At 33.4% G+C, this 109533-nt stretch carries 88 protein-coding genes, 5 tRNA genes, 1 other RNA gene and 1 pseudogene (1 of these 95 running past the window's edge); 65 read left to right on the top strand and 30 right to left on the bottom strand.

Annotated elements, in window-relative coordinates; translation table 11 throughout:
- From trpB to BMY96_RS09355, 6 genes and pseudogenes are all read right to left on the bottom strand, one after another.
- Nucleotides 1-909, bottom strand: the 5' portion of a protein-coding gene (gene trpB, locus BMY96_RS16205) for a tryptophan synthase subunit beta (protein WP_349267206.1). It extends 273 nt beyond the left edge of the window; the window shows 909 of its 1182 coding nt (coding positions 1-909); its start codon is at nucleotides 907-909; the stop codon falls past the left edge of the window.
- Between the two features lie 51 nt (nucleotides 910-960).
- Nucleotides 961-1644, bottom strand: a pseudogene (locus tag BMY96_RS16210) (phosphoribosylanthranilate isomerase); the annotation flags it as partial.
- Between the two features lie 30 nt (nucleotides 1645-1674).
- Nucleotides 1675-2457: an indole-3-glycerol phosphate synthase TrpC gene (gene trpC, locus BMY96_RS09340; protein ID WP_092851545.1), complete on the bottom strand. Its 783-nt coding sequence runs from the start codon at nucleotides 2455-2457 to the stop codon at nucleotides 1675-1677.
- Between the two features lie 83 nt (nucleotides 2458-2540).
- Complete coding sequence (trpD, locus tag BMY96_RS09345) at nucleotides 2541-3533, bottom strand: anthranilate phosphoribosyltransferase (RefSeq protein ID WP_092851547.1); 993 nt, start codon at nucleotides 3531-3533, stop codon at nucleotides 2541-2543.
- A gap of 130 nt (nucleotides 3534-3663) precedes the next feature.
- Nucleotides 3664-4230, bottom strand: coding sequence for an anthranilate synthase component II (locus BMY96_RS09350; RefSeq protein ID WP_092851548.1), 567 nt, complete (start codon nucleotides 4228-4230; stop codon nucleotides 3664-3666).
- A 448-nt stretch (nucleotides 4231-4678) separates the two neighbouring features.
- The gene (locus BMY96_RS09355; protein ID WP_092851549.1) at nucleotides 4679-6085 is read right to left on the bottom strand and encodes an anthranilate synthase component I family protein; all 1407 of its coding nucleotides are present in this window, start codon (nucleotides 6083-6085) and stop codon (nucleotides 4679-4681) included.
- A 304-nt stretch (nucleotides 6086-6389) separates the two neighbouring features.
- Between BMY96_RS09355 and BMY96_RS09360 the strand changes: the two genes are divergently transcribed.
- The 6 genes from BMY96_RS09360 to BMY96_RS09385 all read left to right on the top strand — a co-directional run bounded on the left by BMY96_RS09360 (nucleotide 6390) and on the right by BMY96_RS09385 (nucleotide 10473).
- The gene (locus BMY96_RS09360; protein WP_092851681.1) at nucleotides 6390-6935 is read left to right on the top strand and encodes a TlpA disulfide reductase family protein; all 546 of its coding nucleotides are present in this window, start codon (nucleotides 6390-6392) and stop codon (nucleotides 6933-6935) included.
- A gap of 8 nt (nucleotides 6936-6943) precedes the next feature.
- Complete coding sequence (locus BMY96_RS09365) at nucleotides 6944-7561, top strand: thioredoxin family protein (RefSeq protein ID WP_092851551.1); 618 nt, start codon at nucleotides 6944-6946, stop codon at nucleotides 7559-7561.
- Between the two features lie 108 nt (nucleotides 7562-7669).
- Nucleotides 7670-7984 carry a rhodanese-like domain-containing protein gene (locus BMY96_RS09370; protein WP_092851552.1) on the top strand — a complete coding sequence of 105 codons (315 nt, stop codon included), beginning with the start codon at nucleotides 7670-7672 and terminating at the stop codon, nucleotides 7982-7984.
- Nucleotides 7985-8448: 464 nt separating this feature from the next.
- Nucleotides 8449-8718 carry a hypothetical protein gene (locus tag BMY96_RS09375; RefSeq protein WP_092851553.1) on the top strand — a complete coding sequence of 90 codons (270 nt, stop codon included), beginning with the start codon at nucleotides 8449-8451 and terminating at the stop codon, nucleotides 8716-8718.
- Nucleotides 8719-8842: 124 nt separating this feature from the next.
- Nucleotides 8843-9871 (top strand): XdhC family protein, encoded by a 1029-nt coding sequence (locus tag BMY96_RS09380; RefSeq protein ID WP_092851554.1) that lies wholly within the window; start codon nucleotides 8843-8845, stop codon nucleotides 9869-9871.
- Entirely contained in the window at nucleotides 9871-10473 is a 603-nt protein-coding gene (locus BMY96_RS09385) for a nucleotidyltransferase family protein (RefSeq protein WP_092851556.1), read from the top strand. The genes BMY96_RS09380 and BMY96_RS09385 overlap by 1 nt, the downstream gene beginning before the upstream one ends.
- Before the next feature lie 10 nt (nucleotides 10474-10483).
- Here BMY96_RS09385 and BMY96_RS09390 read toward each other — a convergent pair whose 3' ends face one another.
- The 5 genes from BMY96_RS09390 to BMY96_RS09410 all read right to left on the bottom strand — a co-directional run bounded on the left by BMY96_RS09390 (nucleotide 10484) and on the right by BMY96_RS09410 (nucleotide 14871).
- Nucleotides 10484-11998, bottom strand: coding sequence for an ATP-binding response regulator (locus BMY96_RS09390; protein WP_092851558.1), 1515 nt, complete (start codon nucleotides 11996-11998; stop codon nucleotides 10484-10486).
- Between the two features lie 5 nt (nucleotides 11999-12003).
- A complete protein-coding gene (locus tag BMY96_RS09395) occupies nucleotides 12004-12492 on the bottom strand; it encodes a Rab family GTPase (protein ID WP_092851560.1) in 489 nt (162 codons plus the stop codon).
- Nucleotides 12479-13297, bottom strand: a complete 819-nt coding sequence (locus tag BMY96_RS09400) for a cell envelope biogenesis protein OmpA (protein WP_092851562.1) — start codon at nucleotides 13295-13297, stop codon at nucleotides 12479-12481. Before BMY96_RS09400 ends, BMY96_RS09395 begins: the two co-directional genes overlap by 14 nt.
- Nucleotides 13298-13311: 14 nt before the next feature.
- Nucleotides 13312-13674 (bottom strand): fructose 1,6-bisphosphatase, encoded by a 363-nt coding sequence (locus BMY96_RS09405; protein ID WP_092851564.1) that lies wholly within the window; start codon nucleotides 13672-13674, stop codon nucleotides 13312-13314.
- A 309-nt stretch (nucleotides 13675-13983) separates the two neighbouring features.
- Nucleotides 13984-14871, bottom strand: a complete 888-nt coding sequence (locus tag BMY96_RS09410) for an AraC family transcriptional regulator (RefSeq protein ID WP_092851566.1) — start codon at nucleotides 14869-14871, stop codon at nucleotides 13984-13986.
- Between the two features lie 324 nt (nucleotides 14872-15195).
- Here BMY96_RS09410 and BMY96_RS09415 point away from each other — a divergent pair, with 324 nt between their 5' ends.
- The 17 genes from BMY96_RS09415 (at nucleotide 15196) to BMY96_RS09495 (ending at nucleotide 47236) form a co-directional block, all read left to right on the top strand.
- Nucleotides 15196-16611, top strand: coding sequence for a hypothetical protein (locus BMY96_RS09415; protein ID WP_139205236.1), 1416 nt, complete (start codon nucleotides 15196-15198; stop codon nucleotides 16609-16611).
- 45 nt (nucleotides 16612-16656) lie between these two features.
- The gene (locus BMY96_RS09420) at nucleotides 16657-19680 is read left to right on the top strand and encodes a SusC/RagA family TonB-linked outer membrane protein (protein WP_092851568.1); all 3024 of its coding nucleotides are present in this window, start codon (nucleotides 16657-16659) and stop codon (nucleotides 19678-19680) included.
- A 5-nt stretch (nucleotides 19681-19685) separates the two neighbouring features.
- Nucleotides 19686-21266, top strand: coding sequence for a RagB/SusD family nutrient uptake outer membrane protein (locus BMY96_RS09425; RefSeq protein WP_092851569.1), 1581 nt, complete (start codon nucleotides 19686-19688; stop codon nucleotides 21264-21266).
- 76 nt (nucleotides 21267-21342) lie between these two features.
- The gene (locus tag BMY96_RS09430; protein WP_175473548.1) at nucleotides 21343-22917 is read left to right on the top strand and encodes a glycoside hydrolase; all 1575 of its coding nucleotides are present in this window, start codon (nucleotides 21343-21345) and stop codon (nucleotides 22915-22917) included.
- A 116-nt stretch (nucleotides 22918-23033) separates the two neighbouring features.
- Nucleotides 23034-24467 carry a hypothetical protein gene (locus BMY96_RS09435; RefSeq protein WP_092851572.1) on the top strand — a complete coding sequence of 478 codons (1434 nt, stop codon included), beginning with the start codon at nucleotides 23034-23036 and terminating at the stop codon, nucleotides 24465-24467.
- A 106-nt stretch (nucleotides 24468-24573) separates the two neighbouring features.
- A complete protein-coding gene (locus tag BMY96_RS09440; RefSeq protein ID WP_092851573.1) occupies nucleotides 24574-26142 on the top strand; it encodes a glycoside hydrolase in 1569 nt (522 codons plus the stop codon).
- Between the two features lie 17 nt (nucleotides 26143-26159).
- Nucleotides 26160-27779, top strand: a complete 1620-nt coding sequence (locus BMY96_RS09445; protein ID WP_092851575.1) for a sulfatase — start codon at nucleotides 26160-26162, stop codon at nucleotides 27777-27779.
- Nucleotides 27780-27820: 41 nt separating this feature from the next.
- Nucleotides 27821-29221, top strand: coding sequence for a sugar porter family MFS transporter (locus BMY96_RS09450; RefSeq protein WP_092851576.1), 1401 nt, complete (start codon nucleotides 27821-27823; stop codon nucleotides 29219-29221).
- A gap of 12 nt (nucleotides 29222-29233) precedes the next feature.
- On the top strand, nucleotides 29234-29977 hold the full coding sequence (locus BMY96_RS09455; protein ID WP_217639592.1) for an SGNH/GDSL hydrolase family protein: 744 nt from the start codon (nucleotides 29234-29236) through the stop codon (nucleotides 29975-29977).
- A gap of 23 nt (nucleotides 29978-30000) precedes the next feature.
- Complete coding sequence (locus BMY96_RS09460) at nucleotides 30001-32841, top strand: DUF8487 domain-containing protein (protein WP_092851578.1); 2841 nt, start codon at nucleotides 30001-30003, stop codon at nucleotides 32839-32841.
- 37 nt (nucleotides 32842-32878) lie between these two features.
- Entirely contained in the window at nucleotides 32879-36175 is a 3297-nt protein-coding gene (locus BMY96_RS09465; protein WP_092851579.1) for a DUF5107 domain-containing protein, read from the top strand.
- Between the two features lie 11 nt (nucleotides 36176-36186).
- A complete protein-coding gene (locus BMY96_RS09470) occupies nucleotides 36187-37704 on the top strand; it encodes a sulfatase family protein (protein ID WP_092851581.1) in 1518 nt (505 codons plus the stop codon).
- 40 nt (nucleotides 37705-37744) lie between these two features.
- Entirely contained in the window at nucleotides 37745-40540 is a 2796-nt protein-coding gene (locus BMY96_RS09475) for a DUF8487 domain-containing protein (protein WP_092851582.1), read from the top strand.
- A gap of 76 nt (nucleotides 40541-40616) precedes the next feature.
- Entirely contained in the window at nucleotides 40617-41498 is an 882-nt protein-coding gene (locus tag BMY96_RS09480; RefSeq protein ID WP_092851583.1) for a glycoside hydrolase family 16 protein, read from the top strand.
- 105 nt (nucleotides 41499-41603) lie between these two features.
- Nucleotides 41604-42443 (top strand): T9SS type A sorting domain-containing protein, encoded by an 840-nt coding sequence (locus BMY96_RS09485; RefSeq protein WP_092851585.1) that lies wholly within the window; start codon nucleotides 41604-41606, stop codon nucleotides 42441-42443.
- 148 nt (nucleotides 42444-42591) lie between these two features.
- Nucleotides 42592-45798, top strand: a complete 3207-nt coding sequence (gene lacZ / locus BMY96_RS09490; RefSeq protein ID WP_092851587.1) for a beta-galactosidase, LacZ type — start codon at nucleotides 42592-42594, stop codon at nucleotides 45796-45798.
- Between the two features lie 25 nt (nucleotides 45799-45823).
- A complete protein-coding gene (locus tag BMY96_RS09495) occupies nucleotides 45824-47236 on the top strand; it encodes a sulfatase-like hydrolase/transferase (RefSeq protein ID WP_092851589.1) in 1413 nt (470 codons plus the stop codon).
- A gap of 97 nt (nucleotides 47237-47333) precedes the next feature.
- On the opposite strand, the gene BMY96_RS09500 is transcribed toward BMY96_RS09495, so the two are convergent.
- The 3 genes from BMY96_RS09500 to BMY96_RS09510 all read right to left on the bottom strand — a co-directional run bounded on the left by BMY96_RS09500 (nucleotide 47334) and on the right by BMY96_RS09510 (nucleotide 52221).
- Nucleotides 47334-48053, bottom strand: a complete 720-nt coding sequence (locus tag BMY96_RS09500; protein ID WP_092851591.1) for a fibronectin type III domain-containing protein — start codon at nucleotides 48051-48053, stop codon at nucleotides 47334-47336.
- Between the two features lie 2 nt (nucleotides 48054-48055).
- Nucleotides 48056-51145, bottom strand: a complete 3090-nt coding sequence (locus BMY96_RS09505; protein WP_092851593.1) for a T9SS type A sorting domain-containing protein — start codon at nucleotides 51143-51145, stop codon at nucleotides 48056-48058.
- A gap of 233 nt (nucleotides 51146-51378) precedes the next feature.
- Complete coding sequence (locus BMY96_RS09510) at nucleotides 51379-52221, bottom strand: AraC family transcriptional regulator (RefSeq protein WP_092851595.1); 843 nt, start codon at nucleotides 52219-52221, stop codon at nucleotides 51379-51381.
- Nucleotides 52222-52376: 155 nt separating this feature from the next.
- Between BMY96_RS09510 and BMY96_RS09515 the strand changes: the two genes are divergently transcribed.
- The 4 genes from BMY96_RS09515 (at nucleotide 52377) to BMY96_RS09530 (ending at nucleotide 57311) form a co-directional block, all read left to right on the top strand.
- Entirely contained in the window at nucleotides 52377-53306 is a 930-nt protein-coding gene (locus tag BMY96_RS09515; RefSeq protein ID WP_092851597.1) for a dihydrodipicolinate synthase family protein, read from the top strand.
- A gap of 188 nt (nucleotides 53307-53494) precedes the next feature.
- Entirely contained in the window at nucleotides 53495-55021 is a 1527-nt protein-coding gene (locus BMY96_RS09520) for an aldehyde dehydrogenase (NADP(+)) (protein WP_092851600.1), read from the top strand.
- 26 nt (nucleotides 55022-55047) lie between these two features.
- Nucleotides 55048-56055, top strand: a complete 1008-nt coding sequence (locus BMY96_RS09525; protein WP_092851601.1) for a 4-hydroxyproline epimerase — start codon at nucleotides 55048-55050, stop codon at nucleotides 56053-56055.
- Between the two features lie 8 nt (nucleotides 56056-56063).
- Nucleotides 56064-57311: an NAD(P)/FAD-dependent oxidoreductase gene (locus BMY96_RS09530; protein WP_092851682.1), complete on the top strand. Its 1248-nt coding sequence runs from the start codon at nucleotides 56064-56066 to the stop codon at nucleotides 57309-57311.
- Between the two features lie 271 nt (nucleotides 57312-57582).
- On the opposite strand, the gene ssrA is transcribed toward BMY96_RS09530, so the two are convergent.
- Nucleotides 57583-57977, bottom strand: a transfer-messenger RNA (tmRNA) gene (gene ssrA / locus BMY96_RS09535).
- Between the two features lie 277 nt (nucleotides 57978-58254).
- Here ssrA and BMY96_RS09540 point away from each other — a divergent pair.
- On the top strand, nucleotides 58255-59457 hold the full coding sequence (locus BMY96_RS09540; RefSeq protein ID WP_092851684.1) for an NAD(P)-dependent oxidoreductase: 1203 nt from the start codon (nucleotides 58255-58257) through the stop codon (nucleotides 59455-59457).
- A gap of 41 nt (nucleotides 59458-59498) precedes the next feature.
- Nucleotides 59499-60278: an SDR family NAD(P)-dependent oxidoreductase gene (locus BMY96_RS09545; protein WP_217639593.1), complete on the top strand. Its 780-nt coding sequence runs from the start codon at nucleotides 59499-59501 to the stop codon at nucleotides 60276-60278.
- 1 nt (nucleotide 60279) lies between these two features.
- On the opposite strand, the gene BMY96_RS09550 is transcribed toward BMY96_RS09545, so the two are convergent.
- The 6 genes from BMY96_RS09550 to BMY96_RS09575 form a co-directional block, all read right to left on the bottom strand.
- Complete coding sequence (locus BMY96_RS09550) at nucleotides 60280-60945, bottom strand: DUF1361 domain-containing protein (RefSeq protein ID WP_092851603.1); 666 nt, start codon at nucleotides 60943-60945, stop codon at nucleotides 60280-60282.
- Nucleotides 60933-61310, bottom strand: coding sequence for a ribosomal maturation YjgA family protein (locus BMY96_RS09555; RefSeq protein ID WP_092851604.1), 378 nt, complete (start codon nucleotides 61308-61310; stop codon nucleotides 60933-60935). Before BMY96_RS09555 ends, BMY96_RS09550 begins: the two co-directional genes overlap by 13 nt.
- A complete protein-coding gene (locus BMY96_RS09560) occupies nucleotides 61307-61594 on the bottom strand; it encodes a hypothetical protein (protein WP_092851606.1) in 288 nt (95 codons plus the stop codon). The genes BMY96_RS09555 and BMY96_RS09560 overlap by 4 nt, the downstream gene beginning before the upstream one ends.
- A 183-nt stretch (nucleotides 61595-61777) precedes the next feature.
- Nucleotides 61778-63148 (bottom strand): cell envelope integrity protein CreD, encoded by a 1371-nt coding sequence (creD, locus tag BMY96_RS09565; RefSeq protein WP_092851607.1) that lies wholly within the window; start codon nucleotides 63146-63148, stop codon nucleotides 61778-61780.
- A 54-nt stretch (nucleotides 63149-63202) separates the two neighbouring features.
- On the bottom strand, nucleotides 63203-63496 hold the full coding sequence (locus tag BMY96_RS09570; protein ID WP_092851608.1) for a winged helix-turn-helix domain-containing protein: 294 nt from the start codon (nucleotides 63494-63496) through the stop codon (nucleotides 63203-63205).
- A 73-nt stretch (nucleotides 63497-63569) separates the two neighbouring features.
- On the bottom strand, nucleotides 63570-64181 hold the full coding sequence (locus BMY96_RS09575; protein ID WP_092851609.1) for a hypothetical protein: 612 nt from the start codon (nucleotides 64179-64181) through the stop codon (nucleotides 63570-63572).
- Between the two features lie 90 nt (nucleotides 64182-64271).
- Here BMY96_RS09575 and BMY96_RS09580 point away from each other — a divergent pair, with 90 nt between their 5' ends.
- Nucleotides 64272-64640, top strand: coding sequence for a DUF1801 domain-containing protein (locus BMY96_RS09580; protein WP_092851611.1), 369 nt, complete (start codon nucleotides 64272-64274; stop codon nucleotides 64638-64640).
- Between the two features lie 313 nt (nucleotides 64641-64953).
- Here BMY96_RS09580 and BMY96_RS09585 read toward each other — a convergent pair whose 3' ends face one another.
- The 4 genes from BMY96_RS09585 to BMY96_RS09600 all read right to left on the bottom strand — a co-directional run bounded on the left by BMY96_RS09585 (nucleotide 64954) and on the right by BMY96_RS09600 (nucleotide 67583).
- Nucleotides 64954-65190 (bottom strand): CDGSH iron-sulfur domain-containing protein, encoded by a 237-nt coding sequence (locus BMY96_RS09585; protein ID WP_092851612.1) that lies wholly within the window; start codon nucleotides 65188-65190, stop codon nucleotides 64954-64956.
- Nucleotides 65191-65324: 134 nt separating this feature from the next.
- A complete protein-coding gene (locus BMY96_RS09590) occupies nucleotides 65325-66185 on the bottom strand; it encodes a hypothetical protein (protein WP_092851613.1) in 861 nt (286 codons plus the stop codon).
- Nucleotides 66186-66198: 13 nt separating this feature from the next.
- On the bottom strand, nucleotides 66199-67017 hold the full coding sequence (gene kdsA / locus BMY96_RS09595) for a 3-deoxy-8-phosphooctulonate synthase (protein WP_092851615.1): 819 nt from the start codon (nucleotides 67015-67017) through the stop codon (nucleotides 66199-66201).
- Nucleotides 67018-67223: 206 nt separating this feature from the next.
- Nucleotides 67224-67583, bottom strand: coding sequence for a hypothetical protein (locus BMY96_RS09600; RefSeq protein WP_092851616.1), 360 nt, complete (start codon nucleotides 67581-67583; stop codon nucleotides 67224-67226).
- Nucleotides 67584-67759: 176 nt separating this feature from the next.
- Between BMY96_RS09600 and typA the strand changes: the two genes are divergently transcribed.
- The 5 genes from typA (at nucleotide 67760) to BMY96_RS09625 (ending at nucleotide 75146) form a co-directional block, all read left to right on the top strand.
- Nucleotides 67760-69559, top strand: a complete 1800-nt coding sequence (gene typA, locus BMY96_RS09605; RefSeq protein WP_092851617.1) for a translational GTPase TypA — start codon at nucleotides 67760-67762, stop codon at nucleotides 69557-69559.
- Between the two features lie 362 nt (nucleotides 69560-69921).
- Nucleotides 69922-71223: an O-antigen translocase gene (locus tag BMY96_RS09610; RefSeq protein WP_092851618.1), complete on the top strand. Its 1302-nt coding sequence runs from the start codon at nucleotides 69922-69924 to the stop codon at nucleotides 71221-71223.
- An 8-nt stretch (nucleotides 71224-71231) separates the two neighbouring features.
- Entirely contained in the window at nucleotides 71232-72521 is a 1290-nt protein-coding gene (locus BMY96_RS09615; protein ID WP_092851620.1) for an O-antigen translocase, read from the top strand.
- Nucleotides 72522-72732: 211 nt separating this feature from the next.
- Nucleotides 72733-74064, top strand: coding sequence for a phosphoethanolamine transferase (locus BMY96_RS09620; protein ID WP_175473549.1), 1332 nt, complete (start codon nucleotides 72733-72735; stop codon nucleotides 74062-74064).
- A complete protein-coding gene (locus tag BMY96_RS09625) occupies nucleotides 74064-75146 on the top strand; it encodes a glycosyltransferase (protein WP_092851624.1) in 1083 nt (360 codons plus the stop codon). Before BMY96_RS09620 ends, BMY96_RS09625 begins: the two co-directional genes overlap by 1 nt.
- On the opposite strand, the gene BMY96_RS09630 is transcribed toward BMY96_RS09625, so the two are convergent.
- From BMY96_RS09630 to BMY96_RS09640, 3 genes are read right to left on the bottom strand one after another with little or no spacing between them, the layout of a single operon-like run.
- A complete protein-coding gene (locus BMY96_RS09630; protein WP_092851625.1) occupies nucleotides 75122-76033 on the bottom strand; it encodes a glycosyltransferase family 2 protein in 912 nt (303 codons plus the stop codon). The genes BMY96_RS09625 and BMY96_RS09630 overlap by 25 nt on opposite strands.
- A gap of 4 nt (nucleotides 76034-76037) precedes the next feature.
- Nucleotides 76038-76928 (bottom strand): glycosyltransferase, encoded by an 891-nt coding sequence (locus BMY96_RS09635; protein ID WP_092851626.1) that lies wholly within the window; start codon nucleotides 76926-76928, stop codon nucleotides 76038-76040.
- A gap of 2 nt (nucleotides 76929-76930) precedes the next feature.
- The gene (locus BMY96_RS09640; protein WP_092851628.1) at nucleotides 76931-77614 is read right to left on the bottom strand and encodes a cell division ATP-binding protein FtsE; all 684 of its coding nucleotides are present in this window, start codon (nucleotides 77612-77614) and stop codon (nucleotides 76931-76933) included.
- A 286-nt stretch (nucleotides 77615-77900) separates the two neighbouring features.
- Here BMY96_RS09640 and BMY96_RS09645 point away from each other — a divergent pair, with 286 nt between their 5' ends.
- The 3 genes from BMY96_RS09645 (at nucleotide 77901) to BMY96_RS09655 (ending at nucleotide 83480) form a co-directional block, all read left to right on the top strand.
- A complete protein-coding gene (locus BMY96_RS09645; RefSeq protein WP_092851630.1) occupies nucleotides 77901-80921 on the top strand; it encodes a tetratricopeptide repeat protein in 3021 nt (1006 codons plus the stop codon).
- A gap of 42 nt (nucleotides 80922-80963) precedes the next feature.
- A complete protein-coding gene (locus BMY96_RS09650; RefSeq protein ID WP_245750591.1) occupies nucleotides 80964-82727 on the top strand; it encodes a porin family protein in 1764 nt (587 codons plus the stop codon).
- 369 nt (nucleotides 82728-83096) lie between these two features.
- On the top strand, nucleotides 83097-83480 hold the full coding sequence (locus BMY96_RS09655; protein WP_092851632.1) for a hypothetical protein: 384 nt from the start codon (nucleotides 83097-83099) through the stop codon (nucleotides 83478-83480).
- Here the strand turns inward: BMY96_RS09655 and BMY96_RS09660 are convergent.
- Nucleotides 83477-84175, bottom strand: a complete 699-nt coding sequence (locus tag BMY96_RS09660) for a class I SAM-dependent methyltransferase (protein ID WP_092851634.1) — start codon at nucleotides 84173-84175, stop codon at nucleotides 83477-83479. The two genes, BMY96_RS09655 and BMY96_RS09660, sit on opposite strands and share 4 nt — an antisense overlap.
- Nucleotides 84176-84297: 122 nt before the next feature.
- On the opposite strand from BMY96_RS09660, the gene BMY96_RS09665 reads away from it, so the two are divergent.
- The 3 genes from BMY96_RS09665 to BMY96_RS09675 all read left to right on the top strand — a co-directional run bounded on the left by BMY96_RS09665 (nucleotide 84298) and on the right by BMY96_RS09675 (nucleotide 86630).
- Nucleotides 84298-84792 carry a YkgJ family cysteine cluster protein gene (locus BMY96_RS09665; RefSeq protein WP_092851636.1) on the top strand — a complete coding sequence of 165 codons (495 nt, stop codon included), beginning with the start codon at nucleotides 84298-84300 and terminating at the stop codon, nucleotides 84790-84792.
- A 157-nt stretch (nucleotides 84793-84949) separates the two neighbouring features.
- Entirely contained in the window at nucleotides 84950-85783 is an 834-nt protein-coding gene (locus tag BMY96_RS09670; RefSeq protein ID WP_175473550.1) for a thioredoxin family protein, read from the top strand.
- Nucleotides 85784-85799: 16 nt separating this feature from the next.
- A complete protein-coding gene (locus BMY96_RS09675) occupies nucleotides 85800-86630 on the top strand; it encodes a sterol desaturase family protein (protein WP_092851688.1) in 831 nt (276 codons plus the stop codon).
- Nucleotides 86631-86640: 10 nt separating this feature from the next.
- On the opposite strand, the gene BMY96_RS09680 is transcribed toward BMY96_RS09675, so the two are convergent.
- Nucleotides 86641-87036 (bottom strand): DUF2721 domain-containing protein, encoded by a 396-nt coding sequence (locus tag BMY96_RS09680; protein ID WP_092851640.1) that lies wholly within the window; start codon nucleotides 87034-87036, stop codon nucleotides 86641-86643.
- A gap of 82 nt (nucleotides 87037-87118) precedes the next feature.
- On the opposite strand from BMY96_RS09680, the gene BMY96_RS09685 reads away from it, so the two are divergent.
- From BMY96_RS09685 to BMY96_RS09800, 24 genes are all read left to right on the top strand, one after another.
- Complete coding sequence (locus BMY96_RS09685; protein WP_092851642.1) at nucleotides 87119-88390, top strand: DUF2851 family protein; 1272 nt, start codon at nucleotides 87119-87121, stop codon at nucleotides 88388-88390.
- Nucleotides 88391-88552: 162 nt separating this feature from the next.
- On the top strand, nucleotides 88553-88780 hold the full coding sequence (locus BMY96_RS09690; protein WP_092851643.1) for a PspC domain-containing protein: 228 nt from the start codon (nucleotides 88553-88555) through the stop codon (nucleotides 88778-88780).
- Nucleotides 88777-89796 carry a potassium channel family protein gene (locus tag BMY96_RS09695; RefSeq protein ID WP_092851644.1) on the top strand — a complete coding sequence of 340 codons (1020 nt, stop codon included), beginning with the start codon at nucleotides 88777-88779 and terminating at the stop codon, nucleotides 89794-89796. The genes BMY96_RS09690 and BMY96_RS09695 overlap by 4 nt, the downstream gene beginning before the upstream one ends.
- A 106-nt stretch (nucleotides 89797-89902) precedes the next feature.
- On the top strand, nucleotides 89903-91603 hold the full coding sequence (locus BMY96_RS09700; protein ID WP_092851646.1) for an alanine/glycine:cation symporter family protein: 1701 nt from the start codon (nucleotides 89903-89905) through the stop codon (nucleotides 91601-91603).
- A gap of 22 nt (nucleotides 91604-91625) precedes the next feature.
- Complete coding sequence (locus tag BMY96_RS09705) at nucleotides 91626-92510, top strand: ComEA family DNA-binding protein (RefSeq protein WP_092851647.1); 885 nt, start codon at nucleotides 91626-91628, stop codon at nucleotides 92508-92510.
- Nucleotides 92511-93677, top strand: a complete 1167-nt coding sequence (locus BMY96_RS09710) for an acyl-CoA dehydrogenase family protein (RefSeq protein ID WP_092851648.1) — start codon at nucleotides 92511-92513, stop codon at nucleotides 93675-93677.
- A 364-nt stretch (nucleotides 93678-94041) separates the two neighbouring features.
- Nucleotides 94042-94236: a 30S ribosomal protein S21 gene (gene rpsU / locus BMY96_RS09715; protein ID WP_092851649.1), complete on the top strand. Its 195-nt coding sequence runs from the start codon at nucleotides 94042-94044 to the stop codon at nucleotides 94234-94236.
- 269 nt (nucleotides 94237-94505) lie between these two features.
- Nucleotides 94506-95396, top strand: a complete 891-nt coding sequence (locus BMY96_RS09720) for a tyrosine-type recombinase/integrase (protein WP_092851651.1) — start codon at nucleotides 94506-94508, stop codon at nucleotides 95394-95396.
- Nucleotides 95397-95432: 36 nt separating this feature from the next.
- Nucleotides 95433-95735 carry a ribosome hibernation-promoting factor, HPF/YfiA family gene (gene hpf / locus BMY96_RS09725; protein WP_092851653.1) on the top strand — a complete coding sequence of 101 codons (303 nt, stop codon included), beginning with the start codon at nucleotides 95433-95435 and terminating at the stop codon, nucleotides 95733-95735.
- A 111-nt stretch (nucleotides 95736-95846) separates the two neighbouring features.
- Nucleotides 95847-95920, top strand: a tRNA-Thr gene (locus BMY96_RS09730).
- Nucleotides 95921-95952: 32 nt separating this feature from the next.
- A tRNA-Tyr gene (locus tag BMY96_RS09735) sits at nucleotides 95953-96034 on the top strand.
- 64 nt (nucleotides 96035-96098) lie between these two features.
- Nucleotides 96099-96171: transfer RNA gene (locus BMY96_RS09740), tRNA-Gly, on the top strand.
- A gap of 88 nt (nucleotides 96172-96259) precedes the next feature.
- A tRNA-Thr gene (locus tag BMY96_RS09745) sits at nucleotides 96260-96331 on the top strand.
- Nucleotides 96332-96400: 69 nt separating this feature from the next.
- Nucleotides 96401-97588 (top strand): elongation factor Tu, encoded by a 1188-nt coding sequence (gene tuf, locus BMY96_RS09750; protein ID WP_092851655.1) that lies wholly within the window; start codon nucleotides 96401-96403, stop codon nucleotides 97586-97588.
- Nucleotides 97589-97654: 66 nt separating this feature from the next.
- A tRNA-Trp gene (locus tag BMY96_RS09755) sits at nucleotides 97655-97727 on the top strand.
- 48 nt (nucleotides 97728-97775) lie between these two features.
- Nucleotides 97776-97970, top strand: coding sequence for a preprotein translocase subunit SecE (gene secE / locus BMY96_RS09760; RefSeq protein WP_092851656.1), 195 nt, complete (start codon nucleotides 97776-97778; stop codon nucleotides 97968-97970).
- An 11-nt stretch (nucleotides 97971-97981) separates the two neighbouring features.
- Nucleotides 97982-98536, top strand: coding sequence for a transcription termination/antitermination protein NusG (gene nusG, locus BMY96_RS09765; RefSeq protein ID WP_092851658.1), 555 nt, complete (start codon nucleotides 97982-97984; stop codon nucleotides 98534-98536).
- A 73-nt stretch (nucleotides 98537-98609) separates the two neighbouring features.
- On the top strand, nucleotides 98610-99047 hold the full coding sequence (gene rplK / locus BMY96_RS09770) for a 50S ribosomal protein L11 (RefSeq protein WP_092851660.1): 438 nt from the start codon (nucleotides 98610-98612) through the stop codon (nucleotides 99045-99047).
- Between the two features lie 19 nt (nucleotides 99048-99066).
- Nucleotides 99067-99756: a 50S ribosomal protein L1 gene (rplA, locus tag BMY96_RS09775; RefSeq protein ID WP_092851662.1), complete on the top strand. Its 690-nt coding sequence runs from the start codon at nucleotides 99067-99069 to the stop codon at nucleotides 99754-99756.
- 21 nt (nucleotides 99757-99777) lie between these two features.
- The gene (rplJ, locus tag BMY96_RS09780; RefSeq protein ID WP_092851664.1) at nucleotides 99778-100299 is read left to right on the top strand and encodes a 50S ribosomal protein L10; all 522 of its coding nucleotides are present in this window, start codon (nucleotides 99778-99780) and stop codon (nucleotides 100297-100299) included.
- Nucleotides 100300-100364: 65 nt separating this feature from the next.
- Nucleotides 100365-100742 (top strand): 50S ribosomal protein L7/L12, encoded by a 378-nt coding sequence (gene rplL / locus BMY96_RS09785; RefSeq protein WP_092851666.1) that lies wholly within the window; start codon nucleotides 100365-100367, stop codon nucleotides 100740-100742.
- A 192-nt stretch (nucleotides 100743-100934) separates the two neighbouring features.
- Complete coding sequence (gene rpoB / locus BMY96_RS09790; protein ID WP_092851667.1) at nucleotides 100935-104747, top strand: DNA-directed RNA polymerase subunit beta; 3813 nt, start codon at nucleotides 100935-100937, stop codon at nucleotides 104745-104747.
- A gap of 32 nt (nucleotides 104748-104779) precedes the next feature.
- The gene (gene rpoC / locus BMY96_RS09795) at nucleotides 104780-109081 is read left to right on the top strand and encodes a DNA-directed RNA polymerase subunit beta' (RefSeq protein ID WP_092851669.1); all 4302 of its coding nucleotides are present in this window, start codon (nucleotides 104780-104782) and stop codon (nucleotides 109079-109081) included.
- A 91-nt stretch (nucleotides 109082-109172) separates the two neighbouring features.
- Nucleotides 109173-109490, top strand: a complete 318-nt coding sequence (locus BMY96_RS09800) for a DUF3467 domain-containing protein (protein ID WP_092851670.1) — start codon at nucleotides 109173-109175, stop codon at nucleotides 109488-109490.
- Nucleotides 109491-109533 lie beyond the last annotated feature (43 nt).

Below are 109533 nucleotides of genomic sequence, written 5' to 3' on the forward strand. Positions count from 1 at the left end.
AATAGAATACGGTTCTGTAATTTGTCCGTCTTGCGTTTGCATTAACAAGGTTTTACAACCATGAATAATACCTTCTTTCCCTAAAACCGATGTTGCAGCACTTTCACCCGAATCTACACCTAAACCTGCAGCTTCAACGGCTATAATTCCAACTTCTGGTTCGTGTAAATAATGGTAATAGGTTCCTGCAGCATTGCTACCTCCACCAATACAAGCCACTAAATAATCTGGGTTTTCATTACCTGTTTGTTCTTTTAATTGCCATTTAATTTCTTCTGATATTACCGCTTGAAATCTAGTAACCATATCAGGATACGGGTGCGGACCAATAGCCGAACCAATAATATAATGCGTATCCACAGGATTATTTATCCAATCGCGAATAGCTTCGTTGGTAGCATCTTTTAACGTGCGGCTTCCCGATAATGCTGGTACTACTTTGGCACCTAACATTTTCATTCTAGCCACATTGGGTGCTTGTCTAGCAATATCTATTTCGCCCATGTAAACAATACACTCTAAGCCCATTAAAGCACAAACAGTAGCTGTTGCAACACCATGTTGTCCAGCGCCAGTTTCGGCAATAATACGGTGTTTGCCTAAGCGTTTGGCCATTAAAATTTGACCAATAGTATTATTAATTTTATGAGCACCAGTATGGTTTAGGTCTTCGCGTTTTAAATATATTTTGGTGTTATATTTTTCCGAAAGACGTTTAGCAAAATAAAGCGGACTTGGGCGTCCTACATAATCTTTTAAAAGTTTATCGAACTCTGCCTTAAAATCGGGTTCTGCCATAACTTTTAAATAGTTTTGGCGCAACTCTTCTACATTTGGGTATAGCATTTCTGGTATAAATGCACCTCCAAATTCGCCATAATAGCCTTTTTCGTTTACGTTATAATTCATAACATGTTCTTTTTTATAATCTAATACCTCGCTGAGGTTCTTTTTAAAAGCTTTTAATGCTTCAATGTTTTTTAATCCGGGTTCAATTTCAAACTTACTGTTTACATCCAAAGCATAACAGTATTTTGATGCTTTGCTGTTTGTAAATTGTTTAATATCTTCTATTTCTTCTAAGCCAATACCACCACTTAAAAAGAAGGGTTTTGTTGATGGGTAATGGTTTAATAAATTCCAATCAAAGGTATAACCGTTTCCTCCAGGGTGTTTTCCTTTTGTATCAAACAAAAAGAAATCGCATACAGCTTCATAAGGTTTTAGTCTGTTAAAATTGAATTCGTCTTTTACCGAAAACACTTTTATTATTTCTAAAGGATGTGATACTGAAACAAATTTAGCATGACGATTTTTTAAATCGTCACAATATTCAGGAGATTCGTTGCCGTGTAATTGAACAGCTTGTAAGTTGTGCTTGTTTATTTTATCTATTACAAATTCCAATGAGGCATCAACAAAAACTCCTGTTTTTTTGATGGCTTCGTGTATGTCAGGAATGCTTTCAGAATCAAAGTTTCGCGCAGATTTTTCATAAAATATAAATCCAAGATAATCCGGTTGCAATGCTGCAACGTTTTTGATGTTATCTTGATATTTCATGCCACAAACTTTCAGCCTCACCCTAGCCCTCTCCAAAGGAGAGGGAATTGATTGCGTGATATGTTGTTTCTTTTTAGTCATAAGAGTAAAAGTTCTCCTCCTTTGGAGGAGTTAGAGGAGGCCCTTTATAAATTCGGTTGCACTTGTTCCAGGATTATCTGTTTTCATAAAGTTTTCTCCAATTAAAAAACCTTGGTACCCATATGGTTGTAATTCCTTTATAGCTTCAATATTACTTATACCACTTTCCGATACTTTTACAAAATCGTTTGGTATAAGGCCGCTTAAACTTTTACTGGTGTCTAAACTAACATCGAAGGTTTTTAAGTTTCTGTTATTAACACCAAGCATGTCTAAACTTGGCATAATAGATTTATGTAACTCTTCTTCGTTATGCACTTCCAAAAGTACATCAAGATGTAAACTTTTAGCAAACTCAGAGAATTGTTTTATTTCATCTCTAGATAAAATTGCAGCGATAAGTAGAATAACATCTGCGCCGTAAGCTTTAGCTTCAAGCATTTGATACTCGTCTATTATAAATTCCTTCCTTAGTAAAGGTAAGTTACAACTTGCTCTTGCTGTTAGTAAATCGTCTAACGAACCGCCAAAATACTTGCCATCCGTTAAAACAGACATACCGCAAACACCTGCATCTTGATACCCTTTTGCTACGTCTTGCACATTTAAACTGTTGTTAATTACAGATTTTGATGGCGAACGACGTTTATGTTCTGCTATAATTCCAGATGTACTGTGGCGTAGGTTGTTTGCTAAGGATACGGTTTGTCTTTCAAATAAAACAGATTGTTCTAATTGAGAGGTTGGAATTAGGCTTTTTCGAAGCTCAACTTCTTTGCGTTTATCAAGTGTTATTTTATCTAGTATATTCATGTTCTAGTCTTCAGTATTCAGTATTCAGTCCTCAGTCCTCAGTGAGCAAACTGCTAACTGGTTACTGCCAACTGCGAACTTTTTTATTTACTTAACTCAATCAATTTATCTAAACTGGTTTTAGCTTTACCAGAAAACAGGGAGTCTTTTGCAATTTCAAAACCTGCTTGATGCGAAATTTGTTTTGATGTTGCAATAGCTAATCCTGCATTGGCGCAAACGACGTTGTTTTGTGCTTCGGTTCCTTTACCGCTAATGATATCAACAAATATGTTTGCGGCATCTGTTATGGTATCGCCACCAAAAATGGCTTCTTGTTTTATTTTTGCAACCCCTAAATCTTCTGGAGAGAAAAGTTTTTCGGTGTGGTTTGAAATAATTTTTGCTTTTCCTGTTAACGAAATTTCATCGTAACCATCTAATGCATAAACAATATTATAGTTGCTACCTGTGTTTTGATATAAAAAACTATATAGCCTTAAAACCTCTAAGTTAAAAACACCTAATACGTGGTTTTTAGGAAACGATGGATTAACCAAAGGACCTAAAATATTGAAAAACGTTTTTACACCTAATTCTCTTCGTATTGGTGCTACGTTTTTCATTGCTGGATGAAACAGTGGTGCATGTAATATGCAAATTCCTGCTTGGTCTAAACATCGCTTTAGGAAATCTTCGTTATTAGAAAATTTTACACCTAAATGTTCCATTACATTGGATGATCCGGATGTTGATGACACACCATAATTGCCGTGTTTAGATACATGAACTCCTGCGCCTGCCGTAATAAAAGATGATAGGGTAGAGATGTTAAAGGTGTTTTTGCCATCGCCACCGGTTCCTACTATATCTATGGCATTAAAATCGGACAGATTTATTGGTAAACATAGCTCTAGTAGGGCGTCTCTAAAACCTTTTAACTCTTGTATAGTAATACTTCGCATCATGAAAACCGATAGAAAACACGTTATTTGGCTAGGGTTATACATATCGTTGGATATGTTAACGATAACTTGTTTAGCTTCTTCGCTTGAGATAGTTTCGTAATTTATTAATCTTTTGAGTATATCTTTCATTTTCTTTCATTCCTGCGAAGGCAGGAATCTTTTATTTAATTATACTTTTTTCAATCGAGTAAGCACTGTTTACTGCCACTGTTTACTGCCACTGTTTACTGCCACTGTTTACTGCCACTGCATACTGCGACTAATTTTCAACCCAGTTTTTTAAAATTTTCTTTCCATCGGGTGTTAATACAGATTCTGGGTGGTATTGCACGCCTCTTACATCATAGACTTTATGTCTTAAAGACATGACTTGTCCGTTTGCATCGAATGAGGTGGCTTCTAAACTTTCTGGTAATTCTGGACTTACCACCCATGAATGGTAACGACCTACTTCGATATTTTTATCTAAGCCTTTAAAAATATATTCGTCGTCTACACTAATGGTAACATTGGTGGCTACACCATGATACACATCGTCTAGATTTATAAGTGAACCTCCAAAAACTTCGCCAATGGCTTGCTGACCTAAACACACACCTAATATACTTTTTGTTGCGGCGTATTTTTCGATAATTGGTTTTAGTAAACCGGCTTCGTCTGGAATTCCAGGACCTGGCGACAATACAATTTTATTGAAAGCCTCCACATCTTCTAAAGCTAATTTGTCGTTTCTTACTACGGTTACATTACAGTTTAAATCTTCTAGGTAATGTACCAGATTGTATGTGAAACTGTCGTAATTGTCTATAACTAATACTTTTTTCATCTGTTTATCATTCCTGCGTAGGCAGGAATCTATTTTTAGTTAATCTTTTTATATTTCTGTTCATCCCGATAATTATCGGGACGAACCAAAAAATCAAGATCAAGCCGAGGAATTTTTCAGTAAAAACTGAAAACCGATTTGAAAACTCCGCGTCGAACTCCGTTCTCCTGTTTTCGGAGCTTTTCTTCATCTATTCTGCGTCTTGATGTTCAATTCTACGAATTGATACAGGTGTTGACTTTCTGCTATTTTTATTTTTTACTTTCAATTTATTTTTAATCTTTCTAACTTCTAACTTCTAACTTCTAACTTCTAACTTCTAACTTGCGTTAGGGATTGCAGCGGCATCCTTTTTTTGCTGCCATAAATGGCAAAAAAAGACCTGCCTGCCTGCCTGCCTGCCGGCAGGTATAGCGTAAAGCCCGACCCTTGTGGTAACGCCCATACTTTAAATGTTTTCGGCTAATTTAATAGCTTTTTTTAGTGCTCCTAGTTTATTATATACTTCTTGCAGCTCGTTTTCTTGATTGGATTTTGATACCAATCCTGCGCCGGCTTGCCAGTTTAATTTATAGTCTTTACTTAAAAAAGTACGAATCATTATGGCGTGGTTAAAATTGCCATCGAAATCCATAAAACCAATGGCGCCACCGTAGTAGCCTCGGCTGGTTTTTTCGTAATCTTCTATGAGTTGCATGGCGCGGTGTTTTGGCGCGCCGCTTAGGGTTCCTGCTGGAAAGGTATCGGCCACGACTTGCATGGTTGATGTTTCCTTGTGTTTTTGTCCTGTTACTTTACTTACCAAATGGATAACGTGAGAGAAAAACTGAACTTCGCGATAGGTAACTACTTTTACTCCGCTACCGTGGCGACTTAAATCGTTTCGTGCTAAATCGACTAGCATAACGTGTTCTGCGTTTTCTTTGTCGTCGTTTTTTAGTTTTTCGGCTAAAATTTCGTCTTTGTGCTCATCGCCAGTACGTTTAAAGGTTCCTGCAATGGGGTGTATTTCTGCTAAACCATCGTCGACAATAAGTTGTGCTTCTGGCGAGCTGCCGAAAATTTTAAAATCGCCATAATCGAAATAGAATAGGTAAGGCGATGGGTTTATGCTTCTTAGAGCGCGGTATACATTAAAATCGTCGCCCGTAAATTCTTGAGAAAAACGTCTGGATAATACCAATTGAAACACATCTCCGCGTTGGCAATGTTTTCTTGCTATTTCAACTTGGTTTCTAAATTCGTTGTCGGTAAGGTTAGACTTAATATCGTCTTTAGAACTAAAATTATATGACGCGAAATTTTGAACGTTTATAAGTTTATCTATGGCATCGATATTGTTTTCGGTGTCTTCATAACAATGCGCAAATATGTAAGCTTCGTTTTTAAAGTGGTTTATGGCTATGATGTTTTTGTAAACGGCATAGTACATGTCTGGAATAATCACCGAGTCGTCTTTTTTACTAATTTGAACATCTTCGAAATACCGAACAGCATCGTAAGCGGTGTAACCAAAAATACCGTTGTTTATAAACTTGAAATCCTCGTCGGTTTTGGTATCGAATTTTTTAGTGAATTTGTGTATTTCGTCGGCCACATTAACATCTTTAGTAATGTTTAAAGTTGTGGTGCTGCCGTCTGGAAATGTTTCTGAAATCACTTCGTTTTCTACCTTAATTGTAGCAATAGGATTAAAACAAATGTATGAGAAGTTTTTATGGCTTCTGTGATAATCGCCACTTTCTAATAAAATACTATTTGGGTATTTATCGCGTATTTTATAATAAACCGTTACAGGTGTAATGGTATCTGTTAAAATGCGTTTGTGGTGTGTATAAAGACTAAATTTTTTCATTTTATGTTTTTATAAATTTCCGCTTAGGCGAAAACAAAAATATTTATAAATAAAAAAAGGCTTGTCGTGAATGACAAGCCTTTTGAATATTTTTAAGTTTTAAATATACTAGGGTTTTACTTCACGAAGATTAGTTTCGAAAGCTCCACCACCAAGTATTATTTAAAATTGAATTCATTTTTTTGTTTTAATTGGTCCAAATATAAAGATGAAAATAGTTTTACACAAAACTTTGAATCGTTTTTTACATAAAAGTTTGTTAAACTATAAGAAATGCAAAGAAGTATTATTTAATTTTATAGTTATGAAACTAAAAGCATTATTTGTTGCTATTCTTTTAATGGCAAGTTGTAAAGAAAATAGTAAGATAACCGAAGTGGTTAAGGAAACTACCAAAGAAGTTGCCGTAAATACCAGTGAAACTAATGATGTTAAACTTGAGATTTATGATTTTGCAGGTTTTGAGCAATTTTTAAATAAAAAAGATGATAAAACCTACGTTGTTAATTTCTGGGCTACCTGGTGTGCACCTTGTGTAAAAGAGTTACCTTATTTTGAAAAATTAAATAGCGAATACCAAAGTAAGAATGTTGAGGTGATTTTGGTGAGTTTAGATTTTCCGCATATGTATGATAAAAAACTGAAGCCTTTTATTAAGGAAAACGCTTTAAAATCGAAAGTTATTGTATTGGAAGATCCAGACATGAATAGTTGGATTCCTAAAGTAGATAAAGGTTGGTCGGGTTCCATTCCTGCCACAGTTATTTACAAAAATGACACGAGTAGGTTTTATGAGCAATCTTTTAATTACGAAGAGTTACAACAAGAAGTTAATCAATTTTTAAAATAAGATATAGTATGAAAAAATTAATAAAATTAGTTCCGGCAGCAATTCTTGTGCTTTTTATTAGTGCATTTACTTTAAATAAAACCGTAAGTAACGGTTATGGTATTGGCGATATAGCCGAAGATTTTTCGTTAAAAAATATTGATGGTAACATGGTGTCCTTATCAGATTATAAAGAGGCCAAGGGGTTTATTGTAACTTTTACTTGCAACACCTGTCCGTTTGCAGTGATGTACGAAGATAGAATACAAGCCTTAAATGAAAAATATGCACCAAAAGGTTATCCTGTTATAGCCATTATGCCAAATAATACAGATGTAAAACCAGGCGATGCTTTACCAGAAATGAAAAAGAGAGCAGAGGAGAAAGGTTTTACTTTTCCTTATTTAATAGATGAAGGACAACATGTATATCCAAAATTTGGCGCTACCAAAACACCACATATTTATGTGCTTGAGAAAACTAATAAGGGTAATGTTGTAAAATATATTGGTGCTATTGATGATAACCATACGGATGCATCGGCAGTAAAAGTAAAATTTGTTGAAAATGCGGTTGATGCCTTATTAGTAGGAAAAGAAGTGGAGCAAAAAGAAACCAAAGCAATTGGATGCACCATAAAAGTTTAAAACATACAGTATTGGCTGTTTACAATCCGAAGTGTAATACTTCGGATTTTTTTTCGTCTATACATTTAGTTATGTTAATTTTGTATAACATCAATATTTAAATAAAACATGGAAGATTTAACACAGGAAGAATGGGCAGAACAGTTAGCCAACGATACTAATGCAGTTGTGCTAGATGTAAGAACCGATGCCGAAGTGGCCGATGGAATTATTGAAAATGCCATTCATATAGATATTTATAAGGGTCAAGAATTTATTAATGAAATTGAAGGCCTTGATAAGAGTAAAAATTACTACGTGTATTGTCGTTCTGGAAACAGAAGCGGTCAAGCTTGCCAAATCATGGAGCAGTTAGGTTTTGAAAATGCATATAACCTTGAAGGCGGCATGTTAGAATGGACTGGCGATGTTGTGGATTTGTAGTGAGTTATAAATGTTGTGAACGGTCTGGTTTTATTTTGTTTTTAGCGTGGTGGTGTTTAATCTAACTAAGAATGAAAATAACATCTTAATATTTAAAACCTTTTTAGCATAAAAATGTTAGAAGGTGTTACTTTTTTTAATAGTTTATGGCTTGCACCAAAAAAGTTTTAAAAATATTAAAAATTTATAGTCTACTTAAGATTGATTTTTTGCTGTTGCAATTAGCTGAATAAAAAATGGTGGTTTTAAATTTTTTTGGTTTTAAATTTAATACTTAGGATCTAGCAAACGTTTTAATAGATTGAAAATGATCTTAGGTTTAATCGTTAATTTATGTTTTGGTTAGCTTGTTTAACTACTTTTTAAGTACTTTATCTTTTTAATTTTTACGTTATTACGTAATTGCGTATTTTTATTTAAAGTTTACCTTTTAAGTATTAATAGCAATTAATTATATTCACGTCATGGAAAACGGTTATATCATTTTAGGCCTGATAGCGCTACTGTTTTTAAGTATTTATGGTTTTTCTTATCTATCTGTAGCGAGAGAGAAAATGAACCAGAAAAAACAACAACAGAAAGAGTTAGAAAAAGCGCAACTTAGGCGACAAGCTCGAATAAAAAATCAAGAGTTAATTGATGAGCGCGTAAGGAAATTTAACAAAAGAAAAGAAGAGATTCAACATGAATTAATGTTGTTAAAAAAGATGAAAGAAAAGCAAAAAGTAAGTTAAGTAATTCTATCATCTAGAAAAGCTCCAATGTTAAAAAACATTGGAGCTTTTTTTTAACATGGTTTTAGCGTTGTTGTCTAGAAATAGCTAGATAATTTTAAATTTCTTTTTCTATCTTAGTTGAATGACCCACGAATTAAAACTTATAGCCCAAGAAGCCAGAAAAAATGAGCTACTAGGCATTAAAAATGTTCTTGCTACTGTGGTGGCTTTAGATGGTTCGTCCTACAGGCGTCCGGGTGTTAGAATGTTATTGTCTAGCAATGGTGCCATGGTTGGCGCAGTTAGTGGTGGTTGTGTAGAAAAGGAAGTGCAACGCAGTGCACAATCTGTGTTTAAAACAGGAGTTTCTAAAATGATGACCTACGATGGGCGTTACCGCTTAGGTTGCGAAGGTGTTCTATATATTCTTTTAGAGACTTTTAAAGTTTCAGATGAATTTTATACAACGTTTACTAGTAAAGTAGAAGCGCGAGAATCTATGACACTATCTTCCTTTTACGAGAAAAAAGATGCTGTTGAGGGCGACTTTTATTCGGTACTTGCTTTTAGTAAAGGGGCAACATTTACGTTTTCGGCGGTTAAACGTGCTTCAATGGTTGTTCCTGCATTAAGCGTTTTTAAGCAAACACTACTACCATGTTTTAAGTTGGTTATTATAGGAGGCGAACATGATGCTGTTAAGCTTTGTAAAGCAGCTTCGTTATTAGGGTGGCAGATACATGTGGTTTCATCAATTAAAGACCCTAAAACTCTCAATGATTTTCCGGGAGCAACGGCGGTAAGCTCTAACACTCCAGAAAATTTTGATATAAGCACATTAGACTCTAATAGTGCGGTTGTTTTAATGACTCATAATTTTGCACAAGATTTAAGTTATTTGGTAAGACTACAAGATTGTAAATTACCATATATTGGTGTTTTAGGATCGGCCAAAAGACGTAATCAGCTAGAAAATGATTTGTTCGATTATATTCCAGAATTAAAAGAAACATTTATAAATAGCATACATAGTCCGGCAGGATTAAATATTGGTGCTATTACTCCAGAGGAAATTTCAATTTCTATTTTATCTGAAATTTTAGCAACCATAAGAAATAAAAACCCCGTTAGTTTAAAAACCATAACAGGTAAAATTCACACGCAGTTGTAATGTGTATTGCAGCGGTTATATTGGCAGCAGGAAAAGCGACTAGAATGGGTAGTGTAAAACAATTACTTCCTTATAAAGGAACTACACTTTTACAACATGTTATTAAACAGGTAGAAGTCTCTGATGTTAATTATATAAGTTGTGTTCTTGGAGCCAATTTTCAAGTTTTAAAACATACTCTAACAAACCACAGTGTAACGGTTATTGATAACCAGAAATGGGAACTTGGTTTAAGTTCTAGTATTTCTGTGGCGGTTACTCATTTAAAAACATTACAGCCATTACCAGAAGGTGTTTTGTTTTTACTTGCCGACCAACCGCACGTAGATTCAGACTATATTAATAAAATTATTAACTGTTTTAAAAATAACAATGGAAAAATAGTAGCATCTAACTATGCAAATGGCCATGGCGTACCAGCTCTTTTTCCTGCCGTTTATTATGATGCGCTATTAAACTTAAAAGGGGATAAAGGTGCTAAGCTATTTTTAGTTAATCATAAAGAACGTGTTATTAGCATAAAAACGAGTTCTGAAGATGTATTGTTTGATGTGGATACGCCTAAAGATTATAACAAGTTAGTAAAAGGGAAAAGCGAGTAGTTTTAATACACTACTTCATGTGCTTATAAATTTTTTCTAATAAAATGGTCTCGTCAAAAGGTTTTGTAACAACGTCATTTATTTTAGCCTGTTTAAAACGTTTTATATCTTCCTTAAAGGCTTGTGTAGACAAAACAATAATTGGTGTTTTTTTATATTCTCTAGATAGGTTACGTACCGAAGCTGCTAGGTCCATTGCAGAAAAATCTTGAATGGTATTAGCTAATAAAATTAAATCGACATCTTTGTTTATAATGTTGGATACCAGTTCTTCTCCTTTTGAAATAATATTAATATAAAAATGACCAGTTGCAGCTAGTATTTTTAAAATAGTAAGTTGTATTAATTCAGAATCTTCTACAAGTAAAATATGGTACTTTTTATTTAATTTAGGAACCTGGTATTTTAGGAGTTCTTCTTTTATGCTTTCGCGGTGGTTTGAAAGCTTAAAACTAAGGTTAAAGGTAAATTTAGAGCCTTTATTTATTTCGCTCTCTACTTTAATATTACCTTGCATTTCAGAAATTAAATACTTTACTATAGATAGGCCTAAACCAATACGCTTATCGTTACGAGCTGCAGCATCTAATTTGGTGAATCTTTCAAAAATAGTATCGATTTTTGAGGCTTCAATACCAATGCCAGTATCCATAATTTCAAAGTGAATATTCGCTTTTTTAGCTCGTACATAATTTAGCGACACATTTAATGTAATGCTTCCTGTATGCGTGTTGTTTATAGCATTTGTAAGTAAATTAGCGATAATTTGTTTTAATCTATACTGGTCTGCTTTAACGTATTCTGGAAGTCCTTCCTGTAGATTGAAATTGAATTCTAATCCTTTATTATTAGCCAAAATTTTATAGCCTGTAATAATATCATTTAGTAGTTTGCCAAAATCAAAAACTTTATCGTTTAAACTTAATTTACCAGATTCAATTTTGGAAATATCTAAAATATCTTCAATCCTAGTTTTTAAGTCTTTATTTGCAGATTGAATAATGTCTAGATAATTTTTTTGATCGGCATTCAAATTACTGTTAATTAGTAAATCGCTAAAAATAATAGACGCCGTTATAGGATTTCTTAGTTGATGGCTAAAGTTTGCTATAAAGTTGTTTTTAAAGGTTTCCTTTTCTAATAAATACTCGTTTTTTAATTCTAAAACTTGAGAGTTTATAATGGATTCGTTTCTAGTTTGTGCAGTAAGTTGGTAGTTGTTGTAGTGCTTTGTTAAATCTTCTAAAATAATAAGGTTCTCGTTTTTATTTTGAGATATTATAATAATATCGGCAATAAGAATTTTATTATTAAATTCGAGATTAATACATGAAAACTCAAAAGTTTCATCATTAACTTGTAGTAAATCAGTTAATATTTCGAAAAATGGATGACAGTCTTGTAAAAGCGATTTGGGCTGTACTGTAAAAAGATTATTATCCGTTTCTAGGACAGCGCCAAAATTGTCTACTAGAATGTATTGAAAATTGTTTTGGTGATATTTCTTTTTATACGCTTCTAACATAGCTTCTAAATTAACTCTTTAGCTAATTTAGAAAAAAGAGATTCAACTCTGCTACCATTTTTAGCACTAACAAATAAATCGACCAAATCATCAAATTCATCGTTATACTGTGTTAAATATTCTTTATTTACTAAATCGACTTTATTTCCAACTACTTTAAGTGGAATTTTAGAGTAGTTTTCATGTAAGTAATTAATTTCGCTTTTTAAATTTTCAAAGGTCGAAGGTCGTGATAGGTCAAAAACATAAATAAAAGCATGTGTACCAAGTAGGTACGATACTCTGGTTTTTTTTATGTCATCTTGCCCTTCTAAATCCCAAATAATAAAGGAAACAGATTGGTCTTCAGATAATTCTAAAGTTTTTTTAGAAATATGAACTCCTATTGTAACTTTATAATCTTCGGAAAATGTGTTTTCAACAAAACGTCTAATTAAAGATGTTTTTCCAACCCCAAAATGACCAATTAAAACTATTTTTTTAGATGCTATCATCGTTAAAGAAATCTTCGAGTTTTTGGTTTATTAATGTTTTATTATTTAAAATGTCAGACACTTTTTGTTTGCTTGTAAAATCTAGTATTTTATCCTCTAATTTGTCTTGGTATATAATGTTGTATGCTCCGGATATAACTACTGCAATATAAAACGAAGAAAAATTTTGAAGATGAATGTGGTAAAGGTCGTAATCTATATGCTGTAAGTTCTGGCTTTCTTTTTTAAAGGCATCTTCAACAAAACTTTTAATAGCGGTTAGCATACCTGCAACCATGTCTTCGTCTGTGGTTATGTTTTTAGAAAATTCGGCTAAAACAATACCAGAACCTTTTTCAATTATAATTACTTGTTCTATTTTAGTATTGCTTAGTTCTTGCAGTATTAAATCGGATTCATTAACACCAGATGCCTTAGACTTGGCTTTTCTAAAAATACCTTTAAAAGAAAATGTGTTATTAACCTGCGTGTTAATTTTATCGGATAGTAACTTCATTTCATGCTGTATATAACGCTTTATCATTTTTCCTATAATAGGGAAAAGGGCTTCTACAACAGCATCTTGCGAGTTTTTAATTTCTTCCTTTAAAGTTTTGGTAATGGTTGGTCCTAAGGTTTTAGGAATTTCCTTTATAAAGTTGTTTAGCTTATCATCAATGATAGGGTCTACCTTACCAGATAGCTTTTCCTTTTCATTAATGGTTTTTTCAAGACTTTTAATTTTTTTTTCGATAGATGAGGTAAACTCCCGCTCGTCTGTAAGCAGAATATCTTTAATGATACTTAGTTTTTCATCTTGATTCATTAGTGCAGTAGTATTTAGTCACTAATTTTCTCACCTAATTTTATAAAAAGTTCACCTAGTAATTTTCGGTTCACTTTTTTCTCATCGAGGTTGTCTAATTTATCTTCAACAGATTTTTCTAAATCGGAAATTCTTATATTAATATCTGTGCTTAAGGTATCTATATTTTGTAAAATTTCAGATTCTACAGTACCTATTAAGTTTTGAAGTTCTTCTTTTTTAGCTATAATATCAGCTTTTAAAGCTTCAAATTCCGAATTGTAAGCCTGAATATTTTCACCAAAAATAAGTTCTTTAATGGCGTCAATTTTTGAATTAGCAGAATTAAGCTTGCCATTCAAATTTTCCGGAGTCTCTTCTTTTACTTGTTCTTTCATTTTCGCAGTGGTATTAACCTATTCACACAAAAGTAGTTTAAAAAACACAATATGTGATATGTTTTTTCATTTTTTAGGTTTACGTTGGTAGAACTGTCTAGTAGTAAAGGTTTGTTGCTTTAGGGTTTAATGCGTGATTAAGTTTAAAAAAAAGTGGTTGTAGAGGTATGTAGTTAATAATTCTGTTTTGTGTAAAGACTTAATTAAATGTTGTAATTTTAGGTTTTTGTTATCTGTGTTTTTTTAATAAATTTTTGTTAGGAAGTAGTGGGATTGTTTTAGACTTGTATTTTCTATTTTGTAATAAATTTATTTTCTTTGACTTTGCTTGTAATTTCTGGGGGATTTTCCCATAAAACTCTTGAATATTCTTGAGAAATATAGAGGGTCGTTAAACCCTATTTGGTAGCTAATTTCTTTAATGCTTAGATCTGTGTAACTTAAATATTCGCATGCTTTTTGTACTTTTTTTAGTTTAAAAAAAACGAGTACGGGGTAACCTGTGTTTAATTTAAATTTGGAATGTAGGTACGACTTGGAATAATTGAATTTAGAAGCAAGTTCATCTAGGGTAAAGTTTTTGTCTAAATTATTAAGTAAATAATCTTTAACAGAATCTACTAAGTTTTTATTTTGCTGAGTATTACTAATAGACTGAAAATCGTAATAAACAAATGAACTTATAAAATTAAGACTCAATAGGTTTGCGTATTCTATATGGTTTAATAGGTAATTATTGTTAAATAGGTCAAAGATTTTATTGAATTGGTCTATAATGCTTTTTGAAAAGGAAATGTTTTTATAATTATTGCTATCTGTTTTTGAATAGCGATTGTAAATTTCTTTACCAAAAGGCCCGTTAAAATGAAACCAGTAAATACTCCATGGGTTAGTATCATCTGCTTTATATTCATGTTTTGTTTTTTTGGGTATTATAAAAAAACTGTTTGGAGTAATTAATGTTTTTTTGTTGTTTATAATAATTTCTCCTTTACCTTTTGTGCAATAAATAAAAATAAATTCTTTAGATCCTTTTTTTCTTGATCGAAAATGGTGATTTGCTACAGGGTAATAGCCTAGGTCACTAATATAAAAATTTTTTGAAATAGGATTGTTTTTAATTTGTTCTAAAATGGGTTTTGGGAATGCAACCATTTTTTGCCCTAGAAAACCTTCTTTTAAATTATTTATATCCATTTTTTTCTGATTGTTTGGTTTTTATATAAATAGCATTGCTTTTAAGGTGTTAAAAGCTTAAATGCTTTTGTTATATGTGCTGTTTTTAAAGGTGTAAAGTAATTTTGTCCATGTATATGCTTTTTTTGTCTATAGGTGGAGGGGCTTAATGCTGTAAATTTGTAAAATAACACTAAATTATTGTGTTATATTGTAAATAACGGCAAAATTTTATGATATTGTTAATTATTGTAAGTTTAAGTAGGTCTTTTTTTTAGGAGTAAATTGTAAAAATGTCTATGTTTTGTTGTTGCCATGAATTGAATAAAACTAAACAACTAAAAAATGAAAAAAATGAAAACAAGTTTACTGTTTGTAGTCTGCATTGTTATGACTATAATGAGTTGTAATGATGAAGATGATTCTCAAGGAATAAATTCTACCCCAGAGTTTATATCGTTTGTGGATGCTATTTCTTCTTTACCAGGTGAAACTCTTACTTTTGAAGCAGGAATTTCCGATCCGGCAGGAATTAAATCGATTAATATTAAGTATGAGTCTTGGTTTTTAGATAAAACTATTTTTAAGGACTCTTTACCTGATGTTTATGAGTTGGCTTATGATTTTATAGTTCCCGATGATGCAGAGATGAATAGTGTGCATACTATTGTTATAACTGCATATAATGTAGGAGGGAATCAAATAACTAAAAATGTTGTGGTAACTTTAGATAAGGATGTAACTAACCCAACGATACAAATTGTTAGCCCTACTAATCAATCAACAGTTTTAATAGGAGACGGTAATGAGATTGTATTGGATATTACTGTTTCTGATGCAGAACTTGCTGAATTTAAAATTGAAAGTAGTGTTTTAAATGAAACTAAGGCGATTTCAGGTGAGACTTATAATTACATAAGAGCTTTAGATATAAGTACTTTAGGTAACTATGAATTTGCAATAACTGTAACTGATGCCTCTGGGAATATAAGGACAGAAACAATATCAGTAAATGTGCTAGACGAATTGCTTTTTGAGGTTATGTATATTACAGATGTAACTAGTAATGCTGCTTTAAATGATGACTTGTTTGGTGTTCCTTATAGTACGATTGCTAGTACAGCTAGTACAGAAGATGGTTATGTTTTTACAGGTAAATATTATTCTTCGACTCCTAATTCAGAAGTGAGATTTATTCCTCAACAAACCGCGTTCGAGCCCTATAGTTTTGGAGCGGATCCTAATGCTATGGGTGAATTGATTTTAGGTAATGATGCCTCAGTAAGTCCAATTGTTGTGCCTGGTGTTGGTTATTATGAAATAACTATGGATTTAAGAGATCAAAGTTATGTTGTAGAACCTTATGTGCCGATCGATACAGCTTTTGATCAAGTTTATGTTTTGGGTCGTGGTGTTTATCTAGACGCAACAAGCTCTACCTGCGTTGATAATTCAGATGGAAGTACAAGATGTTGGCACTTTTTGTCTGGAAAGCCTTTTATTCCAGATAGCAATAACCCGTATTTGTGGACTATAGATGTTACTGCTCAAGATCAACCTGATGATAATGGTGCTAATGGTTTTATATTAAATGCAAATCCAGAAGGTTGGGGTCCGTTTTGGAGAGTAGATGCCAATGACCCGTCAGTAACAATACCTAATGCTGGAGCTAACTATGTTTTTGATGACAGTTCATTAAACAAGGATTATACTTTTGTGTTCGATACTCATTTAAACAGACTCGTAGTGAAAAATAGATAAAGAACTCTTGTAAATAAAAAAAATAACAAACAAACAACTAATTAAATGAAACAAATAATTTTAATTATATTAGGAGTCCTTAGCTTTAGTTTTACGGCAGAAGCACAAAATATTATTGAAGGGACAATTACAGATAGCCAAGGGCAACCAATACCAGGGGTTAATGTTATAGAAAAAAACACGGTAAATGGTGTTGCCTCAGATTTTGATGGCAACTATACCATATCTACTAGAAACAACGCGATATTAGTATTTAGTTATATAGGTTATAAAACACAAGAAATTAGTGTAAATAGCAGAAGTAAAATACCAGTAATAATGGTAACTGACAATGCTAAGTTAGATGAAGTTGTGGTTATTGGTTATGGCTCAGTAGAAAAAGATAAAATTGCAACATCAATAGCTTCTATAGATGGTGAAGAAATATCTAAACAAGTAGCTAGTAATGCTGCTGAAGCGCTACAAGGAAAAGCAGCTGGTGTGCAGGTTTTGTCTTCTGGTGGGTCTCCAGGAGCATCGCCTAGAATTTTAGTGCGTGGTGTAACTACTATTTTAGGTAACTCGAGTCCTTTAATAGTTGTAGATGGTGTATTGCAGCCAAGTGGCACTTCCTTAAATGCTGTGAACCCGCAAGATATAAGTAGTATGGATATTTTAAAGGATGCGGCAGCTTCTGCTATATATGGTTCTAGAGCTTCAAACGGTGTAATTCTAATTACTACAAAAAGAGGTAAGTCTGGTAAACCTGTAGTTAATTTTGATTTTAATTACGGTGTTCAGGGTTGGGATAGGATAGCAGTAGCCGATGCACAAGAGTATATAAGTGTTATTAATACTCGAAGAATAAATGATGGCACTGCACCACTTTATAATCCTGAAGACTATGGGGCAGGCACGGATTGGTGGAATGAGGTTGTTGAGGATTTTGCTCCAGTTGTTAATGCTAATTTAAGAGCGTCAGGAGGTAGTGAAAAGATTAAATATGGCGCAAGTGTTAGTTTTTTCGATCAACAATCCAATTATAATAAAGGGTATTATCAAAGAGTTACAGGGCGTTTTAATATAGATTTTGAACTATCGGATAGGGTTACTTTAAAACAGGATATTAGCCCTAGGTTTGAGAGCTATGAAAACACCCCTAATTTATTATTTAATACACTTAGGATAGACCCTTTAACACCTGTTTATGTTTCTCAAAGCGAACGAGTAGGGCGCAACGAATATAGTATTTTTGGTTTGTCAGAAAATTTGGTACCCAATCCAGTTGCGCAATTAGCAAGGCAGTTTACAGAAAACAAATTCTTTGGTTTGTTTTCTAATACCCAGTTAAATTTTAAAATAACACCAGACATAACTTTTACTTCTCAACTAGGTCTTAATGTAACGTCTTTAACATGGGAGGTTTTTAATCCTGAATATTTTATTGGGCCTAATCGTCAGAACGAAATTAATAACTATACTAAAAATGTAACTCAAAATTTTGATTACGTTGTTAATAATACAATAGCTTTTGATAAAACTATAAATAAAAAGCATTACTTAAATTTATTAGGTGGAATTCTGTTTGACTCAGAAAACACAAATTATTTACGTGGTTATGCCGATGGGCTTCCTAGTAATACCGACCAAAATTTATGGCAGTTAGACGCGGCAGAAGGCGAGACTATAAGAGCGTCAGGAAATCAGGGTACTCAAAATATACTTTCGGGTGTTTTTAGAACAATTTATAGCTATGATAGAAAGTATACAATTAACGCGTCAGTAAGAGTTGATCAGTCTTCTCGTTTTCCGAAAGAGAACAGGATAGGAATATTTTCTAGTGCCTCATTTGCTTGGGATGTCGATTCGGAAGATTTTTTCAAAAGTGAAACCGTAAATAATTTGCGACTTAAAATAGGAATAGGTGAAGTAGGTAATCAAAACATAAATAGAGACGGCGCAGATTTTACTATTGGTTCGGATGATTATGTTTTAGGGGGGCAGCGTGTGGTATCTAACTTCTTAGGGCAATTCGGAAACCCTAATTTAAAATGGGAAACCGTAAAAGATAAAAATTTTGGGTTTGATTTAGGGGTGTTTAATAATGAATTGACACTTTCTGCGGAGTACTATATTAAAACTTCTGAAGATTTATTAAATCAAGTTGAATTACCCAATTATACAGGTGTTCCAGGAACGGTGGCTCAAAATGTAGGTAGTGTTGAATCAAAAGGTATTGATATAGCTTTAGGTTATAACAAAAAATGGAATGATTTTACTTTAGGACTTAATTTAACTGTATCATCAAATGAAAGTAAAGCTGTGGAGTTAGCACCAGGTAATGAGTTGATTTTAGGACAAAGAAGACCTACTTTAGGGAATAGATTTGTAAAAATAACTGAGTTAGGAGAGGTTGTGGGATTGTTTCAAGGGTACAAAACAGACGGTATCTTTCAAAACCAAACGGAGCTAAACTCACATACCTCTGAAAATGGAAAGGTTGTTCAGCCAAATGCACAAGTTGGGGATTTACGTTTTGTGGACCAAAACGGTGATGGTCAATTAAACGACGAAGACTTAGTGACTTTAGGAAACCCATTTCCAGATTTTTTTGGAGGTTTAAATCTAAATATGCAATATAAAAAGATAGATTTATCTATGCAATGGTATGGCACCTTCGGGAATGACGTGTATAATGGTAATCTAGAATATATTCGAGCAGGTACACAAAATCTTAATGTGCTTGCTGGTACTACAGATGTTGTATGGACGCCAACAAATACAGATGCAAAATTTCCAAGACTAACAGAATTAGATAGAAATGGAAATTATAAGAATCCATCAGACCTTTTTATAGAGGATGGTTCTTATTTGAGATTGCGTAATATTCAGTTAGGGTATAACTTTGATGTTAAAGGTTTTCAAAAGTGTAGATTTTATGTTTCAGGGCAAAACCTTATTACAATTACAGACTATAGTGGTTTTGATCCTGAGGTTCAATCAGGTGGTATTATTGATGGTCTAGGAGTGGATTTTGGAAGAAACCCTGTATCCAAAACATATTTATTAGGACTAAATTTAACTTTATAAAAATTATGAAAAAGATTGTATTATTTTTAACGATTATTACAGCACTAGTCTTTGTGGGGTGTGATAAAGAAGATTTTTTAGATCAGCCGGTTCAAGGCAAGCAAACGTTGGATGATTTCTTTTCAAATGCCCAAAACGCAGAAAATTTTATCAATGGTATCTACAGAAAGATAAATGGAGAAAGTTGGTGGCAAGTTAATTTTCAGCGACAAATTAACGAAATGGCAACCGATGATAATTGGGCTGGTAATACGGAGCAACCTAGGCCAGATATTTTTGGAATAGCACAATACAACGTGTTTCCGGGTTCAACTTATTTTAATTCTTTTTGGGAAAGTCATTACATAGGAATTACACGTGCTAATATCGCTTTAGATCGTATTCCGGGTGTCGAAATTGACTTGGAGAAAAAAGAACAATATCTTGGCGAAGCCAAATTTATTAGGGCATTTTTCTATTTCGACTTAGTAAGGAATTTTGGAGGTGTACCAATAGTGTCTTCTTACAATGAAATTTTGGACCCTTCAATTAATGACAAAACAAGAGCTTCAGTTGAAGATGTGTATGCGTTTGTAGAAGCAGATTTAAAAGAAGCTATAGGTAGTTTGCCAAGAAAAAGCGAGTATGCACCAACCGATTTAGGAAGGGCTACTAAGGGGGCGGCTCAATCCTTATTGGCTAAAGTTTACTTGTATCAAGAAAAATGGGATAAAGCGCAAACCATGGCTAAAACGGTAATGGATTCCGGTGAATATGCTTTGGAACCAGATTTTGCAAACCTTTATAAGGTAGGTTTTGCTCATGGTGTCGAATCAATTTTTGCAGTTGAGTTTATTAATAATCCAACATTTTCTGAGGTTGGAGGTCAATTCCCTATTACTAATGGTAGCCGTGGCGACCGTGGCTGGGGTTGGGGTTCACCTACAAGTGACTTAGAAAATGCTTTCTTGAGTGAAGGTGATAATATAAGGTTAAGGTCTACTATTATTAAGCATGGTGAGCCAGTATTTGGAGATCCAGAGGTGTCCGAATTTGATGGGATACCATCTGAGAATAAATCAGGACGTACCAATAGAAAGTATTACACACCATTAGCAGATAGACCAGAGCCTTACGCAAGAGGTCAAATACCAGGACAGTACATTCATTTAAGGTTAGCCGATGTTATTCTTATTCATGCAGAGGCGGCGTATTTTAATGATGATGAAACCTCTGCACGAAACTCTATGAAATTGGTGAGAGATAGAGTTGGGTTAGATACTAATATGTCCTTATCCGGTACAGCTTTAAGGGATGCTATTTGGAAGGAAAGACGCTTGGAGCTTGCTTTAGAACAACAAAGACTTTATGATATTAGAAGACAAAAAATAAATGGTGTACCTAGAATAGCGTTAATACTAGGTCCAAACGGGTCTTTTGTTAAGTATAATACAGAAGAAAGTACAGACCCGTTTGAAACTACAAATCTTAAAGAGTCACAAGATAGTGGAGCCTTGTTTGATCCAAATATCCATATGTTATGGCCTATTCCTCCGGAAGAAATTCAATTATCTAGAGGTAATATAAAGCAAAACCCAGGGTATTAATCTTTAAATGAAATTTAGAATTGAAACGATGTTAAAATTGAATAGGTATATTCTGTGTTTTCTAACTGTAGGAGTCTTGGCTGGATGTAGTGCTAACAGCACTACAGGTCCCAATGACCCCAAGTTTGATGTGCTGGAAGAAAGAGTAACCCTTAATTTACACAATTTATTTCAAGAAATAGATCATTTTGGAGCTTCAGGTGGTTTTCAGGACCAGTGGATTGGGAAATGGCCTGAAACTTCTAAAAATCAAGTTGCTAAATTGCTTTTTAGTAGTGAAATGGATAGCCAGGGTAATCCCGAAGGTATTGGTCTCTCTTTATGGAGGACCATAATCGGTGATGGGGCTGCAGATCAATCTAATAGCGGTTTTTTTGCTTCCAATTGGTTTAGAGAAACAGAATGTTATCTAAACGCTAATGGAAATTACGACTGGAGCAAGCAAAAAGGAGAGCAATGGTTTCTATCTAAAGCGAGAGAATATGGTGTGACAAAATTTACGGCCTGGGCGGGGACACCTCCTTATTTCATGACAAAAAATGGATACGTGTTTAGTACAGAAGAAGTCCCTAGTTTTAATTGCAAGGTAGATAAATATGATGATTATGCAAATTTTCTTGCCGACGTATTAAAAAACTATGAAAACCAGGGGTATAACTTTGAAACAGTGTGTCCGTTTAATGAAACACAATACGAATGGAATTCCGATGTTGGAAGTGCTCAACAGTCAGGAACTAAGGCATCGAACTCAGAAGTTGCAGCTGTTACGAGAATCATTGATAGTGTTTTTAGTAAAAAAAATATTAACACTAAAATAATGATTCCAGAGGCAGCTCAACTAAAGTATTTGTTTGAAGGTACGAATAATACTTCAAACCAGGTAAGTGAGTTTTTTAATAGTTCAAGTGCTAATTATATTGGAGATTTAGACAATATCTCAAAACATGTAGCTGCACATAGTTATTGGAGTAATGAAACTACGAGTGAGTCTTTAAGACAACGAAAATCTTTAAAAACGACATTATCAAGTTATGGATTAGATTATTGGCAAACAGAATATAGTTTGCTTGGTACAGCCTACCAACAAGGAAAAGATCCTTCTGTTTTAAAAGAAATTGATTATGCTTTGTGGTTAAGCCGTATCATTCATACTGATTTAGTATTTGGCAACGCAACAGGGTGGAGTTTTTGGACAGCATTAAATCAATCTACTTATGGTGATCATCCCTTTCGGTTTAACCTTGTTTTGTATCAACCTAACTCTAATGGTTCATTTCATACAGATGGCACTTACAAGGAAAATAAACTTCTTTGGGCACTTGGTAATTTTAGCCGATTTGTAAGACCTGGTATGGTTCGTTTTGAAGTTTTAAATCCAGAATATAGCGATAATACTTCAGTAGAAAATTTTATGATTTCAGGCTATAGAAGTACAGTTAGCAACGATTTAGTTTTAGTATGTATTAATAATACAGATAATAATAAAGCTATTTCCTTTAAAAATTACACTAAAGACTTTGAATTGGTGGGAGATACATTTAATACCTATACCACGTCAACAATAAATAATTTAAAAAAAGCTTCCGTGGCATATGATGCTATATCAATTCCTGCTAAATCTATTGTAACGTTAAAGGGAGAGCTCAATTAGTTATTATTATTTATAAAATGCCATAAACATAAGTTATGTGTGTTTTGTTTAGAAGGTCAATTTCCAAGACAACTAATCTTTGGTTAAAAATACAAAATAATATAAAAAATTTAAAAATGAAAAAGAATAAAATAGTGGTCAAATCTTTACTAATTCTTGTATTTAGTTTTTTTTTAGGAGCCTGTAGTTCTGATGCTCCTACAGATCCTAACGATCCTAAGTTTGATGATATTGGAGATGATGATATGGAAGTGAGTATCAATACCGATATAACTCTTATGGTCAATGCCACTGATGGTATAGATATAAATCCAGAAATTTTTGGTGTTAATAATGATTGGAGGCAAATACCAGATAATACGTTCTCTAATTTTGCTTCCACAGTAAATAGCATTGGTACTACAGTGTTTAGGTATCCAGGGGGATGGGAGTCTGAGTTTTATGCCTGGAGCAGTAATACAACTCCAGGATGGGATAATACACCCTCAACCCCCGGAGCTTCAGTTTCTTCGTTAAAAAGCAACATAACTAACTACAGTATTGTTTTGCCTACGGTTGATGCTATGAATACAGTTATGGGGTCTTCTCAATGGAATGCGGCTTTAGCTAAATTAAAAGCTACTGCTCAAACGGCAATTACAGTTTCAGGCATTGAAAACGGTATTGTTGAAATTGGGAATGAATGGTGGTTGCAGCATGCGGGAGGTGTTTCCAGAGCGCAAAAATTAGACAAGTATGTTAATGTGGCTATGGATTTAGCGGAATATATTAATGATGAGTTTCCTAGCCGTGAATTTAAATTATTAATAAACGGGGATTATACTCAACCACAAGAATTTACTACCATGAAAAATAAATTCACAAAGGCATATAATGTTATTGATGGTGTTGCTTTGCATACTTATACAGGGTATTCAACAAGCACTCATAATATTGCAGATTTAGAGCAGAGAATAATAGACTGCGCTAATAATTTTAATCCAAACAAAAACTTTACTTATTTGTCTGAATGGATGCCTTCTAGAGATTATAACGATAGAGCGCTTTATATGGAGGCGGCTAACATTATTCCAGATATAATCCATATTTATGCAAGGGCAGGGGCAAACGCAGGTGCGTTTTGGCCACCTATAAATACATCAATTCCAGGGTTAGGTTTAACAAACTGGAATTACACTAAGGTGTTTCCGACTGGGCAAATCTTTAAAGAACTCTCAGAGTCTTATAAAGGAAAGGCATTAAAAACAACATCAAATACATTTCATTTAGCTGCGGCTTTAAATGATAGCCAAACCATGGTGTTATTTGTTACCGGAGGAAAAGAACTTTATAAAAAAGCAGGTATTATGGTGGAGGGGTTTAATGTTAATTCTATTGAAAATGTAGAGCGTTATGTACCAGTAGATTATAGTGATACTGCTAAGGCAGAACCTTATATAATTGAAACAGCATCAGCTCAACTTAGTTCAGACAATAAAGTTGTTATAGATGTAAATAAAGAAGGGAAATACCAAATTTATAAAATTGTCTTGAAAGGAGATAAAGAGTAATAGTAGTATTGTCTATGTTTATTGTTTTAATGTCTATTTATTTGTTAGCTTATAAGTGTAGTTTTGTTAATATATCTTAGTAAATAGTAGATTTTAAAGATTTAAAATGAAAAAAGCAAAAATTAATATAATACATGTTTTAGGAGTTTTTGTGTTGTTTTATATCACCTCTCAAAGCGTTAGTGCGCAATTGCAAAAAGTATATATTGATAAAAATTATACCTTTCAAACTATAGATGGATTTGGAGCCTCTGATGCTTGGAGATGTCAATTTGTTGGTAAAAATTGGCCCAATGTAAAAAGAGAAAAGATTGCAGAATGGTTGTTTAGTAAAGAGATTGATAAAGATGGAAGCCCTAAAGGAATTGGCTTATCAATTTGGCGATTTAATATTGGAGCAGGAACCGCAGATCAAGGTGAAGGTTCTGGTATAAGAAATGATTGGAGGCGTGCCGAATCTTTTGTAAGTATTAAAGGTAATTATAATTGGGACAAACAAGAAGGACAGCAATGGTTTCTTAAAGAAGCAAAATCTTACGGCGTTGAAAAATTCGTAGCATTTTCAATTTCTGCACCTGTGCAATGGACTAAAAATGGAAAGGGGTATAATGGCGGTAATAAAGATGGAGAAATAAATCTAAAACCAGAATATTTTGACGATTATGCGCAATTCATGGTAGAGTTTTTAAAACATTTTAAATCTGAAGGGATTAATTTTGATTATTTAAGTCCTATAAATGAACCGCAATGGGATTGGGAAAAAAAATCTCAAGAGGGTACGCCAGCAACTAACGACAATATTTTAGAATTAACAGAATTACTAAATGAAGGTATTGAAAAAAATAATCTATCAAGTAAAATAGTTTTAGCCGAAGCAGCTGATTTAAGGTGGTTGTATTCAAATTATGGTAAGCCAGAACGTGGTAGTCAAATCGATTATTTTTTTAATAAAAATAAAAATTTGAAAAACTTAAAAAGCACTATTTCAGGACATAGTTATTTTACAACTTGGCCAGTGGACAGCTTAATTGCTGTTAGGCAAAAATTAAATAATAAGTTAAAAGAACATCAAAATCTTGAATATTGGCAGAGTGAATTTTGCATTCTTGAAAATTCAGATGACATTGGAGGGGGACATAAACGAGACTTAGGTATGGATACAGCGTTATATGTTGCTCGGGTTATTCATGCAGATCTAACCTTGGCAAATGCCAGTTCTTGGCAATGGTGGACGGCTTTAAGTAATGCAAATTATAAAGACGGTTTAATTTATTTAGACACCGGAAATAATGGAGATATGTATAATATGAATAATATGAAATTCGACGGGAATTTTCATGATTCTAAACTATTATGGGCGGTTGGTAACTATTCTAGATTCATTAGGCCTAAAATGAAACGGATTAAAATTGAGTTAAGTGATAATAAAACCTTGAACGAAAGATATAAAGACCTAATGGTTTCCGCTTACCTAGATACAGAAACCTTAAAACTAGTGGTTGTAGCTATTAATTATGGAGAAAAAAAGCGAACTGTTGATTTTTCAGGTTATAAGATAAATTCTAAATACGAAACATCAACAGAGAAAAAATTAGAGTTCGAGAAAATAACAAGTAGAAATATAATTTTTAGTGGTCGTACTGTTAACACACTAATTGGCAGTCTATCCTTTTGATTTTAAAAAAATATAGAATGAAATTAAGTAATAGATATAGTAATTTGTTTCAGTTAGTTTTGAGCCTTTGTTTTGCAAGCGTTTTATTAAAAGGCTGTAAAAATAAAGATAAAAATATAGTAGATACTAGATATAAAAAGCCTAATATCGTCTTTATACTTGCCGACGACTTAGGAGCGCACGATTTGGGTTATTCAGGTAGTAATTACTATGAAACCCCTAATATTGATGCCATTGCTTATGAGGGAGTTCAATTTACGCAAGGCTATGCGGCATGTCAAGTATGCAGTCCGTCTAGAGCAAGCCTGCTTACAGGACAATACACTGCTCAGCATGGTGTTACCGATTGGATAGGTGCAGCAACTGGTGAAGTGTGGGGAGATTATTACAACACTAAAGTAATGCCTCCAGAATATGAGCATGCTATACCAGATGAGAGTATTACTATTGCCGAAGCGCTAAAACAAAATGGGTATAAAACATTTTTTGCTGGTAAATGGCATTTAGGAGATGAACCTTACACTCCAGAAAACAATGGATTTGATATCAATATTGGAGGGTGGGAAGTTGGTGGCCCTAAAGGGGGGTATTATGCACCTTGGAGAAACCCTAAATTAGATTATAAATATGAAGGTGAAAACTTAACTAAGAGATTAGCTTTAGAGACAGCCAATTTTATCTCAGAAAATAAAGATCAACCTTTTTTTGCTTACCTATCATTTTATGCCGTTCATGGTCCTATAGAAACTACAGAGAAAAAATGGGATAAGTATAGAAAAAAAGCTGAAGCCCAAGGCATTCCAGAATCAGGTTTTGAAATGGAGGCAAGGTTACCAATACGTACCGTTCAAGATAACCCTGTTTATGCAGGATTGGTAGAATCTATGGATGAGGCAGTTGGTATTGTTACAGAAAGATTAAAGAAGCTTGGTATAGAAGATAATACTATAATCGTCTTCACGTCAGATAACGGAGGTGTTGCCAGCGGGGATGCATTTTCAACAACCAATTTCCCATTAAGAGGGGGTAAAGGATATCAATGGGAAGGTGGTATACGAGAACCTTACCTTATAAAAGCACCAATGCTAAAAAACGCACCAAAATCTGTTAATTACCCAGTTTCAGGAATTGATTTTTATCCAACATTATTGGATTTGGTTGGTGCTGAAAAAGATCCAAAACAAGTTATTGACGGTGTGAGTCTATTGCCCCTTTTAAAAGGAGAGTCACTAAATGTAAGACCATTGTTTTGGCACTACCCACATTATGGGAATCAAGGAGGCGAACCCGTAAGTATGATTAGAAAAGAACAGTATAAACTTATTCATTATTGGGAAGATGGTCATGATGAATTATATGATTTGTCTTCTGATCCTGGAGAGAAAAATGATATTTCAAAAACTAACAAGCAAACTGTTAGCAATTTAAGAGTAGAGCTAGATAATTATTTAGCAAGTGTAAATGCTAGAATACCTGAAGTTTATAGTAAGTACGATGCTAAAAAAGCGGAAGTTTTGCAAGAAGAAAGAAGAACAAAGTTATTGGAGCGTTTAGAGAAACAACGTAAAGATTTTCTCGATAAAGATTTTAAACCAAACAAAGATTGGTACAATAGTAGTCTAAACACTAAAGATTAACCACCTTATAATAATTATCAATAAAACAACTAAACTTTATTATGGAAAACACAAAATTCAATTTTGCATATTTACTTTTTTTAGCCTTAGTTTCTGCTATGGGAGGTTTCTTGTTTGGGTATGATTGGGTTGTTATTGGGGGAGCAAAACCTTTTTATGAATTATTTTTTGATATTAGTTTAGAACCAACATTACAAGGTTGGGCAATGAGTAGCGCATTAATTGGTTGTATATTTGGAGCCGTTATTTCAGGCTTTGTTGCTGATAGATTTGGTAGAAAATTACCACTCATTTTTGCAGCTGCTTTATTTACAATTTCAGCATTTGGGACTGGGTATGCGAGCCAATTTACACCCTTTATTATTTACAGGCTTATTGGCGGTTTGGGCATTGGTTTAGCGTCAACCTTATCACCCATGTATATTGCAGAAATTGCACCTGCAAAATATAGAGGGCAGTTTGTAGCTATTAATCAACTTACTTTGGTAGTAGGAATTTTAGCGGCACAAATTGCTAACTTTTTTATAGCTGAAGCAATTCCAGAAAACTTTTCACCAGAAATGATTTTAGGGTCTTGGAACGGGCAAAAAGGATGGCGTTGGATGTTTTGGGCAGAATTAGTGCCGGCAATACTATTTTTTGTATTGATGTTTATTATACCTAAAAGCCCGAGGTTTTTAGTGAAAATTAATAATGCCGATGCTGCTAAAAATGTTTTAGCAAAAATTGGTGGAGACGCTTATGCTGCACAAGAATTAGCGAGTATTCAGCAAACACTTCAAGAAAGTGGTACTTCAAAAATTAGATTTTCTGATTTTAAAAGTCCTAAAATTAAGCCTATTCTAATCACCGGTATTGTATTAGCCATATTTCAACAATGGTGCGGTATAAATATTATTTTTAATTATGCTGAAGAAATATTTACTGCTGCAGGATACAGTGTAGGCGATATGCTATTTAATATTGTTATTACTGGTAGTGTGAATTTAATATTTACGCTTGTTGCAATGCGAACTGTAGATAGTTGGGGGCGTAGAAAGTTAATGCTTCTTGGATCGATAGGTTTAGGTGTGGTATACCTCATTTTAGGTGGGGCGTATTATATGGATTTCGCAGGTTGGCCAGTACTTGTTTTGGTTATCACAGCAATTGCCATTTATTCTATGTCTCTTGCTCCAATTACCTGGGTGGTTCTGTCAGAAATTTTCCCAAATAAAATACGAGGTTTGGCTATGTCTATAGCAACATTTGCTTTATGGGTAGCATCATTTATACTCACATTCACATTCCCAATTTTAAATGATGCTTTAGGAGCTTCAGGAACATTTTGGGTGTATAGTTTCATCTGTTTTTTAGGGTTCATATTTATAAAAAGCAAATTACCTGAAACCAATGGGAAGAGTTTAGAAGAAATTGAAATGGAATTAACCAAGGATAAATAAGCCAAACATCACATGAAATTTATATTGAAACAACATATCATATTAGGGCTAGTAATGCTGTTTATTTTGAATTTTGCATGCGCACAACATAAAAGCGTAGTAGAATTAGATACAGAGATAGTCTCAACTTACCTTGATTCACTCAAAACCAAATTGAAACTAAAATGGCCTAAAAATCATACTGTAAATTTAGTATTCCATGGCCATTCTGTGCCTACTGGCTATACTACAGGAGGTGTGTTAGATAGACTAAATGCATATCCATACAGAACACTAAAAAAAGTGAACGATTTTTATCCTTATTCCGTAGTAAATACCATTACAACATCAATTGGTGGAGAACAAGCAGAACAAGGAGCAAAGCGTTTTAAAGACGAAGTTTTAAATCATAAACCAGATGTACTCTTTATTGATTATGGTTTGAATGATAGAAGCATAGGTTTAGAACGCGCAAAAGTAGCATGGGAACAAATGATACAAGAAGCATTAGCCTATGGTACAAAAGTAATTCTCTTAACTCCAACACCAGATTTAATAGAAGATTTGGCTTCTGATGAAACACCATTAGCGCAACATAGCGAGCAAATTAGAGCATTGGCAAAAAAATATAATGTTGGTCTAGTGGATAATTATACCTTGTTTAAAGCATTGGCTGCCGTTCAACCATTAAGAGGCTATATGTCACAAAATAACCATATCAACCAAAAGGGACATCAGTTTGTTGCCGATGCCATTTTTGAATATTTCAAACTATAATAGAAAAACAGAATTTAAATACAATGAAGTTTTATAGAACCATAAATATCTTAACTATTTGCTTGTCAATACTTGCACTTGTTGCCTGTACAGAAAATCGGCAAAAAGAAATAGATTTAGCTGGTGAATGGAGCTTTAAAATAGATTCATTAGATGTTGGGGTTCAAAACAATTGGTTTAACGTTACTTTGGGTGATGTTGTAAAATTACCAGGTTCTATGACAGAAAATGGTAAAGGAAATGATATTACAGTTAAAACGAATTGGACAGGTAATATGTGGAACGATAGTCTTTGGTATAAAGATCCAAAGATGAAAAAATATCGTCAAAAGGGAAACGTAAAAATCCCTTTTTGGTTACAACCTGTAAAGGATTACAAAGGTGCTGCTTGGTATCAAAAAACAGTAGTAATTCCTGAGGATTGGAATAATCAAAATATAAACCTGCATTTAGAACGTGTGCATTGGGAATCTACAGTTTGGGTAGATGATAAAAAAGTAGGTATGCAAAATACCCTAGCTACTTCGCATGATTACAGTTTAACAGGTGTTTTAAACCCTGGCGAACATACTATTTCTATTCGAGTTGATAATAGAATAAAAGATATTGATGTTGGTAAAGATGCGCATAGTATATCAGATAATACACAGAGTAATTGGAATGGTATTGTAGGCGATATCAAACTTTCAGTTTCACCAAAATTAGCTTTAGGAACCATAAAATTATATCCTAACGTTTCAAACAAAACGGTAAAAGTTGTCGCACAGTTAAACAATTCTTCGAATGCAAAAAGTGCTCAATTAATTTTTCAAGCAAAAGAAAAATCTGTTGACGGTACTGTTGTAGAGGCACAGAAAAAAGATATTCAAATTACAGAAAATAAAGAGGTTGTTTTAGAATACAATATGGGCGATAACCCAAAACTTTGGGATGAATTCAACCCAAATCTTTATGAAATGCAAATTTCTTTACAATCTGATGCAGGAGTTGATACTAAAAGCATTGATTTTGGAATGCGTGATTTTAAAGCCGAAGGCACCGTTTTCACAATCAATGAGCGTCCTTTATATTTAAGAGGAACCTTAGAGTGTGCTATTTTTCCAAAAACAGGGTATCCGCCAACGGATGTAGATTCTTGGAAACGAATTTTCAAAATTATTAAAGCACACGGTTTAAATCACATGCGTTTTCATTCTTGGTGTCCTCCAGAAGCGGCATTTCAAGCTGCCGATGAAATGGGTGTGTATATCCAAGCTGAAGCATCTGCGTGGTTAGCTAATTTAGGCGACGGTAATCCAGTAGATAAATGGCTGTATAAAGAAGGTGAGGCTATTATTGATGCCTATGGTAACCATCCGTCTTTCGTTTTAATGACTTATGGTAATGAACCTAGTGGTAAACATCACAAAGAATACTTAATAAAGTACGTAAATCACTTTAAGGAATTAGATAACAGGCGTTTGTATACAAGTGGCGCAGGTTATCCGTATTTGGGTAATATGGATTATTACAACCATAGAGGACCTAGAATACAAGGTTGGAATGAAAACTTAAAAAGTATCATCAATGCGAAAGCACCTCAAACTGAATTCGATTGGCATATTTTTATCGATAAAACACCAATGCCTTATGTAAGCCATGAAATGGGACAATGGTGTGTATATCCCAACTTCAAAGAAATGTCCAAATACACAGGTGTTTTAAAACCGAAAAACTTCGAAATTTTTAAAGAAACTCTAGAGTATAATGGCATGGGTAAATTGGCTAACGAATTTCTTTTGGCCTCTGGTAAATTACAAACGCTGTGTTATAAAGCAGATATTGAAGCAGCTTTAAGAACGAAAGGAATGGCAGGTTATCAGTTGTTAGATTTACATGATTTTTCCGGTCAAGGAACAGCTTTAGTAGGTGTTTTAGATGCGTTTTGGGATGAAAAGGGATATGTTTCTCCAGAAGAATTTAGAGCATTTAGTGGTAAAACCGTGCCCCTAGCACGTTTAAAAAAGCGCACATTTAAAAATACAGATACTTTATTATCAACTATTGAAATTGCGCATTTCGGTGAAAATAGATTACAAAATGTTACGCCTAGATGGAGCTTAACAAAACCTGATGGAAGTGTGTTTGATGAAGGTAGCTTAGATAAAACAACGATTACTATTGGTAATGGAATTGCCCTTGGTAGTATTAAGAAACCACTAAAATCAATAGATAAAGCTCAAAAACTTACTTTAAACGTTATGGTTAACGATTTTAAAAACAGTTGGGATATTTGGGTGTATCCTGAAGCAAAAGCATCTATTAAAAGTGAGATAAACTATAGAGTCGCCAGTAAATTAGATGCTAAAACCATGGCTTACCTAAATAACGGTGGAACTGTGCTATTAAATATTACCAAAGGAGATATTGCACCTGAATTTGGAGGCGATATAGGAATAGGTTTTTCAAGTATCTTCTGGAATACATCATGGACCAAAGAGCAAAAACCACATACGCTTGGTATTTTGTGTAATCCAGAACATCCAGCGTTAGCAAATTTCCCAACAGAGTACCATTCCAATTGGCAATGGTGGGATGCAATGAGCCATTCAAATGCTATCATTTTTGATGAAATACCAAAACTCAACCCAATAGTAAGAGTTATTGACGACTGGTTTAAAAATAGAAAAATAGCCCTAATTTTTGAAGCAAAAGTTGGTAAAGGGAAAATATTATTTTCTGGTATAGACCTGCATACTGATATAGCAGACAGATTAGAAGCGCAACAGCTATTATACAGCCTTAAAAGGTATGTAGCAAGTGATGCCTTTAATCCTAAAATAACCATAGACAAAAATCAATTAAAGAAATTATTAAAATATTAATACACTATTTTTTTGGTGTAGTATAAATTATTAGAATATGAGAACTGTAAAAGCCTGGGAAGAAAAAGTAATTATTCCTACTTATGAAGTTGGAACTCCTGAAAAATATCCTGTTTTTTTGGAAAAGCGCGTATATCAAGCTAGTAGTGGTGCTGTTTATCCGCATCCTGTAATAGAAAAAATTAGTGACACTAAAGTCGATAAAGAATGGAATGCCATTTTTATTGAAAACGACTATATAAAGTTAATGATTTTACCCGCCTTAGGAGGAAGAATCCAAAGAGCGTATGATAAAATTAGAAAGCGTGATTTTGTATATTATAATCATGTAATTAAACCTGCGCTTGTAGGTTTGACAGGACCGTGGATTTCTGGAGGCATAGAATTTAACTGGCCACAACATCACAGACCAAGTACTTACGATCCAACAGATTTTTTTATTGAACATAATGAAGATGGTAGTAAAACAGTTTGGGTAAGCGAATTAGAGCGTATGTTTCGTACTAAAGGTATGGCAGGTTTTACATTACATCCAGATAAAGCCTATATTGAAATTAAAGCACATTTATATAACAGGACGCCACATCCTCAAACATTTTTATGGTGGGCGAATCCTGCGGTAGCGGTAAACGACCATTATCAGTCCGTTTTTCCACCAGATGTAAATGCAGTATTTGACCACGGTAAACGAGATGTATCTGAATTTCCAATAGCAAAAGGCGAATATTACAAAGTAGATTATTCTCCTGGGACAGATATATCTAGATATAAAAATATTCCGGTACCAACAAGTTATATGGCTATCACATCTAAATATGATTTTGTTGGTGGTTATGAAAATGATTCAAAAGGCGGCTTGTTACATGTTGCAGACCACAATGTATCTCCAGGGAAAAAACAATGGACTTGGGGTAATGGCGAGTTTGGGAAAGCATGGGATAGAAATTTAACAGATAAAGATGGACCATATATTGAATTGATGTGTGGTGTTTACACAGATAATCAACCTGATTTCTCTTGGATGCATCCGTATGAAGAAAAAAGCTTTAAGCAATATTTTATGCCTTATTATAACGTAGGTGTTGTAAAAAATGCAACTAAAGAAGCTTTAGTAAATCTTGAAATGGTGGATGGTAAAGCGTTAATAAAAGTTTATGTAACGTCTACCTATGATAATTGTATAGTAACATTAAAAGCAGAAAATAAAGTGTTACACGACGAGGTTTTAAATCTTTCGCCAGAAATAGGATTTGAAAAAGCTATAGATATTAAGCATTTTAAGTTTAACGATTTACAAATTTCGGTTAATGATAGTGCAGGAAAAGTATTAGTAGCATGGGAGCCAGACAAAGATTTATCTGAAGAAATTCCTGAGCCTGCAAAAGCTGCTAAAGACCCAAAGGATATTGATACCGTTGAAGGGTTGTATTTAAGAGGATTACATTTAGAGCAGTATAGGCATGCCACTTTTAATGCAACAGATTATTATGAAGAAGCGTTAAAAAGAGTGCCAACTGATGTGCGTTGTAATAACGCCATGGGACTTTGGTGCATGCGTAAAGGGCAATTAGAAAAGGCTATCGGGTATTTTGATACTGCTATTGAAACGTTAACAAGCCATAACCCAAACCCGTATGATGGAGAACCGTATTTTAACAAGGGATTAGCTCTTAATTATTTGGGGAAAAAGGATGAAGCTTATGCAAGTTTCTTTAAATCGTGCTGGAATGCACAATGGCAAGATGCAGGTTATTTTAATCTAGCTCAGATAGACTGTTCTAAAGGTGATTTAGAGAAAGCTTTAGATTTGGTAGATAGAGCTTTAATTAAAAACTGGCATAACCATAAAGCGAGACATTTAAAAGTTATTATTTTAAGAAAACAGGGTAGTGTTGAAGCTGCTAGCAAATTGATAGAAGAGTCCTTAGTTATTGATAAATTTAATTTTGGCGTTTTATTCGAGCGTTACATTTTGTCAAGAAAACAAGCAGATTTAGAGGCTTTCAAAAGTATTTTAAGAGATTATACACATAATTACATAGAGTTTTCTTTGGATTATGCTATGGCTGGTCAGTATGATGAAGCTATTGCCTTATTAAAAGTGCATACTAATGCTAATGATAGCGTGTATCCAATGGTACACTACTTTATGGGGTGGTATTTTACTCAAAATGGAAATGATGCTAATGCATTAGCTGCTTACAAAAAAGCATCGAAAATGCCAGATACCTATTGTTTTCCTAATAAAATAGAAGAAGTTTTAGCGTTACAATCGGCTTGTAAAGCAAACCCTGTTGATGCCAAAGCATTTTACTACTTAGGAAACTTTTGGTACGCTAACAGACAATATAAAAAAGCTCAAGACTGTTGGGAAACTTCTGTTAAATTAGATGATGGTTTCGCTATTACACACCGTAATTTGGCATTATTATATTACAATAAAACAAACCAAAAAGAATTAGCAGTAATGCATTTAGAAAAAGCTTTTCAGCTTGATAATACAGATGCTAGATTATTAATGGAGTTAGACCAACTGTATAAGAAAATCAATATTTCAGTTGATAAACGTTTAGCGCTATTAGAACAATATATAGAATTAACAAATTCTAGAGATGACTTATACTTAGAGCGTATTTCACTGTATAATTTGAAAGGGGAATTCGAAAAAGCAAAGGAATTGATAGAAAATCGTCAGTTTCATCCTTGGGAAGGTGGTGAAGGTAAAGTGCCTTTTCAATATTTAACAGCTTATACCGAACTTGCAAAGAAAAATATTAACTTAAAAAACTTTGATTACGCAATTAAGCTGTTAGAAGCAACAAAAACCTATCCTCATAATTTAGGAGAAGGGAAGTTACACGGTACTGTTGAAAATGATATTGACTACTGGTTAGGTTGCGCTTATGAAGGCTTAGGGAATTCTAACAAAGCAAAGGCTTATTTTGAATTAGCGTCAGAAGGTTTAAGTGATCCAAGTCCTGCGATTTTTTATAATGACCAACAGCCAGATAAAATTTTCTATCAAGGTTTGGCCTTACAAAAATTAGGGAAATTAAAGGAAGCAAATATAAGGTTTAATAATTTGTTAAATTACGGAAAAGCTCATATTAATGATAATGTTAAGTTGGATTATTTTGCAATTTCATTGCCAGATTTATTGATATGGGAAGAAGACTTAAATGTAATTAACAAAATACATTGTAACTTTTTAATAGGACTAGGGCAATTAGGTTTTGGTAAAAGTGCTGAGGCCACTAAAGCATTTACGAAAGTAATACAAACTAATTTATGTCATATCCCAGCAAATATTCATGCAGAATTGGTAAATGCTTAAGTTTTATAGAAATGAATTATAAATTCCATTTTAAAAGTGCATTGTTTATATTGCTATTAACAGCCAATTATTTTGCACACTCACAAAAAGAAAAACCTAATATCGTCATCATTTACGTTGACGACTTAGGATTTGGCGATATTGGAGTAAACGGTGCTGTTGGAGTTAAAACACCAAATATTGATACCCTTGCGGAAAATGGATTGAATTTTACCGATGCCCATTGTAGTGCATCAACATGTACACCATCTCGTTATTCATTGTTAACTGGTAGTTACGCGTTTAGAAATAATGCTGCCATTTTAGAAGGCGATGCGCCTTTAATTATAGACACCACAAAGGAAACCTTACCAAAAATGTTACAAAAAGCAGGTTACACTACGGGCGTAGTTGGTAAGTGGCATTTAGGTTTAGGAAAAGGAAAAATAAACTGGAATAAACGCATTCCCTTAGGTCCAAAGGAAGTTGGATTTGATTATAGTTTTTTAATTCCCGCTACTGGAGATAGAGTACCGTGTGTATTTTTAGAAAATCAGAAAGTAGTGGGGTTAGATTTAAATGATCCTATTACGGTAAGTTATGGTGCAAGAATTGAAGGGTATCCTTGGGGTTTTAAGCATCCAGAATTACTAAAACAACATACAGACCCTTATCATCAAGGTGCTGTTATAAATGGTATCAGTCGTATTGGGTATATGAAAGGTGGAAAAGATGCCCTTTGGATTGATGAAGACATTCCGTTTGTACTTTCAGAAACAGCAAATGGTTTTATAGAAGACCATAAAGACAATGCATTTTTTTTATATTTCTCATTACACGATATTCATCAACCAAGAATAGCTAATATTAAATTTGTGGAAAGTAGTACCATGGGACCACGAGGCGATGTTATTGCTCAAATGGATTGGTGTGTTGGTCAGGTAACCCAGAGCTTAAAGAAAGCAAATGTTCTAGAAAACACTTTAATTATTTTTACAAGTGATAACGGACCTATTTTGGATGATGGCTATTTAGATTATGCAAGAGAACTCGTGGGAGAACATAAACCAGCTGGAATTTATAGAGGTTCAAAATATTCGGTTTATGAGGCAGGAACAAGAATGCCAACCATTGTGCATTGGCCAAAAAAAGTAAAGCCAGGTGTAAGTGATGCGTTGTTATCTCAAGTAGATTTATATAAATCTTTAGCTTGCTTAGTAGGTCAAGATGTTGAAAAAGGAGCTGCGCCAGATAGTCAAGATTTTTTAAAATCGTGGTTAGGGAAATCCCAAAAAGGGCGAGAGATTTTACTAGAAGAAGCTTATACTTATGGATTAAGAATGGGGAATTGGAAATATATAAAGCCTAAAAATAAACCAGTACCTAATTGGATAGTTCAAAAATTTGTGGATCCTGGATTTAGTGAAGAAGTACAACTATTCAATTTAGAAGATGACCCTTCCGAAAGTAATAATGTTTATAAATATCACCCAGACATTGTTAAAGTCATGGAAAGTGAATTAGTAAAAATCATGAAACGAAAAAGTTAATTTGATGTGATATTTTAGAATAACCTTTAAAATTTTTCTTATGAAACATAATAATAGTATACTAGTTTTTTTAATCGTATTCTCTTTTTTAAGCAGTTGTAAAGAACCAGAAGTCAATATGATTGATATCTCTGGAATATGGTCTGTACAGTTGGATTCAACAAATGTTGGAGTTACAGAAAACTGGGCTTCTAATAAGCTTTCAGGTACTCCTATTACATTGCCAAATACCTTGGATGGTGCAGAAATTGGAACACCAAGTACGTTAGAGCCAGCATTAAATAATTATGTAATGTCTAACCTAACACGAAAGCATCAATATATTGGTAAAGCTTGGTATCAAAAGGAAATTGAAATACCAACAGCATGGAATGACAAAAATATAGAGTTAGGTTTAGAGCGTATTATCTGGGAATCTTCAGTGTATGTAGATGGTAAGCTTATAGGTCGTGCTAATAGTTTGGTAGGGCGTCATAATTACAATTTAAGTAAAAATTTAACCCCTGGAAAGCATTTACTAACCATTTGCATAGATAATTCAAACAAATTTCCGCTAATAAATGTTGCTGGAAGTATGTATCCAGATGTTGTAAATCAGGACATGGCGCATGCTTATACTAACCATACTCAAATTAAATGGAATGGTATACTGGGTGATATTACATTAGTTGCATCTGTAAAAAATGCACCAGAGAATGTACAGGTGTATCCAAACAAGCAACTAGATAAATTAAAGGTGGTTTTTAATCAATCTGAGGCTATTAAAGGAGTTGTTAGCTTAGTAGTTAAGTCTGTTGATGGTGTTGAAGTTTTTAACGATAATGTTAAAACTTCAAAAACTTCAAATAATAGCTATGCTATAGAAATTGATAAACCAAAAAAGTTGGAGTTATGGGATGAGTTTAATCCAAACCTTTATGATGTTAGCGTAATAACAAAGACCGGAGAAGCTAGCGCACGTTTTGGGTACAAGTTTGTAAGTAGTAACAAGGGTGATTTATTGCTTAATGATACGCGTATTTTTTTACGAGGAAATTTAGAGTGTGTTATTTTTCCTTTAACAGGGCATCCACCAACAGAAAAAGAAGATTGGGCCAAATTAATTAAACAAGCCAAAGATTACGGGTTAAACCACTTACGTTTTCATTCTTGGTGTCCACCAAAAGCAGCATTTGAGGCAGCCGATGAAGCAGGGTTTTATGTTCAAGTAGAGCTACCACATTGGAGTTTAAAAGTAGGTGAAGATGCTAAAACTACCGCGTTTTTAAAAGCTGAAGCTGATAAAATATTGAAAGATTACGGTAACCATCCATCATTTATATTTATGGCTTTAGGTAATGAATTGCAAGGTGATATTAGTGTGTTAAATGATATAGTAGCAAATTTAAAACCTAAAGATGATAGACATTTGTATGCTACAACGGCATTTTCTTTTCAGCAACCAACAGGAACGAGACCCGAACAAGAGGATGAGTTTTTTATAGCGCAATGGACAGATAAAGGTTGGATTCGAGGACAAGGTATTTTTAATGCTAAACCGCCACATTTTGATGCTGATTATACCTCAGGTAGTGAGCATATAAACATGCCGTTAGTGTCTCATGAAATTGGGCAGTATTCTGTGTATCCAGATATGAGTGAAATTGAAAAATATACAGGTGTTTTAAAACCTTTAAATTTTATTGCTGTAAAAAATGATTTAGATAAAAAAGGACTTTTAGATTTAGCTCCAGACTTTACATATAACTCTGGTAAGTTAGCAGCATTATTATACAAAGAAGAAATAGAGCGGGCGTTAAAAACGCCGAGTTTTGATGGTTTTCAATTGCTTCAATTACAAGATTTTCCTGGGCAAGGTACAGCATTGGTTGGTTTGCTAAATGCTTTTTGGGAGTCTAAAGGGGTTATTTCGGCTGAAGAATTTAGTCAATTTAATAGTGAATTAGTACCATTAATTAGATTTAAAAAGGCTGTTTATGAATTTGGAGAAACTTTTGAAGCCTCTATAGAGATAGCAAATTTCTACAAACAGTTAAACAGTCAGGCTATAGATTGGATAATTACAGATGAATCTGGTAACGAAATTAAAAAAGGAAGTTTTAATAACATTAATTTGTCTATTGGAAATAACACAAATTTGGGCACTATTAATTATGCTGTTGAAACTAAAGCAGCGAAAAAGCTAACAGTTACGGTAAGTTTAAATAATACGAAATATAAAAATAGCTGGAATATTTGGGTGTACCCAAAAGAAGTTTCAACAACGTCGAGTCATGTTTTAATAACATCATCAATTAATCAGGCAATAAAAGCTTTAAGCGAAGGAAAAAAAGTGTTGTTAAATCCAGATCCAAAAACCTTAAAAGGAATCACAGGTCGTTTCGTTCCTGTATTTTGGAGTCCTGTGCATTTTCCTAATCAGCCAGCTACAATGGGCGTGATGTTAGATGAAAAGCACCCTGTATTTAATAAATTCCCGACCGATTCTCATACCAATTGGCAGTGGTGGGATTTATGTATTAATTCAAAATCTATCATTACAGATTCTATAAATGTTAAACCTTTAGTGCGTGTTATAGATAATTTTGTAACCAACCACCATTTAACCAGTTTATTTGAAGCTAAAGTAGGGAAAGGGCAATTGGTGTTTTCGTCCATAGATTTATCATCAAAATTAAAAGAAAGGCCAGTGGCAAGACAGTTGATAAGTAGTGTTTTAGAGTATATGGAAAGTAAAGATTTTGCCCCTGTAAACGATATTACAATTGAAGATTTGAAAGCCTTGAAAATAGAAGGTAAACAATCTGACTTTTCAGCAAAGGATATATATAAATAAATATAATACTTATCAAAACAACATGATTTAAGATGTTTATTTTAAGTGTGTTGTGGTAGTCTTAAAAATTATAATTATGAATAAAAGGAAAAATTATTTTAATGGTATAGCACTTGTTTTTAGTTTTTTTTTATTGGCTTTTATGTTTTTCGCTTGTAGCGGAGATAATAGTACTTCGTCAGACGACGAGAAATTTAATGACGACGATAAAAACCCGGATGAAGTTGCTAAGCCTTTATTAAATTCTGTAAACACAAGTGGTTGGGTATTAATGTTCGAGGATAACTTTGATAAATTTGAGCCTACAAAATGGACTAAAAATAATTCAGTTAAAAGTAGAGCGGGAAGACCAAATATAGGAATTACGCAATGGTTTTGGAAACCAGAAAATGTAAGTTATGAAGATGGGAATGTGGTGTTAAAAAGCTTAAAAGTCAGTGATAATACATTGCATTGCGGCTCTATATATTCTAATAACTTATTTGAGTTTAAGTATGGCTACATTGAAGCAAAAATTGATATTGCAGAAACTATGTTTGGAACACATACAGCGCTTTGGCTTCAAGGTGATAATATGGGAAATGTTGATGGCACAGGGAATGACGGTGCAGAAATAGATGTATTCGAATCGGCTTGGGTTGGTAATTTTACTAAAAGTGTAGTACATATAGATGGTTATGGTGCTTCAAAAAAAGCAAATACAAGGCGATATGAAACACCAGGGATACATTCAGGCTATCATACTTATGGGCTTTTATGGAACGAAGATAAACTAGAAGTCTATTACGATGGTCAATTCATGACGCGTTATCAAGGTATATGGGTTCCAAAAGTTGAAGAATTCTTGTGGCTTTCTACTGGGGCTAGTTTTGGAGGAACAGCAGATTTTACATCAAGAGCTATTGGAGCGTCTACAGAAGCTAAAGTAGATTATATTCGAGTTTGGAAAATGAATTAGTAGGTAAAAAGTGTTTTTGTCTATGTATTGGTAATCTTAGTCCATTTAAACGTTTGTTTAATGGACTATTTTTATACCTAAATATTAACAACTAAACTTTATATTATGAAACAAAAAATTACTTTTTTATTTTTAATAAGTTGCTCCGGGTTGATTTTTGGGCAAACGATGGTTAATGATTTTGAAGCAGGTTCTTTAGCTGTTGAACCGCTTTTTGGAGCCACGGCAAGTGTAGTTGCGAATCCGCAACCTACTTCTACTGTTAATACTACGAGCAATTGTTTGCAAATAGGAAGAACAAATGATAACTGGTTTTCTCTGGTTAGAATAAATGTTGACCCAGATATAACAATAGGTCCTACTGAGACAAAATATCTTAGTCTTTTAGTTTATAGATTAAATACCGATTTAGCGTGTCGTTTTAATGGGGATAGCGATACTAGTAATGGTTCTAATCCTGGGGTTATTAGAGCTGTTAATAGTCATTCTGGATCCGATGCATGGGAAGAATTAATTATCCCAGTAGAGTTTCCTAGAGATGCAGGTACATTCAGTTTAGGTACGCTTTTTAATCTAGTATTTCATCCTAATATTAAAAATTTTAGTAATGCAAATCCGAGCATATTAAACAATACAGATACTTTTCTTTATATTGACGAACTTAAAATTTTAGACGCTAATCCATTAAGTACAAAAGGTTTTGAATTAGAAAAGAGTATTTCTTTATACCCAAACCCTGCTCAATCTTCATTTAAAGTAACATCAAGAAATAATGTAGAAATTAAAAATGTCTCAATTTATACTTTATTAGGAAAACAAATTAAAAGTTTAAAAAGAATAAATAAAAATGAATACGATATAAGTAGCTTAGCTTCTGGTATGTATCTTGTTAAGATGACTGATAGTAATGGAGGTGTAGCTTCTAAAAAATTAATTAAAAATTAAGATTACAAATCTATTAGTTAATAAAATAATTTTTTTTACAAGAGAACAGATATGTAAAATATATCTGTTCTTTTTTGTTTAAATGACATAAGAATTTATAAGATTGTGTTTAGTATAGTAATTACATGTTACTGTTAAATTATATAAAATGAATATCTATTTAAAAGTATTTGCCGTTTTAGTATTGTTTGTTTCTTGTAAAGATCAAATGGTTTCAAGTCCTATTTATACTGCAGGAAAATGGGAGGCTCCGGAATGGGAAAACCCTGAAGTGTTTCAAATAAATAGAGAGCCCGCTAGAGCTACCTTTTATAATTTTGAAAGTATTGACGAAATAGATTCGTCTAAAGGCTGGACGGAATCTTCAAGCTACAAGCTTTTAAATGGTACTTGGCATTTTTATTATGCTGATAGTGTGCAAGGAAGACCTGTTGATTTTTATAAAGAAAATTTTAGTTTAAAAGGATGGGATACTATTAGTGTGCCCTCTAATTGGGAGATGCAAGGTTTTGGACTACCGATTTACACAAATATCGTCTATGTATTTCCTAAAAACCCACCTTTTATTCCGCATAATATAAATAATGTTGGGAGTTATAAACGCGATTTTGAAATTCCTTCTAATTGGAGTGGTAAAGATATTTATTTGCATTTTGCTGGTGTTAGTGGTGCCATGTATGTATATGTAAATGGTACACAAGTTGGGTATAGTGAGGGCAGTAAAACTCCAGCAGAGTTTAATATTACAGAACATATTCGAGCAGGTAAAAATCAAATTGCTGTGCAGGTGTTACGTTGGTCTGATGCAAGTTATATCGAAGATCAAGATTTTTGGAGATTAAGCGGTATAGAACGCGATGTGTATTTAAGAGCAGATAACCCTATTGCGATAAATGATTTTAAAGTAGGAAGCGATTTAATAAACGACTATAAAGACGGGGCGTTTAGTGTAAATGTTGAACTTAAAAACACTAAAAACTTAATCAAAAAGCGAAAATTAAATGTAGAACTTTTTGATGCTAATAATGATAAAGTATTTAGTGACACAAAAATAATTGAAGTTGTTACGCCAAAATTAAAAACTTTATTTGAGGGTGTAATTTCTGGTGTAAAACCATGGACTGCCGAAACACCAAATTTATATAAAGCAATTTTAACTTTAAGTAATTCTCAAAATAAAATATTACAAGCAACTTCTGTACAAGTTGGTTTTAGAAATATTAAAATAGAAAATAACCAATTTTTAGTTAACGGTAAACCTGTTTTAATAAAAGGCGTTAATCTTCATGATCACGATGAAAATACAGGACATGTTATTAATGAAGATTTAACCATTAAAGATTTAAGGTTGATGAAGGAGAATAACGTTAACGCCATACGTTGTAGCCATTATCCAAAAAATCCATTCTTTTATTCTCTATGCGATATATATGGCTTTTATGTTATAGATGAAGCTAATATTGAAACCCATGGTATGGGAACAACCAACCAAGGGTTAGATAAAAAACCAGAACTTAAAAAAGAGCATCCAGCTTATCGAAAAGATTGGAAATCAGCACATTTAGATAGAACGATTAGAATGTTTGAAAGGGATAAAAACCATCCGTCAATAGTGACATGGTCTTTAGGTAACGAAGCAGGAAACGGCGATAACTTTTATGCTACATACAAGTGGTTAAAAGAAAATGATCTTACAAGACCCACCCAATACGAAGGCGCTACGCATTATGTAAATACAGATATTCAAGCACCTATGTACGACCGTATTCCGCAACTTATTAAGTATGCTGAAAACAAACCTAAGCGGCCATTAATTCTATGTGAGTACTCGCATGCTATGGGAAATAGTTTAGGAAACTTTAAAGACTATTGGGATGTTATTCGAAAATATGATGTGCTTCAAGGTGGCTTTATTTGGGATTGGGTAGATCAAGGACTTGTAGCCAAAACAGAAAACGGACAGAAATATTGGGGGTATGGTGGTGATTTTAAAGCAGCGCATCTTCAACATGATGCTAATTTTTGTTTAAATGGTATTGTAAATCCAGACCGAACACCGCACCCAGGCTTAGAAGAGCTTAAAAAAGTATATCAAAACATTCAATTTTCTGATGTTAATTTTAAAGCGGGTCATGTTAAAGTTACAAACGAATATTTTTTTACTAATTTAAATAATTTCAAAATTGGTTGGGAACTATTTGAAGAAGGAAAAATAATAGATTCAGGTAGTTTTGGAGTTGTTAATCTAGAGCCAGGAAAGGCTAAGGTTTTAGAGTTTAAACTACCAAATTTAGATTTTAGTAAAAAAGAATATGCACTTAATTTCTCAGCATTGACTCAAGTTGAGTTGCCATTACTGTCTAAAGGGTTTCCTGTAGCTAAAGAACAATTTATAACGGGTAACTATGTCTCTGGTTTTATGAAGCCCACTAGCGATAAACTTCTTGTTTCTACTGAAGGGAATGAAGTTGTCTTTAAATCAAAAACGTTTACCTTTAGTTTTAATATAGTATCTGGAAAATTATCGAAGCTAGATTATGGTAATGGAAATGTAATTCTTCAAGGGATATCTCCCAATTTTTGGAGAGCAACAACAGATAATGACTATGGGTTTAACATGCCAAAGCATTTAGGGGTTTGGAAAAAAGCAACCCAAGATCAAATGTTAGTGTCCATGCAACTAAAAGATGCGGATCGCGTTTTAGATATTGATTTAAATACGCAAATTTCAAATTTCCAAAGTAATTCCGTTAGTCTTGAGGTTGTTTATAATTTACCTAATGATATGGCTAAAATTAAGATGAATTATAAAGTTGACGCATCTGGTCAGTTCACCATTACAAATACATTAACCAATGTAAAAAAGGATTTACCCAATATGCCTCGCTTTGGAACAAATTTTATTATAAACAATGAATTTGATCAAGTCAGTTGGTATGGACGCGGGCCATTAGAAAACTATCAAGACAGAAACACATCGCAATTTGTTGGTACATATAAAGCTTCGGTAGAAGATTTATACGTACCCTACATAAGACCTCAAGAAAACGGGTATAAAACAGATGTGCGGTGGGTAACATTTACGAATAGAAATGGGAAAGGTATAAAAGTTTTAGGTCCAGAATTAATAAGTTTTAGTGCACATCATCAATACAATTCGGATTTTGATGCAGGAGAAACTAAACAACAGCGTCATACCATAGATATTGTGAAAAGGGATTTAGTAAATATAAACATAGATAACGTACAAATGGGTATTGGTGGCGATACAAGTTGGTGGACAAGGCCTTTGAAGCAATATCAAATAGAAGCAAAAAATCAATCCTATTCATACAGTATCTTGCCTTTACGCTAAAATAAAAATCTTTAAAACATTATGAATGAACAGATATTTTAGATTGTTAATACCTTTTGTTTTTATTTTCTCTTGCAAGTCAAATCCAGAGCGTGTGCAAAGTGATAATATAAAAAATGAAAAACCCAATATTATTGTTGTTTTGGTTGATGATGCGGGGTATATTGACTTTGGTTTTATGGGAAGTAAAGATTTGCAAACGCCGCATATTGATGCTTTAGCAAAAAGCGGCGTAAAATTTACAGACGCTCATGTTAGTGCTACGGTTTGCGCACCGTCTAGAGCAGGCTTAATTACGGGTAAATACCAACAGCGCTTTGGTTTTGAGGCTAATGGTACTGGAGGTATTGGTTTAAGTAGCGATGTTGCTACCATTGCCGATGTTTTTAAAAGCAATGGCTATAATACTTATGCTTTAGGTAAATGGCACTTAGGTACAGATGAGTCAGATCATCCAAACCAACGCGGATTTGATGAGTTTTATGGTTTTCTTGCTGGAAGCCGTTCTTACTTTCCGTTAGAAAATCCTTCAAAAGATAAGATGTTGCAACTTAATGGCAAACGCGTAGTTTTTAAAGGTTATATGACAGATGTTTTAGGAGACCAATCAGTGAAATATGTAGAGGCTTCAAAAGACACCCCATTCTTTATGTATTTGTCTTATAATGCTGTACATACACCAATGCATGCTAAGGCAGATGATTTAGAAAAATTTAAAGATCATCCAAGAAAAAAATTAGCAGCAATGACTTGGAATTTAGATGAAAATATTGGCAAATTATTAGATAAACTGGAGGTATTAGGAAAAAGAGATAATACCTTGATCTATTTTTTGAGTGATAATGGTGGAGCTCATAATAATCAATCTTTAACAGGGGTATTAAAAGGATGGAAAGGTAATAAATTTGAAGGTGGACATCGTGTGCCATTTGTTATGTCATGGCCTAAAAAGATTGCTTCTGGAAGTTCGTTTGATGGTTTAATATCGTCTTTGGATATATTTACAACATCAATAGCTGCTGCAAATATTGCTATTCCAGAAAAGCTTGAATTAGATGGTGTAAACTTAATGCCTTATTTACAAGGCGAGGCGCAAGGAGATCCTCATAAACAGCTTTTTTGGAGAAAACTAGATGAGTCGGCCGTAAGAATGGGGGATTATAAAATAATTAACCTTAGAAATTACGGTACTACTATGTATAATTTGAGTGCAGATTTAGGAGAAACTATAGATTTATCTCAAAATAACCCTAAACAATTTGACTCTATTTGGTCAGCTTATAATATATGGGAAAAACAGTTAATAGACCCTTTGTGGCAAGAAGAACAGTATTGGATGGATGTTACATATCATATTCATAAACAGCTAATGGAAAATAAGGAGGCTGAGTATAAGGATATTTGGAGTCCTGCTTTTATAATACAAAATAATAAATAGGTATATAAAACCTAATGTATATATAAATTAAAAACATCCTTACTAAAGTTGTAATTAAGCTTTAATAAGGATGTTTTTTGTATCAATAGTTGTTAGCCTATAGGTTGTTTACTTTAAATTCCCATGTAGGACTGGATGTTTGAGCTCCTTTGTCGTCTTTAGAAATAACTTTCCAATAGTATTTTGTATTTGCAGTATCGGCCGTTACATCTAAGGACGTATTCGAAATATTTTCGGCAACTAGAGTTAATGCATTTTTATCTTTACCAAAATACACATTAAACTTTAAAGGATCCTCGTCAACATCAGATGCTGTCCATTCTAGATTAATCGTGCTAACATTATTAAAGTTTTGACCAACAAAAGGAGTTGTGTTTGCAGGCGAAAAAGGCAAATTATTGGTGTTTGGTACTTCTTCAGTATAGAATTGAGAAAATGGAGAATAAGCACTTTCTATCTTTTTAGTACTCTTAGCTTTAACTCTCCAATAGTAAGCAACGCCCTTGTCTAAGGTTACGATTTTTGATAGAGACGTTTGTACTTCTGAGGTTACAATGTTTGAAAATTGATTATCAGTTGCAATTTCAAACGTGTAAATAACAGAGCTACCGTCTTCATTTGTAGAAGCGTTCCAAGTAAAATTAAGGGTATTGTCAATACATAATTGATCTTCACTAGGAAATACCAATTGAGGTACTGTTGGTGTACTGTCTGTTCCCGAACCTTTATTACCACCATCACCGGCATCATCACTTGATCCAGAAGAACAAGATATGGAGAGCGTACTAAAAACTAAAATATATAATAACTTTTTCATCTTTATTTTTTTATGATTTTAATTGTTTTTGGCGCATCTAGATTTAATCTTATAAAATATATTCCTGAAGGATTATTTTCAAGATTCATTTTAACTTTACTATTAACAACTTTATATTGTTTTGAGGATATTAATCCAGAGGTTTGCGAATACAATTCTATTGTAACATTTTCTTTTGATTTAGGGATGTTTAATTCAATAGAATCCGTTGTTGGGTTTGGAAATGCTTTTACTTCAAATGACGATCCAACAACTTTAGTTAGTTTACCTTCGCAAGTAGCTTTAGATTCTACTTGCACAAAATCCCCTTCCTTTACAGGAACACTAAAGTTAGTATTACTAGTTTCTAATACTTTAATGTTATTCACAGAAACAATATAAGGCGCGGTACCAGATTCTATGTTTACTTCTATTTTGTCTTCTTTTACATTAGATGTTTTACCTGTTAACAAATTAGATGCTTCAATATTAAGAGTTACACAGTGCAAGTAGGATGAGTTAGTAATGCCAATACAAACATTGTGCGCTCCGGGCTCTAAGTTAGGAATGTTTAGCGTATTTGTAAAACTGTATTCTACACCAGCAACAGTTACATTATAGTTGTGATTATATTTAGTGTTAATTTTTAATTGTCCATTTTTGCCTTGACAAGTTTCATCGGTAATTTGAATTTCAAAGTTATCCGCTGCAACAAAAATAGTTGAGAAATCTTCATTTAAAGTGAAGTCTATAATACCGCTACCGTAAGTTGCAAAACGTACTACATTTTCAGAATCAATAAACTGTACGTCGGTAAACGCAATAGCACTTGGTACATCTGCACCGTCCATTTTAAACCATTTGTTTTGTTGTAAAGAAAAAACCCAAGCGCCATCAAATTCGCAAGCAGCAAAAATAAATTGTCCATCAGGAGATGCTTCCATGTCAACTATTCTGTCTACAGTTAAATCACTATTATGATTTGTAAACGATTTTCCGCCATCTACAGAAATTAAAAAGTTGTTTCCTTTTCCGGCATAATATACAGTTGCTTCGTCAATAGGACTTGTAGCAATAACTGCTCTACGCTTTCTGTGTGAACTATCGCCTTGTGGCCAAGGGCCATTAAATGTTGAATTTGAGAAAGAATTACCACCATCTGTAGAATACATGAATTTACCAGATTGTAATCCTGCATACCATCTGTTTTTGTTTACACTTGAGTATCCAAAACTATGTGCGGCTTCAGGGAAAACAAAAGAGTGTAAAGTTCGTTCTACACTACTGCCATCATAAGTTATTTTTTGTAATTGGGTTCCCCAAGGAATATAAACAGCGTCTTCACTAGGTATTGGAGAAGGTATCATGCTTGTAGAAGCCCAGTTAGGGTAAAGGTCTCTTTTAGAGACTACTGTTCTAAAATTACCACCGTTGGTAACAGAGCTTCTTCCTATAGCACCATAATAGTACCAGTACCATGCCGATTCTCCATCTTTTCCAATGGTTACTCTTAAAACATCGGTATTGGCTTCTCTTATGGAAGGTATGGGTAGGGTAACATCATGATTTACATTATCTAGATAACTTTGCGATCCTCTATCTTGATTTGCGGTATAAATTCTATTGTGTTTTTCACTCGTATCGGCATCGTAACACATGGCAGTTGGGTTACCTTTACTTACACTAACCCAAGAATTCCAGTCTTCAGGTGTTGTAGAATAGTAGGTTCCAAAATCATATCCTGAAACAGTGAAAAAACCACCATCGTCTTTATCAAAAGTTTTAAAGTGTTGTAAATCCCATACGTAAATGTCATTATTGCTTAAAACGTGTTGATTTCTTGTCCAATTTATACCATAATCTGTCGATATCCATAATTCTACAAAACCTTTAAATACTATGTTAGGTTGTGTTGGGTGAACTTCAGTAATGTTTCTACCTGTATCACTAGATGTTACACTTCGTGTCCATGTAGCGCCTTCATCATCAGAATAATAAATATTAGTATTGCCATAACTAATATAAAAATGCGTTGTGCCACTAACTGTAGTGCCTTGTATAGATTCTAAAGTATCTATTGTTATTGTAGGTTCGTGTAATAAAATAAAGTCATCGTCATTTTCGCCCATTTTATATATAAACAGTTTAGAATCACTGTTTCGTTTAGCAAAAAGATAAACAGCTTTACTCGTGTGAGGTTTTATTATTTCAACATCAAAAGCGTCACTTTGAAAGTCTAGTAAAGATTGTGTGTAGTTTAATCCATAATCGGTAGAGAAATAAATAAAATCGTACCAAGCGTTACTAGCCGAAGCATTTCTTCTAGCGCCATGTGCAACAATGCGTTTGCCAGTATCTTTTTTAGTAACAACAGTTTTGTAATTTGACGACCCTTCAAAAAATGCACCATTTGCATCCATCCATGTTCTTCCTTCGTCATCAGAAAATTCCATGCCTCCATTGGTTTTCTGGTTTAACATTCTAAAAGAACCATCCGATAGGTTTACACCATTAAATTTATCACCTTCAAAACTTTTCGTTTGGTTTCTTAACGACCATTTTATAGGTGCACTTTCATCAATTTTGTAAATATGTCCAGCAAAAGATACGATATATAGCTCTTCATTAACGGGGTCATAAAGCGATCCATCGGTTCTAAAACCACCTTCGTTATAACCAGGGTTTGTAGTAGAGGTCATGTGTAAATACTTTTGATCCCATTTTCCTGTAAGCGTATTGTTTGCATATGCATACTCTTGGTCAGTAATTGCAGTCATATTTTGCTTTGCAGTTTCAAAGTAAGTCGTAAAGTCATTAGGGGTGCTAAACGAAAAGTTTGATTTTTCAGCATTTGTTACCCAAGCATTATATTCAGTTAATGCATCACCACTTAAATTAGAAAAATCGAATGGTTTTGGTAAAGATTGTTCATCCATTGCCATTTCATAAGCAATTTCTTCTGCACTTTCTTCATAATCTTCGCCGTATTCTTCATGATGATAATCATCCTCATAATTATCATAACTATTTAATGCATTTTTATTAAAAAAGGTAAATGTTAATAGAGCTGAAAAACAAGCAAAAATTAAGATTTTAACAATATTTTTTTTCATAACTAAAATTTTATTTAGACTTGTAAAGTTATAGTAAAATTAAAGCTAAAACATTGATCGAAATACTTTAAATATGGATAATAATACTTATGTTTATTGGTGTCGTTCGCATTTTTTTAGTTATTTGTTTATTTATTGAAAAGGCGTTTGCGTTAAAAAATAGCGAAGTATATTTTTTGATGTATTGTTTATATGCCATTTAAATGCTGTAGGGTTTATATTTTTATATGGAATCACTGTTCCTTTTTAAACCGAGAAGGACTTGTGTTTTTTATAGATTTAAATTGTCTATTAAAATTTGATATATTATTAAAACCAGAAGCTTCTGCTATTTCAATAATTGAAAAATCTTTGTTTTTCGCTAATAACTTACATGCATGCTCAATTCGTAATTCGTTTAAAAACTGAATATATGTTTTGTTAGTTCTCTTTTTAAAGTATTTACAAAATGCATTTTTGCTCATATTAGCAATCGCTGCAATGGTATTTAAGGTAATTTCTTTTTCAAAATTATTCATTGTAAATTCAAAAACATTTCGCATTCTGTATCCTTCATTATCAGAGTATTTTTTATCATATATAAAAGATGTCAGACTTTCATATTGGCAATTTGAAGCAATCTTTAAGAGTTTAAGCAGTATTAAAAAGCGATTAAATTTTGATGCACTCTCTAGTTCGAAAAACAATTCTTTAACCAGTTTTATTTGCGATGTTATTTTAAAACCATACTTAGCACGTTTAAAAAAAAGGGATACTTCTTTTAATTCTTCAAGTTCAAAAAAAAGATTTCCAAAAGATGTTTTTGTAAAAAATAGCGAAAGCATATGAGATTTAGTTGTTGCATTATTATCGCTTTTAAACACATGAGGTAAATTGCTGCCTATTATTAAAATGTCATTTTTAGTAAAACGATTTATAGAATCGCCAATAACTAAAGTGCCTCCGCCTTGCGAAATAAAACTAATCTGGATTTCTTCGTGCTGGTGTAGTTTATCATAAAATAGTGTTGAACTATCTACTTGAAAAATTAATCCATCTTCCTCGGGCTTTGGTATTTTAAAAGGTAAAACTTTCATTTTTAATACGTGTAATAATGTTTAAGTGTGTAGATAATACTCAAATATATAATTAAATATTTTTTAAAGGATAATATAGTATGTGTTTTGATTAATAAAACATCATTTATATATTAATTGTATGGATAATTTTATATAACAAAAAATATAAGATTATGAGTATTCAATGGAAAGGTGTTATGCCAGCAGTTACAACACAATTTACAGCCAATGATGAATTGGATTTAGATTTATTTAAAGTAAACATACAAGCACAGTTAGATGCTGGTGTTCATGGTATTGTATTGGGCGGAACATTAGGCGAAGCAAGTACATTAAGCGAAGAAGAAGGACGTATTTTAACAAGAGAAACCGTAGCCTTTGTAAATGGTAAAGTTCCTGTATTAATGAATATTGCAGAACAAACCACAAAAGCAGCCATAAATTTAGCAAAAACAGCAGAAGAAGACGGCGCTAAAGGACTCATGATTTTACCTCCAATGCGTTATAAAGCCAGTGATGAGGAAGTTGTACAATATTTCAAAGACGTTGCAAATAGTACAACTTTGCCAATCATGATTTACAACAACCCTGTAGATTATAAAATCATGGTAACGATAGATATGTTTGCAGAGTTGCTAGAATCTTGTCCTAATATACAAGCCGTAAAAGAGTCCACTAGAGATACCACAAACATTACAAGAATAAAAAACAGATTTGGAGACAGATTAGCCATTATGTGTGGCGTAGATACCTTGGCTTTAGAGAGTTTATTAATTGGTGCAGACGGTTGGGTGGCAGGCTTAGTAGACGCTTTTCCTGCCGAAACAGTGGCCATATACGAGCTTCAAAAAGCAGGACGCATTAAAGAAGCCATCGAAATTTACCGTTGGTTTATGCCATTATTAGAGCTCGACATTCACACAAAATTGGTACAATACATCAAGTTTGCATCAGTTCATACAAAAATAGGGTCAGAGTTTGTTAGAGCACCAAGATTAGTTTTAAAAGGCGAAGAGCGTGCCAGAATTGAAAAAGTAATTACAAACGCGTTAGCCGTTAGGCCAACATTACCCGAGTATAAAAATTTAGAAGTTTTTGCGTAAATAATACTTTGGGGGTTACCGCAAAAAAGCGGTCGGGCTTTACATTACAAGTCCTCGCACCTCCTACGTCGGGCTGTGGGCTTTTCATTGCAATCCCTAACCCAAAATTAAAAATGTACGGTTTACATACAGTCAACATTCAAGTAACCAATACTCAAAATTTTAAAATATAAAACATCAGTAAAACAATGATAACAGGAAAAAATTATATTGGAAATACACTAAAAGCTAGCGGAAAAATAACGCATAAAACAAGTAATCCAAAGCTTAATATTGAAAACCCAATACCATTTTACGAGGCAACTGATGATGAGGTTGACGAAGCCGTTAAATTAGCGTGGTCGGCGTTTAAAGACTACAGAAAAGTTTCAGGACAAAAAAGAGCCGAATTTTTAAACACCATTGCAGACCAAATTTTAGCCTTAGATCAAGAATTAATAGACATCTATACCTCAGAATCGGGACTTCCGGAAGGCAGAGCCATAGGCGAACGTGGACGAACCATTTTTCAACTACGTTCCTTTGCCAATTTAGTGTCTAATGAAGATTGGCGCGAAAATGCTTTTGATGCCGCAAACCCAGATAGAGAACCATTTCCTAAAGACGATTTACGGCGTACCTCAATTCCTTTAGGACCTGTTGTTGTTTTTGGCGCAAGTAACTTTCCTTTAGCATTTTCAACCGCTGGTGGCGATACCGCTAGCGCATTAGCTTCTGGCTGTCCTGTTATTGTAAAAGTACACGAAATGCATTCTGGAACGGCAGAGTTAGTTGCTTCGGCTATAGTTAAAGCAATAGAAAAAACAGGTATGCCAAATGGTGTGTTTTCTAATTTAATGGGGCGTGGTAAAACTGTAGGGAAAGCTTTAGTTGAGCATCCAAAAGTAAAAGCAGTTGGTTTTACAGGAAGCATTTCTGGAGGTAGAGCCTTATTTGATATTGCAGCAAAACGTGACGAACCTATCCCTGTTTTTGCAGAAATGGGAAGTATAAACCCTGTAATTATTACACCTAATGCCATAGCTAATAGAGCCGAACAAATTGCGAGTACATACGCAGGTTCAATTACTTTAGGTGCTGGGCAGTTTTGTACTAACCCAGGTTTAATTTTAACTATAGAAAGTAATAAAACGCAGCAATTCATAAAAGATTTAGCTGAAAAAACGGTAGCTATTGACGCGCAATGCATGTTACATCAAAATATTAAAGAGGGTTTTGTTAAACAAAGCAAAAGTATATCCTCTCAAAATGGAGCTGAAGTCGTCGCTAAAATTACAGGTCCTTTAGAAGACAATTATGCGCCTTCTCAAATACTAAGTGTTTCTGGAAAATATTTTTTAGCAAACCCTAAACTACATCAAGAGGTTTTTGGACCTTTTTCGTTAGTGGTTAGGGCTAAAAATGAAACAGAATTAATAGAGATTATAAACGGTTTAGAAGGTCAATTAACAGGAACTATTTTAGCCGAAAAAGAAGACTATTCAAATCTTCATGATATTATTGATGCCTTAGAAAATAGAGTAGGTAGAATTATTTTTAATGGTGTGCCAACAGGGGTAGAGGTTTGTCCATCAATGCAACACGGCGGGCCTTATCCTGCATCAACCGATTCTAGATTTACTGCCGTAGGCACAAATTCTATTAAACGGTGGGTGCGACCTGTAAGTTACCAATCGTTCCCAAATGAGTTGTTACCAGTAGCTTTAAAAAACTAAATGTAATAAGATTGCTTTAAAATAAAATGAGTAGAAATACTTTTGTTTGTATTGACGCGCATACTTGCGGAAACCCAGTGAGGGTTATTAAAGAAGGTGGTCCTAATTTAATAGGAAACACCATGAGCGAAAAACGGCAACATTTCTTGAAGGAGTTCGATTGGATTCGTAAAGGTTTAATGTTTGAACCGCGTGGCCATGATATGATGAGCGGAAGTATTTTATACCCGCCGCACAATCCAGAAAATGATTTTTCAATCCTATTTATTGAAACTTCGGGGTGTTTACCCATGTGTGGGCATGGTACAATAGGTACTATAACCATTGCCATTGAAGAGGACTTAATTATGCCCAAAACCCCAGGTATAATTAAAATGGAAACACCTGCGGGTTTAGTAAATGTTGAATATAAGCAAACCGGTAAAAAAGTAGATTGGGTACGTTTAACTAATGTAAAAAGTTATTTGGCAGCAGAAGGGTTAACAGTTAATTGTCCAGAATTGGGAGCGCTAACCTTTGATGTGTCTTATGGCGGAAATTATTACGCCATTGTAGATCCTCAAAAAAACTTTTCGGGCATTCATGATTTTTCTGCTGGAAAAATTATTCAATACTCTCAAGTGCTTCGCGAAAGAATCAATAATAAATACCCAAATATGTTTATTCATCCAGAAAATAAAACGATAAGAGATGTGTCGCATATGCTTTGGACGGGAAAATCCATCGATCCGTCATCAACCGCTAGAAATGCTGTGTTTTATGGTAATAAGGCTATAGATAGAAGCCCGTGTGGAACAGGAACATCTGCCGTTATGGCACAGCGTTATGCTAAAGGGAAACTTAAAATAAGAGAGAATTTTATTCATGAAAGTTTTATAGGAAGTAAATTTATAGGTCGTATTGAAGAAGAAACAACTATAAATGGAAAACCAGCCGTTATACCTAGTATTCAAGGATGGGCAAAAGTTTTTGGATATAATACTATAATTATTGACGATAACGATCCTTATGCTCATGGATTTCAAGTAATTTAATGCTATTTATGAGTAAAAATGTAATTATTATTGGAGGAGGAATACAAGGTGTTTGTAGCGCTTATTATCTTCAAAAAGAGGGGCATCAAGTTACAGTGATAGATAAATCTAATTTTTCAACAGGAGCATCATATGTTAATGCAGGTTATATTACACCAAGTCATTTCATATCTTTAGCTGCTCCAGGTATGATTTCTAAAGGACTTAAATGGATGTTTAATCCAGCAAGCCCTCTTTATATAAAACCACGATTAAATCCAGATTTTTTAAAGTGGGTATGGGCGTTTAAAAAATCAGCAACAGCTTTTAAAGTTGAAAATTCTATAAGCCCCATTATGCATATTAACCTTTTTAGTAGACAGATGTATGAAGATATAAAACTATCAAACGATTTTAAATTTCATTACGAGCGTAAAGGACTTTTAATGTGTTATAAGACCGATAAAGTTGGAGAAGAAGAATGGGAAGTAGGTAAACGCGGCATTGAAGAAGGATTGAAGGTCGAACATTTGTCGTTAAAGGATGTTGAGGAAATAGAACCTAAAGCAAATTTAAATATTAAAGGGGCTGTTTATTATCATTCTGATGCGCACATGACACCAAATCATTTTATGCCAGAAATGATAAGGTATTTAAAATCTAAAGGCGTGGTCTTTTTTGCAAATGAAGCCGTAGTAGATATTACGATTTCTAATAAAAGTATATCAAAAATCATTACAAATAAACAAACATTAACTTGCGATGAGGCTGTTTTAGCCGCAGGAAGTTGGAGTCCTTTATTAACGAAAAAAATAGGATTAAAAATACCAATTCAAGCAGGTAAAGGTTATCAAATTAATGTGAATAGAAAAACGAATATTACAATTCCCGCTATTCTATGTGAAGCAAAAGTAGCTGTTACGCCTATGGATGGTTTTACGCGTTTTGCAGGAACTATGGAAATTGCAGGGATAAACCATAAAATTAATACAAACCGAGTAAATGCCATTGCTAAAGCAGCAAAATTGTATTACAGCACTATCGATATGACTTCAGAAGAATTATCAAAAGCAGAATGTGGTTTGCGTCCATGTTCACCAGATGGTTTGCCATATATAGGTAAATCTTCAATGTGTAAAAACTTAACTTTGGCAACTGGGCATGCTATGATGGGGTGGAGCTTAGGTCCAGCAACAGGAAAATTGGTTTCAGAAATTATTTCAGATAAAAAAACATCATTAGATATAAAACCTTTTCATCCCGATAGAATCTTTTAAAAAAAATATATAACAGTCCATTATTTTAAAAAGCTTTAGCTTTACCAGAGTTTAAAATAAGTTTTCAAGTTTATTAGTGGTTATTACAAGTAAAATAAACGTGAGGAATTTATTTTTTTTTAATTTCTATAGCGCTCTTTCTTATAGGCATTTATGCCTTTATAAATATAAATAGATTATATATTACATTATATTTTATTGTATAAATGAATTTTTAAATAGTTGTTTAAAAATAAAAACCCCAAAAACATAACGTTTTCGGGGTTTTTAAAAGTGGAGTCGGAGAGAATCGAACTCTCGTCCAAACAAGTAACCAAAGAGCTTTCTACACGTTTATTCTTTTCTTGGGTTTTCGATTATAAGCTGGTTAAAGACAACCCACTTATAACTTAGCTTCTTTAGTTTCGTAAAAGCATCAAAGCACTACTTAAACTATATTGACATTTACGATGCCTCAAAATGGAACGCCGTCAATCAAGGCTTTCCGGAGACATAAAGCATGTACACCTTGTGTACCTAGGCTAATCTTACTATAATTCAGATTATGCTGCTAAAGCGTAGTTATTCTCGCCGTTTAAAATTTGGTCTAGCCTTTAACGTGTTTCAATGCCATTACACGACGTGCTTACCGTTCAATTAATCTCGCTGTCAAAACCAGTCGACCCCAATTTAAATGAAAAAGTAAATGTTGTCACTTCAAGTGGCCCGAATTTATTTCGGGATGTATCGAGAAGTGGGCGTTACCCAAAAGGGTCGGGCTCTCGGCAGTCGCTTTTTTGTGTTGCATAGGTGCAACAACACAAAAAGAGCTTCAACAAAGCCTCCATCCCTAACGCGGGCAGCAAAGTTATCAAAAAACTTTGTATACCACTTCAAAACTAGTACATTTAGTTCAAAATTTATACCAAAGCAATCCCTGTCAGTAAAAAATCAATATATGAGTATCACATTTGCCATTATAAAAGAGCGTAAAAATCCACCAGATCGTCGTGTGGTGTTTTCACCAGCCAAATTAGTACAAGCTAAAAGCCAATATCCCAATGCTACTTTTAAGGTGGAAAGCTCAGATATTCGTGTGTTTTCAGATCAAGAATATAAAAATGCCGGGTTCGAGGTAAGCACTAATGTGTCAGATTGCCAAGTTATGCTAGGCGTAAAAGAAGTTCCAATCGATGCCTTAATACCAAACAAAAAATACTTTTTCTTCTCGCATACTATAAAAAAGCAACCCTATAACCGCAAGCTATTAAAAGCTGTATTAGAAAAAAATATAGAACTCTACGACCACGAAACTATAGTTAGCAATAAAGGATTTCGTTTAATAGGTTTTGGACGTTATGCAGGCATTGTTGGTGCTTATAATGGTTTTAGAGCTTGGGGTTTAAAATATAATACCTGGAATTTACCCAAAGCAGGCCCATTACCAAATCAAGCCGCATTAATAAACGAGCTCAATAATTTACAAATACCAAACATAAAAATACTATTAACCGGAAGCGGAAAAGTAGCAAACGGCGCTCAAGAAATGCTAGACGCCATGCATATTAAAAGTGTTTCTGTGCAAGACTATTTAAATAACACCTTTAACGAGCCTGTATACTGTAAAATCGATGTGTTAGACTATAACAAGCGTAAAGACGGACAGGTAATTAATAATCAAGATTTTTTCGATAATCCACAAGAGTACGTTTCAGATTTTATGCGATTTGCTAAAGTAACCCAGTATTACATAGCCGGACATTTTTACGGGGATGGTGCACCATATTTGTATACTAGAAGCGATGTAAAATCGGCAGATTTTAACATAAAAGTAGTAGCCGATATAAGTTGCGACGTCGATGGGCCGGTAGCAACAACACTAAAAGCATCAACCATTGCAGATCCTATTTATGGCTACGATCCATACACCGAAACCGAAATAGATTATAAAAACAATAACGCCATAACCGTAATGGCAGTCGATAATTTACCATGCGAACTTCCGCAAGATGCCAGCGAAGGTTTTGGCGAGATGTTTTTAAAACACGTTATTCCATCATTTTTTAATAACGATGCCGATGGCATTCTTAAACGTGCCAAAATTACCCAAAATGGGGAGTTAACGGAGAAATTCTCGTATTTGCAAGATTATATAAATGGAAACTAATATTTTTGCAATGTATAAATAAATAAAAAAATATTTTTAGCATTAAAACAGCATTAGTAACAGGGGCGGGTTCTGGATTAGGTTACGAGTTAACACTTTTATTAGCAAAAGATGATTACAAATTAATCTTGGTAGATATAGATGCTCGTAGTTTAGAGCGCTGTAAATTTGAAATAGAAAGTAAATTTAATGTACCGATTATTACTTTAGTTAAAGACTTAAGTATTCCTAATATAGCTCAAGAGATAATGTTATCGCTTGGTAAAGAGTCTATTGATGTTTTAATTAACAATGCTGGATTTGGGGTGTATGGTTCTTTTAGCGAAACCGATTGGGAACGTGAATCTGCTATGTTGCATTTACATATAATAACAACAACACATTTAACAAAATTGGTGTTAGATGGTATGATTAAGCGCGGCTCAGGAAAAATTTTAAATATGGCTTCATTAGCAGCGTTTCAGCCTGGGCCTTTAATGTCTATTTATTATGCATCAAAAGGGTATATGTTATCCTTTTCTGAAGCTATTGCTAACGAACTAAAAGGTACAGGTGTTACAGTAACGGCTTTATGCCCTGGGCCTACTAAAACGGCGTTTCAAAAGACAGTTTCAGCAAACACCTCCGAAAATAAAATATCCTTTAATATGGCATGTGCTAAAGAAGTTGCTCTCTATGGATATCAGGCTATGCTTAAAGGAAAATCTTATGCTATTCCGGGTGGTTTTAATAAATTTCTTGCGGCTTTACCTCGCTTTATACCTAGAAATACAGCAACTTCTATTGTTAGGAAAATTCAAAAAAAAAATAGAAATAATTAACTTATATAGTGTCTTGCTTTATAGTTTGGTTAAAAATGCAGTACCCTAGAGTTAAAAATAAACCAAAAAGTATAGTAAATAACCAGGCTTCTTGGTGGTCAAATGGTTGTACAGCAATATTTAAAATATCAATAAACAAAACTTTTGGGTTACTTATAATTTCCCAAGAATTATAGCGCAAAAACCGACCTAAATACACACCAAATCCTGAGAGGAAAATAGTAGTTGAGCTTATGTAGTTTGCCTTCTTTTTACTTGTTAGGTTTAGTAGCATGGTTTTCATGTCGTTAATAGACAAATAGAAAAGCATGATACCGGTTAATGCAAAGGCCATAATTACCAAAATATCTAACCATAGCAAATGGGTGGTACTTACTTTTAAATGTAATAAATCGGTTATTATGTATGGCGCGTTGGGTAAAAAAAGCAGCCATATACAAAACCATAGTATAAACACATATTTATTAAGCTTGGGAAGGCTTACTAAATATGTGGTTATGGCAAATGGTATAACGGCTAAAAATAAATTCCATACTAAAAACAAGTAGAAAAAAGAGTAGGTTAACTTCATTCTAATCATGAGTAGAAAAATGCTAAATAGTATGGAAATGCTAACTAAAGCAAATGTTTTAAATCGGGACAAAAAGAGCTGTTTTATGTAATCCATAGTTTGTAAACTTTATATTCTAAAATTATTACGCTTATAATACCAAGAGAATAAGCCACTAAATCTGAAATTTGAAACGTACTGCCTAAAATGAGTTTTGCTAGTTGGTTGTTATGCAAATTAAATAACTCGAGAAAATTGGTGAGTTGCAAAAACTCCACGGTAAATGCTATAGCTAAAACTATTACTGCAATTTTAAAATGATGGCCTTTTATAAAGGTTTTAAAAAAACAGTAAAGTAAGATAACGCATAAAAAATCGCCAAAGGTATGCCTAATAAAACCTGTTTTTAGGTAAATGGCTATAAGCGTTTCTATTGTAAACAAGAGTATAGTTAGTAGTAAATATGTTTTGTTGAGTTTCATAAGGTTTCAATTAAAATATAGAAATACAAAAACGCTATTGGAATGTTGGTTAATACTAGTCCTGTGGCTTGCAGTAACGCGCTTCTGTTTTTATTATCAATTAGTCCCAATAATAGGCCAAGTAGAGCTGTTGTATTAATTATTACAGCAACAAAAATGAATATAATACCAGGATAAATTAGTTTGTATGAATTTGAAAAGTAGAGTTGTAAAGCAAACAAAATAGTGCCTATGGCAAAGCTTAAAACTGCAATGGTTTTACTGGTTGTTATCAAGTTTTTCATGTTGTTGGGTTTTGCGTTAGCGATTGAACGGTCTGTTTGAGCTCCCCGACGTAGGAGGGAGCGAGTAGTGAAATATTTATATTCATGAGTTCATTAATTTAAAATAGAAAATGACGAATAAAGCGCGACCCCTCTCGATAGCTATCGGGATCGGGGTAACGCCCACATACTAATTTATATCAATTAACCGTTGTGCCAATCTATTTTTCGAGATACAAACATAACAATGGCAAGTATTAGGAATAAGCCAATGCTGCCAACTAATAAGGCGTAGTTTTCCAACTGAATAATAACGTAAATAAAGGCATACAGTCCTGTTAACGATAGTCCAATAAATAGTGGAAACTTAAAGGTTTTTAATATGGATTTTGAATATAACGTGATTAGTACAATTACCGATGTGCCGGCAATTACATAGGCTTTTAGGAAATTACTGTGCTCCGATATGGATACTAATAGCGTGTAAAACATTGTTAATGCCAGCCCAATCATTAAATACTGGAAAGGGTGAATGTGTATTTTACTTAGCGTTTGGATTAGGAAGAATACTAAAAAGGTAAGCCCAATAACTAGGAAACCGTATTTGGCAGAGCGTTCGCTTTTTTGGTATTCGTCTACCATGACCATAAATTTTGTTCCGAAGGCAAACTGACTTAGTTTAGGAATGCTTTTTAGGTGTTGTTGCGAGAAGGCTCTGTTTATATGTAGTATTTTCCAATCGGCTTTAAAGCCATCTTTTGTAATGCTTTTTGTTTCGTCGTTGGGTAGGTAGTTACCCATAAAACTTGGGTCTGCCCAATTTGAATTCATATGCATAATTGTGGTTTTTCCTACGGGAATTAACTCTATTTGGCGGCTACCATTAAAGGTCATAGAGAAGCTAAAAGGCGTGTTTTTTGTTTGGAATAAATCTTCGTTTTTAACTAGCGCAGATTCTAATACATCGAGACGGCTGTTAGTGTTTTGATTAAAATTAGTTTCGAAACTGTATGCTTTGTCTTCTAGTTTTATTTGTACTTCGCTTTTTATGCCTTTTAAGTTAGAGGTTTTAATAATTATGGAAGCGTCGTTCCAAACAATATCTTCATGCTTTATGCCTTTTGCAGTTAAATCTACAGGAATGTAGTTTCCTGTAAAGTCCATTGTTGTAGTAAATACAGCCGACTCAAAGTTACCTCGTTTTAAGGTTTTTGAATTTACATTTACTGTGGCGTTTAGGTGTTCTGGAAATATATAAGCATACTTAATATGCGTTTGTGTTTCTTTAAAATAGGTTTTAGTTTTCTCATTAAAGGTTTTTGTTTCGCTGTATGTTTTATATGGGAGTTTTAAAATGGGACCGTAAACCAAAACATCGTTTCCCCATTTTTTATTTATTTCGTTTACCACATCGTTTTGCCTAAAGGCTCTTTCGTTTATTAAGCTATTAATGTATGATAATGGAACTAATAAGATTATTACGAGAAACCCGACCATGAGCATTCTTGCTGTTATTGAAGTTTTAAGCCAATGCCCAAATTTGTTTTGCTGCAGATTGTTGTTTTGTATTTCCATTTGATTTTGTTTTAAAGTACTTTGAAATTCAAAGTAAAATGATAAAAAAAATTGTTATTGTTTGTTTATTAATTTTTCTAGTGCGCTAATATGCTTTTTAAATTCTGCTCTGCCTAAATTTGTGGTAGAGTAGCGGGTGTTTGGTTTTCTGCCAATAAATTGTTTTTCTACTTTAATATATTCGGCTTTTTCTAGAGCTTTGGTGTGGCTAGCCAAATTACCATCGGTAGCTTCTAAAAGTTCTTTTAGCATTTTAAAATCGGCATATTCGTTTACCATTAAAATAGACATGATGCCTAATCTAATACGATGATCGAATGCTTTATTTATGTTGGTTATTATACTCATATTATTTCCTGCGTAGGCGGGAATCTAATTAATTTAAAGTTCAAAGTTACTGAATACTGCGACGGTAAACGGCCTACTTATTAACATCATACTTAAAATGCATCCATGTGCCATAAACAATATGCATAACTCCAAAGCCTAATACCCAAAGCCAAAAGCCATAACCCGGAAACAGAGCAGCAATTAGGCCTAAAGCTATTTGAATAAGCCCTAAATATTGGATATCGCCAATACTATATTTTGATGCGTTTACAAGTGCTAAGCCATAAAAAATAAGCATTAAACCACCTGTATGGCCATATTTGCCTTGGCTAAGTATAATTATAATATAAAGCCCACCAGCAACCATAGGAATTAAAAAGTTGTATACCAGCCTTTTTGAGGTGGCGTCCCAAATTTTGGCTCCGTGTTTTTTAGCTTTTTTGGTTGTTAATATAATTCCTGTAACGATACTTAAAAACGCTACCATGAGTAATATAAATAAACATATTCTAAATATAGCGCCATCTAAAATTAAGTAACCTCTAACCGATGTAGTTACTAGCCAATACGCAATGGCTGCTCCAATTAAAGCATAAATACCTGCAAGTATGCCCGATAACCCACTAAGAGAAATAAAACGAGATGATTTATTCATCATGTTTTTAATTTCGCTTATGTCTTTTAGATAATCTTTTGATTCCATATAAAAGTACTTTGAAACACAAAGTAAGCAATTATTTTTGAATGTTGCTATATAAATTTTTGTTAATTTTATAAATACTAAAGCTTATCTATGAATCCTGCCGAAGAGTACATTTTAAATCAACCGGAGCCTTATCGTGCTATCTTAATGCATATTCAGGTGCTAATTGAGCACACGATTCCTGAGGTTGAACTAAAATATAAATGGCGAATACCTTGTTACTATATAGGAGAAACACCTATGTGTTATTTAAATGCGAGCCATAAAAAACAATTTGTCGATGTTGGGTTTTGGCATTCGGCATACCTCGATAAATTTGATGCGTATTTGGTTAGCGAAAACCGTAAAGTGGTTAAATCGCTGCGCTATACATCTTTAGAAGATATTGATGATGGGATTTTTATTGCCATTCTAGAAGAAGCAAAAAAGCAAAAGGGGAAGTCGTTTTACAATAAATAAATGCCTTTAAACTGTAAAGGCAGCCTTCAAAATAATACAGTGGTCGCTAAATTTATAAATACTTTAAATGAATAAATTACTATAGGCTGTGTATTAGCTTTATGTTTTTTTAGTGGTTCCAAGTAACAATGGTAGTGATAGCGATATTAAAAATGAAACTTAATAGAGAAGCAAGCACAATATAGAAACCAGTATTTTTGAAGGCACTTTTAGGGTGCCAGTGTGTGGGTACATATAATTAGCACATGCTAATTGAAAAAGCCTTAGTTTTAAAACATTAATCTAAGGCTTTTTTTATTTGATATAATGCTTTTTAGTTATGAGAACCATCGCAATACGGCGGGTTTTTAGTGAGTTTACAAGTGCAAAGGAAGGCTGTTTTCTCTTCTTCTACCGAAAAAATTAATGGTGTTGTTGCCTTTGCTGTTTTATGAGCACCATTGCAAAACGGTTGGTTCTCGCTATGGCCACATGTGCACCATGCATAATTTTTATTCGCTTCTAATTCGCATTTAACTGGAGCGTCTCCTCCTCGTGTATTATTTTCCATAGTATTTGTTTTAGTGACACGTAAAATACTATTTTTAATAAATTAATTGTGGTTTTAGTTAAGGTTTACGGGTAGTTAATAACGATTCTAAATTATGTAGACACGTTAATTTTGATACGCCTAGATTAATTGTTTTATATCCTAAAAACCCCTCCAAAAGCAATAACACGTTGTAAATAAAGAAAGTGTTGCGATGCACTTTCGGCGGTGTTACTAGTTGTTCGAATATCTGGCATGTTAATATAACCACCTTTTAAATCGAGTTGCATAAAGAAATGCTTAAAAAACGTGAAGTTAAGTCCGGCATGTAATGACACGCCATAGCCTGCTAAGTGAAACTCGTCGTATCTGTCTTTTTGTAAAAGAGTTGTGTTGGTTTTAGGATATAGAATACCACTAGCTAAACCTTCGGTTATATTTATTTGAAATTTATCGGTGTTTTGTAGGTTGAATAATTTTGAAATATCATCGAATCTAGAAAATTCTGCATATACATAGTTAAGACCATTGGTATGCTCGAATTTTAAAAAATCGGATGAAATAAAAACGTCCTCATTATCGAATGTACCATTAAATTGCGAACCGGTTTCGTTAGCAGGTAAGTTAATGTAACCATCTACAGTTTGGGTTCGGTTACGGTGCATGACATATTTCATGTGGTCTAAGCCTAAGGAAACGGTGTATTTATCTGATATAAAATACCCTATTTTGGCATTGGTTTGCGGTATGGTAATACGTGTTGGGTTTAAATAATCGATATGCCAACCTTTAGGTTTGTCTTTTGCTGCAACATCTTTTATAGTAAAATTGTAATCTTTACCTTTAAAATGAATATCTGATCTGGAGAAGGATTCTCGGTTTCCGCCCCAACTAACAAAAAATTTACCTTTATTGGAGGCTGTATATTTTACGGGTTGAGTGTCTTGTGCTACAATTTTAAATGAAAGCAAAAAAAGGGCTAAGCCTAAATAAGCTTTTAAGTTCTGGGAGATCATAATTTGGATGCTATTAAAGAGAATTTACCGTTTTTCGGATGGCTACTAGGTTGCTTAATAATTTTTCTAAATTATCTAAATGTAGCATATTGGCACCATCGCTTTTTGCATTTGCAGGATCGAAGTGGGTTTCTATAAATAAACCATCTACGTTGTTTACAATACCAGCTCTGGCAATGGTTTCTATCATGTCTGGGCGCCCGCCAGTTACGCCAACCGATTGATTTGGTTGTTGTAGTGAGTGCGTTACATCTAAAACGGTTGGTGCCATTTTTCGCATGGTAGGAATACCACGAAAATCGACAATCATGTCTTGGTACCCAAACATGGTGCCTCTATCGGTTATCCAAGCTTTGTTGCTGCCAGCGTCTTTAACCTTTTGTACGGCGTGTTTCATGGCCTCTGGACTCATGAATTGTCCTTTTTTTAGGTTGACCACTTTTCCTGTTTTTGCTGCTGCAACTACAAGATCGGTTTGGCGTACTAAAAATGCTGGTATTTGCAGCACATCGACATATTGGGCTGCTTTTGCAGCATCTGAAACTTCGTGTATATCGGTTACTGTAGGTACATTGAAAGTTTCGGATACTTTTCTAAGAATTTTTAAGGCTTTTTCGTCGCCAATTCCCGTAAAACTATCTATGCGGCTGCGGTTTGCTTTTTTAAAACTTCCTTTAAAAATATATGGAATTTCTAATTTATTGGTAATGGTCATTACTTTTTCGGCTATACGCATGGCCATATCTTCGCCCTCAATGGCACACGGACCGCATAAAAGGAAGAAGTTATTGGAATTTGTATGTTTTATTTTTGGTACCTCGCTTAGTTGCATGTGCTATAAAATTTAAGCTGCGAAGTTACAAAAACGAGTTTTAATAAAACACCAGTGTTTTGGGTTTTGATAATTGTTGGCAAATACGCCCGCGTTAGGGATTGAACGGCCTGTTTAAGCTCCCCGACCATAGGAGGGAGCGAGTAGTGAAAGCCCGACCCTTTGGGTAACGCCCAACTTATTGGATTTCTGTAAGTAACCTGGTTTTAAACGCTTTTTGCTAAACTGTTTTTTATGATCCAAAGTGCCATAGCAAAACTTGCAAAAATAAATAGACCGCCGTAAACCATAAATTGTTTTATTGGGTAAGAAAGGCTTATGATTTGCAACATATCTGATACGAAAGCTAGAATTAAATACGACGAAATGCACATAAATGTGATGCCTAATGTGAAATTTAATTTTTTACTTGGTTTTAATATTTGCCATAAAAATGGAATAGCAAATAATAAAATTGGGTATGCTGTTAAGCCTTCGGTACGATTTACTATGGTAAACCAATACGCTGTAATGGCAATAAAATATAGGTATGGAACGAGTTTTGTATAATTGGATATGCTTTTCATTATTCTATTTTTTTTAGAGAGACTGTTTAATTATAAACGGAAAAATTAGAAAAATAGTTTTTTAAAATTATGATTATAACATATAATTAACTTTTTATGCTAGTAAAATGTTAAATTAAATAGATTTAAAATGAAATATAGCGTACCTTTGCAGGCTTAAAATAAGGCACTATAATATGGCTACTATTAAAAACATTGCAATTATTGCACACGTTGACCACGGTAAAACGACGTTGGTTGATAAAATTATGTATCACTGTCAATTGTTTCGTGAAAACGAAAACACAGGTGATTTAATTCTTGATAATAATGACTTAGAGCGTGAAAGAGGTATTACAATTACCTCTAAAAACGTATCTGTAATTTATAAAGACACAAAAATTAATATTATTGATACACCAGGTCACGCCGATTTTGGCGGAGAGGTAGAGCGTGTACTTAATATGGCAGATGGTGTGTTGTTATTGGTTGATGCTTTTGAAGGGCCTATGCCACAAACACGTTTTGTATTACAAAAAGCGATCGATTTAGGTTTAAAACCATGTGTGGTTGTAAACAAAGTGGATAAAGAAAACTGTACACCAGATGAGGTGCATGAAAAAGTTTTCGATTTAATGTTTGAGTTAGGTGCTGAGGAATGGCAGTTGGATTTTCCAACAGTTTACGGTTCGGCTAAGAATAACTGGATGAGTGACGATTGGCAAAACGAAACAGAGAATATTGAGCCTTTATTAGATATGGTTATTGAGCATATTCCTGAACCAAAAATTGAAGAAGGAACTACGCAAATGTTAATTACATCTTTAGATTTCTCTTCTTTTACTGGTCGTATAGCTATTGGACGTTTAACTCGTGGTGAGTTAAAAGTTGGTCAGAATATATCTTTAGTGAAAAGAGATGGATCTATTGTTAAAAATAAAATTAAAGAACTACATACTTTTGAAGGTTTAGGACGTTTAAAGGTCGATGAAGTTCAAACAGGAGATATTTGTGCTATTGTTGGATTGGAAGGTTTTGAAATTGGTGATACTGTTGCCGATTTTGAAAATCCAGAAGGTTTAAAAACAATTGCTATAGACGAGCCTACAATGAGTATGTTATTTACCATAAACGATTCGCCTTTCTTTGGACAAGACGGAAAGTTTGTAACATCTCGCCATATTAAAGACCGTTTAAATAAAGAGCTTGAGAAAAACTTAGCTCTACGTGTAAATGAAACAGATAGTGCCGATAAATTTTTAGTTTTTGGTCGTGGTGTATTACACTTATCGGTTTTAATAGAAACTATGCGTCGTGAAGGTTACGAATTACAAATTGGACAACCTCAAGTTATTATTAAAGAAATTGATGGTGTAAAATGTGAGCCTGTTGAGGAAATGACTATTGATTTACCTGAAACTGTTTCTGGTAAAGCTATTGAAATGGTTACCCTTAGAAAAGGTGAAATGTTAAGTATGGAGGCCAAAGGAGAAAGAATGGTTTGTGAATTTATTGTACCATCTAGAGGTATTATTGGTTTACGTAACCAATTACTAACAGCTACGGCTGGTGAGGCTATTATGGCACACCGTTTTAAAGAGTACCAACCGCTAAAAGGTGGTATTCCAGAGCGTCAAAACGGATCGTTAGTGTCTATGGAAAAAGGACAGGCTATTCCTTATTCTATTGATAAATTACAAGATAGAGGTAAGTTTTTTGTTGATCCGGGTGAAGATATTTACGAAGGTCAAGTAATTGGAGAAAACTCTCGTGGTGATGACATGACGGTAAACGTTACTAAAACGAAAAAATTAAGTAACGTACGTTCTTCTGGAGCAGATGATAAGGCTAAAATTGTACCAGCTATTAAATTCTCGTTAGAAGAAGCCTTAGAATACATTCAAAAGGATGAGTATGTAGAGGTTACACCAAACCACTTACGTTTACGTAAAATTTGGTTATCTGAAGTAGACCGTAAAAGAAACAAGTCTATATAAATATAGAAACGTTTTAGCGTTTTGCGGGAGTATACTCATATTTGTTACTCCTGTTACTATTATAAAAAAAGTAAACATCTTAGGTGTTTACTTTTTTTGTTTTATAGCTGTTTTAGTATGGTAATTCCCATAGTTTAATTATTGGTCTTTATAGGCGTATATGGATACGGTAGTTTTAAATAAAACAGGTTGTATAACGTGTTTTTTGTAATAAAAGCTAGGTTTTTTAAATTAAACTTTTAAACCTTAAATGATTTTGTATATTTGGTTAATTCCTATTTGTACGAACTATAGTAGGTTTATTTAAATTGTTTGTAAAACATAAAGGCACACTAGGGGGGTAAAAGGTAACTAACGATTAATTGAGAAAATTAATACAATATATAAACGATAAGGTTTTAATCAAAATTGCCTCGTTGCAAAGTGCTTCTGTATTTACAAGAATTCTAGGTGGTATACTAACATCTAAAGCTATAGCTATTTTTATAGGTGCAGAAGGTTTAGCTTTAATAGGGAATTTACGAAATTTTGTTAGTGCTTTTCAAACTTTAGCAACGGTAGGTTTTTATAAGGGTGTAGTTAAATATATATCGGTTTTTAAAGAAGACACTGTAAACCTTAGTAAAATACTTTCCACGAGTTATTATATAGGTTTTATTGCTACAGTAATAACTTCTTTCTTTTGCTATTTTGAAGCAGAATGGATAAACGATGTGATTTTCCCTACCTATAATGATTATGCTTACGTAATTCGAATATTTGCCATAGTAATTCCGTTTTATTCGCTTAATATGTTTTCCTTTTCTATAATGAATGGGTTTTCAAAATATAAAATACTCATTATAATTAACATTATTGGGCAGGTGCTAAGCGTCGCCATAGCTTTACTATTAATTTTTCAGAATAAAATTGATGGTGCCTTAATATCGGTTGTTATAGCAGAATCGCTTATATTTTTAATTACGTTAGTTGGAATAATTAATAGAAAGAGTTTAATTGGGCATATTAAGTTAAGTGTTATTAGCTTTAATATGTTAAAAAAGCTTAGTCCTTACTCTTTAATGGGTTTGTTTACTGCAGTTTTAATGCCTTTTGTTACTATTGCAATACGCTCTTATATTATTGATAATTTAGGTTATAAAGATGCTGGTTTTTGGGAAGCTATGACAAGAATATCCGATTATTACTTAATGTTTGTTAGCTCTTTAATTGTGTTATACCTTTTGCCTAGATTTACCGAAATTAAGGGTTTTAAAGCCTTTAAAAAAGAAGTGTTAAGTTTTTATAAAACTATAATTCCTATTATGCTTGTTGGTTTATTATTTATTTATGTGCTAAGACATTTTATTGTTTTACTTGTTTTTTCCGATGAGTTTGCCCCAGTGGAAGATTTGTTTTTCTGGCAACTTTTGGGCGATTTTGTTAAGATTTTATCCATTGTTATTGCATATCAGTTTTTAGCTAAAAAAATGTTTTGGCATTATATTTTAACCGAAGCTTTTCTTGTTATTATACTATATACTACAAGTGTCTATTTTATTGATTTATACGACAATGTTGAAGGCGCGGTAATTGCTCATTTTGTGAGTTACCTTATGTATTATGGTATTATACTTCTTATTTTTGGAAGTTCACTTTTCGGTTTAGCAAACCAGGAAAAATAATAAAATAGGTGTTTGAAAAAATATTAAACAACACTTTTATAAAAGTGTTTTCATATAATAGTATTGTGGTTTTTGGTAAACTACTAACTTCATTTGTAGTATCAAAAGTAAGTGCAGTTTATTTAGGACCTTCTGGTTACGCTATAGTTGGCAATTTTAAAAACCTTCTTCAAGGTATTTTAGGTATAACAGCTAGTGGGTTTCAAAGCGGCATTATTAAATATATTGCTGAAAATAAAAACAATACAGGTCAATTAAAAATTATTATTTCTTCAGTTATAGTTTTATGTGTTGGTATTTCTTCTATAATTAGCTTATTATTAATAGTGTTTTCAAAAACTTTAAGCGTTTATGTTTTAAAAGATGAGTCTCTAGCCTTTGTTTTTAGATGTTTAGCAGTCTTATTACCGTTAGTGTCCTTAAACTTTTTAATTGTGCATATTCTTAATGGTTTGCAGAAGTTCAAGCTATATACTGCAATTATAACACTAACGAATATTTTTAATGCCTTGTTAACCTTTCTTTTGGTATATTATTTAAGTTTAAAAGGGGCGTTGTATGCAAGCATAATTATTCCGGCGTTAGGTTTTATAACCAGTTTGTTTTTTAGTGATGTAAGGGAGTTATTAAGTGGTGTATTTAGAAGTATTAAAAATATTACAAGTGTTTTTTTAAAGTCAATATCTACTTATATTGTAATGGCAATTTATTCTTCCATACTTATAAGCTTGTCATATTTATTTATTAGAAATAAAATTATTGCAGATTTTAATACATCTATTGCTGGGTTATGGGAAGCCATGAATAAAATATCAGTTTTTTATATGATGTTTTTCTCTTCATTATTTACGCTTTATTTATTACCGAAGCTATCAGAAAATAAAACTATTTTGGGGTATAAAAGTATTATGAAGACTTACTTTAAATATATAATTCCGTTTATAATAGTTTTGTTTTTAGTAATATTTGTTTTTAGAGTATTTTTGATTAAAATAATTTTAACAGCAGAATTTGAGTCTATTGAGCAGTATTTTTATTTACAACTTATAGGCGATTTTATCAAAATAATAGCCTTTTCTTTAGCATATCAATTTCATGCTAAAAAAATGGTGACATTCTATTTTGTAACAGATGCCATTTTATATATATCCTTTTATTTAATTAGTATGTGCTTAATAGAGTATTTTGATTTAATGGGTGTGTTTTATTCTTATATTTTAAGCACGTTGTTATATTTAATTTCGGTCTCTCTTTTTATTTATTTTAATAACTCAAATTATTTAAAAGAATATGTTTAAACATGTTAAGTCTATATTTGTTTTAAGTCTTCCGTTAATATTTAAATATATATTCTTACTGCTTTTTATTGAATGGAATTTGTTTGATTTTAAAGATATTAAAGAGGATTGGCTATTTTTTTTAATAATTATTTTATTATTATTTAATAAAGTTTTTAAAAAACAGATTTTTGTAGATTTAGTGTGTTTTGTATATATGCTATATCTCATTTTGGAGACAACATCTTATATGGCTGTATCGGCCAATTTTTCATCGTCTTATATGTACTTGTTATTAGAGTCTAATAAACAAGAGTTAAGTGAGTTTACATCGGCTTATGTAAGTATGCCAATTGTACTGTTTATAGGTATTAGCTGTATTTTGTTTTTTGTAATTCGTAAACAGAAATTTAAAAGACTTATTAAACATCAATCTATTCTTGGAGTTTTAGGAGTATTAAGTATAATCGTTTTTTTAAAGCTTACGGGGTTAATAGAAAGTAATGCGTACCATAATATTGTTAGAGGTACTTACGGTTATTTTGATTTACAGAATAGTGTTAAGTTTAATACTGATATTAAAAAAGATGATATCAATATTAAATCAGATAATGAAGTGTTGGTGGTAGTTATAGGTGAGTCAACTACAACTAGGCATATGCAACTATATGGATACCATAGAGAGACTACACCATATTTGAGCTCTATTAAAGATAGTCTTTTAGTTTATAATAATGTTGTTTCTTCAGATATAATGACAACTAAGGCTGTTCCAAAAATATTAACATCATTGAATTATACAAAAAATAACACTATTGAAACAAACCTCATAGAAGTATTTAACTCTTCAAATTACAAAACATATTGGTTGTCTAATCAAAGGCCTATAGGGTACCATGATAATATAGTTAGCCAAATTGCATCATTGTCATCATATTTTAAATTTTTTAATCATGATAATGAGGTTAAAACAATTATACATGATGAAATATTATTGCCAGAATTTAAACTTATCTTAAATCAAAAGGGTAAAAAAGTTGTTTTTATTAGGTTAATAGGAACACATTTTGATTATATTAATCGTTATCCTGATTCATATAATACTTTTGATACTATTTTAGATGTATCTAAAAAAGAAAAGATTATCAATCAGTATGATAATGCTATTTTGTATAATGACTTTATTGTTTATAAATTTATTAAAGATCTTCAAAAACAAAATAGTAAAAGTGCTTTGCTCTATTTATCTGATCATGGAGAGAATGTCTATGATGATGCAGATTTCTTTGGACGTTCTGAAGAAGCATTAACTAAAAGTATGTTTGAAATCCCTTTTTTGTTATGGACGTCAGATAGTTTTGAATTCCCTGAAGATTTCGACTATCAGCCAAATAGAGCTTTTATGGCTGATCATACTTATGAAAGTATTGGTCATGTTTTTGGTGTTATGCATAAAAGTATGGATGCAAATCGAAGTATATTTAGTAATTCATTTGAACCTCGAAAGCGAAACGTTATAAATGACATTGATTTTGATAATTATTTTTTAGATAATAATAAATAATGAGCAAAAGAATATGTTTACTTACTGATAGTTTAAGTTCTGGTGGAGCAGAAAAAATGGTAGCAAACCTATCCATTTCTTTATTTAATAAAGGCTACTTAATTACTATTGTTTCTATGCGGAATAATATTGATTATGAGTATAGAGGTGAACTCTATAATTTTGGTTTGGATAAGGAAACGAATAGTAAGTTCAATGCCTTTTTAAAGTTTAAAAGCTTTTTTAGTAAAAATAAGTTTGATGTTATTATTGATCATAGAGTACGTTCGAATTTTTTAAAAGAACTTGTGTTTTCTAGATTAATATTTTCGAAATGCAAAATTATTTATTGTGTACATAATTATAAATTAAGTTACTACTTTAGTTTATTAAAATATCCAAAACTTTCTATTTTGCCACATGTAAAAAACGCTCAATTTGTGTCTGTTTGTAGCGCAATACAATCTTGTTTACTTGAAGAATTAAACCTAAATAGTACAAGGATATATAACTATGTTTTAGTGGAGAAATTGAAAAGAAAAGCATCTGAAGTTAACGCTATTTATGAAAATAAATATATTATTGGTGTAGGGCGTTTAACTAAAATAAAACAATTTGATGTGTTAATTTCTAGTTATGCTAAATCAGATTTACCTAATAAAAATATTAAACTTATAATTTTAGGAGATGGACCTGAAAAGAAGAATTTAGAATCACTTATTTTAGAATTAAAGATGAGTGATTATGTAGAGTTAATACCTTTTATGGATAACCCATACAAAATGATACAAGATGCTAAATGTTTAGTGTTAACGAGTAAAGTAGAGGGGTTTCCAATGGTAATTATTGAAAGTTTAAGCTTAAGAGTGCCTGTTGTAGCTTTTAATTGTAAAAGCGGGCCTAATGAGATGATAAGGCATAATATTAATGGACTATTGGTTCTAGATCAAAATAAAGAAGAGCTAACAAAAGCTTTAAATAAATTAATTCTTGATAATTCTTTTTATAAATCTATAAAAGAAAACGTTCAAAATGGTTTGGAGCGGTTTTCTGAATCTCAAGTTATCGCAGAATGGGTTTATCTTTTTAAAAGCGAAAGATAAAATGATTTTAAGTAATAGAATACCCGAATTGGTAAATAAAACTTAATTTTTCTAATAAATGATAAATTTGAAACATCAATTTTTTCTTTATAGAATTTTACAAGTTTATCATTCCTTTCCATCTTGTAAAGAATTAAGAGTTTAAAATAAATAAAATCAATATAAGGTTTTAACGTGGCTTGATTTTTATTCGTTAAATATTTAGAGTAATCTGGCGGATTTCTTTTTATGCTTGAATTTGGTGAGGTTAATTGATTATTAAAACCTCTTAAATAATAAATTCTTTTTACTTTATAAAAAGTGATATTGTACTTTAAAAAACACCTTATAAAAAAATCTTCTTCCTCGCCGTATTTTATAGTCTCATTAAATGCTCCAATATTTTTAAAAACACTTTTTTTAATAACTAAAGCACTTGGGCCAAAAATATTTTTTTTTAAACTAAAGTAGTTAGATACAATTTGTATTTGATTAGGCTTGAATGCAGTAGTTGATAAATTTGCCTTTTGTTTTGGTCTTAATACTTTTACTCCTGTAGCTAATACTTCAGAGCTTGGTTGGTGTTTAATTAAATTAAAAATGCACATTAAATAATCTTCACACCATAAATCGTCTGCATCTAAAAAAGCAATATATTCATATTTAGCATGTTTAATACCAGAATTCCTGGCATTAGATAATCCTTTGTTTTTTTGATTAAAAATTTTAATTCTGGAATCTAAAAAACGCTTAACAACATCAATACTCCTGTCGGTTGAGCCATCATTAATAATAACGATTTCAAAGTTTTTGTAATTTTGATTTAGTACACTATTTAGAGTGTTTTCAATATAATCTTCCTTATTATAAAGCGGGATAACTACAGAGAAAAAAAGTTCTTTAAGCATAATGTTATGAGTCTAAATCTTTATAACAGATATATGATAACTTATATAGTTGTAATATAAACATATTTGGCTTTGAGCCTAACAAATTACGCTCCATTACTTTATTAAACATCTGGTAAAAAAGGCTTATAAAGTAGTTTAATTTATATTTTTTTAGGTTAATAAATACGGAAAGCAACTTGTTGCTATGCTCAAAAAACATACGGTCATTATAAAGCTTTAATAAGACACTTATAAATTCTTTAACTTTGTTTAAATACACCTTGTTATCTTCTATTCCAAAATGATACACTTCATTATTTATGTGAAGCACATTAACCTTGTACTCTTTTAATAGCCCTCCAAAAAAAACATCTAGACCATAACTTTTTATTTTTATTTGCGAATTTATTTTAGAAAAAATTGACTTTTTAATAAGGAAATTCGCGGAAATAACTATCTGGTAAGGATTTAAGTTGCGCTTTTTAGCATTAACTTCTTCAAAATTTTTGCCAAAATTATACCGTAAGGTTTTGTTTTTTTGAGGTTTTATATTTTTGTAAGCAAAGCCACCATAAATAGCTTCGTAGTTGGAGTTAATATTTTCAAGATGCTTTACAATAAATTTATCAGATTTTGGCATTACATCGGCATCCAAAAATAAAAGCCAATTAAAGTTTGAATGCTCCGAGAGTATTTGTCTAGATTTTGTTCTACCATTATTTTTATTAGAATAGATAATAGAGGTGTGATCTAGACTGTCTACAAAGGCTTTGTTTATATCAACAAATTTTGTTGATCCGTCTTCAATACAAATAATTTCAAAGTTAATTTTAGCATTAGTTGCTTGCTTATGGATGTCCTCAACTAAGCTAGAAATAGAATAATTATAAACAGGTATTAGTATGGATAGCATAGTTAATTTTTACGTTGCACTACCTCGTAAACCTGATTCTCATCACACTTTAAAGTTTTGCTTGGATATTTTAAAAGTAGAGCATAGTCGTGAGTAGCCATTAAAATGGTATTGCCATTTTTATTAATGTCTTGGAGTACTTCCATTACTTCTACACTAGTTTGCGGGTCTAAATTTCCGGTAGGCTCGTCGGCAAGTATAAGTTCTGGGTCGTTTAATAAAGCTCTAGCTATAGCAACACGTTGTTGCTCGCCTCCAGAAAGCTCATGCGGGAATTTAAAACCTTTGGTTTTCATATCAACTTTGGTTAAAACCTCTTCTACACGGGTTTTCATTTTGTCTTTGTCTTTCCAGCCTGTCGCTTTTAATACAAAAAGTAAATTATCGTTAATGGTTCTATCCGTAAGTAATTTAAAATCTTGAAAAACAACACCTAATTTACGGCGTAAATACGGGATGTCTTTTTCTTTTAAGTTTTTTAAATTGAAATCTACAATATGGCCTTCACCTTCAGTTAAAGGTAAATCGCCGTAAAGTGTTTTCATAAAACTACTCTTTCCCGTTCCTGTTTTTCCAATTAAATAAACAAAATCACCCTTGTTTATTTCTACATTTACGTCGGATAACACTAAGCTATCTCCTTGAAAAATAGATGCGTTTTTTAATTGTAAAATGGAATTTGACATAAGGTAATTAAAGATTTTGTTACTGATGTAAATGTATTATTTAAAACTTGAAAGTAAAAGTTTAACGTAAAAAGAATAAAAAAAGTCTACGGGCAATGGGTTATTGGTTTAATTATCGATTCTCCCGTCTCCCGTCTTTCGTCTCCCGTCTCTGGTCTTCTAACTTCCATCTTCCATCATTTCCACGCATTCATTTTTTTCAACATTTGTTAACTTGATTATAATTATGGCACGATTATTACGTTATTAATTTATCTTTGATTTTAAATTATAAAACGAATCGTAAATGACTAAGAAAAGTATCGTTTCATTACTAGTAGCTATAAGTTTTGGTTTTCAAGTAATAGCTCAGCAATCTGCAACATATACAAGTAATTTAGTCGATTATCAAAAAGCCTTATCGCTTTACAATAATCAACAATATAATGCTGCCCAATCCTTGTTTAGTACGGTTAAAAAAACAACTACTGAAGATGTTTTAAAATCCGATTGCGCCTATTATATTGCTAATTGTGCTGTACGTTTAAACCAACAAAATGCAGATCAATTAATCGAGAATTTTGTAGAAGACTATCCTACAAGCACAAAAAAGAATACCGCCTACGTAGATGTAGCCGATTATTACTTCGAAAACTCCAAATATTCGTATGCTAGAAAATGGTATAATAAGGTTGATGAACAAGCATTAAGCGGTAAAGAACGCGAAAAATTCTACTTTAATAATGGGTATACAGCCTTTACAACTAAGCAATATAAAGATGCTAGAAAGTATTTAAGTAAAGTTGAAAACTCTCAAGAATTTGGTTCTCAAGCTAAGTATTATATAGGTTTTATGGCTTATGAAGGCGACGATTATGATAGAGCCAACGAGTATTTCGAGCAAGTAAGCGACCAAGAACAATACAAAGAAAAGCTATCTTACTATCAAGCCGATTTAAACTTTAAATTAGGGAAATTTGACGAAGCTATTAAATTAGCTAAAGACCGGTTAGAAACTAGTGATGCTAACGAAGTTTCAGAGCTATCTAAAATTATAGGGGAAAGCTATTTTAATTTAGAAAAATACGCTGAAGCTATTCCGTATTTAACCAAATACAAAGGAAAAAAGGGCAAGTGGAGTAATACCGATTTTTATCAATTAGGATATGCCTATTATAAACAAAAGGATTACGAAAACGCTATTTCCGAGTTCAATAAAATAGTAGGAGGGAACAATTCAATTGCTCAAAATGCCTATTATCATTTAGCCGAAAGTTATGTGAATCTAAACAAAAAGCAGGAAGCTTTAAACGCTTTTAGAAATGCATCGCAAATGAATTTCGATTTGAAAATTCAAGAAGATGCTTGGTTAAATTACGCTAAAATTAGTTATGAAATTGGTAATCCTTATCAATCGGCACCACAAGTATTAGCAGGCTATTTAGAAAAATATCCAGATAGTAGTTATAGGGATGAAATAGAAACGCTGTTAATCGATTCGTACATTACATCAAAAAATTACAACGAAGCTTTAGCCTTATTAGAAAGTAAAAAAAGTTTCGAAAATAAAGTAGCCTATCAAAAAGTAGCTTTTTATCGAGGTTTAGAGTTGTATAACGAAGGCGATTATCAAGAAGCAGAAGCACTTTTTGATGCGTCTTTAAAAGAATCTCAAGATCAAAAATACACGGCAAGAGCAACTTTTTGGAAAGCCGAAGCCGATTATAATTTAACAAACTACGACGATGCTTTAATTGGATTCAAACAATTTCAACAACAGGCCCAAGCATCAGAAACTCCCGAGTATGAAAATCTAGATTATAATCTGGCTTACACTTATTTCAAATTAAAAAATTACGATAGGTCTACAGAGTATTTCAATACTTTCATCACTAATAAAAGAGAAGATCAATTAAGATTGAATGATGCCTATTTACGTTTAGGCGATGGTTATTTTGTGTCTAGCCAATACCAAAGTGCTATTTCTGCCTACGATAATGCCATAAAATTAAATAAAATTGATTCAGATTATCCAGCATTTCAAAAAGCAATTAGTATCGGGTATGCGGGACAAACATCGGCTAAAATTAAGGCTTTACAACAATTTATTTCAGATTATCCAAAATCAAAATTACGAGATGATGCGCTTTACGATTTAGGGAATTCTTATATAAAAGACAATAATACAGCCAAAGGTATGGCAGCTTATAATCAGTTAGCAAGCGAGTATAGAATGAGCTCTTTTGTGCCAAAAGCATTGCTTCGTCAAGGTCTAGTGTATTATAATGGCGCCGAAAATGAAAATGCTTTAACCAAGTTTAAAAAAGTAGCTGGAGACTATCCAGGAACGCCAGAAGCAGTTCAAGCGGTATCTACAGCGCGTTTAATTTATATCGATTTAGGTCGTGTAGATGATTATGCTAATTGGGTAAAACAGTTAGATTATGTCGAGGTTACCGATGCCGATTTAGATAACGCAACCTACGAAGCAGCCGAAAAACAATATTTAGATAACAATACCGATAAAGCCATAAAACAATTTAATGGGTATTTAAATCAATTTCCTAATGGTTTACATGCTTTGCAATCGCATTTCTATGTGGCGCAATTGTATTACAAAAAGGATTTGTTAGAAAACGCCGCACCGCATTATAAATATGTTGCCGATGCTAGTCGTAACGAATTTACAGAACAAGCTTTAACGCGTTTATCGCAATTTTATCTAGAAAGTAAAAGCTGGAATAAAGCCATTCCTATTTTAAGCCGTTTGGAAAATGAAGCTAACTACCCGCAAAATATTGTCTTCGCGCAATCTAATTTAATGAAGGCCAATTATCAATTAGAAAATTACGACAATGCTGTGGCTTACGCCGAAAAAGTGTTGGCAAGTTCTACTATCGATAATAAAATTAAAGGCGACGCCCATATTATTATAGCACGTTCGGCAATTAAAACGGGTAACGAAGCTAAAGCAAAAACAGCCTATGCAAATGTAGAAGGTGTTGCTACAGGCGAAACAGCTGCCGAAGCCTTGTATTACAATGCTTATTTTAAAACTAAGGAAGGTAAACACGAGGCATCAAATACTACGGTACAAAAATTAGCCAAAGATTATTCGGGGTATAAATATTATAGCGCCAAAGGCTTAGTGCTTATGGCTAAAAATTACTATGCTTTAAACGATGCGTTTCAGGCCACTTATATTCTAGAAAGTGTTATTCAAAACTTCTCAGAATTCGACGATGTGGTTTCAGAGGCAAAAACCGAATTAAGCAAAATCAAGAAGGAAGAAGCAAAAACAAATTCATCAATTTTACCAGAAGATTAATTTTAATAAGAAGTTAACATGTTATGCTTAAACTACCTAAGCATGTCATCAATCGTAAAACAAAAAAAATCTATACGTATGCGCAAGCAAATTAAATATATATTAACCGTTGTTCTTTTTTTAAGTATCACTTTTGGGTTTGCTCAAAGAACTCAAAACGATACCATAAATACAGGTGTTATAGATGTTGTTAAACCCTATGTGCCAACAATTTCAGATGCGTTTAAGGTAAAGGAAGTGCCGTCTCTAGACGATGAAACTACCCAAACAAAAAAGGATATTAAGTACAATATATTTTCGTTCCCTGTGGCCTCTACATTTACACCGGCAAAAGGTAAAGCGGCCGTTGTAGAAAAACGTGCACCAACAAAATTATACGACAACTATGCTACTTTGGGCGTAGGGAGTTATACCACTATTTTGGGTGAGGTGTATTTAAATCAAGCACTAAGTCGTAACGAAAATATTGGCGGTTATGTAAGTCATCACTCCTCTGCCACAGGTATAGAGGATGTGGAATTCGATAATAATTTTTCCGATTCAAAAATTAACATCAATTACTCAAGTCAGTTAAGAGATTTATCATGGAAAGCCGAGGCTGGTTTCCAACATCAATTATACAATTGGTATGGTGTACCAGAATCGCATGTCGCTCAAGCCAAATCGGATAATTTGGATGGCAGCCATTCATTTTTTAATGCGCATTTTGGAGGCGATGTTACCTTTGAGAATACATACATCAACTCAGGAAGTGTCTTTTTTAGACGCTTTTCAGACAACCAAGGCTCTGGCGAAAATAGATTTACAGCCAAAGCAAAAGTAGATGTGCCCATACGAGATATCGAAATTTCAACCGATTTTAAAATAGACTACCTAGGTGGTGCTTTCGATACAAATTTTGATGGCACTAACGCCATCGACTATGGTAATTTTCAAGTAGGTTTAACACCAACTTACCAATTAAAACAAGACGATTTAACCGTTAATATCGGGGTGTCTTTAAACTATTTAAACGACAAAGCCTTTGGCGATAATAACCTTTACTTTTATCCAAATGTATCCGCAACTTATCGCGTAGTAAACGATGTTGTAATTGCTTATGCAGGTGTAAAGGGCGATTTAATTATTAATTCGTATTACGGTTTTGCAAACCAAAATCCATTTGTATCACCAACATTAGCAATCGCACCAACCGATCAGTTGTACAATGCATACATTGGCTTAAAAGGGAAACTGTCTAGTAATATGAGCTATAATGTAAGCGGCCGTTATGTGTCCGATAGAAATAGGGCTTTGTATAGAAACAACGATATCACAGCAACAAATCAAGAGTACACCTATGGTAACTCCTTTGGTGTTGTTTACGATAATATCGATACCTTTGGTGTAGCTGGCGAAATTAATGTCGATGTAAACCGTAATTTTAAATTAGGTTTAAAAGCCGAATACTTCTCTTATACAACCGATAACCAGGACGAAGCTTGGAATTTACCGGACATAAAAAGCTCCCTATTTATCGATTATCAAATAGACGAAAATTGGTTCGCAGGAGCCAATCTGTATTACATCGGCGAGCGTAAGGACCAATATTTAGTAAACGATGGAATAACTAATAGCACGCCTTTAACCGTAACTTTAGATAGTTTTTTCGATGCCAACGCACACGTAGGGTATCATATAAACGAGCAACTTTCGGTATTTGCAAAAGCCAATAACATGGCAAATAACGCCTACCAAAAATGGCAAAATTTTCCGGTACAAAGCATTCAGTTTTTAGCAGGTGCAACATATAAGTTCGATTTTTAAACAGGTCCTTTTTTTGTCATTCCCGCCAAGGCGGAAATCTCATGAAACACTATAAGGTTATAATATTATTTGGGCGTTACCTGTTGCTCATTCCTATAAGGTTTTTAAAACCTTGCAGGATCGCAAAAGGTCAGGCTTTCCGTTGCAAGTCCTAGCACCTACTACGTCGGGCTGTGTGCTTTTATTCATGCGCTTTAATTCAAATTAATGAAATCATGAACATAAATGTTTCACTGCAATCCTTAACGCGGGCTTGCACCAAGGTCATTAAGCCCTAGCAATCTTATAGTAAAAACAGTAGCTAAAATTTAACTAGTTTTGTAGTGTTATTAAAAACATCAGGTTATTAAAAATTTAGTCCTCATAGCGTTGTTTCTATCCATAAATACATTCTCTCAAAATTTAGAATGCGGACAAAGTATAGATAGCGTTAAAAGTACATTAGCCGGCCAATGGAAATTAAAAGCACTTAATAGCAATAAAATCTATAGGTTTTGGTTTAAGCAAGACGCGGGTTTTGTAGAGGTTCTAGAAGAATTAAACTTACCACCAAAAGCAGAACACACAGAAATAGGACGATTAGTTAAAAACGATCAAGCTGCAGTAAACATAAAGCTAATAGAAGGTGTATTTTTTATAGAAATGGTTTATCCTTTCGGTACCATCACAGAACAAATATATAAGCTAAATAAAAATACCTTTGTTTATGGTAAAGGCACAACAGCGCATTACTTTGTAAAAGATGTTAACTAAGCCGTAATTTTAGCCAAATAATCAAAATGCTCGCCTTCTAATACCAATTCGCATTTAAGATCTAGAGTGTCGCAAGCCAGTTTTAAGGTTTCAAAATCTAAATACAGCCATTTCATAGGGGCTTCTTCTTCGCCCCTATAACTCAAAAAATAATCCAATTCGCCGTAGTAGCTCGAATTCATATCCATCCAATAGCCACCATCTTCGTCTTCGTACATGTATTTAATATCCGAAGAGTCAATTAAAATTTGTCCGTTAGTATTTAATAGACTTTTTAAATGCGCTAAGTATTTGGATACCTGAGTTAATTCTTGAAAAATTCCGGTGCCATTCATTAAAAGTAAAATGGTATCAAACGTGTTCTGTTCGTTTAAAAGCGGTAAAACTTCGGCATGTAAAACACCACGTTGTTTAGTCACTTCAATAGCACCTTTCGATACATCGATAGCTTTAACCTCAAAACCTTTTTTCTGTAAATACAAACTATGAATTCCAGAACCACAACCTACATCTAAAACAGAACCTTTACAGAGTTTTAAAGCTTTTTGCTCTAATGCAGGCATGTCTTTAAAGGCTCTAAATAAATAGGGAAGCGGCAGCACATCTTCATCCGAAATGTTGGTGGAAGTTATAATATCCTTAGTATAATTTCCGTTTTGGTAATCTAATAATGCACACCCGAAAAGGTCTTTCATCAATATCGCTATTTTGTCATTCCCTCGAAGGAGGGAATCTTTTATTAATTTCTTTAAATAAGGCTAATCTCATTTCATTTCCGCGAAAGCGAAATAATTATAAAAAACACTATTTTTGCGCCATGCAAGACATTATTAATAATCTTCCAAAGCTGGCCAAAGATAAACATAACGAGAATAAAAAATTCTTTACCAAGTTAAAAAAGAAGGCGCCTAAAAATTTAGACTATATCATGCAAGATTTGCATGACGACGAATTTACACGTACCGATTGTTTAGCCTGTGCAAACTGTTGTAAAACTACCGGTCCACTTTTTACAGATAAAGATGTAGATAGAATTGCTAAGCATTTTAAAATGAAAACGCAGCAATTTATTAGTCAGTTTTTGCGTGTCGATGAGGATAATGATTATGTTTTGCATACGGTGCCTTGTACCTTTTTAGGCGCCGATAATTACTGTTCTATTTACGATGTGCGCCCTAAGGCATGCCGAGAATTTCCACACACCGATAGAAAAAAGTTTCAGCAAATATCTAACCTTACTTTAAAGAATGTGGCCATTTGTCCTGCCGCTTTTAATATAGTAGAAGAAATGAAAAAGCGTATTAAAATTTAACTTCAATAAATAGGCTTACTTTATTACGATGTTTTGAAGCTTTGTTTAACTGTTTGACTTTAAGTTTTATAGTTGTTGTTTTTTAAATAGTTGCTTTCTATATTATAAAATTATACTATCTTTCCTACTTTTAAGTTGGTGTTTTAAAATGTATTTAATGAAAAAAACAGTCGTAGTATTCATTGTTCTAATTTTTACTCAAACAATTAAAGCAGATAACTGGATAAGCTCTTTTGAAGATGGTCAAAAGCTAGCATTAGCTACAAATAAATTAATGTTAGTCGATTTTTGGGCGTCTTGGTGCGGGCCGTGTAGAGATATGGATTCTGAATCTTGGGATAGGGATGAGGTAAAATTATTAATGAAAAATTTCGTCCCTGTTAAAATTAATATAGACCTAAATAAGGAACTTGCTCTAAAATATGAAGTAAAAGGCATACCGTTTATTTTTATTATGGATGGGAATGGTGAAGTCATTTATAAACAAATGAGTTATAAGACAAAAAGTGAAGTTATAACCATGCTAAATAAATACAGGTTAGATATGTCCTACCTAGCTCCTTTTTTAACTAGTTTTTACAAGAAGAAAAGTTTTTCATCTTCCTTTAGGCTGGGATTGAAATATAATGATTTTTCGCTTTTTTTAGATGAAGATATAAGAAGAGATGTATTGTTACTCTCTAACCAGTACTTTGATATTTCCAAGAAGCTTTTAAAGAAAAGTAATTTAAATAATAAAAAAGACTTTTTACAACAAATAGCGCTTTATAAGGTGAAAGAACGTTTAATTTTGAATAAATTTAATAAAGCAAAAAAACTTTTATCTAAATTTAAAGAGGAGGATATTGCAAATATAAATAGAAGTTTCTACTACAGGTTAAATTATATTTCAAGTAAAAAGGCAGAGGACTCTAGTAACGAAAACCTATGGTTAAAAAAGTTAAGTGAAACAGATATGATAAAAGTTGAGGTTTTTTTTAAGTATATTTAGAAAAAAAACTAAACACTTGGAAACTATTTTAAACTATTTCGAAACCATTCCAACCCACCACAGAGCATTAATTATTATTGGAGGTTTAACTCTTTTTTGGATTTTAGAAGGTATTATTCCTTTAATAGGATTTAAATATAAAAAATGGAAACATGCTGTTCCTAATATATTTTTCACCTTAACTACCATTCTTGTTAATTTACCTTTAGCTTTTTTGTTTTTAAAATCGTCAGACTGGGTTATGGCTAATAATTTTGGTATTCTAAATTGGTTGCCAGAAATGCCTGTTTGGTTATATGGTATTCTTGGAGTGTTTTTAATAGATTGCATTGGTGCCTACTTACCCCATTTAATCGAGCACAAAGTAAAACCCCTTTGGATGGTCCATTTGGTGCATCATTCAGACCATAATGTAGATACAACAACAGCCAATAGGCACCATCCTCTAGAGAGTGTTATTCGGTATGTTTTTACACTAGCCGGAATTTTTTTAGTGGGTACACCAATTGGTTTGGTGTTGTTATACCAATCGCTATCGGTAGTGGCAACACAGTTTAATCATGCTAATATTCAATTGCCCAAAAAAGTAGATAAATTACTTAGTTACGTTATTGTTTCTCCAGATATGCATAAAGTGCATCATCATTATAAAATGCCTTATACAGATTCTAACTACGGTAATATTTTTTCGGTTTGGGATAGACTCTTTGGTACCTATAAAGAGTTAGATACCGATAAGATTATTTATGGTGTAGATGTGTTTCCAAACGAAAAACAAAATGGAAGTATTCCCCATTTATTAAAACAACCCTTTTTAAAATATCAAAAGTCAGAGGAAGTAGAATAGCAAGATTTAATTAGTCGTTCTCAATATCACTAATATGTTCTTCCCAGGCTTTTGCCGAAATTTGAATTTCTACAATTAAAAGGGAAAGCGAAGCTATAAGTAATAATAACGCTAAGCCAAATATCCAAACAGCAATGGTGTTTTGTTGTATGTAAATTAAAAACATAGTTAATACGCAAAACAGTAAACTGGTAATACCTAAAATTTGCATATATCGAGTAAGGTATAGTCTGTGTTTAATATTCCTAATTTGTTTGTAAAAACGCTTATCATGATTTTTTTGATACTTATCATACAAATCTCTTATAGCTGCGGTGTAGGCAATAAACCTATTGGTATAGGCTAACATAATTAAGGAAATTGCCGAAAATAAAAGAGCAGGTGTAGTAAGCGTTAATTGTTCCATGGCGTATCAACTTTTAATTATGCTAAATTATAAATAACCAATTTGAATTTGGTATATTTAAATCGGTATTTTATCTTTAAGTATGCGAGAAGACTTCCTACACTACATTTGGAAATATAAAAAATTTCAAATTAATAATCTAAAAACTACGGCAGGAGAGCCTGTTGTAGTAACTTCGGTAGGGCAGCATAATTATAATTCGGGCTCAGATTTTTTTAATGCTAAACTTAAAATAGGAGAGCAACTCTGGGCTGGTAATGTGGAGATTCACATAAACGCATCAGATTGGTTTTTACATAATCATGAACAAGATCCGGCTTACGATAATGTTATTCTGCATGTGGTTTGGGAAGATGATACCGAAGTATTCCGCAAAAACAGCACACCAATTCCAACACTCGTTTTAAAAAATGTTGTAGACGAAGCTTTATTAACTAATTACCAAAGGCTTTTTGCTAAAGAAAATAAATGGATAAATTGCGAGGGAAGTTTTGCAGCTACTGATGCTTTTGTATTAACCAATTGGTTGGAACGTTTGTATTTTGAGCGTTTAGAACGAAAATCTGAAACCATAGAATCGCTTCTGCAGGCATCAAATAACGATTGGGAGGCCGTACTATTTAAAATGCTAACTAAAAATTTTGGGTTGAAAGTTAATGGTGATTCCTTTTTTAGTTTAGCCCAATCCATAGATTTCTCGATTGTTAGAAAAACACAATCTAACCTTCAGGCATTAGAAGCTTTGTTATTTGGACAAGCAGGATTGTTAAACCAAGATGTTGAAAACGCATACTACTCTGCGCTAGAAAAAGAGTATCAGTTTTTAAAAGTGAAATTTAAACTAAGTAATTCTAATGTGTTACCTATACAGTTTTTTAGATTACGCCCACCTAACTTTCCCACTATAAGACTATCACAATTGGCTAATTTGTATGCAACACATCAAAATTTGTTTTCGAAACTTATCGAAGGAAACACATTAGAGGACTTTTACAATCTTTTTAAAGTATCTACCTCAGAGTTTTGGAAAACCCATTATACCTTTCAAAAGGAATCTAAAGCATCAACCAAAATGCTTTCAAAGTCCTTTATAGACTTATTGCTTATAAATACCATTCTACCTATTAAATTTAGTTACGCTAAACAAAAAGGGCAGGAAATAGATGCCGAAATTTTAGAAATAGCATCGCTATTGGCTTCAGAAAAAAATAGCATAGTAAATGCGTTTAATAGTTTAAAAAAAGTGTCTAAAACTTCTATAGATTCTCAAGCCTTAATTCAATTAAAAACGGCGTATTGCGATAAGCATAAATGTTTACAATGTGCCATTGGAAATGCACTTATTAATACCTAAATTGAAATGTTGTTTTTAGGAATATAAAAAAAACGACCCCTTCATTTTTAAGCGAATTACTAAAATGGCCCCATAAAACTTAAGATCCCGATTTTAACGCTAAAACTAGAACAATTACCGGTATAAACTTTTAAACTAAAAAAGTTAGTATTAAATTGCAGCATGAACAGTATATATAAACCATTATTGTTTTTTCAGAAACATGGCTATTACGTTTGCCAACGTATTGCCGACCGTTTTGGTATTCGCGCAAAAGTGGTAAGAACATCATTTATGTATATAACCTTTGTAACCGTAGGGTTTGGTTTTGCCTTATATATGTTTTTAGCCTTTTGGATGCGTATTAAGGATTTAATCTATACTAAACGTTCATCGGTGTTTGATTTATGAATCCACTAATTAAGTTTTTTAGAACAAAAATTTATACAGCCGTTTTTCTACTGGTTGTTATTATGCTTATTGGTGTTTTTGGTTACGTCATGATCTCGGGCTATTCGCTAGTTGATGCGCTTTACATGACCGTTATTACTATGACAACCGTAGGGTTTGGCGAGGTGGTTCCTTTGGATAATCAATCAAAGATTTTTACAATATTCTTAATTTTGGCTAGTGTTGTTATAGTGGGTTATGCCTTGTCTGTAATTACAGAATATATTTTAAGTAAAAACGACGTGGAAGAATTAAAACACAAAAAAATGCAAAAAAAAATAGATGCTTTTAATAACCACATTGTTATATGTGGTTACGGTAGGAACGGAAAGCAAGCAGCGGTAAAACTTAAGGCTTATAATAAAGAGTTCGTTGTTGTTGAGAAAAATAAAGAGCTAGAAGAGCGCTTGCAGCTAGACAGCGTACCATACGTAATTGGAAATGCTAATGAAGATGAAGTACTTATTACAGCAGGTGTTAACAGAGCTTCGTGTTTTATATCTGCACTTCCAAACGACGCAGATAATTTATTTGTTGTGCTTTCGGCAAGACAGTTAAATAGTGACATTAACATTATAAGTCGAGCATCAAACGAATCATCTTACGAAAAGCTAAAATTTGCTGGAGCCAATAACGTTATATTACCAGATAAAATAGGTGGCGACCATATGGCGTCTTTAGTAGTAGTTCCTGGCTTAATGGAATTTATAGATAACCTATCTATTGTAGGAAAGTCAGGTATTAATATAGAGGAAATTGCTGTAGAGAAGTTTTATGATTCTACTAAGCCTAAAACAATAAAAGATCTAGATCTTAGAAGAAAAACAGGCTGCACCGTTATTGGGTATAAAGATGAGAATGGTGAATATGTAGTTAATCCTGAGGCAGGTATAGAGTTGGCTAAAAACTCTAAAGTTATTGTTTTAGGACGACCAGAACAAATTGAAGCGCTTAATACTGAGTACGATATCGATTAGTATATTTGCTTTTTTAACAGCCTTTGTTTTAAAAAATCATTTTTTTTTAGCATCTTGCTTAACTTTAGTAAGAATCTTTCAATGAAAATTAATTAACAACAACCTTATGAGGAAATATCTTCTTTCAATATTTACATTTATTATTCCAATTTTAACTTTTGCTCAAGAAGAAGAATTAGGTCTGGATGAAAAAATAGACCAAGCTTTTGCTCCAGTAGCGCAATTTTTTACTGACGTTATTTTCTTTCCTGTATATCAAGATGATGTATATACTATCCCTTTTGTTCTCGTTCTTTTAGTAGGTAGTGCTTTATTTTTTACAATATTTTTTGGTTTTCCTAATATTAGATACTTCTGGACAGCCATTAATACTGTAAGAGGAAAGTATGAAGATATAGAAAAGCATGGCGCTAAAGAACTTTATGGCGAAGGCGGAATAGCACAAGGTCAAGATTTATCGAATGTTGATATCGAAGAGCATTTAATAAGTGTTCAAGACGATTTGGCAGTAGATGGCGATATTGTAGATACCATTCGTGATGAAAGTTCAGAAGGTGAAGTATCGCATTTCCAGGCCTTAGCAACAGCCGTTTCTGGTACTGTGGGTAATGGTAATATTGCCGGTGTAGCCTTGGCTATTGCGCTTGGTGGACCTGGAGCTACCTTTTGGATGATTGTTTGTGGATTACTAGGTATGTCAACAAAATTTGTAGAGTGTACCTTAGGGGTGCAATACAGAGATGTTGGAGAGGACGGCACTGTTTACGGAGGCCCAATGTATTATATAAGTAAAGGACTTAAAGCCAAGGGGTTTAAAACGATAGGAAAAATAGCAGCAGGTATTTTTGCAATATTCTGTATTGGTGGTTCTTTTGGTGGTGGTAATGCTGCTCAATCTAATCAAGCAACCATTGTAATTAAAGAATTGTTTAACTGGCAAAGTACCGCTGCAGGAGCTATTGTAGGTCTTGTATTGGCTATTTTAGTTGGTGTTATAATTATAGGTGGTATTAAGCGTATCGCTCAGGTAACAGAAAAAGTAGTACCATTTATGGCTATTATGTATATCCTAGCCTGTATATACATCATTTTAAGTAATTTTACTTTAATTGACGATGCTATGGGGCTTATTTTTAAAGAAGCGTTTAATCCAACAGCGTTTGGAGTTGGTTCTTTAATAGGTGTTTTATTAGTAGGCTTTCAACGTGCTGCCTTTTCTAACGAGGCTGGTGCAGGTTCGGCTTCCATTGCGCATTCTGCAGTAAGAACTAAGTATTCTGCTTCCGAAGGTTTAGTAGCTTTATTAGAGCCTTTTATCGATACAGTTGTAATTTGTACCATGACGGCTCTAGTTATTGTTATTTTCAATCTAGGTGGTTTCTTCGAATACGGAGGCGATGGCTCTGGAGCTGTTTTTATAGACGGCTTACCTTATGAAGGTGCAGGAATAACATCTCAAGCTTTTGCACAGTACATACCTTACTCTAATGTGTTTTTAACTATTGCAGTAGTGCTATTTGCAGTATCAACGATGATTTCTTGGTCGTATTACGGATTACAATCTTGGAAATTCTTATTTGGTAGAGGTAAAGTAGCAGATTTAGTTTATAAAATTTTATTTTTAACCTTTGTAGTAATTGGTGCAGCAGCAAGTATGAACTCTATTTGGTCATTCTCTGATGCTATGATATTCGCTATGATTTTCCCTAATATGGTCGGATTGTTCTTATTATTCCCAGTGGTTAAAAAACAATTAAAACGCTACTTAGATGCTATCAACCTTAAAAAGGAAGCGATAGATTCGTAGATAAACATTAAAATTAAAATATATGAAATCCCATTTTACGTTTTCTAAAAAACAACGAAATGGGATTTTTTTATTGCTTATTCTAATAGTGTTATGCCAATGTGTTTATTTTTTTATTAGTTTTCAATCAAGCGATATTGAAGTCAATCAAGCGGAATTAGCAAATTTCACCAAAGAAATAGATTCGCTAAAACAAGTAGAGATAGAATCCCGAAAACCCAAAATATACCCTTACAATCCTAATTATATAACAGATTTTAAAGGGGCATCTTTAGGCATGAGTAACCAAGAAATAGATAGGCTGTTAGCGTTTAGAAAACAAAACAAATGGATCAATTCTACCAAGCAGTTTCAAGAGGTAACAAAAGTTTCAGATTCATTGTTAAATGCAATGGCTCCTTTTTTTAAGTTCCCAGAATGGGTGTTACACCCTGTTAGATCATCAAGTTGGAATAGTGAAAAGAAGTATAATAACAAACCAAAAACCTACGCTCAAAAACAAGATTTAAACACAGCAACGGCACAACAACTTCAAAAGGTAAATGGAGTAGGCAAGGTGCTATCAGACCGTATTATTAAATATCGAAATAAATCTGTTGGCGGTTTTATTGCCGATATTCAGCTGCACGATGTTTACGGGTTAACGCCAGAAGTCGTCGAAAACATTACAAATCAGTTTACAGTAAAAACCCCAAAGGCAGTAAATAGAATCAATATAAATATTTCTACCGTAGATGATTTAGTTACTATTCCGCATATCGATTACGATGTAGCCCACAATATTATTGAGCAGCGTATATTAATGGAAGGTTTCAATTCTATTAATCAATTAAAAAAAGTAAAAGACTTCCCAATAAATAAAATCAAGATAATTGAATTATATTTGCAGTTCGAAAAAGAAAAATAAATGAATAGCATGTACTTCACCGAAGAACACAATCTTTTTAGAAAAAGCCTTCAAGATTTTTTACAAAAAGAAGTGGTTCCGCATATCGAAAAATGGGAGCAAACTGGTATAATCGACAGATTTATTTGGAAGAAATTTGGCGATATGGGCTTTTTTGGAATTAATTATCCAGAGGTTTACGGTGGCATGAATCTAGATTTATTCTACACTGTTATTCTACTCGAAGAACTTCAAAAAATAAACTCCGGCGGTTTTGCTGCAGCAATTTGGGCACATGTTTATTTAGCCATGACGCATTTAAATGCCGAAGGCGATGAAGCCATAAAACAAAAGTATTTAGCGCCAAGTATTGCTGGCGATAAAATAGGCTGCCTATGTATAACCGAGCCCTTTGGAGGAAGCGATGTAGCAGGAATGCGCACAACAGCAGTAAAGCAAGGCGATCATTATGTAATAAATGGCTCAAAAACATTTATTACCAACGGTGTTTTAAGCGATTATTTAATAGTAGCAGCTAAAACTTCGCCAGAACTAGGTAATAAAGGCATAAGTATATTTTTGTTAGATCGCGACATGGCAGGAGTATCTGCTACAAAACTAGATAAACTAGGTTGGCGCGCATCAGACACCGGCGAAATAGCTTTCGATAATGTAAAAGTACCAGTCCAAAATCTTATGGGCGAAGCGGATAAAGGGTTTTCATATATTATGCAGCACTTTGCACTAGAGCGTTTAATAATGGGGATAAATGCCCATGCAAGAGCAGAATTTGCGCTAGATTATGCGTTAAAATACATGAGCGAACGCGAAGCATTTGGCAGAACTATCGATAAATTTCAAGCCTTACGTCACAGCATCGCAGATTTATATTCAGATTTAGAGGTAAATAAAATATTTAACTATACCATAGCCGCTAGGCTAAATAAAGGTGAGTACGTAGTAAAAGAGGCCACCATGTCTAAATTAAAATCAACCAAAATGGCCGACGAGGTTATTTACCAATGTCTACAATTTTTAGGAGGATATGGTTACATGGAAGAATATCCAATGGCAAGACTCCTACGCGATAGTAGGCTAGGACCAATAGGTGGTGGAACCTCCGAGATACTGCGCGAAATTTTGGCTAAAATTATAATAGACAAAAAAGAGTATAAGCCAGCAACATAATTGTTTATCTAAATGGTATCTAGTAGTTGGGCGTTACCCAAGGGTCGGGCTTTCCACTATATCTTTTTAAAAGGAATTAACGAATTAAGATCGTCGTAGCTATCCATTTGTTTTTTACTTTAAATTAAACACATTGCTTCTTTATTTTAAAAAGGATGCCGTTTCAATCCCTAACGCACTTATTTATCCTTTGTAAAAGCATTACAGTTTATAAATTATGTTAGGAGCGTTTATATAAAAGATTTACTAGTTATAATCCTAAATTAAAATCCCTTAAAAAATACCAATACAAACAATTGCAAATTCTAAATTACTTTTTATATTTGCAGCCTGAAAATTCTAAAAGAGAGGAGGTTAAGACACTATGTTAAAAATTCAAGTAAAAGAAGGAGAAAATATAGAAAGAGCGCTAAAACGTTACAAACGTAAGTTTGTTAGAACAACGGTTAAAAATCAGTTGCAAGAACGTAAGCAGTTCACTAAACCCTCTGTTGCACGTAGAGCGCAATTACAAAAAGCGCAATACATTCAAGGCTTAAGAGACGCAGAAAATGTGTAACCCACGTTTTTAAAACCATAACAATCCCACTTTTTAGTGGGATTTTTTGTTTAATGTTATTTCTTAATACAAAAGGTTTTACTATAACGTACGCATTGAATGGTAATGTGGCAGTTTTACTTTGGTCAAATACAATAATATCAGCAAAAGTTTTGTACACATTATAGACACCCAAAAAACGATTCATAAAATTTGGATTAAAAAAAATAATTCCTAAAAATTCAGATTAAACAAAAGTATTGTATCTTCATAGCACAACACAAGTTAATATGCCCTTCAGTCCATTTACAGATTATTTACTGCTAGAAAAAAACTATTCAAAGTTAACGGTAAACGCTTATCAAAACGATTTAAATGAGTTTTTAGAATTCATAATAAATGAATACGATTCAAATTCTATAAATCAAGTTAACTACCCACAAATACGAAATTGGATTGTAACATTAGTCGAAAAAGGAATATCCAACCGCACCATAAACCGAAAAGTATCTGCATTAAACACCTATTATAAGTTTCTGTTAAAAACGAGCGATATAGAATTAAACCCACTATCAAAACACAAAGCATTAAAAACAAGTAAAAAAATACAAGTACCATTTTCAGAAACAGAAATAGAATCGGTGCTAGACTATTTAAACTTGGCAAACGATTTTGAGAGTGTAAGGAATAAATTCATTATCGAATTGTTTTATTCTACAGGTATAAGAAGGATAGAGTTGGTTGAGCTAAAACTAAGCAGTTTAGATTTAGCTAATAATACGTTAAAAGTATTAGGTAAAAGAAATAAAGAACGAATTGTACCGTTATTAAAGTCTGTAGTAGAAACTGCAAAAACCTATTTAAGTTTTCGAAAAAGTCTATATAGCATTAAAGACGGCCAACAGCTTTTTTTAACAAAAAAAGGCGTTAAAATATACGAAACACTTGTTTACAGAATAATAAATCAGTATTTTAGTTTGGCATCTTCAAAAGTAAAGAAGAGTCCCCATATATTAAGGCACTCCTTCGCTACTCATTTGTTAAATCAAGGTGCCGATTTAAATGCTGTTAAAGAACTTCTAGGACATTCCAGTTTAGCTTCCACGCAAGTGTATACTCATAATAGTATTGCCGAATTGAAAAAAGCGCATATTAATGCCCATCCCAGAAGTAAAAAATAGGAGTATTAAGTAATTGTCTAACCCAAAAAAACGAGTATGAAAGTAAACACCCAATCCGTAAATTTCAATGCAGATCAAAAGTTGATAAACTTTATTCAACAGCGAATGGATAAATTAGATTTATTCTATGATAAAGTTATCAAATCGGAAGTTTTTTTAAAATTAGAAAACACTAGTGATAAAGAAAACAAAATATTTGAAGCAAAAGTAAGTGTTCCTGGTGATAGCTTTGTTGTAAAGAAACAATGTAAAACCTTCGAAGAGGGCGCAGATATGGCTATTGCATCTCTAGAAAGACAGTTAAAAAAGCGAAAAGAAAAATTAAGAGCACATTTATAATAAAATTTATTAAAAAATGTTTTGAATAATGTAAAAAATCTATACATTTGCAGTCCGTTAGAAATAGCGGGCTTTTTTTATGTGGTTTTTTAGTAATAAAAATCATTAAAAGCCGATGTAGCTCAGCTGGCTAGAGCAGCTGATTTGTAATCAGCAGGTCGTGGGTTCGAGTCCCTCCATCGGCTCAAGTTCTTAAAATATTGAAATAAAGTTAATTGGGGAGATACTCAAGCGGCCAACGAGGGCAGACTGTAAATCTGCTGACTACGTCTTCGCAGGTTCGAATCCTGCTCTCCCCACAACTTTTTTTTGTTATTTTTCTTGAAATATTGAAATTTGATAAGCGTTAGTTTATCTAAAATTGCGAGAGTAGCTCAGTTGGTAGAGCGTCAGCCTTCCAAGCTGAATGTCGCCGGTTCGAACCCGGTCTCTCGCTCTAAACTTCCTGCGAAGGCAGGAATCTCTTCTTTCATAATTGGCAATATTTATTATTGTTTTGGAAGAATAGGAAATAAAAACTTTACGCCGGTGTAGCTCAGGGGTAGAGCGTTTCCTTGGTAAGGAAGAGGTCACGAGTTCAATTCTCGTCATTGGCTCTATTAAGAGTAGTAAAAAAAGATTACACTAATATTATTATATAACTAAGATTAAAATTATTTAAAAACATGGCAAAGGCAACTTTCGATCGTTCAAAACCACACTTAAATATTGGTACAATTGGACACGTAGATCACGGTAAAACAACTTTAACTGCTGCTATTACTAAAGTATTAGCTGATGCAGGTTATTCGGAAGCGAGATCATTTGATCAAATTGATAACGCACCAGAAGAAAAAGAAAGAGGTATTACAATTAATACTTCACACGTAGAATATCAAACAGCAAATCGTCATTACGCACACGTTGACTGTCCAGGTCACGCCGATTACGTAAAGAACATGGTAACTGGTGCTGCTCAGATGGATGGTGCTATTTTAGTAGTTGCTGCAACTGATGGTCCTATGCCACAAACTCGTGAGCACATCTTATTAGGTCGTCAAGTAGGTATTCCTCGTATCGTTGTTTTCTTAAACAAAGTTGATATGGTTGATGATGAAGAGCTATTAGAATTAGTAGACATGGAAGTTAGAGATTTATTATCTTTCTATGAGTACGATGGTGATAATGGTCCTGTAGTATCAGGTTCTGCTTTAGGTGCACTTAACGGTGAGCAAAAATGGGTTGATACTGTATTAGAATTAATGCAAGCTTGTGATGATTGGATCGAAGAGCCTACACGTGATATGGATAAGCCTTTCTTAATGCCTATCGAGGATGTATTCTCTATTACTGGTCGTGGTACTGTTGCAACTGGTCGTATTGAAACTGGTGTTGCTAACACTGGAGATCCTGTAGAAATTATTGGTATGGGAGCTGAGAAATTAACTTCTACTATTACAGGAATTGAAATGTTCCGTCAAATATTAGATAGAGGTGAAGCTGGTGATAACGCTGGTATCTTATTAAGAGGTATTGAGAAGTCTCAAATCTCTAGAGGTATGGTAATTACTAAACCAGGTTCTGTAACGCCACACGCTAAATTTAAAGCTGAGGTTTATATCCTTAAAAAAGAAGAAGGTGGACGTCACACTCCATTCCATAACAACTACCGTCCACAGTTCTACGTACGTACAACTGACGTAACTGGAAACATTGCGCTTCCTGATGGTGTTGAAATGGTTATGCCTGGAGATAACTTAACTATTACTGTTGAGTTAATTCAACCAATTGCAATGAACATCGGTCTACGTTTCGCTATACGTGAAGGTGGTAGAACTGTTGGTGCAGGTCAGGTAACTGAAATATTAGACTAATACAAGTTTAAATAAATATTATAAGTTAAGGTATTCCGTTTATTTGGAATACCTTGACTTGTATTTACGGGCGTAGCTCAGTTGGTAGAGCACTGGTCTCCAAAACCAGGTGTCGGGAGTTCGAGTCTCTCCGCCCGTGCAAAAAATTGAGTAGCATTTCAATTTAGATTAAAAATAAAATAACATCATGGCTGGATTAGTAAACTATATTAAAGAATCATTCGGAGAGTTAAAAAATAATGTGTCTTGGCCTACTTGGGCGGAAGCACAGAGTTTAACAATCTTGGTAGCTGTATTCTCTATTATATTTTCACTTGCTATTTGGGGTGTAGATACAGTTTTTAGTAAAGTTATAACAGCTTACTTTCAATCGATTAGTTAAAAAGAGAATTTATGTCTGAAGTAAGTGAAAAAAAATGGTACGTTGTTCGTGCTGTAAGTGGTCAAGAAAATAAGATCAAAACTTATATCGAGAATGAAATTGCTCGTTTAGGGTTAGAAGATTATGTTGATCAAGTACTTGTACCAACAGAGAAGGTAATCCAAATCCGTAACGGAAAAAAGATTCAAAAAGAGAAAACTTTTTTTCCTGGATATATTATGGTTCAAGCTAATCTAACTGGTGAGGTGCCTCATATTATTAGATCGGTTACTAATGTAATTGGTTTTTTAGGAGAAACAAAAGGTGGTGATCCTGTGCCGTTAAGACAATCTGAAGTTAACAGAATGTTAGGTAAGGTTGACGAACTTTCGGTAGAGGAAACGGCTAACGTTGCAATTCCGTTTACTAAAGGTGAAACAGTTAAAGTTATTGATGGTCCTTTCAACGGGTTTGATGGTACTATTGAGAAAATTAACGAAGAAAAGCGTAAACTTGAAGTTATGGTTAAGATTTTCGGAAGAAAAACACCATTAGAGTTAAGTTATATGCAAGTTGAAAAAGTATAATAGTGTTACATTACGATAGATGAGTCTTTCGCTTCCAAAAGAAAGATAACATCAAAAAATTAAATTATTAAAAATGGCAAAAGAATTAGGTAAAGTAGTTAAGTTACAAGTTCGGGGAGGTGCTGCGAATCCATCGCCACCGGTTGGACCCGCTTTAGGAGCTGCAGGTGTTAACATCATGGAGTTCTGTAAGCAATTCAATGCCAGAACTCAAGATAAAGCTGGTAAAGTATTACCAGTTGTTATATCTGTTTACAAAGACAAATCATTTGACTTTGTAATTAAAACTCCACCAGCAGCAGTTCAATTATTAGAAATTGCAAAGGTGAAGAAGGGTTCTGGAGAGCCAAACCGAAAAAAAGTAGCTAAAGTATCTTGGGATCAGGTTAAAACCATCGCAGAAGACAAAATGGTAGATTTAAATGCATTTACAATCGAGTCTGCTATGAAAATGGTTGCTGGTACAGCAAGATCGATGGGTATAACCGTAACAGGGCAATTCCCTTCTTAATCTATTAAAGCATTAAAAAATGGCAAGATTAACAAAAAAGCAAAAAGAGGCTTTAGCAAAAATTGAAAAAGGTAAAGTATATTCTTTAAACGAAGCTTCTGCTTTAATTAAAGAAATTACCAATACTAAGTTCGACGCATCAGTTGATTTAGCAGTACGTTTAGGAGTAGATCCACGTAAAGCTAACCAAATGGTAAGAGGCGTGGTTTCACTACCTCACGGAACTGGTAAAGACATGAAAGTATTAGCATTAGTAACACCAGATAAAGAAGCGGAAGCTAAAGAAGCTGGAGCAGATTACGTTGGTTTAGATGAGTACCTTGATAAGATTAAAGGTGGTTGGACAGATGTAGACGTTATCGTTACTATGCCAAGTGTTATGGGTAAATTAGGTCCTTTAGGGCGTGTATTAGGTCCTCGTGGTTTAATGCCTAACCCTAAAACAGGAACAGTAACTATGGATGTTGCTAAAGCAGTTAGCGAAGTAAAAGCTGGTAAAATCGACTTTAAAGTAGATAAAACTGGTATTGTACATGCTGCTATAGGTAAAGCATCATTTAGTGCAGATAAAATTGCTGGTAACGCAAATGAATTATTAACAACATTAATAAAACTAAAACCGACAACCGCTAAAGGTGTTTATGTAAAAAGCATTTATATGTCTTCTACAATGAGCCCTAGTTTAGCTATTGATCCTAAAATTGGTTAATTAAGTTAAAACTTTCAAATTATGACTAGAGAAGAAAAATCACAAGTAATTGAGGACTTAACTGCAGAATTAGCTAATAATGCAAATATCTATTTAACAGATATTTCAGGATTAAATGCAGGAACTACTTCTAACTTGCGTCGTGCTGCTTTTAAAGCAAACGTGCAAATGGCAGTTGTTAAGAATACATTACTTGAAAAAGCAATGGAAGCTTCAGATAGAGATTTTGGAGACCTTGCATCAGTATTAAAAGGAAATACATCTGTGATGTATTCTGAAACAGGTAATGCACCAGCTAAGTTAATTAAAACCTTCCGTAAAAAATCAGAGAAGCCTTTATTAAAAGGTGCCTTTATTGAGGAAGCAGTTTATATTGGCGACGATCAATTAGACATGTTAGTAGATATCAAGTCTAAAGAAGAGTTAATAGGAGAGATTGTTGGATTATTACAATCGCCTGCTAAAAACGTTATTTCTGCACTTAAATCAGGTGGAGGAACTATAGCTGGACTTATTAAAACACTTTCTGAGAGATCAGAATAGTATTAAACAGTACGCACTTTATTACAATTATATTATTATTACAAAATTATTAAAACGATAGAAAAATGGCAGATTTAAAAGATTTCGCAGAACAATTAGTTAACCTTACCGTAAAAGAAGTAAATGAGTTAGCAACTATATTAAAAGATGAGTATGGTATCGAGCCTGCTGCTGCAGCTGTTGCTGTTGCTGCTGGTGGTGGAGCTGCTGGTGGAGACGCTGCAGAAGAGCAAACTGAATTTGATGTAATCTTAAAAGCGGCAGGTGGTTCTAAACTAGCTGTAGTAAAATTAGTTAAAGAATTAACTGGTTTAGGATTAAAAGAAGCTAAAGGTTTAGTGGATGATGCACCAAGTGCAATCAAAGAAGGTGTTACTAAAGATGAAGCTGAAGCATTAAAAGCATCTTTAGAAGAGGCTGGAGCAGAGGTTGAGCTTAAGTAAGCTTTACTACTCAATAATACAAAGGTTTAGGTATATCCCGCTTTTAGCGGGATAACACCTAGACCATTTTGCGTATATAATGATATAGCAAAATAAATTGCAAAATCGCATTAAACTATGGATACATAATTTAATGTTTAATTAGTGTTTAAAAGCACTATCACTATTTTTTAATCAAAATTCCGTCCATTGATGTTATCAACACAAGCTGAAAGATTAAATTTCTCGTCTATTGTAAATAAGACAGATTATCCAGACTTCTTGGATATTCAGATAAAATCCTTCCAGGATTTTTTCCAATTAGAGACAAAATCTGAAGAAAGAGGTGATGAAGGTCTTTATAATACCTTCATGGAAAACTTTCCAATTACTGATTCACGTAATCAATTCGTTTTAGAATTTTTAGATTACTTCGTAGATCCACCAAGATATGCTATTGAAGAGTGTATTGAAAGAGGACTTACTTATAGCGTGCCGCTTAAAGCAAGGTTAAAGTTATATTGTACCGATCCTGAACATGAAGATTTCGAAACTATTGTTCAAGATGTGTACTTAGGAACTATACCTTACATGACACCATCTGGTACGTTTTGTATTAATGGTGCAGAGCGTGTAGTAGTATCTCAATTACACCGTTCACCAGGCGTATTTTTTGGTCAGTCTTTCCATGCTAATGGAACAAAATTATATTCAGCAAGAGTTATTCCATTCAAAGGATCTTGGATTGAGTTTGCTACAGACATCAATCAGGTGATGTATGCTTACATTGATAGAAAGAAAAAATTACCTGTTACTACGCTTTTCCGTGCCATTGGATTTGAGCGTGATAAAGATATATTAGAGATTTTCGATTTAGCAGAAGAAGCTAAAGTTTCAAAATCTGGATTAAAGAAATACTTAGGAAGAAAATTAGCTGCCCGTGTATTAAATACGTGGCATGAGGATTTTGTTGATGAAGATACAGGAGAAGTTGTATCTATCGAGCGTAACGAAATTGTGCTTGATCGTGATACGGTTCTTGATAAAGAAAATATAGAAGAAATTCTTGAAGCAGAAGTTAAAACGATTCTTTTACATAAAGAGTCTAATGAGCAGGGAGATTATGCTATTATTCATAATACGCTTCAAAAGGATCCAACAAACTCTGAAAAAGAGGCTGTTGAGCATATCTATAGACAATTACGTAATGCTGAGCCGCCAGATGAGGAAACAGCACGTGGAATTATAGATAAATTATTCTTCTCAGACCAACGTTACTCTTTAGGAGAGGTAGGTCGTTACAGAATGAACAAAAAATTAGGTTTAGATATCGGAATGGATAAGCAAGTGCTTACCAAAGAAGATATCATAACTATTATAAAATATTTAATCGAGCTTATCAATTCTAAAGCAGAGATTGATGATATTGATCACTTATCTAACCGTCGTGTTCGTACTGTAGGTGAGCAATTATCTTCTCAATTTGGTGTTGGTTTAGCTCGTATGGCTCGTACTATTCGTGAGCGTATGAACGTTCGTGATAACGAGGTATTTACACCAATCGATTTAATTAATGCTAAGACGCTATCGTCTGTTATTAATTCTTTCTTTGGTACAAACCAGTTATCTCAATTTATGGATCAAACCAATCCTTTAGCTGAAATTACGCATAAGCGTCGTTTATCAGCTCTGGGACCAGGAGGTTTATCTAGAGAGAGAGCAGGATTTGAGGTTCGTGATGTTCACTATACACACTACGGTCGTTTATGTCCTATTGAAACACCAGAGGGACCAAATATTGGTTTAATATCGTCACTTTCAGTTTATGCTAAAGTGAATTCTATGGGATTCATTGAAACACCTTATAGAAAGGTAACGGAAGGTGTTGTAGATATTAAAAACGAACCAATTTATTTAAGTGCAGAAGAGGAAGAAGATAAATTAATCGCTCAAGCAACAGTAAATGTTGATGATAACGGTAAAATTTTACATGATAAGGTAATTGCTAGAATGGAAGGTGACTTCCCTGTAATTGACCCTAATGAGTTACATTATACAGATGTTGCACCAAACCAAATTTCGTCTATATCGGCTTCGTTAATTCCTTTCTTAGAACATGATGATGCGAATAGAGCCTTAATGGGATCTAACATGATGCGTCAAGCAGTTCCATTATTAAGAGTAGATGCTCCTATAGTTGGTACAGGGTTAGAGCGTCAAGTAGCATCAGATTCTAGAGTATTAATTAATGCTGAAGGAAATGGTGAAGTACTTTATGTTGATGCAAAAGAAATTCAAATTAGATATGATCGTACTGAAGATGAAGCTAAAGTAAGCTTCGATTCGGATGTTAAAACATATCAATTAGTAAAATTCCGTAAAACAAATCAAGGAACTTCTATTAACCTTAAACCAATCGTTGTTAAAGGAGATAAAGTAACTAAAGGACAAGTTTTATGTGAAGGTTATGCAACACAAAAAGGAGAACTTGCTTTAGGTAGAAATATGAAAGTAGCCTTTATGCCTTGGAAAGGGTATAACTTTGAGGATGCGATTGTAATTTCTGAAAAAGTAGTTCGTGAAGATATCTTTACATCGATTCATATCGATGAGTATTCTCTTGATGTAAGAGATACTAAATTAGGTAACGAAGAATTAACAAATGATATTCCTAACGTTTCTGAAGAGGCTACAAAAGACCTTGATGAATATGGAATGATTAGAGTTGGTGCCGAAGTTAAACCTGGAGATATCCTTATTGGTAAGATTACTCCAAAAGGAGAATCTGACCCAACTCCTGAAGAGAAATTATTACGTGCTATTTTTGGAGATAAAGCAGGAGATGTTAAAGATGCATCTTTAAAAGCTTCACCTTCATTACATGGTGTTGTAATTGAAAAGAAATTATTCGCAAGAGCGGTAAAAGATAAGCGTAAAAGAGCACAAGATAAAGATGATATCTTAGCTTTAGAGGCGCAGTACGATAGAAAATTCGACGAGTTAAAAGATGTTTTAGTTGAAAAACTATTTGCTATTGTAAATGGTAAAACAGCTCAAGGTATTTATAACGATTTAGGTGAAGAGGTATTACCAAAAGGTAAAAAGTTTACACTTAAAATGTTAAATGCTGTTGATGATTATGCGCATTTAGTGTCAGGTAAGTGGACAACAGATGAGCATACTAACAAGCTAGTTGCAGATTTAGTTCATAACTACAAAATTAAAGAGAACGATTTACAAGGGGCATTACGTCGTGAGAAATTTACAATCTCTGTAGGTGATGAGTTACCAGCTGGAATTATCAAGTTAGCTAAAGTATACATTGCTAAGAAACGTAAGTTAAAAGTAGGTGATAAAATGGCAGGACGTCACGGTAACAAAGGTATTGTTGCTCGTATTGTTCGTCAAGAAGATATGCCTTTCTTAGAAGATGGAACTCCAGTTGATATTGTACTTAACCCATTAGGTGTACCGTCTCGTATGAACATTGGTCAGATTTATGAAACTGTTCTTGGTTGGGCAGGTCAAAAATTAGATCGTAAGTATGCAACACCTATTTTTGATGGTGCTAATATCGATCAAATTAATGCTTTAACTGATGAAGCTGGAATACCAAGATACGGTCATACTTATTTATATGATGGTGGAACAGGAGAGCGTTTCGATCAGCCAGCTACTGTTGGTGTGATTTACATGTTGAAATTAGGACACATGGTAGACGATAAAATGCACGCACGTTCTATAGGACCTTACTCATTAATTACACAACAACCATTAGGTGGTAAAGCACAATTTGGTGGTCAGCGTTTTGGTGAGATGGAAGTTTGGGCACTTGAGGCTTATGGAGCATCAAGTACTTTACGCGAGATCTTAACTGTAAAATCTGATGATGTAATTGGTAGAGCTAAAACTTACGAAGCAATCGTAAAAGGCGAACCAATGCCAGATCCAGGTTTACCAGAATCATTCAACGTACTTATGCACGAATTGAAAGGTTTAGGTTTAGACATCAGATTAGAGGAGTAGTTAATTAATTAAATTCATTTCAACCATTTATTATGGCAAGAAAACAAGATAAAAATACAGTTAAGAGATTCAACAAAATCTCAATTGGTTTAGCATCACCAGAGTCTATTTTAGCAGAGTCTAGAGGTGAAGTTTTAAAACCAGAAACTATCAATTATCGAACTCACAAACCTGAACGTGATGGTTTGTTCTGTGAGCGTATTTTTGGTCCTGTAAAGGATTATGAGTGTGCTTGTGGTAAATATAAAAGAATTCGTTACAAGGGTATTGTATGTGACCGTTGTGGTGTAGAAGTAACAGAAAAGAAAGTACGTCGTGATAGAGTAGGACACATTAACTTAGTGGTGCCTGTAGCTCATATCTGGTACTTCCGTTCTTTACCAAATAAAATAGGTTATTTATTAGGATTACCATCTAAGAAATTAGATATGATTATTTACTACGAACGTTATGTAGTAATTCAACCAGGTAATGCTAAAAATGAAGAAGGTGAACCATTACAAAAAATGGATTTCCTTACTGAAGAAGAATACCTAAATGTATTAGAATCACTTCCTCAAGATAATCAGTATTTAGATGATGAAGACCCAAATAAGTTTTTAGCTAAAATGGGTGCTGAGTGTTTAATAGACTTATTAGCAAGAATTGATTTAGAATCATTATCATATGAGTTACGTCACAAAGCAAATACAGAAACGTCTAAACAACGTAAAACAGAGGCTTTAAAACGTTTACAAGTAGTAGAATCTTTAAAAGAATCTAACGCTAATCGTGAAAATCGTCCAGAATGGATGATTATGAAGGTTGTGCCAATTATTCCACCAGAATTACGTCCGTTAGTGCCGTTAGATGGTGGTCGTTTTGCAACTTCAGATTTAAATGATTTATACCGTCGTGTAATTATCCGTAACAACCGTCTTAAAAGATTAGTTGAGATAAAAGCGCCAGAAGTAATTTTACGTAACGAAAAACGTATGTTACAAGAATCGGTAGATTCATTATTTGATAACACTCGTAAATCTTCAGCTGTAAAAACAGATTCTAACAGACCGTTAAAATCACTTTCAGATTCACTTAAAGGTAAGCAAGGGCGTTTCCGTCAAAACTTACTTGGTAAGCGTGTTGATTATTCTGCACGTTCTGTAATTGTTGTTGGTCCAGAATTAAGATTATTTGAATGTGGATTGCCTAAAAATATGGCAGCCGAGTTATACAAACCTTTCGTAATTAGAAAACTAATTGAAAGAGGTATTGTAAAAACTGTAAAATCTGCAAAGAAAATTATAGATAAAAGAGAACCAGTGGTTTGGGATATCTTGGAAAATGTTCTTAAAGGACATCCGGTATTACTAAACCGTGCGCCTACTTTACACCGTTTGGGTATACAAGCTTTTCAACCAAAATTAATTGAAGGAAAAGCAATTCAATTACACCCATTAGCATGTGCGGCATTTAATGCCGATTTTGATGGTGACCAGATGGCAGTTCACTTACCACTAGGACCAGAAGCAATATTAGAGTGTCAAATGTTAATGTTGGCCTCTCATAATATTTTAAATCCAGCAAATGGTGCGCCAGTAACTGTACCTTCTCAGGATATGGTACTTGGTTTATACTACATGACTAAGTTACGTACTTCTACTGCAGAAGTAAAAGTAAAAGGTGAAGGTTTAACCTTCTATTCTCCAGAAGAAGTTGAGATTGCTTTTAATGAAGGAAAGGTGGATTTAAATGCTGGTATTAAAGTAAGAACTATTGATATTAATGAAGATGGTAAGTTAGACAGAATGATTGTTGAAACTACTGTTGGTCGTGTGTTATTTAACCAACACGTGCCACAAGCAGCAGGATTCATCAACCAAGTATTAACCAAAAAATCTTTAAGAGATATTATTGGTGATATTCTTAAGGCAACATCTGTTCCTGAATGTGCTGATTTCTTAGATAGTATTAGAACATTAGGATTCAAATTTGCATTTCAAGGTGGATTATCATTTAGTTTAGGTGATATTATTATCCCACCAGAAAAGCAAAGTATGATTGATAAAGCTAATGGTTTAGTTGACGGTATTACTGGAAACTACAACATGGGGCTTATTACAAATAACGAGCGTTATAATCAAGTTATTGATATCTGGACATCTACCAATGCAGAATTGACTGAATTGTCAATGAAACGTATTAGAGAAGATCAACAAGGGTTTAACTCGGTGTTTATGATGCTTGACTCTGGAGCACGTGGATCTAAAGAACAGATTCGTCAGTTAACAGGTATGCGTGGATTAATGGCTAAGCCTAAAAAATCTACAGCAGGAGGTGGATCTATTATTGAGAATCCAATTCTTTCTAACTTTAAAGAAGGACTTTCAATTTTAGAATACTTTATCTCTACTCACGGTGCACGTAAAGGTCTTGCGGATACGGCTCTTAAAACTGCCGATGCGGGTTACTTAACACGTCGTTTAGTGGATGTATCTCAAGATGTTATTGTCAATACTGAAGATTGTGGTACTTTAAGAGGTGTTGAAGTTGAAGCATTGAAAAAGAATGATGAAGTAGTTGAGAAATTACAAGAAAGAATAGTTGGTCGTGTGTCATTAAATGATGTTGTAAACCCGCTTACTGATGAGTTATTAGTTTCAGCCGGACAGTTAATTGAAGATGATGTTGCTAAAGCAATTGAAGCATCTCCTATTGATAGTTTAGAGGTGCGTTCAGCCTTAACTTGTGAAGCGTTACAGGGTATTTGTGCTAAATGTTACGGACGTAACTTAGCTACAGGTAAAATGGTACAACGTGGTGAAGCTGTTGGTGTAGTTGCAGCACAATCAATTGGAGAACCTGGTACACAATTAACACTACGTACATTCCACGTGGGTGGTATTGCAGGTAACATTTCAGAAGAAAACAGCTTAGCAGTTAAGTTTGATGGTATTGCTGAAATTGAAGATTTAAAAACAGTTAAAGGTCAAGATAGCGAAGGAAATGATGCAGATATTGTTATTTCTAGAACATCTGAGCTTAAACTTATTGATAAGAAAACAGGTATTGTTTTAAGTACTAATAATATTCCTTACGGTTCTACTATTCAAATAGAGAATGGTGATAAATTAAGTAAAGGTGATGTGGTGTGTACTTGGGATCCATATAATGGTGTAATCGTTTCAGAATTTGCTGGTAAAGTAAGATATGAAAACGTTGAGCAAGGTATTACATACCAAGTTGAAATTGATGAACAAACAGGTTTCCAAGAAAAAGTAATTTCCGAATCTAGAAATAAAAAGCTTATTCCAACGCTTCATATTGAAGATTCTAAAGGAGAAACCATGCGTTCTTACAACTTACCAGTAGGAGCTCATTTAATGATTGACGATGGCGATAAAATTAGTGTTGGTAAAATATTAGTTAAAATACCTCGTAAATCTTCTAAAGCAGGTGATATTACCGGTGGTCTTCCTCGTGTAACTGAGTTATTTGAAGCACGTAACCCATCTAACCCAGCAGTTGTTAGTGCCATTGATGGTGTGGTTTCTTTTGGTAAAATTAAAAGAGGTAACCGTGAGATTATAGTAGAGTCTAAATTAGGTGATGTTAAGAAATACTTAGTGAAGTTATCAAGTCAGATTCTTGTACAAGAAAATGATTTCGTAAAAGCTGGTATGCCATTATCTGATGGTTCTATTACGCCTAACGATATCTTGAATATTAAAGGGCCTTCAGCTGTTCAACAATACTTAGTAAATGAAGTACAAGAAGTATATCGTTTACAAGGTGTGAAAATTAATGATAAGCACTTCGAGGTTGTTGTAAGACAAATGATGCGTAAAGTTAGAATTATTGATTCTGGCGATACTATTTTCTTAGAAGATCAATTAGCTCATAAGGCAGATTTCATCAAAGAAAACGATGATATTTTTGGAATGAAAGTTATTGAAGATGCAGGAGATTCATCCAACCTTAAAGCGGGACAAATTATTTCGCCTCGTGAGTTAAGAGATGAGAATTCTATTTTACGTAGAGAAGATAAAGCTTTAGTAGTAGCAAGAGATGCACAACCTGCAACGGCTACACCAATACTGCAAGGTATTACTAGAGCCTCACTTCAAACAAAGTCATTCATCTCTGCTGCTTCTTTCCAAGAAACAACTAAAGTACTTAACGAAGCCGCTGTTGCTGGTAAAGTTGATTCTTTAGAAGGATTGAAAGAAAATGTAATTGTAGGACATAGAATTCCTGCAGGTACAGGTATGAGAAGTTACTCTGATATTATTGTTGGCTCTAAGGAAGAGTTTGACGAAATGATGCAAGTAAAACAAGAATTGAATTATAATTAAAATTATTATTCCTGCGGAGGCAGGAATCTATAAAACAAAAGCCTTCATATGTACTATATATGAAGGCTTTTAATATTTAAAGTAAATTATTATGGCAAACGAAAATGATAAACCCAAACAGGGACAAATTAATATTGAACTAGACGAAAAGGTAGCCGAGGGTACATACTCTAACTTGGCTATTATAAACCATTCGGTTTCAGAGTTTGTTGTTGATTTTGTAAATATTATGCCTGGTGTTCCTAAAAATAAGGTTAAATCTAGAATTATTTTAACGCCACAGCATGCCAAACGTTTATTAAAGGCTTTAGGCGAAAACGTTACAAGATTCGAGAACGCCCATGGTGAAATTAAGGATTATGAGCAACCACCAATGCCATTAAATTTTGGACCAACGGGTCAGGCATAGTCTTGATAATTTAATTGTATCTATTTTTATTAATAGTGGTGCT

The sequence above is a fragment of the Algibacter pectinivorans genome, assembly GCF_900112595.1.
Taxonomy (GTDB): domain Bacteria; phylum Bacteroidota; class Bacteroidia; order Flavobacteriales; family Flavobacteriaceae; genus Algibacter_B; species Algibacter_B pectinivorans.

Bases quoted from the DNA above. Each gene is read 5' to 3' on its own strand.
- trpC (WP_092851545.1), bottom strand. From the start codon at position 2,457: ATGAATATACTAGATAAAATAACACTTGATAAACGCAAAGAAGTTGAG.
- trpD (WP_092851547.1), bottom strand. From the start codon at position 3,533: ATGAAAGATATACTCAAAAGATTAATAAATTACGAAACTATCTCAAGC.
- BMY96_RS09350 (WP_092851548.1), bottom strand. From the start codon at position 4,230: ATGAAAAAAGTATTAGTTATAGACAATTACGACAGTTTCACATACAAT.
- BMY96_RS09355 (WP_092851549.1), bottom strand. From the start codon at position 6,085: ATGAAAAAATTTAGTCTTTATACACACCACAAACGCATTTTAACAGAT.
- BMY96_RS09360 (WP_092851681.1), top strand. From the start codon at position 6,390: ATGAAACTAAAAGCATTATTTGTTGCTATTCTTTTAATGGCAAGTTGT.
- BMY96_RS09365 (WP_092851551.1), top strand. From the start codon at position 6,944: ATGAAAAAATTAATAAAATTAGTTCCGGCAGCAATTCTTGTGCTTTTT.
- BMY96_RS09370 (WP_092851552.1), top strand. From the start codon at position 7,670: ATGGAAGATTTAACACAGGAAGAATGGGCAGAACAGTTAGCCAACGAT.
- BMY96_RS09375 (WP_092851553.1), top strand. From the start codon at position 8,449: ATGGAAAACGGTTATATCATTTTAGGCCTGATAGCGCTACTGTTTTTA.
- BMY96_RS09380 (WP_092851554.1), top strand. From the start codon at position 8,843: ATGACCCACGAATTAAAACTTATAGCCCAAGAAGCCAGAAAAAATGAG.
- BMY96_RS09385 (WP_092851556.1), top strand. From the start codon at position 9,871: ATGTGTATTGCAGCGGTTATATTGGCAGCAGGAAAAGCGACTAGAATG.
- BMY96_RS09390 (WP_092851558.1), bottom strand. From the start codon at position 11,998: ATGTTAGAAGCGTATAAAAAGAAATATCACCAAAACAATTTTCAATAC.
- BMY96_RS09395 (WP_092851560.1), bottom strand. From the start codon at position 12,492: ATGATAGCATCTAAAAAAATAGTTTTAATTGGTCATTTTGGGGTTGGA.
- BMY96_RS09400 (WP_092851562.1), bottom strand. From the start codon at position 13,297: ATGAATCAAGATGAAAAACTAAGTATCATTAAAGATATTCTGCTTACA.
- BMY96_RS09405 (WP_092851564.1), bottom strand. From the start codon at position 13,674: ATGAAAGAACAAGTAAAAGAAGAGACTCCGGAAAATTTGAATGGCAAG.
- BMY96_RS09410 (WP_092851566.1), bottom strand. From the start codon at position 14,871: ATGGATATAAATAATTTAAAAGAAGGTTTTCTAGGGCAAAAAATGGTT.
- BMY96_RS09415 (WP_139205236.1), top strand. From the start codon at position 15,196: ATGAAAAAAATGAAAACAAGTTTACTGTTTGTAGTCTGCATTGTTATG.
- BMY96_RS09420 (WP_092851568.1), top strand. From the start codon at position 16,657: ATGAAACAAATAATTTTAATTATATTAGGAGTCCTTAGCTTTAGTTTT.
- BMY96_RS09425 (WP_092851569.1), top strand. From the start codon at position 19,686: ATGAAAAAGATTGTATTATTTTTAACGATTATTACAGCACTAGTCTTT.
- BMY96_RS09435 (WP_092851572.1), top strand. From the start codon at position 23,034: ATGAAAAAGAATAAAATAGTGGTCAAATCTTTACTAATTCTTGTATTT.
- BMY96_RS09440 (WP_092851573.1), top strand. From the start codon at position 24,574: ATGAAAAAAGCAAAAATTAATATAATACATGTTTTAGGAGTTTTTGTG.
- BMY96_RS09445 (WP_092851575.1), top strand. From the start codon at position 26,160: ATGAAATTAAGTAATAGATATAGTAATTTGTTTCAGTTAGTTTTGAGC.
- BMY96_RS09450 (WP_092851576.1), top strand. From the start codon at position 27,821: ATGGAAAACACAAAATTCAATTTTGCATATTTACTTTTTTTAGCCTTA.
- BMY96_RS09455 (WP_217639592.1), top strand. From the start codon at position 29,234: ATGAAATTTATATTGAAACAACATATCATATTAGGGCTAGTAATGCTG.
- BMY96_RS09460 (WP_092851578.1), top strand. From the start codon at position 30,001: ATGAAGTTTTATAGAACCATAAATATCTTAACTATTTGCTTGTCAATA.
- BMY96_RS09465 (WP_092851579.1), top strand. From the start codon at position 32,879: ATGAGAACTGTAAAAGCCTGGGAAGAAAAAGTAATTATTCCTACTTAT.
- BMY96_RS09470 (WP_092851581.1), top strand. From the start codon at position 36,187: ATGAATTATAAATTCCATTTTAAAAGTGCATTGTTTATATTGCTATTA.
- BMY96_RS09475 (WP_092851582.1), top strand. From the start codon at position 37,745: ATGAAACATAATAATAGTATACTAGTTTTTTTAATCGTATTCTCTTTT.
- BMY96_RS09480 (WP_092851583.1), top strand. From the start codon at position 40,617: ATGAATAAAAGGAAAAATTATTTTAATGGTATAGCACTTGTTTTTAGT.
- BMY96_RS09485 (WP_092851585.1), top strand. From the start codon at position 41,604: ATGAAACAAAAAATTACTTTTTTATTTTTAATAAGTTGCTCCGGGTTG.
- lacZ (WP_092851587.1), top strand. From the start codon at position 42,592: ATGAATATCTATTTAAAAGTATTTGCCGTTTTAGTATTGTTTGTTTCT.
- BMY96_RS09495 (WP_092851589.1), top strand. From the start codon at position 45,824: ATGAACAGATATTTTAGATTGTTAATACCTTTTGTTTTTATTTTCTCT.
- BMY96_RS09500 (WP_092851591.1), bottom strand. From the start codon at position 48,053: ATGAAAAAGTTATTATATATTTTAGTTTTTAGTACGCTCTCCATATCT.
- BMY96_RS09505 (WP_092851593.1), bottom strand. From the start codon at position 51,145: ATGAAAAAAAATATTGTTAAAATCTTAATTTTTGCTTGTTTTTCAGCT.
- BMY96_RS09510 (WP_092851595.1), bottom strand. From the start codon at position 52,221: ATGAAAGTTTTACCTTTTAAAATACCAAAGCCCGAGGAAGATGGATTA.
- BMY96_RS09515 (WP_092851597.1), top strand. From the start codon at position 52,377: ATGAGTATTCAATGGAAAGGTGTTATGCCAGCAGTTACAACACAATTT.
- BMY96_RS09520 (WP_092851600.1), top strand. From the start codon at position 53,495: ATGATAACAGGAAAAAATTATATTGGAAATACACTAAAAGCTAGCGGA.
- BMY96_RS09525 (WP_092851601.1), top strand. From the start codon at position 55,048: ATGAGTAGAAATACTTTTGTTTGTATTGACGCGCATACTTGCGGAAAC.
- BMY96_RS09530 (WP_092851682.1), top strand. From the start codon at position 56,064: ATGAGTAAAAATGTAATTATTATTGGAGGAGGAATACAAGGTGTTTGT.
- BMY96_RS09550 (WP_092851603.1), bottom strand. From the start codon at position 60,945: ATGGATTACATAAAACAGCTCTTTTTGTCCCGATTTAAAACATTTGCT.
- BMY96_RS09555 (WP_092851604.1), bottom strand. From the start codon at position 61,310: ATGAAACTCAACAAAACATATTTACTACTAACTATACTCTTGTTTACA.
- BMY96_RS09560 (WP_092851606.1), bottom strand. From the start codon at position 61,594: ATGAAAAACTTGATAACAACCAGTAAAACCATTGCAGTTTTAAGCTTT.
- creD (WP_092851607.1), bottom strand. From the start codon at position 63,148: ATGGAAATACAAAACAACAATCTGCAGCAAAACAAATTTGGGCATTGG.
- BMY96_RS09570 (WP_092851608.1), bottom strand. From the start codon at position 63,496: ATGAGTATAATAACCAACATAAATAAAGCATTCGATCATCGTATTAGA.
- BMY96_RS09575 (WP_092851609.1), bottom strand. From the start codon at position 64,181: ATGGAATCAAAAGATTATCTAAAAGACATAAGCGAAATTAAAAACATG.
- BMY96_RS09580 (WP_092851611.1), top strand. From the start codon at position 64,272: ATGAATCCTGCCGAAGAGTACATTTTAAATCAACCGGAGCCTTATCGT.
- BMY96_RS09585 (WP_092851612.1), bottom strand. From the start codon at position 65,190: ATGGAAAATAATACACGAGGAGGAGACGCTCCAGTTAAATGCGAATTA.
- BMY96_RS09590 (WP_092851613.1), bottom strand. From the start codon at position 66,185: ATGATCTCCCAGAACTTAAAAGCTTATTTAGGCTTAGCCCTTTTTTTG.
- kdsA (WP_092851615.1), bottom strand. From the start codon at position 67,017: ATGCAACTAAGCGAGGTACCAAAAATAAAACATACAAATTCCAATAAC.
- BMY96_RS09600 (WP_092851616.1), bottom strand. From the start codon at position 67,583: ATGAAAAGCATATCCAATTATACAAAACTCGTTCCATACCTATATTTT.
- typA (WP_092851617.1), top strand. From the start codon at position 67,760: ATGGCTACTATTAAAAACATTGCAATTATTGCACACGTTGACCACGGT.
- BMY96_RS09625 (WP_092851624.1), top strand. From the start codon at position 74,064: ATGAGCAAAAGAATATGTTTACTTACTGATAGTTTAAGTTCTGGTGGA.
- BMY96_RS09630 (WP_092851625.1), bottom strand. From the start codon at position 76,033: ATGCTTAAAGAACTTTTTTTCTCTGTAGTTATCCCGCTTTATAATAAG.
- BMY96_RS09635 (WP_092851626.1), bottom strand. From the start codon at position 76,928: ATGCTATCCATACTAATACCTGTTTATAATTATTCTATTTCTAGCTTA.
- BMY96_RS09640 (WP_092851628.1), bottom strand. From the start codon at position 77,614: ATGTCAAATTCCATTTTACAATTAAAAAACGCATCTATTTTTCAAGGA.
- BMY96_RS09645 (WP_092851630.1), top strand. From the start codon at position 77,901: ATGACTAAGAAAAGTATCGTTTCATTACTAGTAGCTATAAGTTTTGGT.
- BMY96_RS09650 (WP_245750591.1), top strand. From the start codon at position 80,964: ATGTCATCAATCGTAAAACAAAAAAAATCTATACGTATGCGCAAGCAA.
- BMY96_RS09660 (WP_092851634.1), bottom strand. From the start codon at position 84,175: ATGAAAGACCTTTTCGGGTGTGCATTATTAGATTACCAAAACGGAAAT.
- BMY96_RS09665 (WP_092851636.1), top strand. From the start codon at position 84,298: ATGCAAGACATTATTAATAATCTTCCAAAGCTGGCCAAAGATAAACAT.
- BMY96_RS09670 (WP_175473550.1), top strand. From the start codon at position 84,950: ATGAAAAAAACAGTCGTAGTATTCATTGTTCTAATTTTTACTCAAACA.
- BMY96_RS09680 (WP_092851640.1), bottom strand. From the start codon at position 87,036: ATGGAACAATTAACGCTTACTACACCTGCTCTTTTATTTTCGGCAATT.
- BMY96_RS09685 (WP_092851642.1), top strand. From the start codon at position 87,119: ATGCGAGAAGACTTCCTACACTACATTTGGAAATATAAAAAATTTCAA.
- BMY96_RS09690 (WP_092851643.1), top strand. From the start codon at position 88,553: ATGAACAGTATATATAAACCATTATTGTTTTTTCAGAAACATGGCTAT.
- BMY96_RS09695 (WP_092851644.1), top strand. From the start codon at position 88,777: ATGAATCCACTAATTAAGTTTTTTAGAACAAAAATTTATACAGCCGTT.
- BMY96_RS09700 (WP_092851646.1), top strand. From the start codon at position 89,903: ATGAGGAAATATCTTCTTTCAATATTTACATTTATTATTCCAATTTTA.
- BMY96_RS09705 (WP_092851647.1), top strand. From the start codon at position 91,626: ATGAAATCCCATTTTACGTTTTCTAAAAAACAACGAAATGGGATTTTT.
- BMY96_RS09710 (WP_092851648.1), top strand. From the start codon at position 92,511: ATGAATAGCATGTACTTCACCGAAGAACACAATCTTTTTAGAAAAAGC.
- rpsU (WP_092851649.1), top strand. From the start codon at position 94,042: ATGTTAAAAATTCAAGTAAAAGAAGGAGAAAATATAGAAAGAGCGCTA.
- BMY96_RS09720 (WP_092851651.1), top strand. From the start codon at position 94,506: ATGCCCTTCAGTCCATTTACAGATTATTTACTGCTAGAAAAAAACTAT.
- hpf (WP_092851653.1), top strand. From the start codon at position 95,433: ATGAAAGTAAACACCCAATCCGTAAATTTCAATGCAGATCAAAAGTTG.
- tuf (WP_092851655.1), top strand. From the start codon at position 96,401: ATGGCAAAGGCAACTTTCGATCGTTCAAAACCACACTTAAATATTGGT.
- secE (WP_092851656.1), top strand. From the start codon at position 97,776: ATGGCTGGATTAGTAAACTATATTAAAGAATCATTCGGAGAGTTAAAA.
- nusG (WP_092851658.1), top strand. From the start codon at position 97,982: ATGTCTGAAGTAAGTGAAAAAAAATGGTACGTTGTTCGTGCTGTAAGT.
- rplK (WP_092851660.1), top strand. From the start codon at position 98,610: ATGGCAAAAGAATTAGGTAAAGTAGTTAAGTTACAAGTTCGGGGAGGT.
- rplA (WP_092851662.1), top strand. From the start codon at position 99,067: ATGGCAAGATTAACAAAAAAGCAAAAAGAGGCTTTAGCAAAAATTGAA.
- rplJ (WP_092851664.1), top strand. From the start codon at position 99,778: ATGACTAGAGAAGAAAAATCACAAGTAATTGAGGACTTAACTGCAGAA.
- rplL (WP_092851666.1), top strand. From the start codon at position 100,365: ATGGCAGATTTAAAAGATTTCGCAGAACAATTAGTTAACCTTACCGTA.
- rpoB (WP_092851667.1), top strand. From the start codon at position 100,935: ATGTTATCAACACAAGCTGAAAGATTAAATTTCTCGTCTATTGTAAAT.
- rpoC (WP_092851669.1), top strand. From the start codon at position 104,780: ATGGCAAGAAAACAAGATAAAAATACAGTTAAGAGATTCAACAAAATC.
- BMY96_RS09800 (WP_092851670.1), top strand. From the start codon at position 109,173: ATGGCAAACGAAAATGATAAACCCAAACAGGGACAAATTAATATTGAA.